General features: G+C 62.1%; 102 protein-coding genes, 3 pseudogenes and 1 riboswitch (1 of these 106 cut by a window edge). Of the genes and pseudogenes, 74 read left to right on the forward strand and 31 right to left on the reverse strand.

Translation table 11 applies throughout. The features are described 5' to 3' along the window. Positions 1-37: 37 nt before the first annotated feature. A protein-coding gene (locus E8E95_RS02455; RefSeq protein ID WP_280347810.1) for an IS3 family transposase occupies positions 38-1260 on the reverse strand; the annotation gives its coding sequence in 2 pieces (ribosomal slippage) (positions 38-915 and positions 915-1260; 1224 coding nt in all). A gap of 480 nt (positions 1261-1740) precedes the next feature. Between E8E95_RS02455 and E8E95_RS02460 the strand changes: the two genes are divergently transcribed. From E8E95_RS02460 to E8E95_RS02530, 15 genes are all read left to right on the forward strand, one after another. Continuing rightward, positions 1741-2643 carry a hypothetical protein gene (locus E8E95_RS02460; protein ID WP_280347840.1) on the forward strand — a complete coding sequence of 301 codons (903 nt, stop codon included), beginning with the start codon at positions 1741-1743 and terminating at the stop codon, positions 2641-2643. Further along, the gene (locus tag E8E95_RS02465) at positions 2640-3257 is read left to right on the forward strand and encodes a nucleotidyltransferase domain-containing protein (RefSeq protein ID WP_280347842.1); all 618 of its coding nucleotides are present in this window, start codon (positions 2640-2642) and stop codon (positions 3255-3257) included. Before E8E95_RS02460 ends, E8E95_RS02465 begins: the two co-directional genes overlap by 4 nt. After that, entirely contained in the window at positions 3205-3648 is a 444-nt protein-coding gene (locus E8E95_RS02470; protein WP_280347844.1) for a DNA-binding protein, read from the forward strand. The genes E8E95_RS02465 and E8E95_RS02470 overlap by 53 nt, the downstream gene beginning before the upstream one ends. A 35-nt stretch (positions 3649-3683) precedes the next feature. Continuing rightward, positions 3684-7109 carry a DEAD/DEAH box helicase family protein gene (locus E8E95_RS02475; protein WP_280347846.1) on the forward strand — a complete coding sequence of 1142 codons (3426 nt, stop codon included), beginning with the start codon at positions 3684-3686 and terminating at the stop codon, positions 7107-7109. A gap of 280 nt (positions 7110-7389) precedes the next feature. After that, a riboswitch (cobalamin riboswitch) is annotated at positions 7390-7604 on the forward strand. Between the two features lie 67 nt (positions 7605-7671). Then, the gene (gene btuB, locus E8E95_RS02480; protein ID WP_280348038.1) at positions 7672-9540 is read left to right on the forward strand and encodes a TonB-dependent vitamin B12 receptor; all 1869 of its coding nucleotides are present in this window, start codon (positions 7672-7674) and stop codon (positions 9538-9540) included. Positions 9541-9553: 13 nt separating this feature from the next. Continuing rightward, the gene (gene cobO / locus E8E95_RS02485) at positions 9554-10165 is read left to right on the forward strand and encodes a cob(I)yrinic acid a,c-diamide adenosyltransferase (RefSeq protein WP_280347848.1); all 612 of its coding nucleotides are present in this window, start codon (positions 9554-9556) and stop codon (positions 10163-10165) included. Between the two features lie 66 nt (positions 10166-10231). Next, entirely contained in the window at positions 10232-11530 is a 1299-nt protein-coding gene (locus tag E8E95_RS02490; RefSeq protein ID WP_280347850.1) for a cobyrinate a,c-diamide synthase, read from the forward strand. Next, positions 11527-12177: a 5,6-dimethylbenzimidazole synthase gene (bluB, locus tag E8E95_RS02495; protein ID WP_280347853.1), complete on the forward strand. Its 651-nt coding sequence runs from the start codon at positions 11527-11529 to the stop codon at positions 12175-12177. The genes E8E95_RS02490 and bluB overlap by 4 nt, the downstream gene beginning before the upstream one ends. After that, positions 12159-13082, forward strand: coding sequence for an adenosylcobinamide-phosphate synthase CbiB (gene cbiB, locus E8E95_RS02500; protein WP_280347855.1), 924 nt, complete (start codon positions 12159-12161; stop codon positions 13080-13082). Before bluB ends, cbiB begins: the two co-directional genes overlap by 19 nt. Then, positions 13075-14067 (forward strand): threonine-phosphate decarboxylase CobD, encoded by a 993-nt coding sequence (gene cobD, locus E8E95_RS02505; RefSeq protein WP_280347857.1) that lies wholly within the window; start codon positions 13075-13077, stop codon positions 14065-14067. Before cbiB ends, cobD begins: the two co-directional genes overlap by 8 nt. Beyond that, complete coding sequence (locus tag E8E95_RS02510) at positions 14064-15521, forward strand: cobyric acid synthase (protein WP_280347858.1); 1458 nt, start codon at positions 14064-14066, stop codon at positions 15519-15521. The genes cobD and E8E95_RS02510 overlap by 4 nt, the downstream gene beginning before the upstream one ends. Positions 15522-15608: 87 nt before the next feature. Further along, positions 15609-16130 carry a bifunctional adenosylcobinamide kinase/adenosylcobinamide-phosphate guanylyltransferase gene (cobU, locus tag E8E95_RS02515; RefSeq protein ID WP_280347861.1) on the forward strand — a complete coding sequence of 174 codons (522 nt, stop codon included), beginning with the start codon at positions 15609-15611 and terminating at the stop codon, positions 16128-16130. Beyond that, entirely contained in the window at positions 16127-17185 is a 1059-nt protein-coding gene (gene cobT / locus E8E95_RS02520) for a nicotinate-nucleotide--dimethylbenzimidazole phosphoribosyltransferase (RefSeq protein ID WP_280347863.1), read from the forward strand. The genes cobU and cobT overlap by 4 nt, the downstream gene beginning before the upstream one ends. After that, the gene (gene cobC / locus E8E95_RS02525; RefSeq protein ID WP_280347865.1) at positions 17182-17748 is read left to right on the forward strand and encodes an alpha-ribazole phosphatase family protein; all 567 of its coding nucleotides are present in this window, start codon (positions 17182-17184) and stop codon (positions 17746-17748) included. Before cobT ends, cobC begins: the two co-directional genes overlap by 4 nt. Then, positions 17745-18479: an adenosylcobinamide-GDP ribazoletransferase gene (locus E8E95_RS02530; RefSeq protein WP_280347867.1), complete on the forward strand. Its 735-nt coding sequence runs from the start codon at positions 17745-17747 to the stop codon at positions 18477-18479. The genes cobC and E8E95_RS02530 overlap by 4 nt, the downstream gene beginning before the upstream one ends. A gap of 118 nt (positions 18480-18597) precedes the next feature. Here the strand turns inward: E8E95_RS02530 and E8E95_RS02535 are convergent, their stop codons facing one another. Together E8E95_RS02535 and E8E95_RS02540 are read right to left on the reverse strand one after the other, a co-directional pair. Continuing rightward, positions 18598-18966 carry a DUF559 domain-containing protein gene (locus tag E8E95_RS02535; protein WP_280347869.1) on the reverse strand — a complete coding sequence of 123 codons (369 nt, stop codon included), beginning with the start codon at positions 18964-18966 and terminating at the stop codon, positions 18598-18600. Between the two features lie 85 nt (positions 18967-19051). Next, positions 19052-20872 carry an acyl-CoA dehydrogenase C-terminal domain-containing protein gene (locus tag E8E95_RS02540; RefSeq protein WP_280347871.1) on the reverse strand — a complete coding sequence of 607 codons (1821 nt, stop codon included), beginning with the start codon at positions 20870-20872 and terminating at the stop codon, positions 19052-19054. Between the two features lie 171 nt (positions 20873-21043). On the opposite strand from E8E95_RS02540, the gene E8E95_RS02545 reads away from it, so the two are divergent. The 4 genes from E8E95_RS02545 to E8E95_RS02560 all read left to right on the forward strand — a co-directional run bounded on the left by E8E95_RS02545 (position 21044) and on the right by E8E95_RS02560 (position 23439). Next, complete coding sequence (locus E8E95_RS02545) at positions 21044-21457, forward strand: MarR family winged helix-turn-helix transcriptional regulator (RefSeq protein WP_280347873.1); 414 nt, start codon at positions 21044-21046, stop codon at positions 21455-21457. 43 nt (positions 21458-21500) lie between these two features. After that, positions 21501-22706: an MFS transporter gene (locus tag E8E95_RS02550; RefSeq protein ID WP_280347874.1), complete on the forward strand. Its 1206-nt coding sequence runs from the start codon at positions 21501-21503 to the stop codon at positions 22704-22706. Further along, the gene (locus E8E95_RS02555) at positions 22703-22825 is read left to right on the forward strand and encodes a hypothetical protein (RefSeq protein WP_280347876.1); all 123 of its coding nucleotides are present in this window, start codon (positions 22703-22705) and stop codon (positions 22823-22825) included. Before E8E95_RS02550 ends, E8E95_RS02555 begins: the two co-directional genes overlap by 4 nt. Before the next feature lie 62 nt (positions 22826-22887). Continuing rightward, positions 22888-23439, forward strand: coding sequence for a redoxin domain-containing protein (locus E8E95_RS02560; protein WP_280347878.1), 552 nt, complete (start codon positions 22888-22890; stop codon positions 23437-23439). A 58-nt stretch (positions 23440-23497) separates the two neighbouring features. On the opposite strand, the gene E8E95_RS02565 is transcribed toward E8E95_RS02560, so the two are convergent. The 5 genes from E8E95_RS02565 to E8E95_RS02585 all read right to left on the reverse strand — a co-directional run bounded on the left by E8E95_RS02565 (position 23498) and on the right by E8E95_RS02585 (position 28489). Further along, a complete protein-coding gene (locus E8E95_RS02565; protein ID WP_280347880.1) occupies positions 23498-24766 on the reverse strand; it encodes an outer membrane protein transport protein in 1269 nt (422 codons plus the stop codon). 181 nt (positions 24767-24947) lie between these two features. Continuing rightward, positions 24948-25427: a hypothetical protein gene (locus E8E95_RS02570; RefSeq protein ID WP_280347882.1), complete on the reverse strand. Its 480-nt coding sequence runs from the start codon at positions 25425-25427 to the stop codon at positions 24948-24950. Positions 25428-25671: 244 nt separating this feature from the next. Next, positions 25672-26526 carry a sulfurtransferase gene (locus E8E95_RS02575; RefSeq protein ID WP_280347884.1) on the reverse strand — a complete coding sequence of 285 codons (855 nt, stop codon included), beginning with the start codon at positions 26524-26526 and terminating at the stop codon, positions 25672-25674. A gap of 106 nt (positions 26527-26632) precedes the next feature. After that, positions 26633-27808, reverse strand: a complete 1176-nt coding sequence (gene metC, locus E8E95_RS02580; RefSeq protein WP_280347886.1) for a cystathionine beta-lyase — start codon at positions 27806-27808, stop codon at positions 26633-26635. Positions 27809-28024: 216 nt separating this feature from the next. Continuing rightward, positions 28025-28489, reverse strand: a complete 465-nt coding sequence (locus E8E95_RS02585; protein ID WP_179058213.1) for an Lrp/AsnC family transcriptional regulator — start codon at positions 28487-28489, stop codon at positions 28025-28027. Between the two features lie 127 nt (positions 28490-28616). On the opposite strand from E8E95_RS02585, the gene E8E95_RS02590 reads away from it, so the two are divergent. Continuing rightward, positions 28617-29426: a lysophospholipid acyltransferase family protein gene (locus tag E8E95_RS02590; protein ID WP_280347890.1), complete on the forward strand. Its 810-nt coding sequence runs from the start codon at positions 28617-28619 to the stop codon at positions 29424-29426. A 138-nt stretch (positions 29427-29564) separates the two neighbouring features. On the opposite strand, the gene E8E95_RS02595 is transcribed toward E8E95_RS02590, so the two are convergent. Further along, positions 29565-30626, reverse strand: coding sequence for an SMP-30/gluconolactonase/LRE family protein (locus E8E95_RS02595; protein WP_280347892.1), 1062 nt, complete (start codon positions 30624-30626; stop codon positions 29565-29567). A gap of 412 nt (positions 30627-31038) precedes the next feature. On the opposite strand from E8E95_RS02595, the gene dapA reads away from it, so the two are divergent. The 6 genes from dapA to E8E95_RS02625 all read left to right on the forward strand — a co-directional run bounded on the left by dapA (position 31039) and on the right by E8E95_RS02625 (position 36296). After that, positions 31039-31893 carry a 4-hydroxy-tetrahydrodipicolinate synthase gene (gene dapA, locus E8E95_RS02600; RefSeq protein ID WP_280347894.1) on the forward strand — a complete coding sequence of 285 codons (855 nt, stop codon included), beginning with the start codon at positions 31039-31041 and terminating at the stop codon, positions 31891-31893. Between the two features lie 111 nt (positions 31894-32004). Beyond that, on the forward strand, positions 32005-33132 hold the full coding sequence (gene rnd, locus E8E95_RS02605) for a ribonuclease D (protein WP_280347896.1): 1128 nt from the start codon (positions 32005-32007) through the stop codon (positions 33130-33132). Positions 33133-33179: 47 nt separating this feature from the next. Then, positions 33180-33473 carry a YcgL domain-containing protein gene (locus E8E95_RS02610; protein WP_077524962.1) on the forward strand — a complete coding sequence of 98 codons (294 nt, stop codon included), beginning with the start codon at positions 33180-33182 and terminating at the stop codon, positions 33471-33473. Beyond that, entirely contained in the window at positions 33473-34402 is a 930-nt protein-coding gene (locus tag E8E95_RS02615) for a D-2-hydroxyacid dehydrogenase (protein ID WP_280347898.1), read from the forward strand. Before E8E95_RS02610 ends, E8E95_RS02615 begins: the two co-directional genes overlap by 1 nt. A 92-nt stretch (positions 34403-34494) precedes the next feature. After that, positions 34495-34944: a YcgN family cysteine cluster protein gene (locus E8E95_RS02620; protein WP_077524960.1), complete on the forward strand. Its 450-nt coding sequence runs from the start codon at positions 34495-34497 to the stop codon at positions 34942-34944. A gap of 128 nt (positions 34945-35072) precedes the next feature. Then, positions 35073-36296 (forward strand): hypothetical protein, encoded by a 1224-nt coding sequence (locus tag E8E95_RS02625; RefSeq protein WP_280347901.1) that lies wholly within the window; start codon positions 35073-35075, stop codon positions 36294-36296. A 501-nt stretch (positions 36297-36797) separates the two neighbouring features. Here E8E95_RS02625 and E8E95_RS02630 read toward each other — a convergent pair. Together E8E95_RS02630 and E8E95_RS02635 are read right to left on the reverse strand one after the other, a co-directional pair. After that, a complete protein-coding gene (locus E8E95_RS02630; RefSeq protein WP_280347903.1) occupies positions 36798-37493 on the reverse strand; it encodes a type 1 glutamine amidotransferase domain-containing protein in 696 nt (231 codons plus the stop codon). 41 nt (positions 37494-37534) lie between these two features. Continuing rightward, positions 37535-37906 (reverse strand): YajD family HNH nuclease, encoded by a 372-nt coding sequence (locus E8E95_RS02635; RefSeq protein WP_280347905.1) that lies wholly within the window; start codon positions 37904-37906, stop codon positions 37535-37537. A 127-nt stretch (positions 37907-38033) separates the two neighbouring features. On the opposite strand from E8E95_RS02635, the gene E8E95_RS02640 reads away from it, so the two are divergent. Next, the gene (locus E8E95_RS02640) at positions 38034-38360 is read left to right on the forward strand and encodes a hypothetical protein (RefSeq protein ID WP_280347908.1); all 327 of its coding nucleotides are present in this window, start codon (positions 38034-38036) and stop codon (positions 38358-38360) included. Here E8E95_RS02640 and E8E95_RS02645 read toward each other — a convergent pair whose 3' ends face one another. Beyond that, on the reverse strand, positions 38361-40403 hold the full coding sequence (locus tag E8E95_RS02645; protein WP_280347910.1) for a S9 family peptidase: 2043 nt from the start codon (positions 40401-40403) through the stop codon (positions 38361-38363). Positions 40404-40498: 95 nt separating this feature from the next. Here E8E95_RS02645 and E8E95_RS02650 point away from each other — a divergent pair, with 95 nt between their 5' ends. From E8E95_RS02650 to E8E95_RS02665, 4 genes are all read left to right on the forward strand, one after another. Continuing rightward, positions 40499-40978, forward strand: a complete 480-nt coding sequence (locus E8E95_RS02650; RefSeq protein ID WP_280347912.1) for an MFS transporter — start codon at positions 40499-40501, stop codon at positions 40976-40978. 130 nt (positions 40979-41108) lie between these two features. After that, positions 41109-41882 (forward strand): class II glutamine amidotransferase, encoded by a 774-nt coding sequence (locus E8E95_RS02655; protein ID WP_280347915.1) that lies wholly within the window; start codon positions 41109-41111, stop codon positions 41880-41882. Positions 41883-41898: 16 nt separating this feature from the next. Next, entirely contained in the window at positions 41899-42423 is a 525-nt protein-coding gene (locus E8E95_RS02660; protein ID WP_280347917.1) for a DUF2937 family protein, read from the forward strand. Positions 42424-42614: 191 nt separating this feature from the next. After that, positions 42615-43640 (forward strand): sterol desaturase family protein, encoded by a 1026-nt coding sequence (locus tag E8E95_RS02665; RefSeq protein WP_280347919.1) that lies wholly within the window; start codon positions 42615-42617, stop codon positions 43638-43640. 77 nt (positions 43641-43717) lie between these two features. Here the strand turns inward: E8E95_RS02665 and E8E95_RS02670 are convergent, their stop codons facing one another. Then, on the reverse strand, positions 43718-44203 hold the full coding sequence (locus tag E8E95_RS02670) for an SgcJ/EcaC family oxidoreductase (protein ID WP_280347921.1): 486 nt from the start codon (positions 44201-44203) through the stop codon (positions 43718-43720). Positions 44204-44437: 234 nt separating this feature from the next. On the opposite strand from E8E95_RS02670, the gene E8E95_RS02675 reads away from it, so the two are divergent. Next, positions 44438-45424 carry an NAD-dependent epimerase/dehydratase family protein gene (locus E8E95_RS02675; RefSeq protein WP_280347923.1) on the forward strand — a complete coding sequence of 329 codons (987 nt, stop codon included), beginning with the start codon at positions 44438-44440 and terminating at the stop codon, positions 45422-45424. On the opposite strand, the gene E8E95_RS02680 is transcribed toward E8E95_RS02675, so the two are convergent. From E8E95_RS02680 to E8E95_RS02705, 6 genes are all read right to left on the reverse strand, one after another. After that, positions 45421-45801, reverse strand: coding sequence for a MerR family transcriptional regulator (locus tag E8E95_RS02680; RefSeq protein WP_280347925.1), 381 nt, complete (start codon positions 45799-45801; stop codon positions 45421-45423). The two genes, E8E95_RS02675 and E8E95_RS02680, sit on opposite strands and share 4 nt — an antisense overlap. 76 nt (positions 45802-45877) lie before the next feature. Further along, positions 45878-46372: a PaaI family thioesterase gene (locus tag E8E95_RS02685; protein ID WP_280347927.1), complete on the reverse strand. Its 495-nt coding sequence runs from the start codon at positions 46370-46372 to the stop codon at positions 45878-45880. Positions 46373-46452: 80 nt separating this feature from the next. After that, entirely contained in the window at positions 46453-47631 is a 1179-nt protein-coding gene (locus tag E8E95_RS02690) for a VWA domain-containing protein (RefSeq protein WP_280347929.1), read from the reverse strand. A 31-nt stretch (positions 47632-47662) separates the two neighbouring features. After that, positions 47663-48058: a GFA family protein gene (locus tag E8E95_RS02695; RefSeq protein WP_280347931.1), complete on the reverse strand. Its 396-nt coding sequence runs from the start codon at positions 48056-48058 to the stop codon at positions 47663-47665. 76 nt (positions 48059-48134) lie between these two features. Next, positions 48135-48980, reverse strand: a complete 846-nt coding sequence (locus E8E95_RS02700) for a MoxR family ATPase (protein ID WP_179058231.1) — start codon at positions 48978-48980, stop codon at positions 48135-48137. Between the two features lie 164 nt (positions 48981-49144). Then, complete coding sequence (locus E8E95_RS02705) at positions 49145-50221, reverse strand: DUF748 domain-containing protein (protein WP_280347933.1); 1077 nt, start codon at positions 50219-50221, stop codon at positions 49145-49147. Positions 50222-50351: 130 nt separating this feature from the next. On the opposite strand from E8E95_RS02705, the gene cysK reads away from it, so the two are divergent. After that, complete coding sequence (cysK, locus tag E8E95_RS02710) at positions 50352-51326, forward strand: cysteine synthase A (RefSeq protein WP_280347935.1); 975 nt, start codon at positions 50352-50354, stop codon at positions 51324-51326. A 214-nt stretch (positions 51327-51540) separates the two neighbouring features. On the opposite strand, the gene E8E95_RS02715 is transcribed toward cysK, so the two are convergent. Further along, positions 51541-53199, reverse strand: a complete 1659-nt coding sequence (locus E8E95_RS02715; protein WP_280347938.1) for an MFS transporter — start codon at positions 53197-53199, stop codon at positions 51541-51543. Between the two features lie 210 nt (positions 53200-53409). On the opposite strand from E8E95_RS02715, the gene E8E95_RS02720 reads away from it, so the two are divergent. After that, positions 53410-54495 carry a polyamine ABC transporter substrate-binding protein gene (locus E8E95_RS02720; protein WP_280347940.1) on the forward strand — a complete coding sequence of 362 codons (1086 nt, stop codon included), beginning with the start codon at positions 53410-53412 and terminating at the stop codon, positions 54493-54495. 149 nt (positions 54496-54644) lie between these two features. On the opposite strand, the gene E8E95_RS02725 is transcribed toward E8E95_RS02720, so the two are convergent. From E8E95_RS02725 to E8E95_RS02735, 3 genes are all read right to left on the reverse strand, one after another. Then, a complete protein-coding gene (locus E8E95_RS02725) occupies positions 54645-55553 on the reverse strand; it encodes a DMT family transporter (RefSeq protein ID WP_280347942.1) in 909 nt (302 codons plus the stop codon). Positions 55554-55778: 225 nt separating this feature from the next. Then, complete coding sequence (locus E8E95_RS02730; RefSeq protein ID WP_280347944.1) at positions 55779-56510, reverse strand: TorF family putative porin; 732 nt, start codon at positions 56508-56510, stop codon at positions 55779-55781. Positions 56511-56612: 102 nt separating this feature from the next. After that, a complete protein-coding gene (locus tag E8E95_RS02735; protein WP_280347946.1) occupies positions 56613-58355 on the reverse strand; it encodes an amidohydrolase in 1743 nt (580 codons plus the stop codon). A gap of 105 nt (positions 58356-58460) precedes the next feature. Between E8E95_RS02735 and E8E95_RS02740 the strand changes: the two genes are divergently transcribed. The 4 genes and pseudogenes from E8E95_RS02740 to E8E95_RS02750 form a co-directional block, all read left to right on the forward strand. Beyond that, complete coding sequence (locus E8E95_RS02740; RefSeq protein WP_280347948.1) at positions 58461-59378, forward strand: LysR family transcriptional regulator; 918 nt, start codon at positions 58461-58463, stop codon at positions 59376-59378. A gap of 860 nt (positions 59379-60238) precedes the next feature. Next, positions 60239-60541 carry a BPSL0761 family protein gene (locus tag E8E95_RS30535; RefSeq protein WP_306296686.1) on the forward strand — a complete coding sequence of 101 codons (303 nt, stop codon included), beginning with the start codon at positions 60239-60241 and terminating at the stop codon, positions 60539-60541. A gap of 247 nt (positions 60542-60788) precedes the next feature. Then, positions 60789-60947 (forward strand): annotated as a pseudogene (locus tag E8E95_RS02745) (IS5/IS1182 family transposase); the annotation flags it as partial. A gap of 1 nt (position 60948) precedes the next feature. Then, a pseudogene (locus E8E95_RS02750) lies at positions 60949-61237 on the forward strand (methyl-accepting chemotaxis protein); the annotation flags it as partial. A 240-nt stretch (positions 61238-61477) separates the two neighbouring features. On the opposite strand, the gene E8E95_RS02755 reads toward E8E95_RS02750, so the two are convergent. Next, positions 61478-62095 carry a TetR family transcriptional regulator gene (locus tag E8E95_RS02755; RefSeq protein WP_179058240.1) on the reverse strand — a complete coding sequence of 206 codons (618 nt, stop codon included), beginning with the start codon at positions 62093-62095 and terminating at the stop codon, positions 61478-61480. A 115-nt stretch (positions 62096-62210) separates the two neighbouring features. Here E8E95_RS02755 and E8E95_RS02760 point away from each other — a divergent pair, with 115 nt between their 5' ends. The 5 genes from E8E95_RS02760 (at position 62211) to E8E95_RS02780 (ending at position 68934) form a co-directional block, all read left to right on the forward strand. Next, positions 62211-63428: an MFS transporter gene (locus tag E8E95_RS02760; protein WP_179058241.1), complete on the forward strand. Its 1218-nt coding sequence runs from the start codon at positions 62211-62213 to the stop codon at positions 63426-63428. Positions 63429-63537: 109 nt separating this feature from the next. Further along, positions 63538-64995 (forward strand): carbohydrate porin, encoded by a 1458-nt coding sequence (locus E8E95_RS02765; RefSeq protein ID WP_179058242.1) that lies wholly within the window; start codon positions 63538-63540, stop codon positions 64993-64995. A 12-nt stretch (positions 64996-65007) separates the two neighbouring features. After that, the gene (locus E8E95_RS02770; protein WP_179058243.1) at positions 65008-65901 is read left to right on the forward strand and encodes an NmrA family NAD(P)-binding protein; all 894 of its coding nucleotides are present in this window, start codon (positions 65008-65010) and stop codon (positions 65899-65901) included. 75 nt (positions 65902-65976) lie between these two features. After that, positions 65977-66696 carry a hypothetical protein gene (locus tag E8E95_RS02775; protein WP_179058244.1) on the forward strand — a complete coding sequence of 240 codons (720 nt, stop codon included), beginning with the start codon at positions 65977-65979 and terminating at the stop codon, positions 66694-66696. A 333-nt stretch (positions 66697-67029) separates the two neighbouring features. Further along, on the forward strand, positions 67030-68934 hold the full coding sequence (locus E8E95_RS02780) for a methyl-accepting chemotaxis protein (RefSeq protein ID WP_280347955.1): 1905 nt from the start codon (positions 67030-67032) through the stop codon (positions 68932-68934). Between the two features lie 7 nt (positions 68935-68941). On the opposite strand, the gene E8E95_RS02785 is transcribed toward E8E95_RS02780, so the two are convergent. After that, positions 68942-69457, reverse strand: coding sequence for an Lrp/AsnC family transcriptional regulator (locus E8E95_RS02785; protein WP_179058246.1), 516 nt, complete (start codon positions 69455-69457; stop codon positions 68942-68944). Between the two features lie 124 nt (positions 69458-69581). Here E8E95_RS02785 and mdeB point away from each other — a divergent pair, with 124 nt between their 5' ends. The 28 genes from mdeB (at position 69582) to E8E95_RS02925 (ending at position 102403) form a co-directional block, all read left to right on the forward strand. Next, entirely contained in the window at positions 69582-72272 is a 2691-nt protein-coding gene (gene mdeB / locus E8E95_RS02790; RefSeq protein WP_179058247.1) for an alpha-ketoglutarate dehydrogenase, read from the forward strand. 85 nt (positions 72273-72357) lie between these two features. After that, the gene (gene aceF / locus E8E95_RS02795; protein ID WP_179058248.1) at positions 72358-73680 is read left to right on the forward strand and encodes a dihydrolipoyllysine-residue acetyltransferase; all 1323 of its coding nucleotides are present in this window, start codon (positions 72358-72360) and stop codon (positions 73678-73680) included. 10 nt (positions 73681-73690) lie between these two features. Further along, a complete protein-coding gene (gene lpdA, locus E8E95_RS02800) occupies positions 73691-75481 on the forward strand; it encodes a dihydrolipoyl dehydrogenase (protein WP_179058249.1) in 1791 nt (596 codons plus the stop codon). A gap of 55 nt (positions 75482-75536) precedes the next feature. Then, positions 75537-76394, forward strand: a complete 858-nt coding sequence (locus E8E95_RS02805; RefSeq protein ID WP_179058250.1) for a MaoC family dehydratase N-terminal domain-containing protein — start codon at positions 75537-75539, stop codon at positions 76392-76394. 107 nt (positions 76395-76501) lie between these two features. Next, positions 76502-77662: an acyl-CoA dehydrogenase family protein gene (locus E8E95_RS02810; RefSeq protein ID WP_179058314.1), complete on the forward strand. Its 1161-nt coding sequence runs from the start codon at positions 76502-76504 to the stop codon at positions 77660-77662. A 10-nt stretch (positions 77663-77672) separates the two neighbouring features. After that, positions 77673-78866, forward strand: a complete 1194-nt coding sequence (locus E8E95_RS02815) for a CaiB/BaiF CoA-transferase family protein (protein ID WP_179058251.1) — start codon at positions 77673-77675, stop codon at positions 78864-78866. Continuing rightward, on the forward strand, positions 78866-79714 hold the full coding sequence (locus E8E95_RS02820) for a CoA ester lyase (RefSeq protein ID WP_179058252.1): 849 nt from the start codon (positions 78866-78868) through the stop codon (positions 79712-79714). Before E8E95_RS02815 ends, E8E95_RS02820 begins: the two co-directional genes overlap by 1 nt. Before the next feature lie 209 nt (positions 79715-79923). Continuing rightward, complete coding sequence (locus E8E95_RS02825) at positions 79924-81444, forward strand: 4-hydroxyphenylacetate 3-hydroxylase N-terminal domain-containing protein (protein WP_179058253.1); 1521 nt, start codon at positions 79924-79926, stop codon at positions 81442-81444. 62 nt (positions 81445-81506) lie between these two features. After that, positions 81507-82043, forward strand: a complete 537-nt coding sequence (locus E8E95_RS02830) for a carboxymuconolactone decarboxylase family protein (RefSeq protein ID WP_179058254.1) — start codon at positions 81507-81509, stop codon at positions 82041-82043. 20 nt (positions 82044-82063) lie between these two features. Further along, on the forward strand, positions 82064-83083 hold the full coding sequence (locus tag E8E95_RS02835; protein ID WP_280347964.1) for a VOC family protein: 1020 nt from the start codon (positions 82064-82066) through the stop codon (positions 83081-83083). A 73-nt stretch (positions 83084-83156) separates the two neighbouring features. Next, on the forward strand, positions 83157-84128 hold the full coding sequence (locus E8E95_RS02840) for a flavin reductase (protein WP_179058256.1): 972 nt from the start codon (positions 83157-83159) through the stop codon (positions 84126-84128). Next, entirely contained in the window at positions 84125-85057 is a 933-nt protein-coding gene (locus E8E95_RS02845) for a fumarylacetoacetate hydrolase family protein (protein ID WP_179058257.1), read from the forward strand. Before E8E95_RS02840 ends, E8E95_RS02845 begins: the two co-directional genes overlap by 4 nt. A gap of 43 nt (positions 85058-85100) precedes the next feature. After that, positions 85101-85715: a glutathione S-transferase C-terminal domain-containing protein gene (locus tag E8E95_RS02850; protein WP_179058258.1), complete on the forward strand. Its 615-nt coding sequence runs from the start codon at positions 85101-85103 to the stop codon at positions 85713-85715. A gap of 16 nt (positions 85716-85731) precedes the next feature. Then, a complete protein-coding gene (locus E8E95_RS02855) occupies positions 85732-86643 on the forward strand; it encodes a LysR family transcriptional regulator (RefSeq protein WP_179058259.1) in 912 nt (303 codons plus the stop codon). A gap of 536 nt (positions 86644-87179) precedes the next feature. Beyond that, entirely contained in the window at positions 87180-88892 is a 1713-nt protein-coding gene (locus E8E95_RS02860; RefSeq protein ID WP_179058260.1) for a DUF1302 domain-containing protein, read from the forward strand. Between the two features lie 11 nt (positions 88893-88903). Beyond that, positions 88904-90271, forward strand: a complete 1368-nt coding sequence (locus tag E8E95_RS02865; RefSeq protein ID WP_179058261.1) for a DUF1329 domain-containing protein — start codon at positions 88904-88906, stop codon at positions 90269-90271. A gap of 44 nt (positions 90272-90315) precedes the next feature. Beyond that, entirely contained in the window at positions 90316-91428 is a 1113-nt protein-coding gene (locus tag E8E95_RS02870) for a YCF48-related protein (RefSeq protein WP_179058262.1), read from the forward strand. A 51-nt stretch (positions 91429-91479) separates the two neighbouring features. Next, positions 91480-93954 carry an MMPL family transporter gene (locus E8E95_RS02875; RefSeq protein ID WP_256873284.1) on the forward strand — a complete coding sequence of 825 codons (2475 nt, stop codon included), beginning with the start codon at positions 91480-91482 and terminating at the stop codon, positions 93952-93954. Next, complete coding sequence (locus E8E95_RS02880) at positions 93951-95291, forward strand: MFS transporter (protein WP_280347973.1); 1341 nt, start codon at positions 93951-93953, stop codon at positions 95289-95291. Before E8E95_RS02875 ends, E8E95_RS02880 begins: the two co-directional genes overlap by 4 nt. A gap of 223 nt (positions 95292-95514) precedes the next feature. Beyond that, entirely contained in the window at positions 95515-95988 is a 474-nt protein-coding gene (locus E8E95_RS02885) for a VOC family protein (protein ID WP_179058264.1), read from the forward strand. A 68-nt stretch (positions 95989-96056) separates the two neighbouring features. After that, a complete protein-coding gene (locus E8E95_RS02890) occupies positions 96057-96584 on the forward strand; it encodes a nuclear transport factor 2 family protein (RefSeq protein WP_179058265.1) in 528 nt (175 codons plus the stop codon). Positions 96585-96705: 121 nt separating this feature from the next. Beyond that, the gene (locus E8E95_RS02895; RefSeq protein WP_179058266.1) at positions 96706-97062 is read left to right on the forward strand and encodes a DUF4286 family protein; all 357 of its coding nucleotides are present in this window, start codon (positions 96706-96708) and stop codon (positions 97060-97062) included. A gap of 15 nt (positions 97063-97077) precedes the next feature. Beyond that, positions 97078-97569, forward strand: coding sequence for a VOC family protein (locus E8E95_RS02900; RefSeq protein WP_179058267.1), 492 nt, complete (start codon positions 97078-97080; stop codon positions 97567-97569). Positions 97570-97646: 77 nt separating this feature from the next. After that, positions 97647-98522, forward strand: a complete 876-nt coding sequence (locus tag E8E95_RS02905) for an SMP-30/gluconolactonase/LRE family protein (protein ID WP_179058268.1) — start codon at positions 97647-97649, stop codon at positions 98520-98522. An 89-nt stretch (positions 98523-98611) separates the two neighbouring features. Beyond that, a complete protein-coding gene (locus E8E95_RS02910) occupies positions 98612-99403 on the forward strand; it encodes an SDR family oxidoreductase (protein WP_179058269.1) in 792 nt (263 codons plus the stop codon). A 57-nt stretch (positions 99404-99460) separates the two neighbouring features. Then, positions 99461-100204 carry an SDR family oxidoreductase gene (locus E8E95_RS02915; RefSeq protein ID WP_179058270.1) on the forward strand — a complete coding sequence of 248 codons (744 nt, stop codon included), beginning with the start codon at positions 99461-99463 and terminating at the stop codon, positions 100202-100204. A gap of 257 nt (positions 100205-100461) precedes the next feature. Continuing rightward, on the forward strand, positions 100462-101445 hold the full coding sequence (locus E8E95_RS02920) for a LysR family transcriptional regulator (RefSeq protein ID WP_179058271.1): 984 nt from the start codon (positions 100462-100464) through the stop codon (positions 101443-101445). Next, positions 101438-102403: a LysR family transcriptional regulator gene (locus E8E95_RS02925; RefSeq protein ID WP_179058272.1), complete on the forward strand. Its 966-nt coding sequence runs from the start codon at positions 101438-101440 to the stop codon at positions 102401-102403. Before E8E95_RS02920 ends, E8E95_RS02925 begins: the two co-directional genes overlap by 8 nt. A gap of 99 nt (positions 102404-102502) precedes the next feature. Here the strand turns inward: E8E95_RS02925 and E8E95_RS02930 are convergent, their stop codons facing one another. Together E8E95_RS02930 and E8E95_RS02935 are read right to left on the reverse strand one after the other, a co-directional pair. Further along, positions 102503-103057: a nuclear transport factor 2 family protein gene (locus E8E95_RS02930; RefSeq protein ID WP_179058273.1), complete on the reverse strand. Its 555-nt coding sequence runs from the start codon at positions 103055-103057 to the stop codon at positions 102503-102505. Positions 103058-103157: 100 nt separating this feature from the next. Further along, the gene (locus tag E8E95_RS02935) at positions 103158-105461 is read right to left on the reverse strand and encodes a CocE/NonD family hydrolase (protein ID WP_179058274.1); all 2304 of its coding nucleotides are present in this window, start codon (positions 105459-105461) and stop codon (positions 103158-103160) included. A 415-nt stretch (positions 105462-105876) separates the two neighbouring features. On the opposite strand from E8E95_RS02935, the gene E8E95_RS02940 reads away from it, so the two are divergent. Continuing rightward, a complete protein-coding gene (locus tag E8E95_RS02940; protein ID WP_280347980.1) occupies positions 105877-106434 on the forward strand; it encodes a TetR family transcriptional regulator in 558 nt (185 codons plus the stop codon). 77 nt (positions 106435-106511) lie between these two features. Here the strand turns inward: E8E95_RS02940 and E8E95_RS02945 are convergent, their stop codons facing one another. Both E8E95_RS02945 and E8E95_RS02950 read right to left on the reverse strand, forming a co-directional pair. Then, positions 106512-108773, reverse strand: coding sequence for a CocE/NonD family hydrolase (locus E8E95_RS02945; RefSeq protein WP_179058276.1), 2262 nt, complete (start codon positions 108771-108773; stop codon positions 106512-106514). 3 nt (positions 108774-108776) lie between these two features. After that, positions 108777-110516: a CocE/NonD family hydrolase gene (locus tag E8E95_RS02950; RefSeq protein ID WP_179058277.1), complete on the reverse strand. Its 1740-nt coding sequence runs from the start codon at positions 110514-110516 to the stop codon at positions 108777-108779. Between the two features lie 116 nt (positions 110517-110632). On the opposite strand from E8E95_RS02950, the gene E8E95_RS02955 reads away from it, so the two are divergent. Then, complete coding sequence (locus E8E95_RS02955) at positions 110633-111232, forward strand: TetR family transcriptional regulator (protein ID WP_179058278.1); 600 nt, start codon at positions 110633-110635, stop codon at positions 111230-111232. 178 nt (positions 111233-111410) lie between these two features. Continuing rightward, positions 111411-111581: pseudogene (locus tag E8E95_RS02960) on the forward strand (transposase); the annotation flags it as partial. A 151-nt stretch (positions 111582-111732) separates the two neighbouring features. On the opposite strand, the gene E8E95_RS02965 reads toward E8E95_RS02960, so the two are convergent. Together E8E95_RS02965 and E8E95_RS02970 are read right to left on the reverse strand one after the other, a co-directional pair. Continuing rightward, positions 111733-113124: a DEAD/DEAH box helicase family protein gene (locus E8E95_RS02965; RefSeq protein ID WP_179058280.1), complete on the reverse strand. Its 1392-nt coding sequence runs from the start codon at positions 113122-113124 to the stop codon at positions 111733-111735. Further along, positions 113121-113329, reverse strand: the end of a protein-coding gene (locus E8E95_RS02970; protein WP_179058281.1) for a hypothetical protein. 382 nt of this gene lie beyond the right edge of the window; 209 of the gene's 591 nt are visible here — the last part of the coding sequence; the start codon falls outside the window, past its right edge; it ends in the stop codon at positions 113121-113123. Before E8E95_RS02970 ends, E8E95_RS02965 begins: the two co-directional genes overlap by 4 nt.

A 113329-nucleotide genomic window follows, 5' to 3' on the forward strand; every position in this document is an offset into this window, starting at 1 on the left:
TGGACTTGCCCCTATCAAACCGGACACCGGTACCCCGTTAAGTTGATGCCTCAGCCAAGCGTCTGAACTCCCGAGGTGAGCGGTAGTTCAGTGCGCTGTGCGGATGTTCCTCGTTGTAATGCTCGAAGGCGATGGCCAGGTTGCGCAGGGCCGTCGCTCGATCGGGCTTGGGCATGTGGCGGATATAGTCGCGCTTCATGGTCTTCACGAAGCTCTCCGCCATCCCGTTGCTCTGTGGGCTGCACACCGGTGTTGTCAGAGGTAGCAGGCCGATCTGCCGGGCAAAGACCCGGGTCTGTTCGGCGGTATAGGCCGAGCCGTTATCGCTCAGCCATTGCACCGGCGACGCAGGCAGCTCGCTACCGAAGCGTTGCTCGACGGCTTCCAGCATCACGTCGCGGACATCGTCGCCACTGTAGCCGTGTGGGCTGGCCACCCAACTGATGGCTTCGCGGTCGCAGCAGTCCAGAGCGAAGGTCACGCGCAGTTTGTCACCATCCTCGCAGCGGAACTCGAAGCCATCCGAACACCAGCGGGTGTTGCTTGTATCCACGGCGACACGACCTTCGTGACGCCGCGCCACACCCGGCTGCTTGCGACGGCGTTCCAGCAACAGATCGTGATCACGCATGACGCGGTAAACCCGCTTCACGTTGACCGGTGGCAGGGCCTGTTGCTCATGCTGCCGACGCAACAGACCCCAGATCCGACGATAGCCATAGCTGGGCAGGGCGCCGACTGCCTGCTGGATCTGCTCGACCAAGGTCACATCGTTGAACGCTCGGCGCCGACGAGGCCGCAGCCCTGGAGCGGGTTGTTTGAGTCGAGCCGTCAATTGCGAGCGCGCCACACCGAGACTCTCACTGACCGCCTTCACTGGTCGTCCCCCGGCAACAAGGGTGAGTGCGCAATCCATTTTCGCGAGCGGGCGATCTCCACCGCTTCCTTGAGGATCTCGGCCTCCATGGTCTTCTTGCCCAGCATCCGTTGCAGTTCGCGGATCTGCTTGAGGGCATCGGCCAACTCGGAGGCGGGCACCACCGCTTCACCGGCACTGACCGCCGAGAGGCTGCCGTCCTGGTAGAGCTTGCGCCAGTGGAACAGTTGGTTGGGGTTGATGCCGTTGCGCCGGGCCACCACCGAGACGCTTTGCCCGGGCTCGAGACTCTCGCGCACCATGGCCAGTTTTTCCTCGACGCTCCAGCGGCGACGCCGCTCCTGGCCGAGCACTTCGATGGTTTTGTCTTTGCTGGTAGTCATAAACACAGTCGTTTGCCTATCCCTTATGGTAAGGGGGAAACGGTGTCCTGTGTTTCAAGGGGCTCGTTCAGTGATGTTCTTTTTGTGCGGTCGAACGGAAATCCAGAGTACGTTGGGCGAAGCGCGGTTTATAGGCGGATACCTGGGCTTACAGAAAGCGTGTATGCCTCTTACCTGATTCGGGGACGTTTGAGGCAGACGGAGATTCTGCCGGACTTTCTTCAGGGATTCTTACAGAGTTCGGCAGGGCGAAAGTCTCTCTTGGCTAAAGCAAAGACCTCTGCTGGTCAGTACAATTTAAACACGGAGGGGCTTGGTAGCATTCTCATTCCCGTCCCTTCTATTGAGCGGCAGGTTGAGTTCTGCGCGCGTTTGGACATTGTGAAAAGCGCAAGAGATATACATCGCCAGAATTTGGCCCAGATGGATGCGCTGTTCTCCTCCCTCCAACACCGCGCCTTCCGCGGTGAGCTCTGACCCATGCGCGGCTCCCTGCTCGCTCTCTGGCCCCGCCTGGGCCGCGAGCTGTGGGGGCCGCTGGCGCGGCGGGCGCCGGGGGATTTCTATTGCGAACTGTTCCGCGCCATCGTGCCGGCCGTGCGCACCCGCCCCAGCGGGGCGCAGCTGGCGGAGCTGATCGATAACCCGCCGGCCTGCCGCCGCGCCTTTCTCGCCCTGAAGGCCGAAGCGCTGCACGGCGAGGCCGCCCTGGCGGGGTTTCTGCAAAGCCTGCACGGCGTGCTGGACGACCTGGCCGGTGAAGCGCTGGCCAACGCCTACTTCAACCGCCTGGCCGCGCTGATTGATATCTACAACCTGCATTACGAACTGCGCCGCCCGTGCCGCCTGTACCCCACGCTGCCCGGCCTGTTCGCCGGCCTGCTGGCGCAGGTGCGCGAACACAGCGCCAGCCACCCCAGCCTGCCGACCCTGCTGCGTGACTTCGACGATGCCTTCCGCGACCTGCACGACCAACCCAGCCAGGGCCGCATCAAGACCTGCCTGCAAAAACAGATGAACCTGCTGGAAGCCCTCGGCCGCAGCAATCCCACTGTGAGGGAATACGCCCTGTCGAGCATCTGCGAGCAGATGCCGCTCTGGCCGCACCGCAAGGTGCGCGAAGCATTGAAGTCGCTGTACGGCTTCACCTGCGACTACCCCGGCATCCGCCATGGCGGCAAACCCGCCAGCGTGGAGGGCGAGCTGGGGATGCGCGACATGCTGGCACTTTGTATCCTGTTCGTCGGCTTTACCCCGTACTTGAGCCAGCGCATCGATGCGCCGGCGCTGTTTGGCTGCGCCGAGGTGAGCTTGCCGGCAGCGGCTTCGGCTACTAATGTAGCCAAAACGGCTACGAATGAAGCTGAATTGGCTACGACATGAATCTGCTGGATACCCTGTTTGGTCTGCAACGCCAGCGCGTGCTGAGCTGGCTGCTGCTGCACCCGGAGCAAGCGCTGCACGTGCGCGAACTGGCGCGCCTTACCGGCACTCATGCCGGCTCGCTGCACCGCGAGCTGGCCAAGTTGGCCGAGGCCGGGTTGTTGCTGCGCAGTAAACAGGGCAACCAGGTGCTGTACCAGGCCAATCGGCAATGCCCGGTGTTCGAGGAACTGGCCGGGCTGTTCCGCAAGACGTCCGGCGTGGTAGATGTGCTGCGCGAGGCGTTGGCGCCATTGGCGGAGCAGATCGATTTCGCCTTTGTTTTTGGTTCCGTCGCACGTGGTGAGGAAACGGCCCACAGCGATGTGGACGTGATGGTGATCGGTACGGCGGGCTTCACCGATCTGGTGCGGGCGCTGTACCCCAGCCAGGAAAGGCTCGGCCGGGAGGTGAACCCGGTGCTCTATGGCGCGGAGGAATTCCGCGCCAAGCTGGCCGGCGGCGATGGCTTCCTGCGCGAGGTCATGGCCCAGCCCAGGCTGTTCATTCAGGGAGTGGAAGATGACATTGGAAAACTTGCTGGCGCTGCAGCGGCTGCTGAGCGTCACGCCTGACAAGGCGTCGGTCGCCCGGCTGCTGCGTGCCGCCCATCGCAACCTGCAGGACGCTGGCCTGGAAGCGCTGAGCGCGGACAACCGCTTCGACGCCGCCTACAAGACCATCCTGCAGTGCGTAATGCTCGGTCTGCTGGCCAATGGTTACCGCACCTCCACCAGTCAGCCCGGTCACCATCAAACGGCGCTGCAGGCCCTGCCCAAGAGCATGGGTGTGGCGGCCGAGCGCGTGGTGGTACTCGATACCCTGCGGCGCAAGCGCAACCTCAACGATTACGAGGGCGAGCCGGTGACCGAGGCGACGCTGGCGACCTGCCTGGAAGAGGCCGCTGCCTTGTTGCAGCACGCCCAGACCTGGCTGCGCGAGCAGCACCCGGACCTCTTGGACTGAACGCGAGCCTGCCCAGGCCAGAACAGGACGTACTGATGAGCGCCAACTTCGATTTCCTCAAGGCCGAGTGGCCCAACCTGCATGCCGAGGCAACCAAGGCGGAGGCCAACGTCCTCGCTGACCCGCGCTCGGCCTGCTTCTACTCGCGGCGCACGCTTGAGCTGCTGGTGGCCTGGCTGTTCCAGGCCGATCGCACGCTGAAGCTGCCGTACAAGAGCGACCTGTCGGCCTTCCTCTTCGAGCCCAGCTTCAAGGCCCTGGTCGGGCCAATGCTGCACGCGAAGATGGAAATCATCCGCAAGCGCGGCAACGATGCGGTACACAGCCAGCGAGAAGTGCGCGAGCGCGATGCGCAGGCGGTGGTCAGCGAGCTGTTCCATGTCGCCTACTGGCTGGCACGCACCTACGCGCGCACGGCGGCGGGGCGGCCCAATGGCAGCCTGCGCTTCGATGCCGGCCTGCTACCGGCGCCCGTCGCCCAGGCCGCACTGCAAAGCCAGGCGCAGCTACGTCGGCTGGAAGACGAACTGGCGCGGCGCGACGAAGCCCTGGCCAAGGCCCAGCAGCAGAACGCCGCGCTGGATGAGGAACGGGCGCGCCTGCGAGCAGAGGTGGAAGCCGCCAAGGTCGTCAACAAGGTCATCCCCGACAGTCATGACTACAACGAGGCGCAGACCCGCGACCTGTTCATCGACCAGTTGCTGCATGAAGCCGGCTGGACGCTGGAGAACGTTCAGGACCGCGAGTTCGAAGTCAGCGGCATGCCCAACCAGCAGGGTGTCGGCTTCGTCGACTACGTGCTCTGGGGCGATGACGGCAAGCCGCTGGCGCTGGTCGAAGCCAAACGCACCAGTCGCGATGCGCAGGAAGGCCAGCAACAGGCCAGGCTGTATGCCGACTGCCTGGAGCAACGCTATGGCCAACGTCCGCTGATCTACTACAGCAATGGCTACGAGCATTGGCTGTGGGATGACGCCATGTATCCCCCGCGTCTGGTGCAGGGCTTCCACAAGAAGGACGAGCTGGCGTTGCTGGTGCAGCGGCGCGCCAGCCGCAAGCCGCTGGGCGAGGCGACCATCGACCCGGCCATCGTCGAGCGGCATTACCAGCAACGGGCGATTCGCCGCATTGGCGAAACCTTCGAGCGTGACCGCCAGCGCAAGGCTTTGGTGGTGATGGCCACCGGCGCGGGCAAGACGCGCACGGTCATCGCCCTGACCGACCTGCTGATGCGTTGCAATTGGGCTAAGCGGATTCTCTTCCTCGCCGACCGTGTGGCACTGGTGAACCAGGCGGCCGGCGCGTTCAAGAAGTTCCTGCCGGATGCCGCGCCGGTGAACCTGGTGACCGAGAAGAGCACGGAAGGGCGGGTCTATGTCTGCACCTATCCGACCATGATGGGGTTGATCAACGAGAAGCAGGAGGGGCCCAAACGCTTTGGCGTCGGCCACTTCGACCTGATAGTGATCGACGAGGCGCACCGCTCGGTCTACCAGAAGTACCGGGGGATCTTCTCCTACTTCGACGCGCTGCTGGTGGGCCTGACCGCCACGCCGAAGGACGAGATCGACCGCAATACCTACAGCCTGTTCAACCTGGAAAGCGGTGTGCCCACCGACGCCTACCCGCTGGACGATGCCATCGCCGAAGGCTATCTGGTGGAGCCGCGCGGGGTATCGGTGCCGCTGAAGTTCCAGCGCGGCGGCATCCGTTATGACGAGCTGAGCGAGGACGAGAAGGACCAGTGGGACGAGCTGGACTGGGGCGATGAAGAAGAACCACCGGAAGAGGTGAATGCCGAGGCGGTGAACCGTTGGCTGTTCAACGAAGATACGGTCGACAAGGTGCTGCAAGTGCTGATGGAGCGTGGCCACAAGGTGGCCGGCGGCGACCGCCTGGGCAAGACCATTATCTTCGCCAAGAACAACGATCATGCGGCCTTCATCGCCAAGCGTTTCGACGCCAACTATCCGGACAAGGCTGGCGCTTTCGCACGGGTCATCACCTACAAGACGGAGTACGCGCAGTCGCTGATCGATGACTTTTCCACGAAGGAAAAGTCACCGCATATCGCCATTTCCGTGGACATGCTCGATACCGGCATCGACGTGCCGGAAGTGGTCAACCTGGTGTTTTTCAAGCTGGTGCGCTCCAAAGCCAAGTTCTGGCAGATGGTCGGGCGCGGCACCCGGCTGTGCAAGAACCTCTACGGGCCGGGAGCGGAACCGGAGAACCACAAGCAGGATTTCTACATCTTCGATTTCTGCCAGAACCTGGAGTTCTTCAGCCAGAACCCCGAGCCCACGGAGGGCTCGTTGACCGAACCGCTGGGCCAGCGTTTGTTCAAGACGCGCCTGGAGCTGCTCTCTGCTCTGGATCGTCAGCGTGCCGGGGGCGATGTGCGCGAACCCCATGGCGGTTACTCGGCGGTGTTCAGCAATGAGCAACTGCGTGAGGACACTGCCGCGATGTTGCAGGAGCGGGTAGCGGGCATGTCGCTGGATAACTTCCTGGTGCGCCCGAAGCGCCGTTGGGTGGAGCGCTTCGCCCGGATGGATGCCTGGCAAGCCCTGGATGACGCCAGTCTGCGCGACTTGAGTGAGCACATTTCCGGACTTCCCAGCACACTGCCGGACGAGGATGAGGAGGCCAAGCGCTTCGACCTGTTGTTGTTGCGCCTTCAGTTCTGCGTGCTGAATGCCGAGCCGGGCTTTGCCCGTCTGAGTGAAAAGGTCCGAGAGATTGCCGGAGCGTTGCTGGAGCAGACCAGCATTCCGGCCATCGCCGAGCAGGTGTTATTGATCGAAGCGGTAGCCGGCGAGGAGTGGTGGCAGGACGTCACTGTCTCAATGCTGGAGCAGGCCCGGCGCAAGCTGCGCGCTCTGATCAAGCTGCTGGAGAAGCGCAAGGGGACGGTGGTGTACAGCAACTTCGAGGATGAGCTGGGGGATATCAGCGAGACGGTCATGCCGTCGATGACCACCCCGGCCAGCTTCGAGCGCTTCCGTGAGAAGGCCCGCGCGTTTCTGCGTGCCCATGAGGATCATTTGTCCTTGCGCAAGCTGCGGCGTAATCAGCCGCTGACGGCGATGGACCTGGAGGCCCTGGAGCAGATGCTGGTGGAGAGCGGTGGCGGTGCCGGCGAAATCCACCGCGCCAAGGAGCAGGCCCATGGTCTGGGGCTGTTCGTGCGCTCGCTGGTGGGGCTGGACCGGGAAGCTGCGGTCGAAGCCTTGTCTGGCTTCATCGGCGGCAGGACCCTGAGCGGCAACCAACTGGAGTTTGCCAATCTGGTGATCCAGCACCTGACGGAGTTTGGCGTGATGGAGGCCAGCCGGTTGTACGAGTCCCCCTTTACCGACCTGACTCCCGCCGGGCCGGATGGCCTGTTCAGTTCGGAACAGGTGGATGAGTTGGTGGCCGCGTTGGGGCGGGTCAGGTCGTCGGCGATGGTGGCATAGCGGGTGAATCACGCATTGCCGCTCCACCATCGATGTCATGGGGTAGCGGAGCAAGTGGACGTGAACAGTGACTTCCACCCTACACGCTGCGCGTCCCGCCCTTGCGGGTGATGTCAAGCGCGAATGAAGGGGACAACGTAGCGTGGATCACGCTTTACCGATCCACCACCAGCGCTCGCCGGCAACACCGCTGGTGGAAGTGAAAAGCGACTTCCACCCTAGGAGTTCGATTCGCTGGGAACGCCGCCATCCGATTTGACGCTACCCCGCGCACCCTCTAACCTTCGCCGCTGCCTCAGGTGCCCCTTGGCTTGTGCTAAAGGGGTGAAACAGGGAAGCCGGTACATTCCTTCGAAGAATCCGGCGCTGCCCCCGCAACGGTAGGCGAGTAGAACGCCGCAATCGGCCACTGTGCCCCAGGCATGGGAAGGCGCGGCACGGGAGCTTCGGCTCCACTCGCAAGCCCGGAGACCGGCCTGTCGCAAACAGGGCATCGGAGTCATCCGCATGCAGTTCCCTTTATAGATGTCGCGCGGGTGGCACGACGGAGATCCCTATCTTGATTCGCAAGCCTTTCATCAGGCCGGCGGCGCTTGCGCTGCTCGGCAGTTCCTCTATTTCTCCCTTGCTGGTCGCAGCGCCCCTGACGCTGGACGAGCAGGTGGTCACCGCGACCCGTAGCGAGCGGCCGGTGCGGGCCAGCCTGGCCGCCAGCACGGTCATTGACCGCGAAGAGATCGAACGCAGCCAGGCGCGCTCGGTGCCTGAGCTTCTGCAGAAAGTGCCGGGGGTGACCCTCAGCAACAACGGTGGACCGGGCAAGAACACCACCGTTTTCCTGCGCGGCAGCGAGTCCGACCACGTCCTGGTGTTGATCGATGGCATCAAGGTGGGTTCGGTGAGCGCCGGCATCACGGCCTTCCAGGACCTGCCGGTTGAGCTGATCGAACGCATCGAAGTGGTTCGCGGCCCGCGCTCCAGCCTCTATGGCTCGGAAGCCATCGGCGGCGTCATTCAGATATTCACCCGCAAGGGCGGAAAGGGTGGTGCCAAGCCCTGGTTCTCCGCTGGTTACGGCACCCATGACAGCTATGAAGGCAGCGCCGGCGTTTCAGGTGGTGACGACAAGGGCTGGTACAACCTCGGCGTCAGCAGCCAGGACACCGACGGCATCAATTCACGCCGGCAGGGCAGCGACTACTACGAGCCCGATGCGGACGGCTACCGCAATCTTTCCGGCAGCTTGCGCGCGGGCTATCGCTTCGAGAACGGCCTGGAACTCGATGGCACGTTGATGCGCGCAAAGGCCCACAACGACTACGACGATATCGACCAGTTCGGCTATTTCCACCCCCTCGGCGGGCACAACGCCAATGCCGACAACCGCCAGGAGTTGCTGGGCGGCCGCGCGCGTTTCAGCCCTGCGGAAATCTGGGACGTGACCCTGCAGGCGGGGCGTAGCGAAGACAAGACCACCAGCGAAACCGACGGCGTCTTCGACGCGCGTTTCAATTCCAAGCGCGACAGTGCTTCCTGGCTCAACGACCTGACCCTGGCCGAGGGGCACGTGCTGACCCTGGGCTACGACTGGCAGCGCGACCGGATCAGCAGTTCCACCGCCTTCGACAAGGACTCGCGCCTGAACAAGGGCTGGTTCGCCCAGTACCTGGGCGAGTACGGTCGCCAGGACTGGCAGCTCAGCCTGCGTCGTGACGACAACGAACAATTCGGTACCCACGACACCGGCAATGCCGCCTGGGGCTACGCGCTGACCGACGCGGTGCGCTTCAGCCTGAGCTACGGCACCGCCTTCAAGGCGCCCAGCTTCAACGAGCTTTACTACCCCGGCTACGGCAATCCCGACCTGGACGCGGAAACCTCGGAAAGCTTCGAGGCCGGCCTTGCCGGTCAGCATGATTGGGGTCGCTGGTCCATCAATGCCTATCGCACCCATGTGGACGACCTGATCGCCTACGACTCCAGCCTTGGCCTTTACGGCGGCCCCAACAACATCGGCAAGGCACGCATCGACGGCCTGGAGCTGGTAGTGGGTAGCCAGTGGCTGGGGTGGGACTGGAACGCCAACGCGACCTTCCTCGATCCTGAGAACCGTGAGTCGGGCGTCAATTCGGGCAACGATCTGCCGCGTCGCGCGCGGGAAATCTTCAACCTCGATCTGGACCGCCGCCTTGGTCGCTTCGGCATTGGTGCCACCCTGCATGCCGAAGGGCGCAGCTACAACGACTTGGCCAACCGCGAGCGTGTCGCCGGCTATGCCACGGTGGACCTGCGCGGCGAATACTGGCTGACCGAGGAGTGGCGTCTGCAGGCCAAGGTGACCAACCTGCTGGATGCCGACTATGAAACGGCTCTGGACTACAACCAGCCGGGGCAGGCAGTGTTTTTCACCGTCCGCTACCAAGCTCTGTGACGAGGAACAGCTGATGACCGAATCCGCAGATCGCGACGCCCGCCACAAGGCCCGCATGCAACGTAAGAAGGCCGTGGTCGACGAGAAGATCGCCCAGGCCCAGGACGAGTACGGCCTCCTGCTGGTGCATACCGGCAATGGCAAGGGCAAGAGCAGCTCGGCGTTCGGCATGGTCGCCCGCGCTCTCGGCCACGGCCTCAAGGTGGGCGTGGTGCAGTTCATCAAGGGCGGCATGTCCACCGGCGAAGAGAATTTCTTCCGCCGTTTCCCGGAGGAGGTCAGCTACCACGTGATGGGCGAGGGCTACACCTGGGACACCCAGGACCGCCAACGCGACATCGAGAAAGCGCGCGCTGCCTGGGCCATCGCCCGTGGCCTGCTGGATGATCCGCAGATTGGGCTGGTGGTACTCGACGAACTGAACATCGCCCTCAAGCACGGCTACCTGGAACTGGGCGACGTGCTGCGTGACATCGAATCCCGCCCCGAGCACCAGCACGTGGTCGCCACTGGCCGTGGCGCCCCCCAGGGCCTGATCGACGCCGCCGACACCGTCACCGAGATGGCCCTGGTCAAGCACGCCTTCAAGTCCGGTGTGAAAGCCCAGAAGGGTGTGGAGTTCTGATGCCTGGCACCATCGCTGCTTTGACCCCCTCTCCCTTCAGGGAGAGGGCCGGGGAGAGGGCCATCCATGCCTGACTTCGCCAGAAGCTGTCCCGCTCTGCTGATCGCTGCCCCCGCCTCCGGCCAGGGCAAGACCACCGTTACCGCGGCGCTCGCACGCTTGCACGCCCGCCAGGGCAAGCGTGTGCGGGTGTTCAAGTGCGGACCGGACTTTCTCGACCCGATGATCCTCGCCCGCGCGTCCGGCGCACCGGTCTACCAGTTGGACCTGTGGATGGTGGGCGAGGCGGAAAGTCGCCGCCTGCTCTGGGAAGCAGCGGGGGAGGCTGACCTGATCCTCATCGAGGGGGTGATGGGCCTGTTCGACGGCTCGCCTTCCGCCGCCGACCTGGCGCGCCACTTTGGCGTGCCCGTGCTCGGCGTGATCAATGGCGCCGCCATGGCGCAGACCTTTGGTGCCCTGGCGGTGGGCCTGGCCACTTACCAGCCGGACCTGCCCTTCGCCGGCGTGCTCGGCAACCGTGTCGGTAGCCAGCGTCACAGTGACCTGATCCGCGACAGCCTGCCGGACTGGATTCGCTGGTACGGCGCCCTGCCGCGCAGCGCCGATGCGGAGCTGCCGAGCCGCCACCTGGGGCTGGTGCAGGCCGATGAACTGGCCGATCTGGATGCACGCCTCGACGCCGCCGCCGATGCCCTGGCCGCCAGTGCAGAGGTGGCGCTGCCGCCAGCCGTGAGCTTCGCCGCGCCCGAGCAGCAGTCGCTGGGCAACGAATTGGCGGGTGTACGCATTGGCGTCGCGCGGGATACCTCGTTCGCCTTTATCTACCAGGCCAACCTCGACCTGCTGCAGCGGCTGGGGGCCGAACTGGTGTTCTTCTCGCCGCTGGCCGATGAATGTCTGCCCGAGGTGGACAGCCTCTACCTGCCGGGTGGCTATCCCGAGCTGCATCTGCGCCAGCTGGAGAGGAACCGTGCCATGGCCGAGGCGATCCGTGCGCACCATGAAGCCGGCAAGCCGATCCTCGCCGAGTGCGGCGGCATGCTCTACCTGCTCGATGCCCTGACCGACGCAAGCGGCGAGAGTGCCGAGCTGGTTGGCCTGCTGCCTGGCCGCGCCACCATGCAAAAACGCCTGGCGGCCCTGGCGCTGCAAGAAGCGCCGTTGCCGGAGGGCACCCTGCGTGGGCACACCTTCCATCACTCGCTGCTGGATTCGCCGCTGGAGCCCTTGGTCCGTGGCCTCTGCCCGAACGACAAACCGGTGGCCGAAGCCGTGTTCCGTTGCGCAAGGCTGACGGCCTCCTACATTCACTTCTACCTGCCGTCCAACCCTCGGGCGGCGGCGGAGCTGTTCCGACCATGAGCGAACACGCCTTCAGCCCGGAGGAACGCGCGGCGGTCTATCGCGCCATCGCCGAGCGCCGCGACATGCGCCACTTCAGCGGCGGCGAAGTGGCGCCCGAATTGCTGTCGCGTTTGCTGGAGGCGGCCCATCAGGCCCCCAGCGTCGGCCTGATGCAGCCCTGGCGATTTATCCGCATCAGCTCGGGCGAGCTGCGCGAGCGCGTACATGCCCTGGTGGAAGCGGAGCGTGTGCGCACCGCCGAAGCCCTGGGTGAGCGCTCCGATGAATTCATGCGACTCAAGGTGGAAGGCATCCGCGACTGCGCCGAGCTGCTGGTGGCGGCGCTGATGGAGGGTCGCGAAGCCCATGTGTTCGGCCGCCGCACCTTGCCGGAAATGGACCTCGCCTCGCTTTCCTGCGCCATCCAGAACCTCTGGCTGGCGGCCCGTGCCGAAGGCCTGGGAATGGGCTGGGTGTCGCTGTTCGATCCGCCCGCCCTGGCGGAACTGCTGGGCATGCCGGAGGGGAGCAAGCCTGTTGCGGTGCTCTGCCTGGGCCCGGTGAACGCGTTCTATCCGGCCCCTATGCTCGCACTGGAGGGCTGGGCCCAACCGCGCCCGTTGGCCGAACTGGTTTTCGAGAACCAATGGGGGCCGCAACCTTGAGCCTTGGATTCCTGACCCTCGGCGCTGTCGCGCTGGATGCCCTGTTCGGTGAACCGAAGGGCTGGCACCCGCTGGTGGCCTTCGGCAAGTTCGCCAATCGCCTCGAGCGCCGTTTCAATCCCGGCGGACGGGGTTGGCGCAGCCACGGCGTCACGGCCTGGGTGCTGGCGGTGATGCCGCTTACCTTCGGCGCCTGGCTGCTCGCGGAACTGCCCTATGTGGGGTGGCTGGTGGGTGTGATCGCGCTGTATGCCGCCATTGGCCTGCGCAGCCTCAACGAGCATGCCGAGCCGGTGGCCAGTGCACTGCAGGCCAGCGACCTGCCGGAAGCGCGCAAGCGTGTGGGTTACATGGTCAGCCGAGAAACCCGTGAGCTGGACGATTCCGCCGTGGCCCGCGCCGCCACCGAGTCGGTGCTGGAGAACGGCAGTGATGCGGTGTTCGCCGCGCTGTTCTGGTTCGCGGTCGCCGGTGCGCCGGGCGTGGTGCTCTATCGCCTGTCCAATACCCTGGACGCCATGTGGGGCTACCGCAACGAACGCTTCGAACGCTTTGGCTGGGCGGCGGCGCGCATCGACGACGTCCTCAATTACATCCCGGCGCGGCTGGTGGCCCTGACCTATGCGCTGCTCGGCAAGACCGCGCTGGCCCTGCGCTGCTGGCGCCAGCAGGCACCCCGCTGGGACAGCCCCAACGCCGGTCCGGTGATGGCTGCCGGCGCCGGTGCCCTGGGCGTGGCCCTGGGTGGACCGGCGGTGTATCAGGGCGTGCCGCATGAACGTCCGGTGCTGGGTGAAGGTCCGCAGGCCCGTGCCGAGGACATTCGCCGCGCCATGGACCTGGTGCGCCAGGGCGTGATGCTCTGGCTGGTGGTGCTGATCATTGGAGGCTGGCTCCTTGCTTGAACATGGCGGACGGCTGCGTGCAGCGGCGCGGCGCTACGGCATTGCCGAGGCCGACTGGCTCGACCTTTCTACCGGCATCGCACCTTACGGCTGGGAGCTGCCGGCCATTCCCGCTGCGGCCTGGGCGCGCCTGCCCGAACTGGATGACGGCCTGGAGGACGCAGCGCGGCGCTATTACGGCTGCCAGTCACTGCTGCCGGTGGCCGGTTCCCAGGCGGCGATCCAGGCCTTGCCGCGCCTCCGCGAGCGCAGCCGGGTAGGGGTGATTTCGCCCTGCTATGCCGAGCACGCCCATGCCTGGCGCCGCGAAGGTCATGAACTGGAAGAGCTGGATGCGCTGACCGCCGAGCGTGAGTTGGAGCGTTTCGATGTGCTGCTGGTGGTCAACCCGAACAATCCCACCGGCCAGCAACTGAGTCCACAGACCCTGCTGGACTGGCGCGCGCGCCTTGCCGAGCGCGGCGGCTGGCTGTTGGTGGACGAAGCCTTCATGGACTGCACGCCGCAACACAGCCTGGCGAGCCATTGCCCGTTGCCGGGGCTGGTGGTGCTGCGTTCCTTCGGCAAGTTCTTCGGCCTGGCGGGCATCCGCCTGGGTTTCGTCCTGGCCGAGGCTTCGCTGCTGGATCGACTCAACGAGTGGCTCGGCCCCTGGGCGGTGAGCGGCCCGGCACGGGGCCTGGCCAAGGCGCTGTTGCAGGATGAAGCGGGGCAACTGGCCCAACGGCAATCCCTGCTGCGCGATGGTCAGCGGCTGGAAGCACTGCTGCGTGATTGCGGCCTGCCACCCTCGGGCGGCACTGCCCTGTTCCAGCGCCTGGTCCGCGACGACGCCCAGGCCCTGCACGAATTCCTCGCCGCTCGCGGCATCCTTACCCGGTTATTCACCTCGCCACCCAGCCTGCGTTTCGGCCTTCCGCCGGACGAAGCCAGCTGGGCGCGCCTGGGCCGGGCCCTGATCGACTTTTCCAAGGAGCGCCCATGATCACCCTGATGGTGCAGGGCACCACGTCCGATGCCGGCAAGAGCACGCTGGTGACGGCCCTGTGCCGCTGGCTCAAGCGCCAGGGCGTCGCAGTCGTGCCCTTCAAGCCGCAGAACATGGCCCTGAACAGCGCAGTGACCGCCGACGGTGGCGAAATCGGCCGTGCACAGGCGGTGCAGGCCCAGGCGTGCGGATTGGCACCGCATACCGACATGAATCCGGTGCTGCTCAAGCCCAATACCGATATCGGCGCCCAAGTGATCATCCACGGTCGCGCCGTCACCAGCATGAATGCCGTCGCCTATCACGACTACAAGAAGGTCGCGATGGCGGCGGTGCTGGAGTCCCACCAACGCCTGCTTGGCCAGTATTCCGTGGTGATGGTCGAGGGAGCCGGCTCCCCGGCCGAGATCAATCTGCGCGCCAACGACATCGCCAACATGGGCTTCGCCGAAGCGGTGGACTGCCCGGTGATCCTGGTGGCCGACATCGATCGCGGTGGCGTGTTTGCCCATCTGGTGGGCACCCTGGCGCTGCTGTCGGAAAGCGAACAGGCTCGGGTGAAGGGCTTCGTCATCAACCGGTTCCGGGGCGATATCGCACTGCTCGAGCCGGGTCTCGATTGGCTCGAACAGCGCACCGGCAAGCCAGTGCTCGGCGTGTTGTCTTATCTCACCGACTTCCATCTGGAAGCCGAAGACGCCATCGACCAGCGCCAGTCCGCCAAGACGGGCGATGTGCTACGGGTGGCAGTGCCGGTGCTACCACGCATCAGCAACCACACAGACTTCGATCCGCTGCGCCTGCACCCCCAGGTACAGCTCACCTTCGTTGGTCCGGGTCAGCCCATTCCGCCTGTGGACCTGATCATCCTGCCCGGCTCGAAGAGCGTGCGTGCCGACCTCGCCCGGCTGCGCGAGCACGGTTGGGACCAGGCGCTGCAACGCCACCTGCGCTACGGCGGCAAGGTGCTGGGCATCTGCGGCGGCTTCCAGATGCTCGGTCGCACCATCTCCGACCCTCATGCCCTGGAAGGGCCGGCAGGGGAGAGCGCCGGTCTTGGGCTGCTGGACATCGACACGGTGCTGGAGCCGGAGAAGCAGCTGCGCAATGTCGCCGGGCACCTGCTGCTGGAAGACGCGGCGGTGAGCGGTTACGAAATTCACGCCGGCGTCACCACCGGGATGGGCCTTGAAGCGCCCATGGTCCTGCTGGACGGCGGTCGCACCGATGGTGCCCGCAGTGCCGATGGCCAGGTCATGGGCACCTACCTGCACGGTCTGTTCGAATCCTCCGCTGCCAGTGCCGCCATACTCCGCTGGGCCGGTCTATCCGCTGTCCAGGCGGTGGACTACAACGCACTGCGCGAGCGCGATATCGACCGTCTGGCCGACCAGGTGGAACAGCATCTGGATACGCGGAGGCTGCGATCACTGTGCGGACTCTCCTTGTAGGAGCCAGCTTGCTGGCGAACCTTCGCACCACCATTCGCCAGCAAGCTGGCTCCTACGGGTGTGTCTTACGACTCAGGAGGTTTACCGATGCCTGAACTCATCCTCGGCGGCGCCCGCTCCGGCAAGAGCCGGTTGGCGGAGAAGCTCGCCGCTGAAAGTGGCCTCAAGGTCATCTACATCGCCACCAGCCAGCCACTGGACGGCGAGATGAGCGCTCGTGTCGCTCATCATCGGGCCCGTCGTCCGGAGCATTGGGGGCTGGTGGAAGAGCCGCTGGAGCTTGCCCGCGTACTGCGCGAGAACGCTGCCGCCGATACCTGCCTGCTGGTGGACTGCCTGACCCTCTGGCTGACCAATCTGCTGATGCTGGACGACCCGGCGCGGTTGGACGAAGAACGCGAGGCTCTGCTCGGCTGCATCGCCGGGCTGCCCGGCCGCGTGCTGCTGGTGAGCAATGAAACCGGCCTGGGCGTCGTGCCCCTGGGCGAGCTGACCCGTCGCTATGTCGACGAGGCCGGCTGGCTCCACCAGGCCCTGGCCGAACGCAGCGAACGGGTGATCTTCACCGTCGCCGGCTTGCCCATGATCCTCAAGGGAGATTCCCTATGACTCCGCTGCACTGGTGGCAGGCCCCCTGCCAGCCGCTCGACCCCATCGCCCGTGCCAAGGCTCAGGCCCGCCAGGACCAGCTGACCAAGCCCCGCGGCGCCCTCGGCCAGTTGGAAGACCTGGCCATTACCCTTGCCGCCCAGCAGGGTCGCGAGCGGCCGTGCATCGCTCGTCCCTGGTTTGCGGTCTTCGCCGGTGACCACGGTGTGGTGGAGGAGGGCGTGTCCGCTTATCCACAGGCGGTGACCGGCGAGATGCTGCGGAACTTCGTCCGCGGCGGGGCGGCCATCAGCGTGTTGGCGAAGAGCCTCGGCGCAACCCTGGAAGTCGTAGATCTGGGTACTGCGCTCCCGCTGGAACCGCTGCCGGGTGTGCTGCACCTGCATGTCGGAGCCGGTACTGCGAACTTCGCCCGTGAACCGGCGATGACCTCCGCCCAGTGCCTGATCGCCCTGCAAGCCGGCCGTTCGAGTGTCGAGCGCGCCTTGGGCGCTAGCGCCGATCTCTACGTCGGCGGGGAAATGGGCATCGGCAACACCACCACTGCCAGCGCCCTGGCCTGTGCCCTGTTGGGGTTGCCGGCCACCGCGCTGGCTGGCCCCGGTACCGGCCTCGATGGAAACGGCGTAGCCCACAAGATTCAGGTCATCGAACATGCCCTGGCGTTGCATCGCGATGGCTGCGACAGCCCGCAGGAAACCCTGCGCTGCCTGGGTGGTTTCGAAGTGGCGGCGCTGACCGGGGCCTACCTGGCCTGCGCCCAATTGGGCCTGCCGGCGCTGGTGGATGGCTTCATCTGCAGCGTGGCGGCGCTTTGTGCCGTGCGCCTGAATCCCGCGTGCCGCGAGTGGCTGCTGTTCTCCCATCGCTCCGCCGAGCCGGGTCACGTTGCCGTGCTCGAAGCGCTGGAAGCGCAACCGCTGCTGGACCTGGGCCTGCGCCTGGGTGAGGGCAGCGGTGCCGCCATTGCACTGCCGCTGCTGCGCCTGGCGTGCGAGCTCCATGGCGGTATGGCGACCTTCGCTGAAGCGTCGGTTTCGGATCGGCCGGAATGAAGCTCGACCTCCTGCGGCATGGTGAAACCGAACGCGGCGGCGGCTTTCGCGGCAGCCTCGACGACGCCCTGACCGATACCGGTTGGGCGCAGATGCGCGCGGGCGTCGTTGCGGCAGGACCCTGGGACGTGCTGGTGAGTTCGCCCCTGCAGCGTTGCGCCGCATTCGCTCGCGAACTGGAGCAGCAGCTTGGCCTGCCTTTGCATTTCGACGCCGATCTGCGCGAACTGCACTTCGGCCAGTGGGAGGGGCGCAGCGCCGCCGAGTTGATGGAGGATCACGCCGAAGGCCTCGGCCTGTTCTGGAACGATCCCTACAGCTTCACCCCGCCGGACGGCGAGACGTTGCTGGACTTCGAAGCACGGGTGCTGGCCGCCGGTGAGCGCCTGCTGGAGCGCTTCGCCGGAAAGCGTGTGCTGCTGGTCACCCACGGTGGCGTGATCCGCATCCTGGTGGCCCGCGCCCGCCAACTTCCGCGCACCGGCTTGATGCAGGTGGAAGTGGCCCATGGCGAGCTGTTCCGCCTGACCTTCGACGAACACGGCCTGCGAGAGCGGGCATGACGCCGTTGCTGATCGCCCTGCAGTTCCTCACCCGCCTGCCGGTGCGCCTGCCGGGCATGCCCGAGCCAGAGCAGATCGGCCGTTCGCTGCTCTGGTATCCGCTGGTCGGCCTGTTGATCGGCTCGCTGCTGCTGGGTGGCGCCTGGCTGCTGGACGGGCGTCCGCCGCTGTTGTCAGCCGCCCTGTTACTGGCGCTCTGGGTCGGCTTGTCGGGCGGCCTGCATCTGGACGGACTGGCGGACACGGCCGATGCCTGGGTAGGTGGTTACGGCGACCGCGAACGCACCCTGACGATCATGAAGGACCCGCGCAGCGGTCCCATCGCCGTGGTGGTGCTGGTATTGGTGCTGCTGCTGAAGCTCGCCGCGCTGGTAACGCTATTGGACGCCGGACAACTGCTGCCCCTGCTGCTGGCGCCCTGGCTGGCGCGCGGGATGCTGCCGCTGCTATTCCTCACCACCCCCTACGTGCGTCCTGGCGGCCTTGGGCAGGCGATTGCCGAACATCTGCCACGAAGGGAGTTGCCGTTGTGGCTGGGTGGGCAGGCGGTGGTGATGCTGTTGCTGGGCTGGGCTGCGTGGATCGCGCTGGTGGTGGCGCTGGTGCTGTTCGGCTGGTTGCGTGGGCGGTTCATGCAGCGGCTGGGTGGGACGACTGGGGATACGGCGGGGGCGCTGGTCGTGTTGGTGGAGGTGGGGGTGTTGGTGAGTGTGGCGATTGTGCTGACCTGACGAGCCCTCTCCCCCGGCCCCTCTCCCTGAAGAGGAGAGGGGTGACTCGCGCCTGAAAAGACGGGGCAGGCCGGCAGCTCCGAGCGGCGCTATGGCACGGACTAGCTCCCCTCGCCCTTCAGGGAGAGGGGCTGGGGGAGAGGGGATTGCCGGGAAATGCGCCCTCCGCAGCCAATCGAATGGCTTCGAGCACCGCTTCAGTTTCGAGCAGCACTTCATGGTTCCAGAACCGCAGAACCTGGAATCCCCGCCTGATCAGCCAGGCATCTCGCGATTCATCGGATTCGCTTTCCAGATGCTGCCCGCCGTCCACCTCAATCACCAACATCCGCTCCTGGCAGATGAAGTCGACGATGTACGGACCAAGGGGTTTCTGTCGTCGGAACTTCAGGCCGAGCAACCGTTTCGCGCGTAAATGCCGCCAAAGCCGCTGCTCAGCGTCGGTCTGTCCCGTCCTTAAACTGCGAGCGAACGCGAGCTTTTCCATGGTCTTTCCTCCGTGAATGGAAAGACCTGATCTTCCCCGCAAAGGGCTTCGGAACCGTCCGAAAGCCCCCCGCGATTCCCCCGATCTACTCAAACACAAAATGCTCCCCCGCCAGCCCCATCACCGACGCCGTCGGCTTCAGCATTGCTGCCGCGTGCCCCTTGGCGCGGGGAAGCAGGCGGGCGAAGTAGAAATCGCTGGTGGCCAGTTTGGCGCGGTAGAACTCGGCGGATTCCGCACCGCCTTCGCGCAGCCGCACGCGGGCCGCGCGCTCCTGCAGGGCCCAGGAATAGGCGAGGGCGGCGTAGCCGGAGTACATCAGGAAGTCATGACTGGCGGTGCTGACCAGGTCGCGATCCTTGCGGGCGCGCAGGGCGATGCGCAGGGTCAGCCAGTTCCATTGTGCGGCGAGCTTCAGCAGCACCAGGGCGCGGCCACGCATGGCCGTTTCGGTCTTCAGCAATTCGATGGCGAAGCGGGCGAGCGTTCCGGTGAAGTCACGCACGGCTTTGCCCTGGGTCATCAGCAGGACCTTGCGTCCCAGCAGGTCGAGGGCCTGGATGCCGGTGGTGCCTTCGTAGAGGGTGGCGATGCGGGCGTCGCGGACGATCTGCTCCATGCCGTGCTCGCGGATGTAGCCATGGCCTCCGAATACCTGCATGCCGAGGTTGGCGCTTTCCAGGCCCAGTTCGGTCAGGCAGCCCTTGAGGATCGGAGTGAGGAAACCGAGCTTGTCGTCCCAATGGGCGTACTGCTGGTCGTCCTTGTGCAGGATGCCTTCGATCATGCGGTCGGCGTACTGGGTGGCGAGGTAGACCAGCGCGCGACCACCTTCGGCAACGGCTTTCTGGGTCAGCAACATGCGCCGCACGTCGCCGTGGACCATCAGCGGATCGGCGACGGCATCGGGCTCCTTAGTGCCGGACAGGGCGCGCATCGAGCGGCGTTCGCGGGCGTAGGCGAGGGCGCCCTGATAGGCCAGTTCGGCGGTGGCGACACCCTGGATGGCGGTGCCGATGCGGGCGCTGTTCATGAAGGTGAACATGCACTCGAGGCCTTTGTTCGCAGGGCCGATGAGAAAGCCGGTGGCACCGTCGAAGTTCATCACGCAGGTGCTGGAAGCCTTGATGCCCATCTTCTTTTCGAGCGCCCCGCAGCTCACCCCGTTGCGTTCGCCGAGGCCGCCATCCGTGCCGGGGAGGAACTTGGGCACGATGAACAGGGAGATACCGCGCGTGCCCTTGGGTGCGTCCGGCAGGCGGGCGAGGACGATGTGCACGATGTTCTCGGTGAGGTTGTGCTCGCCCGAGGAGATGAAGATCTTGGTGCCGGTCAGGGCGTAGCTGCCGTCGGGATTCGTCTCGGCGCGGGTCTTCACCTGGCCCAGGTCGGTGCCGCACTGGGGCTCGGTGAGGCACATGGTGCCGCCCCAGCGGCCTTCGGTGAGGGGGACCAGGTAGATTCTTTTCTGTTCCTCGGTGCCGTGCTGCATCAGGGTATTCATGGCGCCGAGGGAGAGGCCCGGATACATGGAAAAGGGCCAGTTGGCGGTGCCGAGCATTTCCTGCTTCAGCGCACCGAGGCTCATGGGCAGGCCCTGGCCGCCGTATTCCACCGGGTGCGACAGGCCTTGCCAGCCACCGGCGACATAGGCGTCGTAGGCTTCCTTGAAGCCCTTGGGCGTGCGCACCTCGCCGTTTTCCAGGTGGCAGCCTTCCTCGTCGCCGCTGTGGTAGAGCGGGGCGATCACTTCTTCGCAGAGCCGCGCGCATTCGCCGAGGATGGCGTCGACCATGTCCGGCGTCGCGTCGCCACCATTGGCCAGGGCGCGATAGTGGGCGGGAAAGTCGAAGACTTCGTTGAGCAGGAAGCGCGTGTCGCGCAGCGGGGCTTTGTAGCTGGGCATGGTGACCTCGGCGTGCGTTGATGGCCCGGTTTATACGGGGCGCGCAGCACAAGGGCCTTGGCAGCGGCAACGACAGCCTCTGGCAGTTGGGACAATCACGGGCCGCCGGAGGTCGTCGAACGGCAGGTTCGGATTGACGCTCAGGTAGGTGCGGGTATATACACGTAACCCATGTTGCCGACCCAATGCCTCTGTACCAAGCTGCGCCGCGCCACGCGAAGCGTGACCCGACTCTACGACGATGCCCTGGAAGGCGTCGGGGTGAACGTCGCCCAGTATTCGCTGTTGAAGAATTTGGCGCGGCTGGATCAGCCCAGCATCACCAGCCTGGCGGATGCCCTGGGGCTGGATCGCAGTACGTTGGGGCGCAATCTCAAGGTGCTCGAAGGCAAGGGCCTGGTGCAGCTGGAGGGTGGTGAGGACCAGCGCAATCGACTGGTTTCGCTGACCGCTGCCGGCCAGGCCAGCCTCGATGAGGCGCTGCGGGCCTGGGAGCAGGTGCAGGTGCAGCTGGGGCAACGCATGGGACTGGAGAAGCGGGCGGCGCTGATGGCGCTGCTGGACGATCTGGAACACATCGCCTGAATATTTCGCTGAAAAGCGGGTATGTACCCGTAAAGGACTTTTTATGACATCGGTATGGCGTACGAGTGGCTGGGTACTTCTGGGGGCGTCGCTGATCCTGGCGCTATCCCTGGGCATTCGACATGGCTTTGGCCTGTTCCTGGCGCCGATGAGCAGCGAGTTCGGCTGGGGGCGGGAGGTGTTCGCCTTCGCCATCGCCCTGCAGAACCTGATCTGGGGCCTGGCGCAACCCTTCACCGGTGCGCTGGCCGACCGCTTCGGCGCCGCCAAGACGGTGATCGTCGGCGGCGTGCTTTACGCCGTGGGCCTGGTGCTGATGGGGTTCTCCGATTCGGCCCTGTCGCTGTCGTTCAGTGCTGGCCTGCTCATTGGTATTGGCCTGTCAGGCACCTCGTTCTCGGTGATCCTCGGTGTAGTGGGGCGTGCCGTGCCGATGGAGAAGCGCAGCATGGCGATGGGTATCGCTGCAGCTGCCGGCTCCTTCGGCCAGTTCGCCATGCTGCCCGGCACCCTCGGTTTGATCGGCTGGCTCGGCTGGTCGTCCGCGCTGCTGGCGCTGGGCCTGCTGGTGGCGCTGATCGTGCCGCTGGTGGGGCTGCTCAAGGACAATCCGCCGCCGCCCCAAGCCCATGAGCAGAGCCTGGGCGAAGCCCTGCGCGAGGCGACGTCGCATAGCGGTTTCTGGCTATTGGCCCTGGGCTTCTTCGTGTGCGGCTTCCAGGTGGTATTCATCGGCGTGCACCTGCCGGCGTACCTGGTGGACCAGCACCTGCCGGCTTCGGTGGGCACCACGGTGCTGGCGCTGGTGGGGTTGTTCAACGTGTTCGGTACCTACATCGCCGGTTGGCTCGGCGGCCGTCATGCCAAACCCAAGCTGCTCACCGCACTCTACCTGCTGCGCGGGGTGGTGATCGTGGCCTTCCTCTATTCGCCGCTGAGCATCTGGAGCGCCTACGCCTTCGGTATGGCCATGGGGCTGTTGTGGCTGTCCACCGTTCCCCTGACCAACGGCACGGTCGCGACCCTGTTTGGCGTGCGCAACCTGTCGATGCTCGGTGGTATCGTCTTCCTGTTCCACCAGCTCGGCGCCTTCCTCGGCGGTTGGCTGGGGGGCTACCTCTATGACCACACTGGCAGTTACGAACTGGTATGGCAGATCTCCATCTTCCTCAGCCTGCTGGCCGCCGTCCTGAACTGGCCGGTTCGCGAGCAGCCGGTGGCGCGGCTCCAGCCCGCCGGAGCCGCATGAGCCTGCGCCTGGGCTGGGCGCTTGGCGCCCTGCTGTTCAGCCTGCTGCTGGCCTTGGGCTGGTGGGGCTGGCAACAGGGCGGGCTCGCGCTGATGCAACTGGGGATGAGCCTTTGCTGATTGATCGGCGAGGAGGCTCGCAGTAGCGTAAGCGGATCACTCGACCTGTGCCGGAGTCCGCCATGAAAGCCTCGCCCTTGCTCTTCCTGTCGCTTGCCTTGTTCGGCAGCCAGGTCATGGCTGCCGAGTGCCCATCACTGCTGCAGCACGAGCTGCCGCAACTTCGTTCGAAGAACACCATCGACCTGTGTCAGCGCTTCGCCGGCAAGCCGCTGGTGATCGTCAACACTGCCAGCCACTGCGGCTTCACTCCGCAGTTCAAGGGGCTGGAAGCCCTCTATAAACGCTACAAGGATCAGGGCCTGGAAGTGCTTGGCGTCCCCTCGGACGATTTCAAACAGGAAGCCGCCACCAACGAGGAAACGGCCAAGGTCTGCTACGTCAACTACGGCGTGACCTTCGCCATGACCCAGCCGCAGCACGTCACCGGAGACGAGGCGACGCCGCTCTACAAGGAACTGATCGCCCAGTCCGGACAGAAACCGCGCTGGAATTTCTACAAGTACGTGGTAGACCGGCAGGGTAAGGTGATCGCGCATTTCTCCAGCCTGACCAAGCCCGACGACCCGGACCTGCTGAAGGCGGTGGAGCAGGCGCTGGCTAGCCAGCCTTGATCGACAAACATGAAAAAGCCCGGACGAGTCCGGGCTTTTTCATGGCGCTGATTCCCGCTTAGAAGCGGTAGGTCAGCTGCGCACCCAGACCGTGGGCGCTGTTCTTGAAGGTGGCGCGATAGGCCCCCTTGGAAGCGCTGACCTGGTTGATGTCGGCGTCATCTTCCTTCAGGTAGGAGTAGGCCACGTCGACGGTCACGTCGTCGTTGGGGCTCCAGGCGGCGCCCAGGCTGAAGATCTTGCGGTCGTTGGTAGGAATGCGCGGCGAGCGGTGCTCGTTGCGGGCCGGAGACTGGTCGTAGGCCAGGCCGGCGCGCAGGGTCCACTGCTGGTTCAGCTTGTAGGCGGCACCGACGGCGTAGGACCAGGTGTCGCGCCAGTCCTGCTCTTCGACGATGGTGCCGAGGGCAGGGGCCAGCAGGCCGCGAACGCCCTCGTTGTCCACCTTGATTTCTTCCAGGCGGCTCCAGCGGGTCCAGGTGCTGCCGGCATAGAGGGTCCAGGCGTCGTTCAGGTCGTGGGTGACGGAGAAGTCGACCGATTCCGGGGTTTCCAGGTCCAGCGAGGCGTCGTACTTGCCGGCGGAACTGGCCAGTACCGGGCCGCTGCCGGAAACGGTGGTGTCGCCTTTCAGCTTGTAGTCCACCTTGGAGTGGTAGGTCAGGCCGAAGCGGGTGCGCGGGTCCAGTTCGAAGAGGATGCCGGCGTTGAAGCCCAGCGCGGTGTCGTCGCCCTTGACCTTCACGCGGCCATCGTTGCGACCCGGGGACAGCGGGTTGAGCACGGAAGAGGTCAGCTCACCGTCGATGCGGTTGATGGTGGGGCCGAAACCGACGGACAGCTGGTCGTTGATGCGATAGCTGACGGTGGGCTGCAGGGTGATCACGCGTACTTCGCTCTTGTCGCCGTAGTAACGGCCGGCGAAGCCGGTTTCGTAATCGGTGATCAGGCCGAAGGGCACGTACATGCCGAGGCCGAAGGTCCAGTTGTCATCGATCGGCTTGACGTAATAGCCCATGGGCACGCCGACGGTGGGAACCATGTCGCCATCGTTGCTGCCACCGAAAGTGCCGCGAGCGTCGTCGATATCGGTCTTCGCGAAGATGGCAGCGGCGCCAACGCTGACCTGCTCGCGCTTCAGGCGCGACATGCCGGCGGGGTTGCCGTACACGGTGGTGGCGTCGTCGGCCGAGGACGAACGGCCGGCGAAGGCGGTACCCATGCTGCTGACGCTTTGTTCGTTGAGGGCGAAGCCCGCAGCCAGGCTGTAGCTGGAAGCGGCGCTGACGGCCAGGGCGAGGGCGGTCTTGAAGACTCTGCTTATCACGGGTGAACTCCTGATCGGTGGTGCAAAGGCCGGCACGCTAACAGGAATCCTCCGACCTGGCCAGCTTGGGAAAGTGCGGCGATATGTCTTGTAAGATTGTCGAACAAAAGGCAAAACAATGGCATTTTCGTCGATCGTGCATATCCACTGGCACGCTTGTTCCTGACTGGTCGGTCAGTGATCAGGCGACTTGGCAGAGCCCGCTGACATGGCGCTGCCAGGCGTCGATGAACTCGCGGGGACTGCCGTCAGGCTGGAAGACCTGCCGCCAGATCATGGCCATGCCGATCAGGTCATCCGCAGGGGGGAGTACCAGAACGGTCGATTCCACCAGCATCCAGGCGATGGCGGTCGCGTAGCGCAGGTTGACGATCAGTTCCAGGTGGGGGGCGGTGAGAAAGGCATGCTGGCTGGCCAACCCGCGTACCTGGCTGGCGAGTTCGGGGTCATGGGCGAGATGCTGGTCCCAGAGCTGTTGATGGCGTTCATCGCTGATGCGATAGAGGCCGCGACCCTCGCCGCAGTCCAGCGCGGCGCCGAGGGCAGATTGGCAGGCGGCGGCGCCCAGCAGCAGGCTTTCGGCGGTGGAGGAGGGACGCTGCAGGTAGAGCAGCGTCGGTCGTATTACGTGCTGGCGGAGATCGCTGGCGGCAATTCCCATATGGCCCTCGCGAAAGGTGCCGGCGGGGCCGGGGCGTTTTGGCAGCTTCTCATCGTTCTAGGAAAGAGCCCCACCGGGAGCGGAGTTAGCCGCTCGATTTGAAGTCTAGTGCGATATTCCTGCTGTAAAGGACTGTTTTTAAACTGTTTCAGGCTTCTGGTTATTGTCTATATAGCTGCCTGTGATTAAAAAACAGCCAGCAGGCGAGGGCCGCCAGGTCCTCTGCCTGCTGGTTATCCGGGGGTTATTCGCCCGTGGCCAGGGGGCGCGAAGGCTGGGTGATCCACTCGCTCCAGGAGCCGGCGTAGAGCCGTGCCAGGGGGTAACCGGCGAGGCTCAGGGCGAACAGGTTGTGGCAGGCAGTGACGCCCGAGCCGCAGTAGGCCACCAGCTCATCCAGTGGACGGTCGCCGATCAGGGCGGCGAAGCGTTGCTTGAGGGTCTCGGCCGGGAGGAAGCGACCGTCGCTGCCGAGGTTGTCGGTGAAGGCGGCGCACTGGGCGCCGGGAATATGGCCGGCCACCGGGTCGATGGGCTCCACTTCACCCTTGAAGCGGGGGAGTGCGCGGGCATCCAGCAGGGTCAGGTTCGTATTGCCCAGGCGTTGCTGGAGGTCGTCGGCGTCCACCAGCAGGCTCGCGTCAGGCTGACCGGAGAAGCTACCTTGCTGCACCGTCGGTGTTACGGCCGTCAACGGCAGTTCGGCATCGCGCCAGGCCTTGAGGCCGCCATCCAGGAGGAATACGCCATCACGCTTGCCCAGCCAGGCCAGCAGCCACCAGGCGCGCGCGGCGAAGGCGCCGGGGCCGTCGTCGTAGAGCACGATGGTGCTGTCGGCGGTGATGCCCCAGTTGCGTAGCTTGGCGGCCAGTGTCGTCGGGTCCGGCAGCGGATGGCGGCCGGTTACGCCTCGGGTCACGGGGCCGGACAGGTCGCGCTCCAGGTCGGCGAAGCGGGCCTTGGGAATGTGGCTCTCGTTGTAGCTGCGCTGGCCGTAGGCCGGATCATCGAGGGAGAAGCGGCAGTCGAGGATGATCAGGCCCGGTTCATCCTGGCGGGCGCTGAGTTGGGCAGGGCTGATGAGCTGTGCGAGCGACATGGCGGGGTCCTTGTCGTGACCATTGTTGTGGCAAGCATCATAAGGACGCCCGCACTGGCTGTCGCGCGCAATTGACGGCGGCGCGGAGCCCGCGCCGCCCGTGGGCTCAACGGCAGATGGCGCGCAGGCGCTGGAAGCCCGCGTTGAGGTCGGCAATCAGGTCGTCCGGGTGCTCCAGGCCGATGTGCAGGCGTATCAGCGGGCCGTCGGCCTTCCAGGTGGTCGCGCTGCGATGGGCACTGGGGTTGGTCAGCAGGATCAGGCTTTCGAAGCCGCCCCAGCTGAAGCCCATGCCGAACAGATTCATGCCATCGAGCATGGCGCGCACGGCCTGCTCCGGCATGGCCTTGAGCATCACCCCGAACAGGCCGCAAGCGCCGCTGAAGTCGCGTTTCCACAGCTCATGGCCGGGCGCGCCGGGCAGGGCGGGGTAGAGGATGCGTTCCACTTCCGGCTGCTCGGCCAGCCACTGCGCGACTTTCTCCGCATTGCGCTGGTGGCGTTCCAGTCGCGTGGACAGGGTACGCAGGCCGCGCAGGGCGAGGTAAGCGTCGTCTGCACTGACCGACAGGCCGAGCTGCTTGTAGAAACCGCGCACCTGCGGGAACAGCGCCTCGGTGGTCATTATCACGCCCATCAGCACGTCCGAGTGGCCGACGATGTACTTGGTGGCGGCGTGGATGGAGATGTCTACGCCGTGCTTGAAGGAAGCGAAGTGCACCGGGGTGCCCCAGGTGTTATCGAGCATCACGAGGGCGCCATGGGCGTGGGCGACTTCGGCGATGGCCGGCACGTCCTGCACTTCGAAGGTCAGCGAGCCGGGCGACTCGAGGAACACCACGCGGGTGTTGGGGCGGATCAGCTCGGCGATACCGCCGCCGATCAGCGGGTCGTAGTAGGTGGTCTCGATGCCGAAGCGCTTCAGGGTTTCGTCGCAGAAGGCGCGAGTCGGGTCGTACACCGAATCGGTCATCAGCAGGTGGTCGCCGGGCTTGAGGGTTGCCAGCAAGGCAGTGGTGAGCGCGCTCAGGCCGCTGGGGGTGAGCATCGCGCCGAAGGCGCCTTCCAGCTGGGCCAGGGCATGTTCCAGGGAGCGCGTGGTGGGGTTGCCGTGGCGTCCGTAGGTGTTGAGGGTGCCATTTTGCGCATGCAGGGCTTCCACGGTGGGGAAGAGCAGCGTGGAGGCGCGATAGACCGGGGTATTGACGGTGCCGCCGACCCGGCCCCGTTCGCGACCTTCATGGGCCAGGAGTGTTTCGAGGTGCAGCTTGCGGTCGTCCACCTGGTGTTTCCTCTGATTCCGGATAGCGAAAAGTATGCGACGCCTGGCTGGGGATGGCGGCGTCTGGAGTGGAAAAAAGATTACGGGTGGGGGCGGGGAATTTCTTTGCTTTGATTGGCGAGCTTTAGTTGTTTTGTAGAAATAAAATCTACTTAAAAGACGCTTAGTGAAAAATATTTCCAAACGATCCGCTCGATTGGAAAATCATCCTTCGACTTACAGCGTCAGGTGCCCGAGTGGCAGTGCCGTGGTGTGCTTGATCACTTCCATGGCGAAGCCGGAGCTCACGTCGGACAGGTCGGCGACGCGGATCAGGCGTTTGTACACGGCGTCGTAGCCCTTGATGTCCGGCACCACGATCTTCAGCAGGTAGTCGACGTCGCCGGTCATGCGGTAGATCTCGACGATCTCGGGAATGTCGCGGGTGCCTTCGATGAACTGCCGGGTCCAGTCATCGCTGTGACGGCTGGTGCGGATGGTGACGAAGACCGTGACGCCGAGGTCGAGCCGCTCGGCATCACAGAGCGCCACCTGCTTGCGGATCACCCCGTCCTCGCGCAGCTTCTGCAGGCGTCGCCAGCAGGGCGTGGGGGAGAGATTCACCGCCTCGGCGAGTTCCGCGAGGGAGATGGAGGCGTCCTGCTGCAGGAGGTCGACGATCTGCAGGTCTTTCTTGTCCATGGGGGCGGGTCCGTGGCGAAGGCGTTTGGTCAGGAGGCTGGCGGGCCGAGTGTGTCGAAACGATGACAATCGGCATCATAAGGTCACCCGTGCATGAAGTCGCGCCGGGAAAAGATGGGAGAGCTCGATGCCAAGCCTGCAAATACTGAGTGAACGTGCCTCGCTGATCCGCCGCCTGGGTGTGATCCTGGGGACTTTGTCGGTGGTCCTCTACTACTGCTGCAAGGTTCTGGTACGCGCGCCGATGAAGCGCCTCGACCGTGCTTGCGTGGACCGCTATACCCGCGCCATGTCGCGCTTGCTGCTGCGCCTGGTACGCATGGACCTGTCGGTGCACGGTGCGATACCGGATTTCAACGACGGTCGCCGCTACCTGATCCTCTGCAGCCATTCCAGCCACTACGACATCCCGGCCAGCTTCGTCGCCTTGCCGGGGTCGATCCGCATGCTGGCCAAGAAGGAGCTGTTCCGCATTCCCTTCCTTGGCCCGGCCATGCGTGCGGCGGAATTCCCGTCCATTGACCGGCACAACCGTCGCCAGGCCCTCGCCGACCTGGAGACCGCCCGGCGCATGATGGAAAGCGGCATCGTCCTCTGGGCTGCGCCTGAGGGCACCCGGTCCGCAGATGGCCGCCTGTTGAAGTTCAAGAAAGGCTGCTTCCACCTGGCGCTGGACACCGATGCGATGATCATTCCCGTGTCCATTCGCGGCATCCATCGCGTGCTGCCGGCCCGCACCTTCCGCCTGAACCTCGGGCAGAAGGTGGAAGTGCATGTGGGTGAGCCGATCGACGCCAGCCAGTACAGCCCGGAGCGCCTGGGCGAGCTGATGGCGGATACCCGTGGACGGATGCAGGGGCTGCTGGGGCAGGAGGTTGGTGACACTACGAATTCTGTAGAGACGACTTCCGTCCTGCCGCCAGCGCGAGCCTTGTAAGCAGGCAGGTTGAAGTTGGATTTAATGTAGGAGCGAGCTTGCTCGCGAAGCTCTTGAGCTCGCCCGTTCGCGAGCAAGAACTCGGCGTCCCCCTCGCTCCTACATGTTCGATGTCCCCGAGAGAGCGACTTCCGTGCCTCAGCGGATTTTCAGCTTGCCGATCCGGTCGTTGTCCAGGCTGCCCAGGTAGAGGTAGTCCCCCACCGGCTTGACCGAGGTCACCATGCGCAGGTGAGTGCCGCTGGTGTCGTGCAGGCTGTGGACGATCTCGCCCTTCTCATTCAGCTGGATCGCAAAGCCGTAGGGCGCCGCCTTGGGCCAGAACATGCGCGGCAGCTTGGCGAGCAGCGCTTTCAGCCAGGGTTGTGTGTGAAGGAAGTCGGCATCGGCCTTGCGCGGGGTGGGCAGAGCGACCCAGAAGTTGCCCTGGTGATCGCCTTGCAGGTTGTCCGGCAGGCCCGGCAGGTTGTCGATGAACACATCGTGGGTGCCGGCCTTCTCGCCGCTCAGCCAGTAGCGGGTGATGCGGTAGCGGTAGGTCTCGTTGACCAGCACGAAGTCCTCGTTGGCGGACAGCGCCACGCCATTGGCGAAGTACAGGTCCTTGAGCAGCACCTCGGTCTTGCCGGAAACGGGGTCGAAGCGCATCAGCCGGCCATGGGGGCGGGCTTCGAGCAGGTCGAGCAGATAGTCCGGTTGCTGGAACTTGCTGGAGGCGTCGGTGAAGTAGATGCGGCCGTCCTGGGCGATATCCAGGTCGTCAGTGAAGCGGAACGGCACGCCCTCGGCCTCGGTGGCCAGGACGCTGATCTGGCCTTGCGGGTCGATGCGCAGCAGGCCCTTGTAGGCGTCGCCGACGATCAGGTTACCGGTGGCGTCGAAGTCCATGCCTAGCGGGCGGCCGCCGGTTTCGGCGAAAGTCTCGACCTCGCCCTTGTCGCTGATACGCACGATGCGGCCGTCATGCAGGCCGGCATAGAGGCGCCCCTGGGCGTCGATAGCGGTGTCTTCCGGACCATGGATCTGGCCCTGGGCGATGAGCTCGGCCTTCATCAGGGTGTCGTTGGGTTCCAGCACGCCGGTCATGCTCGGAGCCTTGGGCGCGTCCCAGGCCTGCGGGTCGATGGGCGAGGGCGTCAGGGCGAGATAGACCGTCAGGGCGACGATCAGCAGGGCGAACACGCCCAGCAGCTTCTTCATCTTCTTGTATCCATTGAGGTGGGGTAGTGGCCGGAGCCTTGTTCTTCTGCGCGGACTTTTTTAGCAGCCGCCTGCCTCAGGCGCCAGGGCTGAATGTTGCAGCATTCGACAGACCACAGTTGACAGTGCTGGGGCGGCCTGCGCAGTATCTGGCCCTCGCTGCATTCAACCGAGCTGCAAATGCCTGCCATCGCCTGCTTCGCCGTTTCTGCCCTGGTCCTCCCGGTCCAGGCGTCGGCCATTGGCGTTGCCGCAGGTAAATCGAAGAAACAGTCGCTCATTTGACCGGGGCGCGCTGTCCCGTCAGATGGGCTGACAGGACAGAAGGCGCGAAGTAGGTCGATCCTCCCTCGAATTCCCTCCCTGCATCCCTCCGACGGTGACTCTGACGGTCAGCCATTGGAGATCTGCAATGCCTGTGTTTTCCGGAATCTGGGTTGCCCTGGTAACCCCCTTCAACGACGGCGCCATCGACTTCCCGGCCTTGCGCCGCCTGGCCCGGCACCTTCTTGACGAAGGCGTCGCCGGCCTGGTGGCCTGCGGCACCACGGGAGAGGCCGCGGCGCTGTCCAAGGACGAGCAGTTGGCCGTGCTGGACGCGCTGCTGGACGAGGTGCCTGGCGACCGCCTGGTGATGGGGCTGGCGGGCAACAACCTGGTGGAGCTGCTGGCTTTCCAGTGCGAGGTGCAGCGCCGGCCCATCGCTGGCGTGCTGGTGCCTGCGCCTTACTACATTCGCCCCTCCCAGGACGGCCTGCTCGCCTGGTTCGGGGCCATCGCCGATGCCGCGACGGTGCCGGTGATCCTCTACGACATTCCCTATCGCACCGGCGTGCGTCTGGAACTGGCTACCTTGCGCCAGCTCGCCCGCCATCCTCGCGTGGTGGCCATCAAGGACTGCGGCGGCAACCCGGAAACCACCCAGGCGCTGATCGCCGATGGCGAACTGGATGTCCTGACGGGGGAGGACGGACAGGTCTTCACCACCCTGTGCATGGGCGGTCGTGGTGCGATCTGCGCGTCGGCGCATATCCACCCGCAACAGTTCGTGCGCATGGCCGAATGCATCAGCAATGGTGAACTTGAAGCCGCGCGCGTGATCTTCCAGAAACTGCAGCCGCTGATTCGCCTGGCCTTCGCCGAGCCCAATCCGGCCCCGGTGAAAAGCCTGCTGGCGCTTCAAGGGGTGATCAAGGACGAGTTGCGACTGCCCATGCAGCGCAGTTCCGAGGCCCTGCGCCAACGCCTTGCCACCGAGCTGGTTTAGGCGCTGGCCCGCCCCACGCAGATCGGTTGCGGCGGGGCGGGGGCGATGCAAGGCGCGAAGCGAGGCCCCGGCGCGATATATACTGCGCGCCACTGATTCAAGGAGAGCCCTGTGGCCATCGACATTATCTGGATCCGCGACGACGCTGCGCTGGCCAAACACTGCGCCGAGTGGCGGCGCCTGCCCTTCGTGGCCCTGGACACCGAGTTCATGCGGGTCGACACCTTCTACCCCAAGGCCGGCCTGGTGCAGGTCGGTGACAGCGAACGGGCGTACCTCATCGACCCGCTGCTGATCGGGGACTGGTCGCCCTTCGCCGAACTGCTGGAAGACCAGGCGGTGCTCAAGGTGCTGCACGCCTGCAGCGAGGACCTGGAGGTCTTCCTGCGCCTGACCGGCGCCATGCCGCAGCCCCTGCTGGATACCCAACTGGCCGCCGGCTACCTCGGCATCGGCTATTCCATGGGCTACTCGCGCCTGGTGCAGGCGGTGCTCGGCATCGACCTGCCCAAGGACGAAACCCGCTCCGACTGGCTGCAGCGCCCGCTCACCGACATGCAGGTGCGTTATGCCGCCGAGGACGTGCAGCACCTGGCTGAACTCTTTGCCGCCCTGGAGCCGCGCCTGACCGAGCCCAAGCGTGCCTGGGTGCTGGAGGATGGTGCCGAGCTGGTGGCCAACCTGCGCCGTGAAATCCTTCCTGAAGAGCTCTACCGCGAGGCCAAGCTGGCCTGGAAGCTCTCCCGTGCCCAGCTTGCCGTGCTGCGCGAGCTCTGCGCCTGGCGCGAGATCGAAGCACGCCTGCGCGACCAGCCGCGCAACCGCATTCTGCGCGAACACAGCCTCTGGCCCCTGGCGCGCTTCCAGCCGGACAACCTCGTGGCGCTGGCGCGCATCGATGACATGCACCCGCGCACCGTGCGCCAGGACGGCAATACCCTGCTCAAGCTGATCCGCGAGGCTGCCGAGACGCCACCTGCCCATTGGCCGGAGGCGTTGCCCGAACCCTTGCCGCCGGAGGCTTCAGTGACGCTGAAAATGCTGCGCGGCATCGGCCAGGCCGAAGCCGAGCGCCTGGGCATGGCGCCGGAGCTCATGCTGCGCAAGAAACACCTGGAAGCCCTGCTGAAAAGCGGCTTCCCCGACGGCCCCTACACCCTGCCCGAAGGTCTGCGCGGCTGGCGCCGTGAGCTGATGGGCCAGGCCCTGCTGGATGCCCTGGCCCCGGCCGGCCAATGAACCTTTCCGCCGTGCCGCCGCGCACGGCTTGCCCCACGAGCCCGACCATGAAACGTATCTGCTCCATCTACAAAAGCCCGCGCAAGAACGAGATGTACCTCTATGTCGACAAGCGCGAAGCCCTGAGTCGCGTGCCTGAAGGTCTGCTCGCCGCCTTTGGCGCCCCTCAGCATGCCTTCGACCTGGTGCTCACTCCCGAGCGCCAGCTGGCCCGCGAAGACATTGGCAAGGTGCTGGAAAATATCGAGAAGCAGGGCTATCACCTGCAGATGCCCCCGGCCCAGGATGAGTACATCGAGCATTTGCCGGAAGAACTGCTGCGGATGAACGACCCCATCTGATGAAAATCCTCATCGCCGAATCCGAGTTCGCCCTCTACGCCGACCTGCTGCGCACCGAGTCCGGGTTGCAGCTCCATGGCGGCAGCGAGGTGGAGCGCCTGCTGGACGCCGCGCACGAGTGCACGGTGTGGCTCGGCGAACCCGATGTGATGGCGCAATTGCTGCGCAAGGGCTGCAAGCCGGAGTGGATGCAATCCACCTGGGCAGGCATCACACCGTTGCTGGCCGCCGACCTGCCCAAGGACTATCGGCTCACCCGCGCCGTCGGCATCTTCGGCCAGGTCATGGCCGAGTACGTGCTCACCTACCTCCTGGCGCATCAGCGGCAGATCTTCTCGCGGGTTGCGGCCCAGACCGAGAAGCGCTGGGACAACCGCCTGCCACGTAGTCTGGACGGCAAGCGGGTGCTGATCGTCGGTGCGGGTGACATCGGCCAGAGCGTCGCCGGTTTCCTCGAGCCCTTTGGCGTGGAGTTGCATGGCATTGCCCGCGAACCTCGCCCGATGGAGCCTTTCGAGCGGGTCTCCGGCATGGAGGCGCTGGCCGAGCAGGTGGCCTGGGCCGATTGCGTGGTGAACCTGCTGCCCGACACGCCGGCTACCCGCGACATCTACGACGCCGGAATCTTCGCCTGCATGCAGCCGACCGCGCTGTTCATCAACGCCGGACGTGGCGTGGCGGTCGTCGACCATGACCTGGTGGCGGCGCTGCAGGCCGGCCAACTGGCCGGGGCAGTGATCGACGTTTGCCGTGAAGAACCCTTGCCGGCCTGGCACCCGTTCTGGAGCGCGCCCAACCTGCTGGTGACCGGCCACAGCTCGGCGCCGACGCTGCCCAGCGCCATGGCCCGCCTGTTCGTCGACAACCTCGCCCGTCATCGCTCGGGCGCGCCCTTGCGCGGGAACGTCAACTTCGAGCGCGGCTATTGAGTTCGCCGCGCCGTAACCAGCGGTCAGCTATGCTTGGCCGACACTCTGGACGCGACTAGAATACCCGCCCCCCGAACCAGCCCCCGCATGCCATGGCCGCCAAAGTCGAACCTTTCTGGAAGCGCAAGACCCTCGAACAGCTCGATCAGGAAGAGTGGGAATCCCTCTGCGATGGCTGTGGCCTGTGCTGCCTGCAGAAGCTCGAAGACGAGGACGACGGCAGCGTCTATTACACGCGCATTGCCTGCAAGCTGCTGGACCTCAATACCTGCCGCTGCACCGACTACGCTAATCGTCGCAAGTTCGTGGCCGACTGCATCCAGCTCACACCGGCCCAGGCCGACGAGTTCCGCTGGCTGCCGCCTACCTGTGGATATCGGCTGGTGGCCGAAGGCAAGGACCTGCCGCCCTGGCACCACCTGATCTGCAATGACCCCGAAGCGGTGCACAAGGCGGGTATCTCCCAATCCGGCCGCATGCTGAGCGAAAGCAGCGTGGCGGAGGATGATTGGGAGGACTACCTGATTTTCCGCGCCGGCTAGCAGGCGGTTGGAAACTGGCCGATGTGCTCGCTTTTTTTTCAATGCGCTGCAGGGCCGGTCATGGATCAAACCGCCACCTTTCGAGTCTCAGGGACTGACCGTCACACCTACCAAGGAAGCCATCCTCGATGTCCGCCCGTTCCCAGCTGCTGCTGTCCACCGTCCTGCTGACCCTGAGCACCCCGCTGTGGGCCGCCAAGAAGGTCGATCTCGACTATCAGGTGCGCTTCCTGCCCGAGAGCGACCAGGCCGAAGTCAGCCTGGTGCTGGAGAAAGGCGACGGTGTGCGCGGCCTGCGTTTCGACCTGGGGGACAAGGGCTATTACAGCGACTTCAAGGCAAGCGGTGACTGGACTCAGGAAGACTCGGGCCATGGCACCTGGATACCCGGTAAGGGCAAGGCGAGCCTGAGCTACAAGGTGCGCGTCAGCCATCCCCGTGGCGATGGCCGTTTCGATGCCCGCATGACCCCCGACTGGGCGCTGCTGCGCGGCGACGACCTGGTGCCGGCCGCACGCCTGGACCTGGCGGATGGCATCGACCTGGTGGCGCGTCTGCAATTCGAGCTGCCCAAGGGCTGGGAAGCCGTGGAAACCGGCTGGCCGCGCATCGGCAAGAACCGTTTCCGCATCGACAACCCCGAACGCATGCTCGACCGCCCCACCGGCTGGATCCTCGCCGGCAAGCTGGGCAGTCGCCGCGCGACGCTGGGCAATACCGACGTCACCGTGAGTGCTCCGGTGGGCGAGGACATGCGGCGGATGGACATCCTGACGATGCTGACCTTCGTCTGGCCCCACGCCCATGAAGTGTTCCCCCGCGAGCCGGGCAAGCTACTGATCGTCGGCGCCAATGACCCCATGTGGCGCGGCGGCCTGTCGGCGCCCAACTCGTTCTTCATGCACGCCGCGCGTCCCCTGGTGAGCGAGAACGGCACCAGTTCGCTGGTGCATGAGCTGGTGCATGTACTCAGCCGCATCAGCGACACCGACGGCAGCGACTGGATCAGCGAAGGCGTGGCTGAGTACTACGCCATCGAACTGATGCGCCGCGCCGGCGGCCTGGGCGATGACCGCTACGAAGCCATCCGCAAGCAACTGCGCCAGTGGAGCAAGAAAGTGGACAGTCTGCGCGGCGAGCACGCCAGCGGCCCGGTCACTGCACGCGCCGTGCTGCTGCTTCAGGACCTGGACAAAGAAATCCGCCTGCGCACCGACGGCCAGCGCTCCATGGACGACGTCGCCCGTGGCCTGATGCGCCTGGACAAGGCCAGCACCAAGGATTTCATCGAGATCAGCGAAAACATCATGGGCGGCGCGTCGGACGTGCTGGATACCAAGCTGTTGCGTTGATTGCCGCTTTGCCTTTTGGGGGCTGCACTGCCCGTAGGAGCTGGCTTGCCAGCGAATGGCGCCTTTTTCGCTAGCAAGCTAGCTCCTACAGTTGCTGCAGTTCCGTAGGTTGCGGTAGAGCGAAGCGAAACCCAACGCTTCGTGGTCGCGCCCTCGAAGGTGGGCTGAAGCCCACCCTACGAATTCCGGGACATCGCTTTTCCTGTTGGGGGCGAATTTATTCGCCAAGGGCTGCGTAGCGCAGGCCCGCATGAATTCGCTCCTGCAGCTCCGTAGGTTGCGGTAGAGCGAAGCGAAACCCAACGCTTCCTGGTCGCGCCCTCAAAGGTGGGCTGAAGCCCACCCTACGAATTCCGGGACATCGCTTTTCCTGTTGGGGCGAATTCATTCGCCAAGCAGGCCGAAGGTCTGCCCTCGACGCTCAAAAGGGGGCTGCTGCGCAACCCTTGGCGAATGAATTCGCCCCTACAAGGAGCTATTCGCCGTCGTCAGACAAGCTACCTACATCTCCCCCTTTCGTCCGCTCAGCAACTCCAGAATTGCCGCCGCAGTCGGCTCGGACGATGCCGGGTTCTGCCCGGTGATCAGGTTGCCGTCGGTGACCACATGGGGCTGCCAGTCGGCCACCTTGGAGTACTGGGCGCCTTTCTCCTTCAGCACGTCTTCCAGCAGGAAGGGCACCACCTCGGCCAGGCCTACTGCGGTTTCCTCGGAGTTGGCGAAGCCGGTTACCGCATTGCCCTGCACCAGCGGCGCGCCGTCCGGCGCCTTGGCATTGAGGAGCACGGCGGGGGCGTGGCACACGGCGCCCACCGGTTTGCCAGCGGCGTAGAAGCTTTCGACCAGCACGATGGAATGCAGGTCGTCCACCAGGTCCCACATCGGGCCATGGCCGCCGGGATAGAAGAGGGCGTCGTAGTCGGTCGGCACCAGCCCGGCGAGCATGTGGGTATTGGCCAGGGCGCGGCGTGCTTCGTCATCCTCGCGGAATCGATGGGTCGCTTCGGTCTGGGCTTCCGGGTCATCGCTCTTCGGGTCCAGTGGCGGCTGCCCACCCCTGGGAGAGGCGAGTATCACTTCGGCGCCCGCGTCGCGAAATGCGAAGTAGGGCGCGGCGAACTCCTCCAACCAGAAGCCGGTCTTCTTGCCGGTGTTACCCAACTGGTCGTGGGAGGTCAGTACCATCAGGATCTTCATCGTGATCTCCTTGTGGACTCGGTTTCGAACGGCCCGACGGGCTATTCCTCGCGCTTCAACAGGTCGCCAATGTCGGCGAATGCCTTATAGGTGGTACGCGGCCCCTGCCGCGCGCCGGGTTGTTCTTCGCTGTGCCACTGCTGGTCGGTATAGCGGGCGTGCTCGTTGTCATGGCAGTAGAGGCAGAGTAGCTCCCAGTTCGAACCATCCGGCGGGTTGTTGTCATGGTTGTGATCGCGGTGATGCACCGTAAGTTCGGACAGGCGCTTGCCACTGAATTCGCGGCCGCAGCGGCCGCATACCCAGGGAAACAGCTTCAGTGCCTGCTCCCGGTAGCTGTGTTCGCGTCGCTTGCGTTCCTCGGCAAGCAGCTTGTCCAGCTTGCTCGTTGAAGGAGGCGTAGTCATCGTCAACTCCCGTGCCTGCGTCTCTGAAAGTCTAGTTCCGGGCAGGATCGATCGCCGGCATCCCGTCGCATGGGGGATCACCCCGGCGTGCGGGGATTAGACTGATCAGTGTGATGAGCAGGAGGCTGGCACCATGATCCATTCCCGCGTTGCAGTGCTGCTGACACTGGCCCTGACCGCCAGCACGGCAGCGGCACAGAACCCACCGCTGCTGCGTGCGCCCTTGCAGCCACCGGCAGGCGCGCCCGGCACCGTCAGTCCGCAGCCTTATCCCCAGGTGGTGCCGCGCGCGATCACCAGCCCCTCGCCGCAGAGCGGCAGTCCGCAGATGATGCGGCGGCCGGACCAGGAACAGCGTCTGCGCGAGTCCCTGGAACAGCGCGACCAGTCGATTCCCGCGCTGGAGCAGCAGTTGGAACGCAACTCCAAGGGGCTCGGCACCGAGACCGGTAATCCCTGATTACTGCGGGAGCAGTCCCAGCACCTTGAGCAGGAAGGCATATTCCAGGGCCACATCGCGCAGCGCCTGGTAGCGGCCGCTCATGCCGCCATGGCCGGCGCCGAGGTCGGTCTTCAGCAGCAGCGGGTTGCCGTCGGTCTTCATCGCCCGCAGGCGGGCGACCCATTTGGCAGCTTCCCAGTACTGCACGCGGCTGTCGTTGTATCCCGCCACCACCAGCATCGGCGGATAGGCCTGGGCGCGGACGTTTTCATAGGGCGCGTAACCCTTGATGCGCGCGTAGACCTCGGGCTCGTGCGGGTCGCCCCATTCGTCGTACTCGGTCACTGTCAGAGGCAGGTCGGGGTTCTGCATGGTGTTGAGGACGTCGACAAAGGGGACTTCGGCGATGGCCGCGCCGAACAGGTCGGCGCGCAGGTTGAGCACGGCGCCGATCAGCAGGCCGCCGGCGCTGCCACCGCTGACGGCCAGTTGCGCTGGGCTGGTATAGCCCTCGGCGATCAGGTGCTCGGCGCAGGCGATGAAGTCGTGGAAGGTATTGGCCTTGTGCTCCAGCTTGCCGGCGCGGTACCAGGCCTCGCCCAGCTCGCCGCCGCCGCGCACATGGGCGATGGCGAAGACGAAGCCGCGTTCCAGCAGGCTGAGACGCGCGTGGGAGAACCAGGGGTCGAGGCTTTCGCCGTAGGCGCCGTAACCATAGAGGTAGAGCGGGGCGGGTTTGCCCAGGGTGTCGCGGCGGGCCACCAGGCTGATGGGGATGCGCGTGCCGTCCGCTGCCGTGGCCCAGAGACGCTGACTGAGATAGGCGTCAGGATCGAACGGGCCTTCCACCGGGGTTTCCTTGAGCACCACCTGTGTGCCAGTGGCCAGGTCCAGCTGGCGGACCTGGGCTGGGCGGTTCAGGGCCTCGTAGCGCAGGCGAATCACTGGGCTGTCGAATTCCAGGGTGTCCTGCACATACAGGCTGTAGGCGGCGTCCGGCAATTGCAGCGGGTAAGGGGCGGCGCCCTCAGGGTGCACCTGGATCAAGGGCAGCCCGCCTTCGCGCAGGCTGAGGGTGAAGCCGCTGGCATTCAGGCTGACGCCTTCCAGCATGCGCGCCTCGTCATGGGCGATCAGTTCCTGCCAGTGGGAACGGGCCGGCGCGGCTTCCGTCGCCTTGTACAGGGCGAAGTTGATGCCGGTCTGGTTGCTGCGGATCAGCCAGGTCCACTGGCCGTCGAGCTTGCCGTGGTCCGCGTAGTACTCGTGATCCTCTTCGCGGGGCGCGAGGCAGGTCCAGGCACCGTTCGGGGTATTGGCATCCAGCACCCAGGTTTCGCTGGTGGTCTTGCTGTTCAGCAGCAGGATCAGCTGGCGCTCGGAGCTGGCGCGATAGCAGTGAAGGAAGAAGCGGCCATCGGCCTCTTCGAAGACCAGCTCGGCGCCGGCTTCACCCAGGCGGTGGCGATGCAGGCGATGCGGCCGGTGGGTTTCATCCAGTTCGCCGAAGAACAGCGTGGCGCTGTCGTTGGCCCAGGTCATGCTGCCGTCGCATTGCTCGAAGGGCAGGGCGATGATTTCTCCCGTGCCCAGGTCCTTGACGAACAACTGGTAGGTCTCGTCGCCGCTGGTATCCAGGCTGTAGGCCAGGCGCGAATGGTCCGGGCTGACACTGAAGGCACCAATGGAGAGGAACCCGCCGTCCGCCAGCAGGTTCGGGTCCAGCAGCAACTCCTCGGCGTCGTCGTCCAGGGCCAGCGAACCGTCCGCCGGGCGCGGGCAGCGATAGTGGCGCGGGTATTCGTCGCCCGCCGTGGTGCGCTGATAGTAGAGCCAGGGGCCCCAGGGCACCGGCAAGGACAGGTCGGTCTCGCGGATACGGGCCTTGATCTCCTGGAACAGCGTCTCGCGCAGCGCCTTCTGTTCGGCCAGCCCGGTTTCGAGCCAGGCGTTCTCTGCTTCGAGGTGGGCGAGCACGTCAGGCGCGTCGCGCTCTTCCAGCCAGCGGTAGGGGTCGTCACCAGGTTCGATACGGGCGATGGGGGCTTGGGACATGGGCACTCTCGAGGGCAGGCGGTGCGGCGACGGCAGGAGCGCCGGAACCGCGAAAAGCGTTTATCATAAGCGCCCTTTTGCCAGCCTTGCCACGGACGCCAATGACTGAAAACGACTACCTGCTCGCCTGGGCCGCCTACGGAGTTGCCGCGCTCGGCTGTCTGCTGGTCTGGTGGCACCTTACCGGCTGGATGTGGCGCTGGCTGCGCGAGCCGCTGCGGGTGCTGGTAGCAGTGCTGCTGCTGACGCCGACCATCGTCGACCCGGCGAAGGACCTGTTCGCCCCGGCCGTTGCCATCACCGCACTGGACGTGGTCTTCAAGGTGGGCAACAACGCCTGGAAGGCGACCCTCGACCTGACCATGTACAGCATCATCGCCCTGGCGCTGTACCTGGCGTACGCCGGTATCCGCTGGCCCATCGAGAAGAAGCTCAAGGCCCGTCGCGCCGAGCGTGAAGGCGCCCAGCAGGCCGCCGACGAGCCGACCCTGCGTGAGGTGATGCGCGAAAGCCGACCTGAAGCAGACACTCGCTTCGACCAGAACGGCGACCGCCGCCTGCGCATCGAACCCCGCCTCTGACCTGCCGGGCCTTGCAGCCCGGCCATGGGGCGTTCAGCATGGGCCACCCCGGCCCGGAACGCCCTGATCGACTTCCCGGCCCGGAAAGTCTTCCCACCCCCCAGAGCGCCTGACGCCAGAGTCCTGAACCATGTGCGAATTGCTCGGCATGAGCGCCAACGTCCCTACCGATATCGTTTTCAGCTTCACCGGCCTGATGCAGCGTGGCGGCGGCACCGGTCCGCATCGCGACGGCTGGGGCATAGGATTCTATGAGGGGCGTGGCCTGCGCCTGTTCCAGGAGCCATCGGCGAGCGTTGAGTCCGAAGTGGCGCGCCTGGTGCAGCGCTATCCGATCAAGAGCGAAACCGTGATTGGCCACATCCGCCAGGCCAACGTCGGCAAGGTCTGCCTGTCCAACACCCATCCCTTCGTGCGTGAGCTCTGGGGGCGTAACTGGTGCTTTGCACATAACGGCCAACTGGCGGGCTTCGAGCCGCCGAAGGGCTTCTACTGCGCGGTGGGTGACACCGACAGCGAAGCCGCCTTCTGCGACCTGCTGAACCGCGTGCGCGGTGCCTTCCCTGAACCAGTGATGGCGGAAATCCTCCTGCCGGTGCTGATCCAGGCATGCTTCGAGTATCGCCAGAAAGGCGTGTTCAACTGCCTGCTCAGCGACGGCGACTGGCTGTTCAGTTTCTGTTCCTCCAAGCTCGCCCACATCACCCGCCGCGCACCTTTCGGCCCGGCACGCCTGAAGGACGCCGACCTCACCGTGGACTTCCAGGCCGAAACCACGCCCAACGACGTGGTCACGGTGATCGCCACCGAACCCCTGACCGACAACGAAACCTGGAACATCTACCAGCCGGGCGAGTGGATACTCTGGCGCCGTGGCGAGATCGTCACCCAGGGCCGGACCTGATACGGAGAAACAGGGAATGTTGCGAAGTTACCTGCGCCTGGTCCTCTTCACCCTCGGGCTGCTGATCGGTGTGCAGGTGCCGGGCTTCATCGAGGACTACGCCCAGCGCGTCGACGCCCATCGGCTGGAAGCGGAGCAGGGGCTGAAGGGCTTCCGCGAGACTGCCCAGCGCTTCTTCCAGGGCGACCTGGCGGCGCTGGTGGCTCACTACCGCGCCAGCGACGACCCGGTGATGCGCAGCGATGCCGACAGCGTCGCCCATCTGGTCGCTCGCAACGAGCTGATGCAACGGGAATGGCAGGCTTTGCAGGGGCCTTGGTACCAGCGCGCCTGGCACGTCCTGGCCACTGCCAACCCCGAGCTGCGCCAGGAAACCCTCGCAGCCTACAGCTACCAGCTCCTGCTCAAGCCGGAAGCCATTGCATGGGGCCTCGGCACTGGATTGCTGCTGGCCTGGGTGGTGGAAAGCATACTCCTGCTCATTGGCGCCGCCGCTGGGATCGGCCGCAGCCGCAAGGTGCAGCAGCGACACAGGCTCTGAGCCCCGCACGTGCTGGGGCTGTGGATCGATTTCAATCCCGAATGAATTCGTTCACTGCCAGCTTGCAGTCCCGCGCTGCATCGGCTGACGCATGCCGGTGGTCGCTCGGACACGATGCGAACAAGGCCGATTCGTAGATGATTCCTATCTTGATTTAATATGCCCGTCCCTTAGATCGAGGCCAGCCATTCATGGATGTTCTCTTGCACCTCCATGAGCGCCTGTCCGAATGGGTGATCGGGCCCGTCAGCGACCAGTTCGCCGGCATCTTCGACCTGAATGGCCGCTTCGGCGTGCTGTTTCTCGCTATTTCCTATTGCATCGCCTACGCGATGTTCCGCTTCAGGAAGCATCGTGGCCTTACCGACGCGAGTTCCTTCTGGCAGTTCATTGGAGGCCGCCGGGTGAACTTCCACCGCTCAGCGCTGCTCGACTACCGCTACTACTTCGTCCGCGCCATCCTCAAGGTCGCCCTGGTATTGCCCATAGTCGGTCTGGTCGACCCGCTCATACTCCGTTCCGGGGACTACATCGCCTTCTTTACCAACCTCTGGGGCGCTCGCCCGCAACTGGGCGAGAACCTCGGGCTTTCCCTGCTTTTTGGGCTGGGCGTATTCCTGGTGAAGGACTTCGTCCACTACTGGGCTCACCGGGCCTTCCATTCCCGTTGGCTTTGGGCCTTCCACAAGGTCCACCACTCGGCGCCCGTGCTGGTGCCGGCGACGGCGAGCCGGGTCCACTTCGTTGAGAAGATCGTCGAGAAGCTGGCCACCGGCGTGGTCCTCGGCCTCTACGTTGGCGCTTTCTGGTACGCCTGCGGTGACGAGATCAGCCGCTACACACTGTTCGGCGTCACCTACCTGGTGTTCATCTGCAATGCCCTGGCGGCGAATCTGCGTCACAGCCATGTCTGGCTGTCGTTCGGTCCTGTGGTCGAGCACGTGCTGAACAGCCCGGCTCAACACCAGATTCACCACAGCGACGCCCCCCGCCATTTCAACAAGAATTTCGGCACCAACCTGTCACTCTGGGACTGGATGTTCGGCACCCTCTACGTCACCCGCTCAAGGCCCGAGGACCTTCGCTTCGGCACCCTGGAAAAGGACCACGAGCGATACCTGACGATCTACAGCCTGATCGTCACTCCATTCGTGGATACCGCGCGCAAGCTCGCCAGGGTGAAACAGCCGCCGCGATTTCCGCTGCGCGATGGCTGAGCCGAACCGGCGCTTTGACGTTGGCCCTGTTTAGCCAACTTCGCCGGCTCGGCCAGGTGGGATGCTTCGCTAGCGCCTCAATCTTTCTCTGGCATTGCGGAAGAGTGGTGGCTGGTGATCAGCCACTGCTGTCCGTCCCACTTGTAGGTATAGGTGTAGCGAGCTTTTACCTGAGTGCCGGAAGCACCGAAGGTGAACGTATAGAGCCCGGCGTCGACCGCAGAATTACAGCCGATCTCGATCGTTCTGGAATCGATCCTTCCCTGCGGCTTGTTCTCCAGGAAGTGATGGAAGTAGTCCTCCTTTTCGGACGGAGTCAGTCGCGGTTTGTTCGATACGGTGGGAAGAAGAACGGAACGCTCGGCATAGTTGGCGACAACCTTGTGTGGGTCGCCGGTTTGCAGTGAGCGGTTCCAGCGGTCGAACAAGGCCGCGATTTCTTGTTCACTGGTTGCTTTGCAGGCCTCTGTATGTGCCGTACCGGACTCGAGTTTGGATGAGTCTGAAGTACAGCCTGCAAGGATGACGGCGAGCGCCGCTGACAGGACGGTTAGGTTTTTCATGGGGTGATCTTCTGGGGAGGTCGTAGAGCGGTGGAAAGTACTGCTGGTTGTGCGACGGGGTCCGAAGAGAAGCACGACACGGATAGCAAACCCGAGCTGCCCAACGAGTATAGGTGGCATTTTGAATCGGACTGTTGGCCTGCCCTTGGCTGTTTGACCCTGCTGTGACGCTTGACTCTGTCCCTAGGGGCAGACTCTAGGCTGGCGCTACCTTCTATGCAGGGAGCGCTTCAGATGAACAGGTTGTGTCTGGTCACAGGGGCCAATGGCCATCTCGGTAATACACTGGTGCGCTCGTTGGTGGCGCGAGGGGAGAGAGTGCGGGCGGGAGTGCGCGATCCGAGCGACCGCTCGGCTTTCACCGGGCTCGACTGCGAGTTGGTGTATACCGAGTTGCAGGATAAGCAGGCGCTTTTGCAAGCGTTGCATGGGGTGGATGTGCTGTATCAGGTTGCCGCGGTGTTCCGTCATTGGGCTCGCGACCCGCAGGCGGAGATCGTGGTTCCCAATGTCGAAGGGACCCGGAATGTACTGGAGGCGGCAGCCGAGGCGGGCGTGAAGCGGGTGGTCTACGTCAGCTCCGTTGCCGCGGTGGGCCACAACGGTCAGCCGCTGAGCGAAGAGCACTGGAATGATGAGCCGGACAACGCCTACTACCGCTCCAAGATCCTTTCTGAGCGGGTGGCCTGGGAGGTTTCGCGCCGCCTGGGCCTCGATCTGGTGGTCGTGCTGCCCTCGGCCATGGTGGGTCCGAACGCCCAGCGGCTGACCGATACGATGGGTTTTCTCGAGGCAGTGGCGAATCGTCAGCTACCGCTCGATCCTGGCTTCCATTTCAACTTTGTCGACGTGCGCGACGTGGCCGAGGGGTTGATCCAGGCCGCCGAACGAGGGCGAACGGGTGAGCGTTACATCCTCGCCAACGAACACTCGTCTTCGTTGCAGGCACTGGTCGAGGCCGCAAACGCGGTGATGCCGGGCTATCGCTTGCCGCCCCCCGCGCCGAACTGGCTTCTGTTGTCACTGGCCTGGCTTCAGGAGCACTGGGCGCAACTGACTGGTCGCCCGGCCAAGTTGCTGGTCAGCCAGGTGCGGCTGTTTCATGGGGTGCGCCAGGAATACAGCATCGCCAAGGCACGGGCCGAACTGGATTATCGGCCACGGCCTCCGGCACAGGCATTGCGCGAGGCCTTCGAGTTCCTGCGGCAGCGCTCGCGCTAACCGCTGCACTGTTGCTGCGGCTGCTCGGAGAACAGCCGGGAGACCTCCTGCTGCAGGTCCACCAGGCGAGCGTCAAGGGCATGCAGTTCTGCGATCTGCGCCTGCACTTGCAGGCGCTTCAGCTCGATACCCGCATTCGCCAACTCCAGCGGGAAGCGCCGCTTGAGCTGTTTCTCCGCAAGCACTTCGCCCATTTCCGCGAGCTTGAACCCTACCGATTGGGCCACCCGAATCAGCCGCACTATGTCCACATGGTGCGGCGTATAGACGCGATAGCGGCCTTGGCGCGGTGGCGCTTCAAACAGCCCCAGTTCCTCATACAAGCGGATCGCCTTGGGTGTGCAGCCGGTCAACTTGGCGAGCTTTCCGATATACATGGCAGGTTTCTCATCCGTGAGGGGGGCGATTGCAAGCGCTACGTATGGCTGATGGTCGGTTGGGTTCCCGTGCTGCTCAAGACTCGCGGCCGTGGGCCGAAGCGGCCAGCTGGCCGGTGTCTACCCGCACGAAGACGGAATCGCCGACGGCGGTCAGTAGATCCCCTGCATACACTTCGCAGATCACCCGGGTCTTGCGGCCCGCTTCACCCTCTAGCCGGGCGCGCAGCAGCAGCGGCACGCCCATGGGCGTCGGTTTGATGAACTTGATACCGAGGTTGCCGGTGACGCACTCGATACGCGGCAGGCTGCCCGGCTCGCGGCCTTCTGCACGGTAGTGGTAGGCCATGGCGGTCCAGTTGGAGTGGCAGTCCACCAGCATGGCGATCAGCCCGCCGTATACCAGGTCCGGCCAGCCGCAGTACTTGGCATCCGGGACGTGTTCGGCCACGACGTGTACGCCGTCCTCGTGCCAGCGGCTCTTGATGTGCAGCCCGTGATGGTTGCGACCGCCACAGCCATAACAGACGCCGTCCGGCGCGGCGATGTCCTGCAGGGAGATGTCTTGCATGATCGGCTCGTCTCGAAGAAATACGCGCCAAGCCTAGCGGCTTTGGCAACAAAGCAGAACGGGCCCCGCAGGGCCCGTTCTCATTTCGACAGAAACTTCATCCCATCCTCCAACCCCTGCAGGGTCAGCGGGAACATCTGCTCGTTGATCAGCTCGCGGACGATGTTGGTGGATGAGGTGTAGTTCCAGGTGTCCTTGGGGTAGGGGTTGATCCAGATGAGCTTCTTGTATTTCTCCATGAAGCGTTTCATCCAGACGTAGCCCGGCTCCTCGTTCCAATGTTCGACGCTGCCGCCGGCCTGGGTGATTTCGTAGGGCGCCATGGCGGCGTCGCCGACGAAGACCACTTTGTAGTCCGGGCCGTACTTGTGCAGCAGGTCGAGGGTGGCGGTGCGCTCGGAGGTGCGGCGCAGGTTGTTCTTCCACACCGACTCGTAGACGAAGTTGTGGAAGTAGAAGTACTCCAGGTGCTTGAACTCGGTCTTGCACGCGGAGAAGAGTTCTTCGCAGACCTTCACGTGGGCGTCCATGGAACCGCCGATATCCAGCAGGAGCAGCAGCTTCACGGTGTTGCGGCGTTCCGGGCGCATCTGGATGTTGAGCAGGCCGGCATCCTTCGCGGTGTGGTCGATGGTGCCTTCCAGATCCAGCTCTTCCGCCGCGCCTTCACGGGCGAACTTGCGCAGGCGGCGCAGGGCGACCTTGATGTTGCGGGTGCCGAGTTCCACCTGGTCGTCGAGGTTCTTGTACTCGCGCTGGTCCCAGACCTTGACGGCCCGGCCCTGGCGCTTGCCGGCATCGCCCACGCGGATGCCTTCGGGGTTGAAGCCGCCGGAGCCGAAGGGGCTGGTGCCGCCGGTGCCGATCCATTTGTTGCCGCCGGCGTGGCGTTCCTTCTGTTCTTCCAGGCGTTTCTTGAACTCTTCGATCAGCTTGTCGAGGCCGCCCAGGGTCTGGATCTGCGCCTTTTCCTCGTCGGTCAGCATGCGCTCGAACTCCTTGCGCAGCCATTCCTCGGGAATCAGCGCCTGGAGGTAATCGTCGAGCTTTTCCAGACCCTTGAAGTAGGCGCTGAAGGCGCGGTCGAACTTGTCGAAATGGCGCTCGTCCTTGACCAGCACCGTGCGGGCGAGGAAGTAGAACTCGTCCATGTCGGCGAACACCACGTTGTGCTTCAACGCGTTGATCAGGTCCAGCAGCTCACGGACCGAGACCGGCACCTTGGCTGCGCGCATTTCGTTGAACAGGTTGAGCAGCATGGCTGCACCCTCGTTGTTTATCGGTAAGGCCTCAGGAGCGGGACTCCTGGGGCAGGCCGTCGGCGATCACGTACCAGTCGGCCTTGGAATCGGTGTAGATGTGCGACTGCGGGATTTCACCCAGCGCGGAATCCAGCGTGCCCAGCGCGACGCCAACGCGGTCGGGGCCGGCATTCTGGCTGTACCACTGCAACGTCGAACCGCACTGCTGGCAGAAGGTCCGGGTCACGCCGGGGGAGGAGTGGAACTTGGCCACGACATCCTCACCCTGCACCCAGCGGAAATTGCTCCAGCGCACGGTGAAGTAGGTGCCGAACGCCGCACCGTGGGCCTTGCGGCATTGGCTGCAATGGCAATGAGTGGCGGATTCGATGGGCGCGTCGATCTCGTATTTCACCGCGCCGCACAGGCAACTGCCGTGGTGCATGGCTTCAACCTCCTGCGTTCGGCCGGGTTTCCCTCACCCCGGCCCTCTCCCGGTGGGAGAGGGGGGAATACCGGATTCAGCGGCTGGCGCGGCGGCTCATGAAGGCCAGGCGCTCCAGCAGTTGCACGTCCTGCTCGTTCTTCACCAGGGCACCGGCCAGCGGCGGGATGGCCTTGGTGGGGTCACGCTCGCGCAGCACGGCTTCGCCGATGTTGTCGGCCATCAGCAGCTTCAGCCAGTCCACCAGTTCGGAGGTGGAGGGCTTCTTCTTCAGGCCCGGTACCTTGCGCACGTCGAAGAACACGTCCAGCGCCTCGGCCACCAGCGAGTTGCTGATGTTCGGGTAATGCACGTCGACGATCTTCTGCAGGGTGTCGCGATCCGGGAAGGCGATGTAGTGGAAGAAGCAGCGGCGCAGGAAGGCGTCCGGCAGTTCCTTCTCGTTGTTCGAGGTGATGATGATGATCGGGCGCTGCTTGGCCTTGATCGTCTCGTTGGTCTCGTAAACGTAGAACTCCATCTTGTCGAGTTCTTGCAGCAGGTCGTTGGGGAACTCGATGTCGGCCTTGTCGATTTCGTCGATCAGCAGGATGACGCGCTCGTCGGACTCGAACGCCTCCCACAGCTTGCCTTTCTTGATGTAGTTGCGAACGTCGTGGACCTTGTCGGAATCCAGCTGGGAATCGCGCAGGCGGCTCACCGCGTCGTATTCGTACAGGCCCTGGTGTGCCTTGGTGGTGGACTTGATGTGCCAGGTGATCAGCTTGGCGCCGAAGGCGGCGGCCAGTTGTTCGGCCAGCATGGTCTTGCCGGTACCCGGTTCGCCCTTGACCAGCAGCGGGCGCTGCAGGGTGATGGCGGCGTTCACCGCGAGCTTGAGGTCGTCGGTGGCGACGTAGGACTGGGTGCCTTCGAACTTCATCAGTAAATCCTCGGACGTGAGACTCCGGTTGGAATACCGGACGGTTCAGTATTTGGGAAAGGGCTGACTATAACGCGCGCACGAGTCGACTGTGAACGCAGACGATTCATTCAGTCACTGAATGGGCGGTCACTCGTCTGTATTGGCGCAATCGTCATGGCGGGCTAGTCGTTGCGCTTGGGTGGGGCCAGCTCGAAGCGGGCGGTGAAGGCTTCGATGAAGGCGTTGCGCAGTATGCCCAGGAAGGCCTGGATGGCGCTGACGTCCTTGCGATGGATATTGCCGCGCAGTTCGACGCGTGTGGCGAACTGGTCGCGCTGCTGGTTCTTCAATACCGTTTCGCCGCCGCCCACCAGGGCTTCCCAGAGCGAGCGGAAAAAGCCCTTGTCGGTGTTTTCCACGTCCTGTTGCCAGTCGAACACATCGACGTTGTGCAGCAGCGGCTTCACATAACCGCTGAGCTGGCCGTTGTCGGCCCGTGCTTCGATAACGAGGTCGCCCGTGCCGGCCTTGAAGTCGAACTTGCCGTAGGCGCGGGCAAAGTCATTGAGCTTGGGCAAGTCGATCTTGCGGGCGCGCAGGCGCAACTCGAAATCATCGAAGTCCTTGAACGGATCGAAGGTCGCCTCGACTTCCAGCGGTGCGTTCCCCAGGACCTTCGCCTTGCCTTCCAGGCGCGCTACACGCTCGCCCTTGCTGTCGGTGACGTTGGTCAGGTTGTAGATGCTGGCATTCACCTCGGTGGTTTGGATGTCCACCTTGGGTCTGGAGTTGAAGTTGCGAAAGGAAATGCGGCCATTCACTACCCGCACTTCGTTGAGGGTGATGGGCAGCAGTTTGTCCAACTGGTCGCGCCAGTCGGTGCCGGCGCCGGTCTGGGATTCTTCCTTGTTTGCGCCGCCATCGACGAAGTTCAGCTCGGGCGCCTCGAAGACCACCTTGGCGACCACGGCGTGGTCATACCAGAGCGAGTGCCAGCTCACCGCCAGGTCGATGCCCGGCGCGTCCAGGAAGGGCACTGGAACCTTGCCACCCACCTTGACGATGGACAGGCCGTTGATGCGGTAGGCGCCGCGCCACCAGGCGAGGTCGACGTCGGCAATCTGGCCGTGGTACTCGCCCATGGAGGCGAGCCTGTCGTTGAGGTAGTTGCGGATCAGCACGGGCAGGGCGAGATGAATCACCAGCAGCAGGAGGACGGCCAGGGTCGCACCAAGGGTCAAGCTGAAGCGTCGTTTCATGGGGCTTGCGCCGCGGGGCCTGTTTTGCAGTGGACTGCGCCGGCGCGACATGAGTTCGGCTGGACTGACATGGCCGGTGGGCATACGCTCCCCAGCTTTCAATCGACCCCAATCACTAGGGACAGGATCAATGAGCCGTATCTACGCAGATAACTCGCAAGCCATCGGCAACACCCCGCTGGTTCGCATCAACCACCTGGGGCCGCGAGGCGTGACCATTCTCGCGAAGATCGAGGGACGCAACCCCGCGTACTCGGTGAAGTGCCGCATTGGCGCCAGCATGATCTGGGATGCGGAAGCGTCGGGTCGGCTGAAGCCCGGCATGACCCTGGTGGAGCCCACTTCCGGCAACACCGGTATCGGCCTGGCCTTCGTCGCCGCCGCGCGTGGCTACAAGCTGATCCTCACCATGCCGTCGTCCATGAGCTTGGAGCGCCGCAAAGTGCTGAAGGCCCTGGGCGCGGAACTTGTGCTGACCGAACCGGCCAAGGGCATGAAGGGCGCGATCGAAAAGGCCAGCGAACTGGCGAACGCCAACCCGGAGCAGTACCTGCTGCTGCAACAGTTCGAGAACCCGGCCAACCCGGCCATCCACGAGAAGACCACCGGCCCGGAAATCTGGAATGCCACCGAGGGTGCCGTGGACGTGCTGGTGGCAGGCGTGGGTACCGGCGGCACCATCACCGGCGTGTCGCGCTACATCAAGCAGACCTGCGGCAAGCCGATCCTGTCCGTGGCCGTGGAGCCGGTGAATTCTCCGGTCATCAGCCAGACCCTGGCTGGCGAGGAGGTGAAGCCGAGTCCGCACAAGATCCAGGGCATCGGTGCCGGATTCGTGCCGAAGAACCTCGACCTGACCATGGTCGACCGCGTCGAGCAGTGCACCGACGACGATGCCAAGGCCGTGGCCCTGCGCCTGATGCGCGAGGAAGGCATCCTGTGCGGTATTTCTTCCGGCGCGGCCATGGCGGTGGCCGCGCGCCTGGCGGAGCGTCCGGAAATGCAGGGCAAGACCATCGTGGTGATCCTGCCTGACTCGGGCGAGCGCTATCTCTCCAGCATGCTGTTCGACGGCCTGTTCACCGAACAGGAACTGCAACAGTAGGTTGGTCCGAGCCCCGCGAGGCCCAACGTTCAAGTGGTGGGCCTCGCACTGTTGGGCTTCGCTGCGCTCAGCCACAACCTACGTGAGCTCCCGTTCGACGGCTTGTTCACCGCTCCGGTAGGTTGGTCCGAGCTCCGCGAGGCCCAACGTTCAGGTGGTGGGTCTCGCACTGTTGGGCTTCGCTGCGCTCTGACGGAACGCCGCCCGCCACAACCTACGGCTGAATGGGTTCGTAGCTCCCCGATTCATAGCTCACCCCGTGACGCACGCGGGGTGGGCCGTCGCCTTCGTGCAGCATGGTCAGGTTGTCGATGATTGCCTTGTCGGCGATGGTCAGGCGATCGAGCATCCGCAGGTGCTGCAGCCAGTTCTCCACCACCATGGTTTCCTGCCAGAGCTCCGGCTCGCTGGCATCGCGATAGAGCGCCCAGCGTTCGGCCCCGTTGCGCAGGCGCAGGCGGCGAAGCGGGCGACTGGCGCGGACGAAGTCGCGGGTGCGCTCCTGGGGAATGCGGTACTCGATCGTCACCAGCACCGAGCCCCGGTCCGGGTCGAAGGCGAAGCTCGGCTGGCCGGGCTGCGGACTGTCGGCATGGGCGATGCTCGAGGCGTCCAGTTCCGGCAGGCGACGCGGGTAGAGCAGGAAGGCGCAGGCGATCATCAGGCAGCCGGCGCTGAACAGCGCGCCCTTTACGCCCATGCTTTCCGCCAGGTGGCCCCAGAGGTACGAGCCCAGCGCCAGGCCGCCATAGATCGCGGTCTGGTACAGCGCCAGGGCACGCGCCTTGACCCAATCCGGCACCAGAATCTGCACCGCCGAGTTGTAGCTGGCCACCGCCGCGATCCAGCAGATGCCGCCCACCAGCAGGGAAGGGAAGATCACCCAGAGGCTGTCCAGTGAACCCAGCGCCAGCATCACCACGCCGAATACCAGGCCGGCGAGGCTGATCAGCTTGCTGGTGCCAATCAGCAGGCGTCCTCGATTGACCAGCAGGCTGCCGCTGATGGCGCCCAGTCCCAGCGCGCCGAGCATGTAGCCATACACTGCGGCGTCGCCATCCGGATTGCGGTGCGCCAAAAGTGGCAACAGTGCCCAGACCGCACTGGCGGAAATGCCGAACGAGAACGAGCGCAGCATCACCAGGCGGGTGACGCTGGAGTACTGGGTGAAGCGCAAGGCCGCCACCACACCCTGCATCAGGCCTTCGGGCGGCAGGGCGCGGGCGGGGATGTCGCGGCGCCACTGCCAGATCGCACCGATCAGCGCCAGGTAGCACAGGCAGTTGAACAGGAACACCCAGGCCGGACCCACGGCGCTGAGCATCAGCCCGCCCAGGGCAGGACCGGCGGCGCGGGCGACGTTGTAGTTGACGCTGTTGAGCAGCACCGCGTTGCCCAGCATCTCGCCCGGCACCTGTTCGCTCACGGCCGCCTGCCAGGCGGGGATGGTGATGGCGCCGCCAATGCTGATCCAGAGGATGGAGACGATCAGCAGGATCGGGTCCAGGTAGCCGAGGAAAGCGATGGCGCTGAGGAAGATGGCACCGCTCATCTCGAAGCAGAGTCCGGCGAGCATGATCTTGCGCCGGTCATGGTTGTCCGCCAGCACGCCCGAGAGGATCGACATCAGCACCAGGGGCAAAGCCGAGGCGACCTGGATCATCGCCACCTGCAAGGGGTTGGCCTGGGCCTCGGTGACGACCCAGGCGGCGGCCACCGATTGCGCCCAGGTGCCCAGGTTGGCGAACAGGTTGGCAATCCAGATGATGCGGAATGCGGCGATTGTGAAAGGGCTGAACAGGCCCTTGCGTGAAGAGGCTTCAGGTTCGGTGTCGAGGGGGAGATCGTTCTTTGGCGAGACGGACTGGAGCATGGCGGCCATCCTTGCGGTGCGCGGCCCCGGGCAGGCGGGCCGGTCAAGGCAGAAGTGTAGACGCCGCCCGTGGCCCGGTTTTGCGCTGGATCAGGCTTCCTCGCGGGCACGCTGGGACTTGCCGCGCATTGTCACTGGCGGCGCTGATGGAGAAGCTGGAAGCCCCGCACGACGGGGTCTCGATCCACAAGCAGCCAGGACATAAAGACAATGACAGGTTCCTTCGCGCCCCTCCTTCTGACGCTGGCCATGTCCGCCGCCGCCCAGGCGGCCGATACGGTGAAGATCTACAACTGGAGCGAGTACATCGCCCCGGACACCGTCGCCAACTTCAGCAAGGAATCCGGCATCCAGGCCAGCTACGACGTCTACGACAGCAACGAGACCCTCGACGGCAAACTGATGACCGGCCAATCCGGCTACGACGTGGTGGTACCGTCCAACCACTTCATGGCCAAGCAGATCCAGGCCGGTGCGCTGAAGAAGCTGGACAAGAGCCAGCTGCCCAACTGGAAGAACCTCAACCCGGTGTTGCTCAAGGCGCTGGAAGTGAACGACCCGGGCAACCAGTACGGCTTCCCCTACCTCTGGGGCAGCACGGGCATCGGCTACAACGTCGACAAGGTCAAGGCCGTCCTGGGCGAAAACGCCCCGGTAGGTTCCTGGGACCTGTTCTTCAAGCCGGAGAACATGGAGAAGCTCGCCAAGTGCGGCGTCGCCGTGCTCGACAATGGTCCGGAGCTGCTGCCCATCACCCTCAACTACCTGGGCCTGCCGCACCACAGCCAGAAGCCCGAGGATTACAAGACGGCGCAAGCCGAGCTGATGAAGGTGCGTCCGTACATCACCTACTTCCATTCCTCGAAGTACGTCAGCGACCTGGCCAACGGCGATATCTGCGTGGCGGTCGGCTTCTCCGGCGACATCCTCCAGGCCGCCACCCGCGCCAAGGAAGCCAACAACGGTGTGAACATCCAGTACTCGACGCCGAAGGAAGGTTCGCCCATGTGGTTCGACATGGTCGCCATGCCCGCCGATGCGCCCGATGAGGCGGCTGGCTATGCGTTCCTCAACTACCTGTTGCGCCCGGACGTGATGGCCGGCATCAGCAACTCGGTGCATTACGCCAACGGCAACGCCGCGGCCGATTCGCTGGTGGAGGCTGAAATCAAGTCCGACCCGGCCATCTACCCGCCGGCCGACGTGATGAAGAACCTCTTCGCCCTGGAGTCCATGCCGCCGAAGATCGACCGCGTGCGCACCCGTGTGTGGAGTGCGGTCAAGACTGGGCGTTGATCACGTGCGCACCTGAAAGCGCCTTGTGGGGGCGAATTCATTCGCAAAGCAGGCCGTAGGTCTGCCCTTGGAGCTGCCAAGGGGGCTGCTGCGCAGCCCATAGCGAATGAATTCGCCCCCACAGGTTTATGGAAGATTTCTGTTGGACCTTAACCCGCCGATTTCACCGCAGCCGGCACCGCCGCCGGCTTGAGCACCAGCCACAGCGCCAGGGCGATCAGCACGCCGCCTTGCAGGTGCGCCATCGACACCGACTCATCGAGTAGCAGCACGCCCCAGAACACGCCGAACGGCGGGATCAGGAAGGTCACGGTCATGGTTTTCACCGGACCGACGTTGGCAATCAGGCGGAAGTAGAGGATGTACGCGAACGAGGTGCAGATGAATCCCAGGGCGGCCAGAGCCAGCCAGGTGCCCGGTTGCATGAGCGGCGCCAGTGGCATGCTCGGAGCATCCCAAGCAAACACCGGCACCAGGCAGAGGGTGGCGCCGATCTGGCAACCGAGGGCCACCATCCCGCTGTCCATGCCGCCGGCCTCGGTGATCCAGCGCTTGGTCATGAAGCCGGCGAAGCCGTAGCAGGTGGTCGCCACCAGGCAGGCCGCCGCACCCCAGAGCAGTTGGGCATCGAAGGCGACGGGACCAGTGCGTGTCAGCACCGCCACGCCGGCCAGGCCCATCAGTACGCCAAGGGCCTTGCTGCCGGTGAGTTTCTCGCTGAAGAACAACGCCCCGATCAGTACGCCCATCAGCGGCGTCGTCGCATTGAAGATGGCCGAGTAGCCGGCCGGCAGCACCTTGGCCGCGAGGGCATACATGGCCGCCGGAACTCCGGAGCTGACAATGCCGATCACCAGGGTCTTGCCCAGCTTGCCGCGAAAGTCCCAGTTGCTGCGCAGCACCGCGAGAATCACGGCCAGACCGATGGCTGACAGCAGCACCCGCAGGAAGGCCGTCGGCAGTGCGCCGATTTCCGGCACCAGCATGCGGATGAACAGAAAGCTGGCGCCCCAGATGGCGGCGAGGCTCAGCAGGCGGACGAGATCGGCGGGTTTCATGACGGGCTCCGGGCAGTGGAGCCGGCACGATGCGCCGCCCCAGGAGGCGGCGCAATCTACAACTTGCTTTCAAATTGGCGGAACAGTTTTCCGGTGCAGGGCAGGGGATTTTGTTTCTGTGGGGGCGAATTCATTCGCTGAGGGACGCGCAGCGGCCCCTACCAGACTACGGCAGGTCTTCGACCTGCATCGCGAATGAATTCGCCCCCACAACAGCAACAGCTATCAGAAACTCTTGCTCGCACTGGCCACCCAGGTCGCGGTGCAGACGTCGGTGAACCCGTAGTTGCTGGCGCATTCGGCCTCAGAGAGGTCTGTGTCGACGTAGGAGAGGCCCCAGGTGACACCGAGGAAGTCGCGGGTCAGTTTGGCTTCCCACTCGTGGTAGCTGTCGGTGCTGTCGCCATTGGTGGACCAGAACATCGGGTCCTTGAAGTCCATTCGCCCGTAGCGCAGCTCCAGACCGACCTCCAGGGGCAGGCGGGTCTCGTAGCCGACATAGCTGTAGAGGGCATCCTGGTCCTCGCCGAACACGGTCGACGCGTCATTGGAGTAGTAGGCGGCGAGCTTGAAGCCGTAGGCACCGAGGATGGCGTAGACCTCGCTCTGGTTGAACTGGCTTTCCTTCGGGTAGCTGTACTTGATGTAGCCGAGGTCCAGGTTCACCTCATCCGTGGCCTGCCAGTACCAGCCGGCGTAGTAGTCGACTTCCTGGCGGGTCTTCAGGCCGAAGCCGTAGTCCACGTTGGAGGTCCAGGCTCCGACGTAGAGGCCGCTGGAGTGAATCAGTGTGGCGCCGGCCTGGGCGGCCGGGTCGTTCTGGGTCTGGGAAATGCCACGGGTGCGGTAGTCGCTGAGGACGGCCAGGTCGAATTGCACGGAAAAGTCGTCATTCAGTTGCACGGCCTGGCAGGCGAGCGGGGCCAGGGTGAGGGCGAGGAGCGTGATGCGGCGCATGGTGTTTCCCGTTGTTGTGATTGTTATGGCAGATGCGGGCAAGGCTCCGCCCGGCCCCTGCCTTGGGGCGGGAGCAGAGCGGGGAGCGGGTGGTGCTTGTTGTCAGAGAGCGGCGTCGAAGACTTCGCGGCCGCCGAAGTAGGTCTTGAGGACGCGGGTTTCGGCCAGGTCCTTGTCGGCGACGCTGAGCACGTCACGGTCGAGGATGATGAAGTCGGCCTGCTTGCCGGGGGCAAGGGAGCCGATCCGCTGTTCCAGGCCGATGGTGCGGGCGGCGTTGAGGGTATAGGCCTGGAGCATTGTTTCGCGGTCGATGCGCTCGTCGGCGTTGAGTACGCCCTTGGGCCCTTCGCGGGTCACCGCCTGGTAGATGGCCTGCCAGGGGTTGGGCGACGAAACCGGCCAGTCGCTGGCGCCGGCAATGGTCGCACCCTGCTGTAGGAGCGAGTGGGCCGGGTACTGGTAGCGGAAGGCGAAGGCGCTGACGTAGGGCTTCACCATGTCCAGGGTGTAATCGTCGCCCGAGGCCCACAGCAGTTGCATCGAGGCAATCACGTTCAGCGGCTTGAAGCGCGCGAACTCCTTGGGGTTGACCAGTTGCAGGTGGGTAATCGAGTGGGTGACTCCGCTCTGGCGGTCCTTGCGCGCCTGCTCGATGCCGTTGAGGGATTCGCGCACCGCACGGTCACCAATGGCATGGATATGCACCAGCCAGCCACGGGCATCGGCGGCGCTGACCAGCTTGCCGAAGTGCGCCGGGTCGATCAGCAGCTCACCTTTCTTTTGCGAGTTGTTGTACGGGTCGATCAACGCGGCGCTCTGGGCCGGGTATTCCAGCACACCGTCGGCGAAGACCTTGATGCCGGGCAGGGTGAGGTTGGGAATGCCCTGGAACTGCTGGCGCACCTTGTCGAGGGTATCGAGGTCGGCGGGCTGGCTCTTCGGATACGCCACCAGCAGGGCGGCGACGTGGGCGCTCAGTTCGCCCTTGTCGGCCAGCGCCTTGTACACCGGCAATATGCCCACGGTTTTCTCCGTGGGCTTGAGCGCGAACAGCGGCTCGCCCGGCGCGGCGTTGGCGGCAGGGTCCATCCAGGCAGTAATGCCCTGGCTGTTGTTGTACTTCACTGCGGTTTCGCCCGCGCGCAGGAGTTCTTCGGGACTGGCGGCAGGCATGGCGGCGACGATGCGGTCCCAGCCGGCGTCCACGGCGAAGCCGTTGGGCTTGCCGTCCTTGCTGGTGCCCAGGGTGCCGCGCTCGGCTTCCGGCAGGGAGGCGACCAGCTTGGCATCGATGCCAGCGCGATCCAGCATGGCCTGGTTGGCCCAGCCGGTATGATGGTCGCTGCCGCTGAACACCACCGGCACCTTTGCCCATTCGCCGTTGTTGAAGATCCGGCGCAGTTCCTCCGCGCGGCTCCAATAGGCCGAGCTCATGCCTGCGATGTTCAGCACGTCGCCATGGCGGGCGCTGCCATCGTCACGCCAGGTGCGCAGGCGTTTCTCCAGTTCAGCCGATTCCACCACCTCGTCTTCCATGTTGGCGGAGGTCATCTCCAGTCCACCGAAAATGGCGTGGGAATGGGTATCCACCAACCCCGGGAGCAGACGCTTGCCTGCCAGGTCGATGACCTGGGTGGACGCGTCGGCCAGGGCCTTGATCTCGGCATCGCTGCCCACCTTCAGCACCTTGCCGTCCGCCACCGCCATGGCCTGCGCGGAAGGCCGGGAGGGATCGGCGGTGTAGAGCTTGCCATTGAGCAGCACCAGGTCGGCGGCTGCCATGGACTCCATCGAGGAAAAAGCCAGCGCCAGTGCCAGCACCGTGGGCTTGAAGCCTTTCATGGGTGAACCTCTTGTTTTTATTGATCTGGCAGCGAGACTAGCGGCTGGAGCGGGCTGGCAGAACGCTCGAAATGCTCAAAACCTTTTTTCCTGAATGGAAAAACCATGGACAAGTTCGGTGCCATCACCATGTTCGTCGCCACGGCGGAGTTCGGCAGTTTCAGCCGTGCCGCCGAGCAGCTCGGCAAGACCCCCTCAGCCCTGACCAAGGCCGTCAGCCACCTCGAAGAAGAACTCGGCGTGCGGCTGTTCGAGCGCAGCACCCGGCGCACGGTGCTGACAGAAGCCGGGCGGATCTACCTGGAAACCGCGCGCCAGGTGCTCCAGCGCCTGCATGAAGTAGGCGAGGAAGTGGGCCAGTTGCAGCACGGTCTTTACGGCAATCTGCGGCTGACCGCGCCGTTGGCGTTCGGCCGGGCCTTTCTCGATGACGTGTGTGTGGGTTTCCTCGCCGAGTACCCGCAGATTCGCCTGCGAGTGGACCTTTCCGACGCCTTCGTCGACCTGGTGGAAAGCGGCTACGATCTGGCACTGCGTGAAGGCCGTGGCGACCTGCCAGGGTTGATCGCCAAGGTCGTCGGCAGTAATCGCCTGGCCCTCTGCGCCAGCCCTGCGTATTTGGCACGCAACACCTTGCCGGTCACTCCGGAGACCCTCGACCAGCACGACTGGTTGCTCTACCGCCACGCAGCACTGAGCCGGACCTACTGGTGGGTGGAAAAGAACGGCCAGCGCCTCAGCCTCCAGCAGCCCGCCGCCCCGCGCCTTGAAAGCGACAACTACGACTTGCTGCTGGCCAACGCGCTGGCCGGTGCGGGCCTGTTCCATGTCCCGCTGTGGAGTGGTGCTCCGTACTTCGCCGACGGCCGCCTGGTGCGGTTGATGGCCGACTACGAAATCGACCCGGACGCCTTCGGCCCGCAGATCCTCGCGGTCTACCCCAGCCATCGCCGCGCCACCGGCAAGGTGCTGGCGTTCATCGATTACCTGGCCGGTTTTCTTGCGGAGCGCGGGCTGGCGTGAAGGATCGTTTCGTTGTGGGAAATGCCCTTGTGGGGCACAACGTTGTGGGGGCGAATTCATTCGCTAAGCAGTCCGCAGGACTGCCCTTGTGGCTACCAATGGGGCTGCTGCGCAGCCCTTAGCGAATGAATTCGCCCCCACAGTGGATTGCGCGGCGCTAGAAACGCTTGCTCACGCTCGCCACCCGGTCCTTATCGGCGAAGTCAATCCCTAGACACGCGTGTGTGATCGAAATCCTTGGGAAGATTCTGTAACCAAATCCCAGGAGATAAAGCTTATCCACGGCTTGTGATGCAGCATGCTTGATGCACGATAAACCGACCACCGCAGGGTAGGGATAACCTGATCAGCCTCAGCTAGCGACGTCCCGAGAGAGAGGTGTCAACATTAGCGTATGCGGCAAGGACGGGATCAACCGTTGGATATACCTGCGTTCAACAGTTACTTACTCATATCATTAGGCAGCCACTGCTTAGGATTGAAATCGGCGAGTACCTGCAGTCAGCGAGCGATGCCGATGAGGCAGACCAGCGTTTATGGACCTCCGCTTTTGCCCGTGCGTCCCCAAAGGAGGCTGCAAACTTTGCACTGCGGCTCACGAATGGGAGCCGCTTTGACTCCAGCCTGTTGGTGCATCTAGCTCAAATGCTTCCTGCTGACTCGCCGGAAGTTCAAATGACGCTTTCTCCGTATGAGAAGGATCGCTGGTCACCTTGGGTAGAAAGTGTGGTGAGCCTCAGTTAGGATGACCTCCGACCATAACCCCCACGCCTCGGGCGAGTTTCATCCCGTACTGCGCACCAGGGGGTTTCTTTTTGCCCAGAGCAAGCAAATCCTCGAGGGGAGATCGTTGCATGACTATGCCTCATGAACGAACCCGCGCTGTTATCCAGACACACGAGTTCCTGAAGCGGTTAGAGTGTGATTCGACGATCAGCGAAGAGGTACGCAGGACGGCCGTCCAATTGCTGCGGCACTACCCAACTCGAGGTGAGGTGCTTTTACAGGGCATGTTCGAAGAAGCACTGCCGGTGAGGTTCCGCATTTCCCCCTTCTTTAGTTCGACGCTGGCTTACCAGCCCTCTAGGTCTCTACCTGATCATCGAATGTGGCGCAGGTGGTGCCGTAATTTGGCAATTCTCCTGCTAGGTCGCCCTAGATAAATGCGCACGCTTCAACGCCGTCTGCAAGAAACAAGCACCAGTTTCCGCCGCGAACTGAACCTCGTACGCCACGAACTCTTCCTGTTGATGGCTTCTTCTGGCGAAGCAACCGAGAGTAGTGGAGTTTAGGACATGCCTATATGCCGACGAGCCGGTGCTCTCGGAAGCTGACCCTTCCATCCTAGGCTCACGAGTTAAGCTTCTTCACATTCTTCACATTCTTCACATCCTTCGCGCTAAGCACGTTGATGCGCGCTCGATGATGACGCGCGGCACCGGCCTGGTTGTCTACAACGTCCAGGCCGCCGTCGACACCAAACATCACCTGATTGTGACGCACGAGGTCATCAACGACTGCGTCGACCGCGACCAACTGAGTGCCATGGCCAAGCAGGCGCGGGACGCGATCCTTGGTCGACGTACAGAACCAACACGAGGAAGCTGAGCTACACAAATCGCAGGTGAGTCAGCACCAGGTGCTTCATGACAGCCTGAGAAGGTTGGGGGAGATCGTGAGTTCCATCCAGGGGATCGCCACGCAGACTAACCTGCTGGCATTGAATGCCGACATTGAGGCTGCACGAGCCGGAGAGAGTGGCCGGGGCTTTGCCGTTGGCTGATGAAGTCCGTCCCTTGGCCATTCGCACCACCGACGCCACTCGCCAAGCGAAGTCGATGATGGGGCTCTGCGGCTAAGAAGTGTGTTCGTCCTGCATACCGACCCGGAAATTACCAGCCTGAGGGCAAGGCCTTGGGGCTGATTCTTACTTGGCCGGTTTCTGCCGGTGCTCACGGGCAGCTACGGGCTGAAAGGAGCCACTAGTGAACGCAAGCTTCGCCGATATCGAGCGGGTCGGTGTTCCGCGGGATTAATCACTGGGGCCACCTGAATGAGGAGTCCGCACATAATTTAAGCCAGCGTGTCGGCGAGCTAACTTACGCTGCCGGGGGCGTTCGCGGCACCAGAATTTCCTGGATAGCCGGCCCGATGATCGACACCAACTCCTCGGTCTGCGCCGCAACCAGCAGCGGCACACCAATTATTCTGCGGCTGACGATAAGCCCCACCAACAACGACGAAGCCAGGCCCGCTCGCAACGTCGCATCAGGGCCAAGGAGCTTACCGGCACCGGCCAGCAGCCTGAACTGAATGAAATCACGCAGTTGCTCGCGTGCCTGTTCATTCACCATCGCCCCACGCAGCGTGGCCATCAGGGGTTCCGCCTGTTCACCGTTGCCTTCCCAGGCGCTGAGATAAGCTCGCACCACGCGCTCGCCAAGGTGTTCATCTCGCCCTTCGAAAACCGTATTGAATTGATCGAGAGCGGCTACCGGTATAGCCATTGACGCTGCGAATAGTTCGTCTTTCGAACGGAAGAACTGCATCACTTGTGCCACGTCGACTTTCGCATCAGCGGCCACCACACGAATTGTGGTGGCTGCGAACCCGTCACTGGCAAACCGAGCGCGCGCCGCGTCCAGTACGGTCTGGCGAGTGCTATTCGGGCCGGGGCGCCGACCACGGCGCGGCGGGGGAGTGGTTGATTCAGTCACACGTAGTCCTTATGCGTCAGTCGTCAGTATATCAACAGACATTGAGTTTGATGGCAAAGCACTATAGGCTCAAGCCGCCCGTTCGTGTGCCATTACAACAACAAGGTCACAAGACATGAAGCGCTGGTCGGTACTGTTTGGATGTTTTTTGGGGATGAGCATAGCGCCGCCGGCTATCTTGCTGATCCCGCTCGGGCTGTTCATGAAGTCCGTTTCAGGCGAGTTCGCTTGGTCACGTACTGAATTTTCCATCATCCTCTCTGCCGCTGCCGTGTGTAACGCGTTGGTGATGCCGCTGGCAGGCTATCTGGTTGATCGCTTTGGCGCTTCTCGGGTTGCGCTGTTGGGCACGCTGCTGGGATGTGGGAGTTACATGTGCTTGTCCCTCGCTCACTCGTTTGGCGCCTTCGTTGCCATCACCGCGATGAGTGTCGCATTGGGCAACCTCGCCAGCTACCCGGCCTTCCTGTTCCTGACTCAACGCTGGTTCGATAAACATCTCGGGCTGGCGTTTGCCATCACCTCCTCTGGCCTCGCAGTCGGCACTGGAGGCTTCTCCTACCTGATTTCGCAACATATCGAAATGCACGGCTGGCGTGAGGCGCTCGTGGTGGCCGGGGGCATTGCGCTGGTCATTGGACTGGTCAATCTCGCGGTTTTTGTTCGTGACAATAAAGGCCCGATTCCAGAGGCTGAACGTAGTGGGGGAAAAAACCAGCAGAGCCAGGACGGTTTGACCCTGCGCAGTGCCATGGCTACCGGCGATTTCTGGCTGTATTCATGTGCATTTGTCCTGGTTCTGTTCGGCGCCGTCGGTTGCAGCTTTCACTTGCCGGCGATGCTGTCGGATTGGGGGGCTACTGGTGCCCAGATTGCGGGCATCGTCGCCGCAGGCTCTGCGGGTTCGTTGTTTGGGCGTCTGTTAGGTGGGGTGTTGCTGGATCATCTGCACACGCGCACCGTCGCCGGGCTTTTCCTCGCCGGCCAGTTGGTTGGTTTCCTGCTCTTACTGGATCAGCTGACATGGGCGCTGCCCGCCAGCTTTCTGATTGGCGCGATGCAGGGGGCAGAGATCGATATTCTGGGTTACCTGATTGCCCGTCGCTTTGGTCGCCTGGCCTATGCGCGGATTTTCGGTAGCGCCTTTTCCGTCACCCTGCTTGGCGCCATCGTCGGCCCCATCGCGCTGGGGATGGTGTTCGATAAGGGCGGCTCTTACCACCTCGGTTTGATGTTGTTCCCCATTCTTCCGGTTCTCGCGTTTGGCTTGTTGTGTATGGCCGCCAAGTCACCGCAACAGCCCCAGCCTTCTGACTCGGTCAACGCCGCCTAGCGCGGCTCACTCAGTCCGCCTATTGAGCAAGTAACCGTGAAAGCATTACGGCCATGGCGTACGCCTGTGTTTGGTCGTTTTCACGGATAACAACAACGAAGGAAATACCATGCAGTCCCACTCAATCGGGTTGAACCGAGTCCGCATACGTGCTCCGGAGTATGTACGCGTCACGCTCGCGGCATTCCTGACTATTTGGGCGACCCACTCCTTCCATGCTCGCGCTGAAACCACGCCAGCCCGGCAGGCTTTAGCAGGGCAGATTGCCGCAGAGCTCAAGCAACCAGCTCCGCTGATAGCCAACAAAGCACTACCCGATAGCCAATTGCTTGGCCATATCATCGAGCGAAAAAAGCAGTTCGCAAAAATCGACGCATTGGCCGAGCGTGGCCAGCTCACCGAGTTGCCGCCGCCATCGGAAAGCATCATCGGTGATGCGGGCGGCCTGCGTTCCGATCTCGCCGAGCACGGAATCGGTTTCAACATCCTGAGCATGAGTACGTTCACCAATAATCTTAAGAGGCACGACAGGCATCAGCCACAGGCCTACCTCGGCGAACGTCCCACATACTCGTCCAATCTGGTAGCCGGCTTCACCTACGACCTGGGGCAGGTCGGTCTCGACAACGGTCAGTTCATCTTCGGCGTGGGCAGTTATTACTCCAGCTGGGACGAGGTGAATCCGTCGTCGCCCTTCAACTTCACCCGTATCGCGTACTACCAGAGCCTGTGGGACAAGACGGTCGAATTCAAAATCGGTGTGCTGCCCAACGATCTGGAATACATCGGACCATTCACCGGAGGCACTCTGGTCGGTGGCACCCAGGGTCTACAGGCCGTTATCCCGTATCAGGTCGGCCTGAGCCACGCGCCGGTTTCCAGCCCGGCCGCCAACGTCACACTGAACCTGGGCAATTTCTACAACAAGTTCGGGGTGCAGCGCAGTATCAGTCCCGATGGCATGGGCGCGGAGATAGACCGTCACCTGGGTGAACTGGACCTGCACGCTGACCATACCGGTGCGCTGTACATTGACGAGCTCGGCTACAAACGCGCCGCCACTCCGGGAACTCCTTATTCTTGGTTGCGCGCGGGCTACATCTACAACTCGTCCGACTACACGCAGTTTTTGAGTAACGAACGCAGCGACGACAATTACGCCGGGTATGTGTTGGGCGACTACCAGTTCTACCAGTTCAACAGCGCTATCGCCTCGCGCGGTCTGTATGCCGGTTTCACCTGGATGTCTGCCCCGGAGGATCGCAACCTGTTCGATCTGTATTACGGGCTGCGTCTGTTCGCCAAAGGTCCCTTGGACTCGCGTCCATTCGATATGTTGACGCTGGAGTACGGCTACACCAGCTACAGCGACGACGCCAATACCAAGCTCGACCGCTTTCACGTATCCAACGCTGACGACTCCAGGTCGACCACGCTCGCTTACAACATGCGCCTGGCTGCCGGTACTTACTTTCGCACTGGCCTGAGTTATGTGGAAAAGCCGGCCTTCAGTCCCGACGTGAAAGATGCAGTGAACCTGCAAGCCAGCCTGACGCTGTTCTTCTAATCGAGCTTACTTATGACCGATGCTCCAGCGCCCATTCTCGTGACCTCCGCCAACGGCAATCAGGGCAAGTGCCTCGTTCCCCGCTTGCTCGCCGCCGGCCACCGTGTACGCGCGTGTGTACAAAGCAGCGCCTCTGCCGAAGCCCTGCGCAAGCAGGGCGTGCAAGAGTTGCTGGTGGGCGATCTCGCTGAACCGGCGTTCATTCACAAGGCCATGCGCGGCGTTTCGAGCGTCTACCACATCGGCCCGACCTTGCATCCGGCTGAGCGGGCGATGGGCTTCAATATTATCGATGCGGCGCGAGAGGAGGGGGTGGGGCACTTTGTGTTCAGCTCAGTGCTGCATGCCATTACGACCGACCTCGTTCAGCATGAAATCAAGCGTGATATCGAAGAGCATCTGCTCTCCTCAGGCCTTGAGTTCACCATCCTGCAGCCCGCCAACTACATGCTGGCGGCTCGTTTAAAACCGGTCTTCGAGGAAGGCGTGTTTCGGTTGTCGTGGGCGTTGGAACGCTACCAATCGATGGTCGATCTGGATGATGTCGCCGAGGTGGCTTCCATGGTGCTCTCGCAGCCAGAGCGTCATCTTGCAGCCACTTATGAACTGGTGGGCCCCGGCCGCTTCACGGCACATGAGATCGGCCAGGTCCTTTCAGGGGTGATCAATACCGAAATTCGAGTTGAACGCATCGATATGGCTGCCTTTGTCCGGGCACGATTCGGTGAAGGTGATCCCGTTACATTCGCCCATCAGGCACAGGTGAGTCAGTCAATCGAAACGCGCTACAGCAACCACGACTTCCTTGGTAACTCGAACGTACTCAGCTGGCTGTTGGGCCGAGAGGCGACACATTTCGAAGACTTCGTGCGCAAGGAGTATGCGGCGTATCAAGCGCAGAAATAGGTCAGTCGCAAGGGCCCCGATGGCGTGGGCTCGGCACCTGCCACTAGATAAGTCAACCAAAAAGGAAATGCTGCCATGCCCATTCGCCTGCTTGTCTGTGTATTGCTGCTGGTGCCCACTTTGGCCCTGGCCAACCTCGACGCCGAACGCCTGCAAGCCATTCGCGGCAAGGCCTTCAGTGCCTGCAGCAACCTGTTGGTGCACTACAACCCCAATCAGGATGGCAGCGACTCCCGTTTTACCGAGCGCTATCGCCAGGACCTGTTGACGTTGCAGCAACTGGTGGCGCAGGAGGGGGACCCGCAGTTGATCCAGGCGGCCGCAGCCATGCGCCACAGCATCGACGAACTGGAGCGTCAGCCAGCCAGCAATGCCCAGCTCTATCCCGCCTGGATAAACCCGTTGCTCAAGGCCCAGGCCAGCCTCGACCAGCAGGCCGCCAAACGCTATTCCGCCGCAGTACTCGACGAGCCGCGTTTGGCGCTGCATGAGCTGAGCCTGAATGTCGCGCGCCTGCAGTTGCTCTATCAGGCGCGAACCTTCGGTGGGTTGGTCGTCTACGTGGTTGATGGCGATGACAACGCGTTCATACAACTGGACCGGCAAATCCTTCAGGGCTTCACGGCGCTCGAACATAGCTGGCCACAGCATGCTGCTGAGCTGAACAAGCTAAAGGGCAAATACGATTACGTACGCCCGCGGCTGCTCAAGAACGAGCAACGTTGGGTGCCGGGCAGTGCTGCTTATTACCTTGGCCAGGTTACCGATGGGCTGGCGAGCATTGGTGCCAAGTAAGTCACTACCCTGAGGCGACATTGCCTCGCCCCGATGCTATTAGCGTTTCAGCTAGCCCGCATCAGTATTGGCCATTGGCCGAACGTCGCGCCCACGGGATAGGCTGCTAACGTTATCGACGCATAGCGTCGGAAATCGTAAAAAAATAAGAAGATTCCCTATGCGTAGCTCGCCATGGTGCCTAACGCCGTTCCTCATCTACTGCAGATTCGTCGTCTCCGCGAAGGCGATCTGTAAAGCCACTGTTCATCCATATCCTTCTACGGCGTGCGCTCGCCTTTCGTTGGACGAAGGGTGGTATCTGTGATCGGTCGCGTACTGGGCAATCTATCGGTGGGCACCAAGCTGTCGCTTGGATTCGGTTTGGTGCTGTTATCGACGCTAGGCGTCGCAGCGACTGCGTTCTATGCCTTCACCGTGCTCGATACACGTGCTGAGAAGATGAACGATGTCGCCACCATCGAGTCGCTGATGCTGCAGGCGCAGGTATCGGTTAAGGCCTTTGGCTTGGACTTGGCGGAGGAGGAGGCCAACAAGGTGGCGGGCCTTACAGATGAACTTATTTCGTTATTGGAAAAGTCCCAAGCGCAAACCGGGCAGGGCGATTCCGTAGAAGCGGCAAGAGTTTTTCTCGCTCAGTTCCAGCGCTACGCCCAAGCCCAGCGTGATGCCCGCGAGGCGCGCCTGCGCATGCAGCAGTTGGCCCAGGTGCTTGGCGAACGCTTCACCGTGGTGATGCTCGATCAGCTCGATGTCGTCAACCTCCTGGCTGCCCGGGCGCAGCCGGCGGATTCGGTGCGCATGCTGCAGCTTGAGCAGGCTTCCACGCTGCGCGACAAGCTGGCAAACCTGCGCGACAGCGAACTCTATTTCACCTTGCAGGGCAGCGCGGAAGTACACAACGCCTGGGAGGCGCGGATTATCGAACTGCGCTCGTACATGGAAAACCTGGCGCTGCGGCTTGAGGGTCCGGAGCGGGAATCGCTGACCCAGGCGAGTGCGGCGCTGGCTGCCTACAGTGCCGCGTTCAATGGCTATGCCGCGAGTCGTGATCAAGCCAGTGATAGCCAGGCGGCGATGAATTCTGCCGCCGACAAGGTCAGTGCTCTGCTGGGTGAGGCCCGTGCCGCTCAGGTGCAGGCCTCGCAGTTGATGAGCCAGCGGATTTCGCGGCTGCTGGAAGTGATTGTGCTGTTGGCGGTCAGTCTCGGCATCGGCGCCAGCGTGTTGATTCGCCATTTGATCCTGCAGCCATTGCGTCAGGCTGTTGACCTTACCCGGCGCGTGGCATCGGGCGATCTCAGCGCACAGATCGATGCCGCTGGCCGACGTGATGAGCTGGGGCAATTGCTCGGCAGTGTCGGGGTCATGCTCGACAGCCTGCGTGGGCTGATCGGCCGGATTGGCCAGGGTGTCGGGCAACTGAACCAGGCTGCCACCAGCCTGGTGCAGGTGACTGAGCGTACGCGTCAGGGAGTCGACTCGCAGCGCGAGGAAACGGAACTGGCGGCCACTGCCATGCAACAGATGGCCGCCACCGCACAAGACGTTGCGCGCAATACCAGCCAGACCCGTGATGCCGTGGAGCATGCCGATACCCAGGCGCGCAAAGGCGAGGAACTGGTCCGGGAGGCGACGGCCAGGATCGGTCATTTGGCCCAGGAAATGAGCGGGTGTTCCGAGGCGATGAGCTCGCTGCTCAACGAGTGCACGGCGATAGGCAAGGTACTCGACGTGATCAATGCCCTGGCCGGGCAGACCAATCTGCTGGCCTTGAATGCGGCGATTGAAGCGGCGCGTGCTGGCGATAACGGTCGCGGCTTTGCCGTGGTGGCGGATGAGGTACGCAACCTGGCGCGGCGCACACAAGCTTCCACCGACGATATCGCCGCCATCATCCAGCAACTGCGCACCGTCGCCGAGCAGGCGGCCAGTCGCTTGCAGGATAGCCAGGCGCTGAGTGGCGAAAGCGTGGTGATTGCCGCACAGGCGTCACAAGCGCTGCAGGAAATTGCTGCGTCAGTGTCGACGGTGGAGCAGATGAGCCAGCAGATCGCCGCAGCGGCCGAACAACAGAGTGCTGTGGCCGATCAGGTTGGCGAGAGCATGGAACGGGTGCAGGCGATCGCGGAGCAGAGCACGGCAGCGAGCAGCTTGCTGGAGGCGTCGGTGCGCGGGCTAGAGCAAGTGGGCTGCACACTCAACGCAGCGGTTGGCGGTTTTCGCACGTCCACTTGAGGTGGGTTCATTTATGCCGAAGTTTGCCGGAGCCGATTTTAGTTGTATCCCCGCGAGGAAGCGGTAGTGCGGTTTTATATTTGACCTGCTTGAGCGCAAAACTCGAACGAATATTTGCAACCCCTGGAATTTTTGAAAGTTGATTGACGATAAAGCGTTCGAGCGCCTGTACATCCGGAACCACAACCCGGATCAGGTAATCAGCGTCTCCCGTCATGAGATAGCACTCCATTACTTCCGGATAGTTCTGCACTGCTTCTTCAAAGGTTTCCAGTGCACGCTCTACCTGACGCTCGAGCGTTATTTGAATAAACACACTAACGCTCAGGCCTAATTCATAAGGATCGAGCAAAGTTACATATCGGCTTATCAATCCAGACTCTTCCAGTGCTCGCACTCTGGTCAGGCAGGGAGAGGGCGAAAGATGCACGCGGGATGCAAGCTCGATGTTGGTTATACGGGCGTTTGCCTGCAGCTCTTCGAGGATGCGCAGGTCTGTTGAGTCAATAGGTGTTTGCGGCATTTTACACCTCAAATGATTGTGATGGCGGCAGTATATGCCGAAAAACAGCGTCAATGAAGCTTAGTGCAGCGGCACCTTCTGTCGATTTATCTCTAAGCTAAAAGCAACAAAAGTGGAGGCAGACATGAGTTCGCTAAACGAAAATTCCATAACGGGTTCAGTAACTTCTATAGATATTGACCGAGACGAAACACAGGAATGGCTGGAGTCGCTGGAAGCCGTTGTGCGCGATGGAGGTTCCGAGCGCGGTCAGTTCCTGCTTAAGCAATTAGAGCAACACGCAAGAGCACTTGGCATCACCTCGCACGTGCATCCGTACTCGGCCTACCGGAACACAATTCCGATTGAAAGGCAGGGTCCCTATCCAGGTGACCTTGCTGTCGAGGAACGGATTACTTCGATAATTCGTTGGAATGCATTGGCCATGGTGGTGCGCGCCAACCAAGCCTACGGAGACCTTGGCGGGCATATCGCCAGCTACGCGTCGGCCGCGGAAATCTTTGAGGTGGGTTTTAACCATTTCTTCCGTGCCCGTGATGAAAACCATGGGGGCGATCTGGTGTTTTACCAGCCGCACTCGGCACCTGGCGTCTACGCCCGTGCCTTCCTGGAGGGGCGGCTGTCGGAGGAGCAACTGGCCAACTACCGCCAGGAAGTCACAGGTAATGGGCTGAGCTCATACCCTCACCCTTGGTTGATGCCTGAGTTCTGGCAATTCCCGACCGGCTCGATGGGCATCGGACCTATCAGTGCGATCTACCAGGCGCGCTATATGCGTTATCTCGAGCACCGCAATCTGGCCGAAACCGCCGAACGCCACGTCTGGGGTGTATTCGGTGATGGGGAGATGGATGAGCCTGAATCCATTGCAGGCCTTACTCTTGCGGCACGGGAAAAGCTCGATAACCTCACCTTTATCGTCAACTGCAACCTGCAGCGTCTGGATGGCCCGGTGCGCGGCAACGGTCAGGTCATCCAGGAGCTCGAGGCCCTGTTTACCGGTGCCGGCTGGAATGTGGTGAAGGTCATCTGGGGATCGGACTGGGACCCGTTGTTTGCCCGCGACACCAGCAATGCGTTGCTGCAACGTTTTGCTCAGACTGTCGATGGCCAGTACCAGACGCTGGGCTCCAAGGACGGTGCCTACAACTTGCTGCACTTCTTCCAGCAAGAGCCCGAGATCCAGGAACTGGTCTCGCATATGTCCGATGCCGAGATCGATGCCCTCAAGCGCGGTGGTCACGACTTCCGCAAGCTGCATGCGGCGTTTGCGGCTGCCAAGGCGCACAAAGGGCGTCCGACCGTCATCCTGGCCAAAACCAAGAAAGGTTATGGCATGGGCGGTGCCGGCGAGTCGCGCATGACTTCGCACCAGGCCAAGAAGCTGGATATCGATGCCCTCAAGGCATTCCGTGATCGTTTTGCGCTGCCCCTCTCCGACGACGACGTGGCCCAACTGCGCTTCTATCGCCCGGCCGACGATAGCCAGGAAATGCGTTATCTGCGTGATCGCCGAGCAGGGCTGGGCGGCTATATGCCTGCGCGGCAGAAGGGCAACGAGCATGTCACCGTGCCAGCCCTGGCCGATTACGCACGGTTTGCGTTCGAGGCAGACGGCAAGGAAATGTCCACCACCATGGCCGTGGTGCGGATGCTCGGCGGCTTGCTCAAGGATAAAGAACTGGGCCCGCGCGTTGTCCCAATTGTCGCGGACGAAGCACGTACCTTTGGTATGGCCAACCTGTTCCGCCAGATCGGGATCTACTCGCCGCTGGGTCAGTTGTACGAGCCAGAAGATGCCGGCTCCATGCTCTATTACCGCGAGGCCCGGGATGGTCAGCTGCTGGAGGAGGGCATTACAGAAGCGGGTGCGCTGTCCTCCTGGGTGGCGGCTGCGACCTCCTACAGCGCCCACGGCAAACCAATGCTGCCGTTCTACATCTACTACTCGATGTTTGGTTTCCAGCGTGTTGGCGATCTGATCTGGGCAGCGGCCGATCAACGTGCACGGGGCTTCCTGCTGGGGGCCACCGCCGGGAGAACCACCCTGGGCGGCGAAGGGCTGCAGCACCAGGACGGCAGCAGCCATGTGATGGCTGCCACTGTTCCCAACTGCCGCGCCTACGATCCGGCGTTCGCTGGCGAGCTGGCGGTAATCCTGGACCATGGCATGCGGCAGATGATGGAGCGCGATGTCGACGAGTTCTACTACATCACCGTGATGAACGAGAACTACGCACAGCCCTCGCTGCCGTCGGGTGTTGAGGAGCAAATCATTCGCGGCATGTATCGCTATGCCGTAACCGATGCATCAGTGCCTCGCGGTTCGGTGCGGCTGTTGGGTTCCGGGACCATCCTGCGCGAAGTGATCGCGGCCGCCGAACTGCTGGCAACCGACTGGCAGGTATCGAGCGAGGTGTGGAGCGTCACCAGCTTCAGCGAACTTGCGCGCGAAGCTCGAGACGTCGAGCGCCACAACCGTCTCAATCCCGCTGCACCTGAGCAGGTCAGCCACCTGTGCGCCTCCCTGGCCGGCGATGCGCCGGTCATTGCCGCCTCCGACTATGTTCGTGCTTGGCCGCAGCTGATCGCCAGCTATATCGACGCTCGCTTTATTGCCCTGGGTACCGACGGCTTTGGTCGTAGTGATACCCGCACTGCGTTACGTCGGTTCTTCGAGGTGGATCGTCACCAGGTGGTCTTGGCTGCGCTGGATGGTCTGGTGCGCGACGGCAGCCTGCCGCGTCAGGTACTGGCTGAGGCCATCGAACGATACGGCCTGGATGGTGACCGCCCGGCGCCCTGGGCGCGGTAACAGGTTTTCTCTCCGCATGCGCTCGATGAGCGTTCCATCCGTTGCGTGAGCGCGCAACGGATCTCTTTCTTGGCGACGGTAAGTCATGAGTGAAATCAGAGAAATTCAGGTCCCTGACTTCGGGGACTTCAAAGACCTCCCGGTGATCGAAGTGTTGGTCAAAGCGGGCGATACGGTGGCATTCGATGAGCCGTTGCTGACCCTCGAATCGGACAAGGCGGCGATGGATGTGCCGAGCCCTTTCGCCGGCACCGTGGTGGCGGTAGGCATCAAGGTGGGGGACCGGGTTTCCAAGGGCAGCCCCATCCTTACGTTGCAACTGGCCAGCGATGGCGCGCATGCCCCTGTGGTGGCTGAGGCTGCGGAAAGTGCCAAGGATTCGCCTGCACCTGCACCTGCACCTGCACCTGCAGCGCATGTTGCCGCCGTTGTGCCAATTGCGTCTGCTTCTTCGCGGGTGGCGTCAGCGGTGAATGCCTCCAGCATCAAACCCCACGCATCTCCGTCGGTCCGCAGTTATGCCCGCAAGCTGGGTGTGGACGTCTCGAAAGTAGTGGCGACCGGCAAGGGTGGGCGAATGCTGCGTGAGGACGTCGAGCGCTTCGTCAAGGACGCGCTGGTTCGTCTGGACAGCGCTCCGTCACGTGGCGAGCACGCTAGTGGGCTGAATCTGCTGCCTTGGCCAGACGTGGATTTTTCCAAGTTCGGCAGTATCGAGAAAGTCGCGCTGTCGCGGATAAAGAAAATCTCCGGCGCCAACCTCTCGCGCAACTGGGTGATGATTCCTCATGTCACCAACAACGAAGAAGTGGACATTACTGAGCTTGAAGCCTTTCGGGTCCAGCTCAACAAGGAAGGTGGCAAGGATGCGATCAAGTACACCATGCTGGCATTCCTGATCAAGGCAGCGGTCGCCACACTGAAAGCCTTCCCGCAGTTCAACAGCTCGCTGGGCAGCGAAGATGGCGAGTCGGTGCTGATCTTGAAGCAGTACTACCACATCGGTTTTGCCGCCGACACGCCGAACGGGTTGGTGGTGCCGGTCATTCGCGACGCCGATCAGAAAGGCATTGGCCAGATCGCCAGCGAATGTGGTGAGTTGGCCAAAAAGGCACGAGACGGCAAGTTGGGCCCTGCCGACATGACGGGCGGGACCTTTACCGTTTCCAGCCTGGGCGGCATTGGCGGCACCGGTTTTACCCCCATTATCAATGCCCCCGAAGTGGCGATCCTCGGCGTTACCCGTGCGCAAATCAGACCGGTCTGGGATGGGCATGCCTTTGCCCCCCGCCTGATTCTGCCCATGGCACTGTCGTGGGATCACCGCGTCGTGGATGGCGCTGCTGCGGCGCGCTTCCTCCAGCATCTGGCGGCTCTGTTGGCTGATTTCCGTCGCATTACGCTTTGAGGGGTAGCCCATGAGTCAGGTTATTGAAGTAAAGATGCCGGGCCTCGGAGATACGGTCGCCATGTCGGTGATTGAGGTGCTGGTCCAGGTTGGCGATGCGGTAAAAATCGACGATCCCATCTGCGTGCTGGAATCCGATAAGGCCACCATGGATGTTCCGACTTCTGCCGCCGGTGTGGTCACGGAAGTGCTGATCAAGGTCGGCGACAAGGTGACAGAAGGCATTGTGCTGCTGAAGCTGCAGGCCCATGACGTGGCAACCCAGCCAGGGTCGGCTGCTGCCGCCACGCCATCCGCACCTGCGGCGCCTGCACCCGCCATGGCGCCTGTCCACGCCGCCGGAGCTGACCAGGAGTGCGACGTACTGGTGCTGGGCGGCGGTCCCGGTGGTTACTCCGCCGCCTTTCGCTCCGCGGACCTGGGGCGCAAAACCATCGTGGTCGAGCGTTACGCCTCGCTGGGTGGTGTGTGTTTGAACGTGGGCTGCATCCCCTCGAAAGCCTTGCTGCATATCGCTTCGGTGATGGAGGAGGTACCGCATCTGGCAGCACTGGGTATCGACTTCGGTGCTGGCAAAGTCGATCTCGACAAGTTGCGCGCGCACAAGGAATCGGTGGTCAGCAAGCTCACTGGCGGGCTCGCCGGCATGGCCAAGGGCCGGAAGGTTGAGGTGGTGCGTGGCTTCGGTCGCTTTCTCGACCCCCATCATATCGAGGTCGCCGTCACTTCAGGTTCCGGTCAAGAACAGACAGGAGAGACGAAGGTCATTCGTTTCAAGCAGTGCGTGATCGCGGCGGGCAGCCAGGCCATAAAACTGCCCTTTATGCCGAAGGACCCGCGAATCGTGGATTCTACCGGGGCACTGGAACTCCGGACGGTGCCCAAGCGCATGCTGGTGGTGGGCGGCGGCATTATCGGGCTGGAAATGGCCACGGTCTATTCAGCCCTTGGTGCGCGCGTCGATGTGGTGGAGATGCTGGACGGCCTGATGCAGGGGCCTGATCGCGATCTGGTGAAGGTCTGGGAAAAGCACAACAGCCACCGCTTCGACAACCTGATGCTGAGAACCCGGACGGTAAAAGCCGACGCGAGCGAGCAGGGCATCTGGGTGACCTTCGACGGGGAAAAGGCTCCCTCTGAGCCGCAATGCTACGACCTGGTATTGGTTGCCGTGGGCCGGAAGCCCAATGGAGACCAGATCGATGCGCACAGCGCCGGTGTCACCGTAGGTGAGAGAGGTTTCATAGAGGTGGACAAGCAGATGCGTACCAATGTGCCGCATATCTTCGCAATTGGTGACATCGTCGGGCAGCCCATGCTGGCCCACAAGGCGGTCCACGAGGGGCATGTCGCCGCAGAAGTGGCGGCTGGAGAGGCGGCGAACAATCCTGAGCTGGCGCTTAGCCGAATCGATGCGTTGCAGATTCCAGGGGTTGCCTACACCAACCCGGAGGTGGCCTGGGCCGGTCTTACCCAGCAGGAAGCAAGGGAAAAGGGCATCAAGGTCGAGGCGGCGGTTTTCCCATGGGCTGCGTCGGGGCGTGCGATCGCCAACGGCCGCGATGAAGGCTTTACCAAACTTCTGTTTGACGCCGACACCCAGCGGGTAGTGGGCGGCGGGATTGTCGGCACCGGTGCAGGCGATCTGATCAGTGAGGTTTGCCTGGCCATCGAAATGGGTGCCGATGCCGTGGATATCGGCAAAACCATCCACCCCCATCCGACCCTGGGTGAAACCGTGGGGATGGCGGCTGAAGTCGCCCATGGCAGTTGTACAGACCTGCCGGCGGCTCGTCGCTGAGTCGCTCAATGGCCAACCGATAGCCGAACAACAGCACGTGACGGAGGAGATAAGCATGAACGGCTGCAACGACACACTCGCGGATGATTTATCCCAATGGGTAGGCCGTGAGGACCAGCGTGTCGACCGCATCGACCCACGCATTGCCCAGGCGTTGGCCGCCACCCTCGATCTTGATCCTGACAGTATGAAAGCGGGTGCCGAGTTACCGCCCTTGTGGCACTGGGTGTACTTCACGCCCAACGCTCGATGCAGCGAGATCGGTGCGGACGGACATCCTCAACGCGGCGGCTTTCTGCCGCCGGTGGACCTGCCCAACCGCATGTGGGCGGGCGGACACCTGAACTTCAAGCAGCCGCTGCGGGTGGGCGAGGAGGTCAACCGCATTTCGCGCATCGTGCGCTGTCAGCGCAAGGTCGGCCGCCATGGCGAATTGGTGTTCGTCACCGTGGAACACAGCGTTTCGGGTGAACGCGGTGTGTGCCTGGTGGAGGAGCAGGACATCGTCTATCGACAGCCCGCACCGAAAGAGGCGCCGCTCGCCGGGGAAGTGGTCGACGGCTGCGCCGAATTCGGCCGACGAATTCGCCCGGATCCGGTCTTGCTGTTCCGTTACTCGGCGCTGACGTTCAACAGCCATCGCATTCACTACGACCAGCCCTACGCGACCCAGGAAGAAGGCTATCCCAGTCTCGTCGTGCATGGCCCGCTGGCCGCCACGCTGCTGCTTGAAACCTTCCGCGCCACCTATCCGGATAAACGTATCAGGCGCTTCGCATTCCGTGCCGTGGGCCCGCTCTTTTCTAGCGCGGATTTCGATGTGTGCGGCGAACTCACCGGCCCGGACTCCGCCGCGTTGTGGACCGAGTGCGACGGGCGCCTGGCGATGAAGGCCAACGTCACGTTCGACTGATCCGCGGCCTCCAAAGAACCAAATCTCAAGCAGGTGCTTCTGTGTAGAAGCACCAGGGCACCGCTTTGCCACGATGCTCCCCACAGGACAGGAAAACCAATATGACCATGCTGTATGCCCCTGATGAACACCAGGAAATCCGTGACGCCGTACGCGCCTTGTGCAGCGAGTTTCCGGACGAATACTTCCGCAAGATTGACGAGCAACGTGCCTACCCGGAAGCCTTTGTCGACGCCCTGATCGGCGCTGGCTGGCTCTCAGCGATGATCCCCGAGGAATACGGCGGCTCCGGCCTGGGGCTTACCGAGGCGTCGGTGATCATGGAGGAAATCAACCGCTCTGGCGGCAACTCCGGCGCGGTACATGGCCAGATGTACAACATGAGCACGTTGCTGCGTAACGGCAGCAAAGCGCAGAAGGAAAAGTACCTGCCCAAGATCGCTTCCGGCGAGTTGCGCATCCAATCGATGGCGGTCACTGAACCCACTACCGGCACCGACACCACCAAGATCAAGACCAACGCGGTGAAGAAGGACGGTCGCTACGTGGTGAGCGGCCAGAAAGTGTGGATCTCGCGGGTACAACACTCCGACCTGATGATCCTGCTGGCGCGAACCACGCCACTTGCCGAAGTGAAGAAAAAGTCCGAGGGCATGTCGATTTTCATCGTTGACCTCAAGGACTCGATCGGCAAGGGCCTTACCGTGCAGCCGATCCCCAATATGGTTAACCACGAGACCAACGAGCTATTCTTCGACAGCCTTGAGATTCCCGAGGAGAACCTGATCGGCGAGGAGGGCAAGGGCTTCAAATATATCCTCGACGGGCTTAACGCCGAGCGCACATTGATTGCCGCCGAATGCATCGGCGACGGTTACTGGTTCATGGAGCGCGCCGTCAAATATGCCAACGAGCGCGTGGTGTTCGACCGACCGATCGGACAGAACCAGGGAGTGCAATTCCCGATTGCCGATGCCTTTATCGAGATCGAGGCAGCCAACCTGATGCGCTTCAAGGCATGCCAGCTGTTCGATGCCCACCAGGGCTGTGGTGCCCAGGCCAACATGGCCAAGTACCTAGCGGCCAAGGCCTCCTGGGAAGCCGCCAACGTGTGCTTGCAGACCCACGGTGGTTTCGGCTTCGCCAACGAATACGACATCGAACGCAAGTTCCGCGAGACCCGCCTGTACCAGGTCGCGCCGATTTCCACCAACTTGATCTACGCCTATGTCGCCGAGCACCTGCTCGGGCTGCCGCGCTCTTTCTGAGGAACCCGCCATGGCTACTAGCAATCCGGTTCTTCCACTCGAAGGCGTGACAGTCGTATCGCTCGAGCACGCAATAGCAGCGCCGTTGGCCACGCGCCACCTGGCCGACCTGGGCGCCCGAGTGATCAAGGTCGAACGCCCTGGCAGCGGAGATTTTGCGCGTGCCTATGACGACCGCGTCGATGGCCTTGCTTCACATTTCGTCTGGGTAAACCGCTCGAAAGAAAGCCTCACTCTGGACCTCAAGCAACCCGAGGCCCTGGAGATCCTCATGCAGCTTCTGGCCGAGGCCGACGTGCTGGTGCAGAACCTGGCTCCCGGCGCTGCCGCCCGCATGGGGTTGTCATTCGAGGCACTTGCACCCACCCATCCGAAATTGATCGTGTGCGACATCTCCGGCTATGGAGAAGGCGGGCCGTACACCCACAAGAAGGCCTACGACTTGCTGATCCAGAGCGAAGCGGGTTTTCTGTCGGTCACTGGTACGCCGGAGGATCGGGTGAAGGCTGGTATCTCGATTGCTGATATCGCCGCGGGAATGTACGCCTACACCAATATCCTTGGCGCACTGATCGAGCGCGGCAAAACAGGGCGTGGCCGGCGCATCGAGATCGCCATGATCGATGCGATGGTCGAGTGGATGAACTTCCCTCTGTACTACGCCTACAAGGGCCAGGAGCCACCGCGGCGTACCGGTGCGTCGCACGCGACGATCTACCCCTACGGGCCGTTCCGTGCCGGTGATGGTCGTACGGTGATGCTCGGTCTGCAGAATGAACGTGAGTGGGCGGTGTTCTGTGAAAAGGTCCTGGGCGACGCCTCCATCGCCATGGAAGAGCGATTCGCCAGTAACGCATTGCGTACTGCCAACCGGGATGTCTTGAGCAAGCTGATCGAGGACAACTTCGCCAGCCTTACGGCCGAAGCTGTCATGGCTCGCCTCGATGCCGCCGACATCGCCAATGCCAACGTCAGCACCATGAGCGACATCTGGAGCCACCCACAGCTGGAAGCGCGCCAACGCTGGACCCACGTGGATACGCCGGCCGGACCGGTCCCCGCGCTACAGCCGCCCGGCATGGGCGGTGAGTATCCCGCCCGCATGGGACCGGTGCCGGCACTCGGTGAGCATACGAACGCGATCCTGCACGAGCTTGGCTACACAGACCACGTTGTCGGTCTGCGCGACAGGAGGGTGGTGTGATGGCTATTCGTCAATTGAATCTGGGCCGCGCCCGCACCTTCCTGTTCGTACCCGCCAACCGTCCCGAACGCATTGGCAAAGCCTTGGCCACCGGCACCGATGTCGTGGTCGTGGATCTTGAAGACGCCGTGGCACCAGGCGACAAGACGGCCGCGCGGCTGGCTTTGTTGGCCTGGTTGAATGCCAACCCCGATGAACGTGTCACGGTACGGATCAATGCCGCTGACACCCAGTGGCACGAGGATGATCTGGAGGTCTGCCGTCATAGCGGTATCGCTGGGGTGATGCTGCCCAAGGCCGACAGTGCGGCGCAGGTCGAGCATGCCCATGACGCCAGCGGCAAGCCTGTGTTGTGCATTGTGGAAACCGGTCGCGGCATCGAGGCGCTGCCGCAAGTTGCCAGTGCACGGGGCTGCGCCCGATTGTTATTCGGCAAGCTGGATCTGGCCGTTGAACTCGATCTGATACCCGACGAATCAGACCCCGAAGAGCTGGTGTTCCTGCCGTGGCGCGCGCTGCTGGTGCTTGCCAGCCAGCGCGCGGGATTGCCCGCCCCGGTCGATGGAGTGTTCACGGTGATTGGCGACGACGCAGGCCTGGCCCGATATGCCGCACGAGCGCGCCGGCATGGCTTCAGTGGCCAATTGTTGATCCATCCTGGCCAGGTGACCACCACCGCAGCGGCCTTCACGCCTTCGGCTCAGGACATTACCTGGGCGCAGTCTGTCCGAGGTTTGGCCGAGGCCGCCAGGGGCGGGGTGGTGGTGCTCGACGGTCGCATGATCGATGCGCCGGTGATGGCCCGCGCCGAACGCATTCTCGCGTTGGCAGTGGAGTTTGGACTCTGAGTCGGACCGGTCGTCGTGGAGAAGTGATCGAGCACGCAGTCGAAGCCTCTGGCTGCGTGCTCTTTTCGATTTTGGAACAGCTCCTCGTCCAATTCACAAATTCTTTAATCGGTCCCACCTCAATACTATCCAAGCCTGCAAGCCACTGAATTCCGCGTGCGGTGGTGATACCGCCGCAGGCCAAACGTTTCAATGCAGGAGCAGTGCCCATGGAATACAACACCAACAAAAAATCGTCTGCCATGAGTGGAGCCCGACAAGGCGTGCGCAACGGAGCGGATTACATCGCCTCGCTCCGTGATGGTCGCTCCGTCTGGATCGATGGCGAGCGCATCAAGGATGTGACGGTGGATCACCGTTTCCGTGGTGCGATTCAATCCATCGCCGATCTGTACGACATTCAGTGCGACCCGGCGTTGCAAGACAAGATGACGTTCCAGTCGCCAACCTCCGGCGCACGTGTTGGGCGCTCATTCATGCTGCCTCGCTCTGCCGAGGATCTGCGTCTGCGTCGGGAGATGATGAAGACCTGGATGGATGCAGTGGGCGGCATGATGGGCCGCACTCCCGACTTCCTCAACGTCATGGTCAGCGCCCACGCGTCGGCCTATGAGCTGTTTGCCGCGGGCGGAGAACAGTTCGGCCAGAACATCCTCAACTACCACGAACACATTCGCGAGAACGACCTGGCGCTCACCCACTCGCTGGTGTCTCCGGATATCGACAAACGCCTGCAGATGTTCGAACAGCCTGGCGACATGGTGATGCGCGTGGTGCGCGAATCCGATGCCGGTATCTACGTTTCCGGCGCCCGTTCAGTTGCCACCCTCGGCCCACTGGCCAATGAGGTGCTGATCATGCCAGCGGCCGCCAAGTTCCCGCTGGTGGAAGATGCCGAAGCCTACGCCGTAGGTTTTGCGTGCCCCATCGATACCCCCGGGATGAAGATGATCTGCCGTCCCTCGCTTCCCACCAAGGGCCGCTTTGCCAACGATCCGCTCTCGGCGCGGATGGACGAGATGGACGCCGTTCTGTGGTTTGACGAGGCCTTCATTCCTTGGGAGCGGGTGTTCATGTACCGCAGCATCAAGGCCGTGGAATCTGCAATGAAGTCGCCCTCCGGCCCCCATGGTTCGCATCAGTCGGCCACGCGCTCGTTGGCCAAGATGGAGTTCCTGCTGGGCATTGCCTACAACCTGACGGAAGTGAACCACAGCCGCTTCCCGAACGTGATGGTGCAACTGTCGGAGCTGGTGGCCTACGTTGAGACCCTGCGCGCCCTGATTCGCGTGTCCGAAATTGATTGCATCAAGGGACCAGGCGACACCGTGGTGCCGTATGAGCAGCCGCTCAATGTGGTGCGCGCACAGTACCCGGCGATGCACGCCCGGGCACTGGAGATCCTGCAGCTGCTCGGTGCTGGCAACGTGGTGGTGGCGCCAACGGTCGAGGATCTCTACAGCGAAAACGGTCCGGCCATCGAGCGTTACTGTGCCGGCGCCGACATTCCCGCCGAACGCAAGATGCAGCTGTTGCGCCTGGCCTGGGATGCCTCCTGCTCGTCCTTTGCCGGGCGGCAGAACCTGTACGAGAAGTTCTTCTCCGGCGACCCGTGGCGCAACGCTCAGATGCGCGGCGAACGCTATCCAGGTGCCCGCGAGGCACAGGACCGGGTGTGGGCGTTCCTGGATCGCAATGGCGAATGGGAACAGCGCATCAACGGCAACTAGTCGCAGGCTGCCGTAGTACCGCTACGGCAGCTGACCTCTAACAAGAATGTGCGGAGTTCTGTATGCCTCGTATCCACCTGCCAACCCCGGACGAAGAGCCAGAAGCATTTGCCCTGCTTCAGGCTAAGCGTGGCCATGCGCCGAATGCGCAAATCTTTCGCACCCTGGCCATCTGCCCGGAAATTCTCGACGTATTCATTCCCATGGCCGACGCCGTTCGCAACGGCTATGGCATCGATCCCAAGTTGCGGGAAATGGCCATCGTGATGGCGTGCCAGACCATGGGCACCAGTTACGAACACGACCCCCATTGGAATCGGGCCATCAAGGAAGGCGTCTCCAAGGAAAAAATGTTGGCGCTCTGGGATTTCGAAAAGAGCCCGCTGTTCTCCGACCTCGAGAAGGCCGTTCTGCGCCTGTCACGGGATGCGACCCGTGCGCCCGCGCAGGTCAGTACGGGTGTTTGGGAGGCCGTTTACCACGCCCTTGGCCCTAAGCAAAGCGTGGCGCTGCTCTTCAATATCGGTTGGTACAACATGACCGGCCGGTTGACTGGCCCGCTCGAACTGAGCAACGAAGCCGATTTCACTCGACTCTAGAAGACACCCGGAGACTCACCATGCCATTGCCAAAACCGGTCTATTACCCACCATTCAATGTCACCCGCTCCAGCCACGCCATCATCACCTCCCGTGACCTGGAAGCCAGCCGCGATTTCTATGAGCAGGTCATCGGCCTGGTCCTGACTGAACGCGACGCTGACACCTTGTATTTCCGTGGCTTGGAAGAGGTGTGCCACCACAGTCTGGTGATCAAGCGCCACGACGGCGCGCATGAAGCCGAAGCGATCGGCTTTCGGGTTTACACCGAAGAAGAGTTGGACAAGGCAGAGCACTTCTACAAATCCAAAGGCCTGCCGGCCCGCTGGATTGAAGTGCCGCATCAGGGCCGCACGCTGTTGGTCAACGACCCGGCCGGAACCCCGGTCCAGCTTTGCGCCACCATGACCACCACCCCCCGTCTGTATACGCAATTTCAAGACTTCAAGGGCGGCGCGGCCATGCGCTTCGACCATTACCAGATCCAGGTTCCCAATGTTCAGGAGCAGACGGATTTCTACGCGGAAATGGGTTTTCGCATTTCCGAGTACATGGCGCTTGATGAGAAGTTGATTGCGACGTTCATGTTCCGCAAACCCGGCACCCAGGACATCGTTTTCCTGGAAAACCCGGGCCCGCGCTTGCATCACTTTGCCTACACCGTTTCCGACTCCCACAGCATCCTGCGCGCCTGCGACATTGCGGGAAATATGGGCATGGGCGATGTCGTGGAGCGAGGTCCGGGACGTCATGGTCCAGCGGGGGTGTTGTTCGTTTATCTCCGCGACCCCGATGGCCATCGCGTGGAGCTGTTCTGTGATCACTACCTGTTGATCGATATCGAGGTTGAGCCTGTCGGCTGGGATGTGCGCAAGCCCGGCTTGTCCCTGCGCTGGGGGCTGCCGCCTCAGGAGTGCTGGTTCAACGAGACCACCCCGTTTGGTGGAGTTGCGACCAAGCAGCTGGACCACGAGCGCGGCCCGCTGTCGACGCTTGAGACCTACCTGGCCGAAAAAGCACGCGCCAGGGCCGCCAAGTAGTGGAGCAGGGGGCCACTTCGGTGGCCCCTGTGTAACTCGGCGCAATCGAATTGCAAGAGAAGAGGCATTCGCGATGACTACGCAGGCATCAACCCAAATAGACTCCGTCCAGGCAGGCCCACGCTTCGACGGCCGCGCCTTGCGCGACGCATTCGGCTCGTTTGCCACTGGCGTGACAATTGTCACCACGGCCGGCCCGGGCGGTGTGGACATCGGTTTGACCGCCAACAGCTTTTCCTCGGTGTCCCTGGATCCGCCGATGGTGTTGTGGAGCCTGGCGAGAACATCCCTGAACATGGATGCATTTCGCAACAGTGGGCATTTCGCCGTGCATATCCTGTCGGCAGACCAGGAGGCGCTTTCGTCGCGCTTTGCCAGCAAAGGCATCGACCGCTTCGAGGGCCTTGCGCTGGATCGCGGCCCGGACGGCATTCCGCTGTTGCCGGACTGCATGGCCCGTTTTTCCTGCAAGCTGGCTTACCAATACGAAGGCGGGGATCACGTCATCTTCGTCGGCGAGATCGTCGACTTCGGCCACTCCGCGCGTAAGCCGCTGGTATTCCACGGGGGACGCTACGGCATGTTGCTGCCCAAGCAGGCCGTTGCCGCGGTTGAGTCGGCGGATGAGTTCAGCAACCTGTCATCCGATGACCTGCTGTTCCAGGTTTCCAACGCCTATTTCCAGACCCGGCAGAGCGTGATCGATCGGCTTGAGTCCCACGGCTGGTCTGCAGAGGAATACGCCGTGCTGAGCATCATCGGTCGTGAGGATGGGCTGTGCGTACCCGAGATCGTGGCACGTAGCGAGAAAGTGCGCGGGCAGGGGATCTCCACGGCGATCGTGCTGAACCTCATCGAGCGCGGGCTGCTGCATGAAGTCGACTGCACTGATGGTCCGGTGGCTGTTCGGTTGACCGCTAAAGGCCGTCTGGCGGTGCTGGAACTAATCGCCATACGCAAGTCCAGCGAAGCGGATGTCCAAGGCAGTCTGGATCCGAGCGAAGTGCAGCTGCTCAAGCACCTACTGGCCCGGCTCGACTCATGAAGATTGCACGCTACAAATCTGCGGCCGGCCCTGAACGGCTCGGCGTCGTAACCGTCACCTCGGGTCTTGAGCGGCTGGTGGATGTCGCAAAGGCTGCCGCTGCCCGTGATGGCCTAGACACGCCCACTACGGTGATGGACCTGATCGAGGGTGGCGCACGGGCGATGGATGCCACCTACGACTTGCTTGACTGGGCCGCGCAACGCCAGGACCCCATCTGGATGGATGACCCGAGCACCGTGCAGTGGCTGACACCGGTGCCGGAGAAGTCCATGTTCTGTGCCGGCCGCAACTTTGGGCGGCACCTGATGGAGTCGAAACAGGGTGATACCGCCAACGCCAGCAAGCTGCATAGCGACTTTCCGACAGGATTTATAAAGCTTGGGCGAACGCTGGTTCCTCACAAGAGCCAGGTGAAGCGACCTGCGGACGTTCGCAGTCTCGACTACGAAGCCGAGATCGCATTGGTGCTGGGCCGGGCCATCGATGCGCATAGTGATATCGATCCGGCCAGCGCGATCTTCGGTTACACCATTTTCAACGACCTGTCCGCGCGTGAATGGCAGCTGCGTGAAATGCAGAACGGCATGCTGATGCTGGGGAAGAACTTCCCGGGTTTTGGTCCGATCGGCCCCTACATTCTTACTGCCGACGAGGTGCCGGATCCCACTGCGCTGGTGCTGTGGCTGAAGGTTAACGGCCAATTGCGTCAGCACTCCGACTGCCGCGACCTGATCTTTGGCTTTGGCGAAATGGTCGCATTCTGGTCGCGCTTCGGTCTGATGCCGGGAGACTTGATCAGCACAGGGACACCCGAAGGCGTGGCCTTGCACCATAAGCCCGATCCGCAGGAGTGGTACCTCAAGCCTGGCGACCGGGTAGAGGCGGGCGTGCATGGCATTGGTGTCCTGGAAACGCTCATCGTCTAGCCCCTCACCACTCCAATTCCCACCATTACCTATGGAGCGTCTTATGAAGCTGTATTTTTTGCCGGGTGCCTGCCAGATCGGCATCCATGCCTTGCTCGCCGAAATCGGCAAGCCGTTCGAGACCGAGAAGGCAGCTCGTCCCGGCACACCAGAGTTCGAGGCGTATACGAAGGTCAATCCGAAGGGGAAAGTCCCCGCGCTGATTCGCGATGACGGATCGCTGCTCACCGAGTTCCCGGTGATCGCGCTCTATCTGGCGCGCATCAATCCGGAGAGAGAACTGATCCCGACGGACATCGAAGGCGAGATACGTGTATTGGAAATGACCGAATACCTGGTATCTACCGTTCACATGCAAGGCTACACTCGCGCTCGTCGACCCGAGAAGTTCACGCCGAGCGAAGCTGACCACGCGGCTGTGAAGGCCCAGGGCCTGAAAATTTTCCAGGCCGGGCTCGACCGGGCGGAACGACAGATCAACGGCAAAGACTGGCTGTTCGAGAAATTGACCATCGCGGACTTTGCGCTCTTCTACCTTGAGCACTGGTGTGTGCTCAACGGCATCGGGTCGCTAGGTCCAGGCTGTCAGGCACACCATGATCGCCTGTGGTCGAAGGTGGACATCCGTCGCGCCGTCGAGTCTGAACTCATCACCTAATGCTGAGCGCTGCACCATGGACATGCTGTTGAAGTTGAAGGCTTTCGTCGTGACCGCCGACACCGGTAACTTCTCAGCTGCCGCGCGCACGTTGTACACCTCCCCGTCGGTGATCATGAAGCGGGTTGATGAGCTCGAATGGGATTTCAAAACCACGTTGTTCGACCGTTCGACCAGGCGACTGACGCTGACGGACACCGGACAAAGCTACCTGACTCATTCACGCCAGCTGCTGCGCTCATACAACGACATGGTCAGCGGCGCGATTTTGAGCCCTGGCAGTATCGAAGGCCCGATCCGGGTCAAGGCGCCTGCGGTGCTGATCCGCCAGGGCCTCGGTGAGCTGTTCACCCGCTACCTTGCAGAGAATCCACTGGTTCAACTGGAAATCGTCGCTTCTGACAGGGGCGGCAATCCAGCGGAAGAGGGCTTTGATATCTCGGTCGGGATGGATCAGATGGCCTATTCGGATGTGGTCGAGCAGGTCATCCGGCCCTTTCCCCGGCTGTTGTGCGCGGCCCCTGCTTATCTTTCACGCTGCGATGCGCCGCTGCATCCCCGCGACCTGATCCACCACCCCTGTCTGACGTTTTCCATCGCCGGTTCCATCTGGGCGTTCAACTCGCCAGAGGGGAGGGTGGAAGTGGATGTGCACCCCGTGCTTATCACCAATGATGAAGGCTATCTGTGCGCCGCCGCCCGCGATGGCCATGGGATTGTCCAGCTGGCACTGCCGGTGGTGGCCGATGCCCTGCAGGCCGGGGAGCTCGTGCCTGTGCTGGAGAGGTTTTCGCTGGTCGAGCGCTGGGTAAAAATCATGGTACCGGCTGCCCGACTGGAACTGACGCGGGTAAAGCTGCTGTTCGACAGGATGGCCAGGCATCTGGCTGCCAACGGTGCCGAAGAAGCAGACCCCGTAGGTCCTTGATGCGGAGTCACGCGACAGGTCTTCACCATCTGCATGTGTGAATTACGCCGGGTCTAGGCGCTGCAACAGCGCACTGAACATGCAGTTCCGGCGTCCATTCCAGTAACAATTTCTCCAATCGAACGGCCACCTTTGTCGGGCTGGTCCGGCGTGCGCGCGCGTTTGCCAGACCCGTCTAAAAGCCGCAGACCAGGTGGTTTCTCCATCGGCCGAGCAGTCAGTCGGCTCCCCGGCATTGCCATCAAAATTCCGGCTGCGGTGCAGCGGGATTAATCATTATCCCTACTGAAACACCGCTGCAATACTCCGGACAACACAGATGCGATCCAGCCGGAACAAGGGCTCGCCATGCATCTTTTCAAGCCTGGGCTCTGTGTTGCTTGCACTACGAATTGCTCGTGCTACGTATTCAGGACAGCACCACAAAATCATGGGAGACGTCTCTTGTAAGTGGCCGTGACTGGCCGGTGATCCTGTTTACCGGGCAGATCAGCAATCGGAGTTCATGCGTCAAACAATCTCTCCAGGAGACAACGATGCAAATAATAAAAATAAAATTTGCAATGCCGTACGACGTTTTGTACCGCCAGAGCCTGAATTCGGTGATTGCCGTCGCCGCTTTGATGGCTACGGGCTACTCATTGGCCGCGCCGATCGATGTGGGTAACCCCGATATCAAGCTGCGCTGGGACAATACGGTCAAGTACTCTGCCAGCATGCGTGTCAAGGACCAATCTGACACCCTAACCAAGAATGTCCCCCCAACTCCGGGTGGCGGAAAAGGCCCCGCTGCGCTGAACGGCGACGACGGCGATCGTAACTTCAAGCGCGGCAGGCTCATCTCCAACCGATTCGATCTGCTGTCCGAAATGGACTTGGTCTATCGCGAAGATTTCGGCATGCGCGTGAGTGGGGCAGCCTGGTACGACGACGTCTACAACCGCGAGAACGACAACGACTCTCCCGCCACTAATAACTCGCTGTCAGTGCGCAACAATAAGTTCACCGATGACACGCGTGAACTGCACGGAAGAAAGGCTGAGATCCTGGATGCCTTCGTCTTTGGTGGCACTGACATAGGCACAGCCCGCGTGAGTGGCCGCCTGGGCCAGCACACAGTGCTCTGGGGCGAGAGCCTGTTCTACGGCGCCAACGCCATTGCCGGAACCCAGTCGCCGGTGGATGCGATCAAAGCATCATCGGTACCCGGATCGACCACCAAGGAAATCATCATGCCGGTGGGGCAGTTCTCGGGCCAAATCCAGTTTTCTCCGGCGCTGACCCTAATTGGGTTCTACCAATACGAGTGGGATGCTACCCGCCTGCCCGCAGCCGGCAGCTACTTCTCGGTTGCGGACTTCCTGGGTGATGGCGGCGAGCGGATTCGAGTCGCGCCCGGCGTGCCAGGCAATGGTTTAGCGCGCGCAGGTGATATCAGTGCACGCGATAACGGCCAGTTCGGCCTGGGCTTGCGCACACAGTTGGGCGATTGGGAGTTTGGCGTCTATGGGATTCGTTACCACGCCAAGACGCCGGTGGTTTATTCCCGAGTGCCTGCTCCGACTGGCATCAGCGGTGCTGGGCTGGGGACGTACCAGTTGGTGTATCCGGAGGACATCAAGGCGTTCGGTATCAGTGCCACCACAACGGTGGGTTCGCTCAACTACGCCGGTGAAATCTCGGTGCGTCGTGATACGCCGCTGACCAGCCTACCGCAGAACGTGGGGCGTGCTGAGGCGGACAACAACAACCATGCGTTTTATGCCATCGGCAATTCGTTCCATGCCAACTTGTCGATGATCTGGAGCATGCCGCGCAACTTCCTGTCCGACGAGCCTACCCTCACCATGGAAGTGGCCTACAACCAGATGACCAGTTGCACCAGCAACTGCAACGCCATGGACCCAGGTCTGGATCGACGCGCGGAAGCGGTGCGTGCGGTATTCGCTGCACCGCAGCGCAACGTGATGGACGGCCTGGACCTTACGCCATCGTTCACCGTGGGCTACAACCACGGCAAGTCTCCAGTGGTGCAGCTCGGCCCCAACAATGGCGGGGACATGACCTTCACGCTGGCGGGCAACTATCTGACCGTGTGGGACTTCTCTCTGGCCTACACCCACTACTACGGCGGAGAAAACACCGCCACGTATGCCTCCACTGACCCCACCGTTAACGGCACCTTCACCTTCGCCCAGACATTGAAAGATCGGGATTTCGTCTCAGTGTCGCTGCGTCGCACCTTCTAACGGAGAACCACATGAGCATTTTCTCTCGCTTTACCCTCCTGGCATTGGCGTGCGCCACGCTCGCGGCACCGACGGTCCAGGCCGCCGTAACGGCTGACGAAGCGGCCAAACTCAAGACCGCACTGACTCCGGTGGGCGCAGAGCGTGCCGGTAACAAGGAGGGAACGATCCCTCCGTGGGAGGGCGGCTATCCGGTCGATGCTTCGTACACCTCGCCGGCGGTTCCTGACCTGTTTGCCAATGACAAGCCCCTGCTCACCATCACGCCGCAGAACGCAGCGCAGTATGCGGATAAGCTGACCGAAGGGACTATGGGGCTGCTGCAACGCTTCCCGAACTTCAAGGTTCAGGTGTTCCAAACCCGACGCACCGCAGCGGCTCCGCAATGGGTGTATGACAACACTTTCGCGAACGCCACCCGGGCGACGATGGATCCAAGTGGCGAACTTGGTCCTTTCCCGAAGGGCACCTTTGGTGGCACCCCGTTCCCAATCCCAAAGAACGGCGAAGAGGCGATCTGGAACCATCTGCTGAGATGGACCAGCCCTGGCTACCAAACGGCGCCTAGCCTGGCGCGAGTTACCCCTGAGGGCAAAGTGATTCCGGTCTCGCAGAACGTGGCGAAAAGCTCGTTCCCGTACTACGACCCGAGCAGCAACCTGGAAAAATGGGAAGCCGCAGGTTCCAACATCGTGGTGCGCCGCGTCGATACCTCGGGTCCACCCATCCGCGCCGGCGAGATTCTGCTACAGCGCGTAAACATCAATGACATCGAATCCAAGACCTGGGTGTACCTGACCGGCCAGCGCCGTGTTCGCCGCCTGCCGCTGACCTGCTGCGATGTGCCGAGCCCGGTGGCGGGCGGCATCCTGAACTTCGACGAAGTTGAGGTGTACTCCTCGTCCATCGGCCGTTACGACTGGAAGCTGGTGGGCAAGAAGGAAATGTACGTGCCCTACAACACCAACAGCTACCACCAGGCGCCGTCCCTCGACAAGTTGATGACCGCGCAGACCGTGAACCCTGATTTCGTGCGCTTCGAGCAACACCGAGTGTGGGTGGTGGAAGGCACGCTCAAGCAAGGCCAGCGTCATGTGATTCCTCGCCTGCGTGTGTACCTGGATGAAGACACCTGGATCGCTGTGGCAGGCGAGCGTTGGGATGCTCAGGGGCAGCTGTGGAAGGTGACCTATAACCTGCCGACCGTGTTCCCGGCGGCACCAGGGACCATCGTGGCCGGCTATATGTCCTACGACCTGATCGGTGGTGGCTACTTCGCGTCTGCCTACTTCCCCCGCGAACAACAGGTAAACCTCAAGGCCTCAATGCCAGAGCGGATCTTCACTCCTGAGTCGCTTGCTGGAGAGGGCGTGCGTTAAGGCTGTAACCCGCCAGAACTACAAACCCTGATGAGATGGGCAGTATGAACAACAATAACAATGAAGGCTTCGACGGCTCGCGCCGGACGCTGTTGCTGTTGGGAATGGGCGTGGGGCTGCAGGTGCTGCTGGCCCCCACCATGGCCTCCACCACAGTAGCGGTCGTCTCGGCAATCATGGCCGACCCGTTGCGCCAGCCAGCCACTATGACTCACCGAGCAGCACACGCAGTGCTGACCCGCGTGGTTCTGGCCGGTGACCGGCTGGTGGCAATGGGCGAGCGCGGCCTGGTCGTGTTGTCCGACGACGGTGGCCGACAGTGGCGCCAGGCGCGCGTGCCGGTCAGCGTAACTCTGACCTCGGCGAGCTTCGTCGATGCTCATCAGGGCTGGATCGCTGGCCACAGTGGTGTTGTGCTGCATACCACTGACGGCGGCGAAAGCTGGGCCCTACAGACCGATGGCAAGGCGCTCGCTCAGGCAACTCTGGCTCAGGCCCAGGGCTTGCCTGAAATCGACGCCGACCGTGAACGCCTGATCGCAGATGCTCAGCGTCTGGTGGATGACGGCGCAGACAAACCGTTGCTATCGATCTGCTTTGCCGACGCGCTGCGCGGAATGGTGGTGGGCGCGTTCGGCTTGGCAGCTACCACTGACGATGGCGGCAAGACATGGACTCCTTGCCGGGATCGTTTGGCCAACCCAATGCGTATGCATCTCTATGCGGTTGCCCGCCATGACAAGACCTGGGTGATCGCCGGAGAGCAGGGCGTGCTCATGCGTAGCAACGATGATGGCGCCAGCTTTGAATCGCTGGCTGCACCTACGGAGCGCACCTTGTTCGCCGTCACGCCCACGCGCAATGGTGGTTTTGTGTGCGCCGGGTTGCTGGGGGCTGCTTGCCGCATTGATCGGGGCAGCACAACCGCTGCCCCGATCGAGTTGCCGGCACCCTTAACTGTCTTGTCTGGCGTTGAACTGCGTGATGGCCGGGTGGCGCTGCTGGCACAGGGCGGGCGGCTGCTGGTAAGCCGCGACGGAGGTGTCCACTTCACCGAGCAGCCCCTTGCGCGGCGAGAGCCTCTGACCTCGCTCGCCGAAGCCCCTGATGGTGGTCTAGTTGCCACCAGCATGGGCGGGGTTGCCCGGCTTGGCTGACGCCACCCGTTCTCACGATCACGCGACGCGCCACACAACGAGTCCAACGATATGACCACTGTGACCCCAACCTCGACCGCAGCATGCCGGCTCGAAGACTTTGATCCGCGCTCGGGCTCCCGGCTCGAACGTGCCGTTTTCAACCACCGGATCCTGGTGCTGCTGCTGTCCGTGCTGGTCACGATCATGCTCGGCTTCAGCGCGTTGAGCCTGAATCTCAATGCCAGCTTCGAAAAGACCATTCCCACCAATCACCCGTACATCACCAACTACCTGGACAACAAGAAAGAACTTACCGGTCTGGGGAATTCGGTGCGCATCGCTGTAGAAGCACGCAAGGGCAACATCTACAACGCGAGCTATATCGACACGCTGCGCCAACTCAACGACGCCGTGTTCATGCTGCCTGGTGTGGACCGCGCGTTCATGAAGTCGCTGTGGACGCCCAACGTCCGCTGGACGGCGGTGACCGAGGAAGGCCTGGACGGCGGTCAGGTTATCCCTGATCACTATGATGGCTCGCCGGCCAAGCTCGAGGAGCTGCGTATGAACGTGCAGCGCTCGGGCGAAATCGGCCAGTTGGTAGCGGCCAATGGCGGCTCCACCGTGCTCCAGGTTCCGTTGCTGGAGCGTGATGCTTCCGGCAAACCGCTGGACTATGCAGCCCTGTCCGAGCAGTTGGAGCAGCTGCGCGCAAAATACAGCAGTGACGAGGTAGCCATTCACATCACCGGCTTTGCCAAGCTGTCCGGCGATCTTATGGATGGCATGCAGGAGGTGATCGGGTTCTTCTTCATCGCTCTGGTCATCTGTGCAGCGATGGTGTTCTTTTACAACCGCGACCTGGTCAGCACGGCGCTGGTGGTGATTACCTCGGTGACCGGCGTGTTGTGGCAGCTGGGTCTGCTGCCGCTGCTGGGGTATTCGCTGAACCCATATTCCATGCTGGTGCCCTTTCTCATCTTCGCCATCGGCATTAGCCATGGCGCCCAGAAAATGAACGGCATCCTGCAGGACATCGGGCGTGGGACGCACCGCTATGTGGCCGCCCGTTACACCTTCAGGCGCCTGTTTCTGGCCGGCCTCACCGCGCTGTTGGCTGACGCCGTGGGCTTCGCGGTGCTGCTGATGATCGATATCCCTGTTATCCGCGAACTGGCCATCGCCGCCAGCTTGGGCGTGCTGGTACTGGTGATTTCGAACCTGATCCTGCTGCCGGTGCTGTTGAGTTATGTAGGAGTGAGCCGTAAAGCAGCCGAGAGGGCAGTACGCCGAGAATCAGCTTCCGCGGCCGGGCAGAGCAGTGCCTTCTTTAGCTGGCTGGTCAGCTTCACCGAGGGGCGACGCGCCATGCTGGCTGTAGCCACGGCGGTGGCTCTGGCGGTAATTGGCATTGCCATTGGCACCCAGCTGAAGGTCGGAGACCTCGACGCCGGTGCACCGGAACTGCAGGCCGACTCACGTTACAACCGTGATGTGGCCTACCTGACGAAAAACTACGGTGCCAGCAATGACCTGTTTGCCATCATGGTCAAAACCTCCGATGGCAACTGCAGCCAGTACGACGTGCTGCGCCGCGTCGATCAACTCGAATGGGAGCTGATGGATCTGCCCGGTGTGGAGTCCACTCAGTCGATTGCGCGGCTGCAACGGCGTCTGATGGTTGGCATGAACGAAGGCAGTCCGCTGTGGTACGACTTGCTGAGCAATCAGAGCATGCTCAACACCATCACTGCCCGGGCACCGCGGGAACTGTACAACGAAGAATGCAACCTGCTGACGGTGTACGCCTACCTGCGTGATCACCGCGCCGAAACCCTGCAGCAGGTGGTCGACCTGGTCGAACGCTTCGCTCAGAAGAACAATGACAAGGACGCTACCTTCCTTCTGGCGGCCGGCTCGGCGGGGATCGACGCCACCACCAACATCGTGGTTCACAAGGCCTGGTACCAGATGTTGTTCATGGTCTACGGGGCGGTGGCGCTGCTGTGTTTCATCACCTTCCGTTCCTGGAGGGCGGTGCTGGTGGCCATGCTGCCGCTGATGCTCACTTCCGTTTTGGCCGAAGCGCTAATGGTTGTCTTGGGGATGGGCGTGAAGGTGGCGACCCTGCCAGTGATTGCGCTTGGCGTAGGCATCGGGGTGGACTACGCGCTGTATGTGCTGAGTGTGACCCTGACCCGCATGCGCGCCGGCACCACGTTGAAAGAGGCCTATGCCACTGCGTTGCAGTTCACCGGCCGGGTGGTGCTACTGACGGGGGTGACCTTGGCGGCAGCGGTCGCGACCTGGCATTTCTCCAGCATCAAGTTCCAGGCCGACATGGGCCTGCTGCTGGCCTTCATGTTCCTGTGGAACATGCTCGGGGCGTTGGTTCTGATCCCGGCCCTGGCGCGCTTTCTGCTGCCTCGCGCCCGTGAAGGCTCCAGCTGCGATACGGCCGACGTTGCGGCCCAAACTGTGGGTTCGACGTCCAGGGCACCGGGTCAAACCAACAAATTGGCGTACGAGAGATGCCTGCCATGAGCAATTTTATGAGTGCGCCGCTATCGGGCAGACCGCAAGTTGACGTTACGCAGGTTATCGACGGCGGCAAGTTCAATTCATTCAGCGTGCAGGTGGCGGTGATCTGCTTTCTCGCGATCGTGTTCGACGGCATCGACAGTGCGCTGTTCGGCACGTTGCTTCCCGCCATCATGACCGACATGAGAATGGGCCCCGCCGAGGCCGGGATTCTGGCAAGCGTTGGGCATATCGGGGCCGTGGGTGGTGCGATCATCTTTGGCGTGGCGGCCGATGCAATTGGTCGCAAGCGGATGATGCTGATCGGCATGACGGTGTTCATTATCTTCACTGCCGCGTGCGGCCTGGCTCAGGGGCTTGTTGACTTCGCCATCTACCGCTTTGTCGCGGGTTTTGGCCTGGCCGGCATCGTTCCGATTGCCGTGGCGCTGGTCTTTGAATACACGCCGGGCAAATGGAAAGCGATGGTTTCCAGTGTGTCCTATACCGGAATCTCGGTGGGCGTGTTGATCTCGGCATTGCTATCCATCGCGTTTCTATCCACCTTCGGATGGCGGGCGATATTGCTTGGAACCTTCGTCTGCATCGTCCTCGTTCCCATTGCGCTGGTGTGCTTGCCGGAGTCGATGTCGATCTTGGTGAAGAAGGGCAAAAGCGCGGAGGTTGGTAGGGTCTTGAAAAAGGCCGATCCGCAGTTTGTACCCAGCGCCAACGACGAATACCTACTGAAAGAGCCTCCGGCTGCCAAGGTGCCATTGAAGCGTCTTTTCCAAGGTGGCTACGCACGCAACACGCTGTTTCTGGGTATCGGGATGCTCTGCATCATGATGATTGCAGTCACCCTTACGACCTGGATCGCACAGTTGATGGTTCAGCGCGGGTATTCGCTCACAACAGGCGTGAGCTTCATCCTTGTGTTTACCTGCAGCAACTTCATCTCCACGCCATTGGCCGGATGGATGTCGGGGAAGATCGGTTACAAGAAAGTGTTCGCAATTTACATGCCTGTTCTATTTGTTTCGATATCGCTGATTGGCGTTATTCAAACTCCATTCATCGCATTGATTTGCATGTTTTTTGCGGGCTTTGCGGCGATGGGGGCAACTTGCATTCTCTTACCCTACGTCGGATCGCTATATCCTATGAGCTTTCGCTCATCCGCGATGGGCGTGATTTACGCTATTGGCCGGACTGGCCCCATTATGGGTCCCGCAATTGCCGGCTTTATGCTGGCTGGCGGAATCAGTGTGCCGATCATCCTGATTTGCATGGCTGCACCTAGTTTGGTGGCCCTCATTGCGTTTCTCCTCGTGAAAGAGAGCCCCTTGCAGAGTATGTAGTAGCAACTGCTTATACAGATTTAGTATTGGTTTGTGCGCCATTTTGTCGTTGCTTGCATAGCGCAGGCTCGAACCCGGCTGCTTCACAATCGATGTATTAGGTGTTTTTCAACAGAAAAGCGAGAGGTCGCTTTCGGAGTAGATGAGGAGGGTGGGCGCAGCTAACCTGGTTTCAAATGAATAACAATTGAATTTAAGACAAGCCTGAAATTAAGGAAAAACCATGGATCGTTATATCAATCGTCTGTTTCACGTATGCATCACCGTCGCCGATATCGAAGCGGCACTGGAGTTCTATTGCGGCGTGCTCGGGCTTGAGTCTATCGGCAAACTGCGGGGCGAAAGAGCGCCCGGTGAAATCCTCGGTTTTCCGGGCCAGATCATTGAAATCCATGCCGATCACCTGGTAGGCAAGGACAAGGAAAACGCGACCGTCATCGATCTTATCGAGTTCGTTTCGCCGAAGACTGTTGTCAATAAGAACCCAGCTGCACCGCTGAACCACGCAGGCATCAATCGTATGGCGTTTGGCGTAGACGATACCGATGCCATCTATGAGAAGCTGAAGGCGCGTGGTGACATCGTTTTCCTGTGCGAACCACAAGTCGTTATTGCTCCAACCGGCGGTAAATTCAAGATCTTGACCTTCAAGGACCCCTTCGACAACATCCTGGAAGTCATTGAATACTGCAAGTAATTGATCGTTGGTTAGAAATGCCACCTGGAAGCGGTTTTTCTTACACTGACAAACCGGAGAGTTTTGAAATGAGCGTCACACAAGATAAATCTGAGATTATCGAAGTGATCAACCTCTATGGCGTTGCTTTGGATAGCCATGCCTGGGACCTGCTGGACGACGTCTTCACCGAGGATGCCCATGCTGACTTCGGTCCGGCTGGCGCTGTCTGGAAGTCTGTTGGCGCACTGAAGTTCGCCTTTAAGGACTTTCACGAGACGCTGACCAACCACATGCATACCATGACCGGTTCTTGCGTTCACGTTGATGGCGATACCGCCTATGCATTGACCTATGGCGATTGGCTGCTGTCGCGCGACACGGCAGTGGGCGGTCCTGACTGGGTTGGCCGCGGCTGGTATGACGATGTTCTGGTCCGTACTGATAAGGGCTGGCGTATCAGCAACCGCGTTTGCCGACTGATTTCATGGACAGGAAACCCGAACGTTCCTGAGCCGGCTTACGAACAGCATCCGGTGATGACTACCCATACGCTGCGTAGTCATCGTGAACAAGGGAAAGTCAAATTCTTCGAGGCTATCGCCAAAAAGAAATAAGCAAAGAATAAGTCCACGCTCACTTTCGTTGTTTGCTGGAAGTGGGTGCGGGCTCCCTTTGTCCGAATTTCCCTTGTATTTGTTATTGAGAATTCCAGAAATTTATTGTGGAAGAAAAGCAATGAGCAACCAAACAGTGATTTGGACGGTTGGCATCAACTGCCAGGCAGAAGATGAAGAAAAATTCAACGCCTGGTATGACGAGATTCATGTTCCTATGTTGTTGAAGGGCGACTTTGTCAAGAAAGTCACCCGCTTCAAACTGGCAGAGGAAACCTATCATGTGGGCGCCACCACGCAGCCGTGCCCAACCTATCTGACGATCTATGAATTCGACAGTCAGGCTAAGTTCGAGGCGTGGATGAATAGCGAGGCGCGCACTGAAGCCGGCGTAGATAAAGAGCAGACATGGGGCGACAAGGTCTACGACGTCCAGTGGGCAACACGCTACAACCTGACCAACGCCTGGAATGTATAAAGGACGGTAACCGCGATGAGCGCATTAGTTAAGAAACTCCTGCATGTATGCATCACCGTGCCTGACGTCGATCAGGCCCTGAAATTTTACCGCGATGTGCTGGGTTTTGTTTCGACATTCGAAACTCGCACCGACGAAGCGGACGGCCCGCTTCTGGGTTTCGCCGAAGATGAAATCAGCATTTATGCGCACCATATTCTGACCGCAGGCGCAGATCCCAGACACGCCACTGAAATCAATCTGATCGAATACACCAAACCCTCCACCATCATTGGTGACGGTCCTTATGATTTGATGAATCAGGTTGGCATCACTCGTTTGGCGCTATTGGTCGAAGATGCCAAAGAGGCGTTTGAAAAGATTCGCACTTATGATGGCGTTGAAATCGTTTGTGCGCCGAAAGACATTATTATCCGCAAACCCGGCGGCAACCTCACGATGACCTGGTTCAGCTTTAAAGATCCGTACGGCGTATTCATTACAATTGCAGAGCCGCCTAAGGCATAAGTTCAGCGCAGTCCAATAATGCGGTTCTGCGTTGGTCGGATCGCCTACTGCGAGTTCAATAGAGTCCCGGAGTTAAGATGCAAATCGATGTTCTGGTCGATGTAAAGACGACCATCGGTGAGGGCCCTTTATGGGACGTGCAAGAACAGCGCTTATACTGGATCGACGTGGTCGACGGTCGCGTCTTTCGCTGCACCGCTGACGGCCGTGAGGTGCGGTCGTGGGATATGCCCGACACGATTGGCTCCATGGCACTGCGTCGCGATGGCGGTGCAATCGTGGCACTGGGTTCGGGGTTTCATTTCCTCGACTTCAACACCGGCGATACCCAGCTGATAGCCCACCCCGAGGCTGACAAACCCCACAATCGCTTGAACGACGGCAAGGTGGATGCGCGGGGACGCTTTATCGTAGGCAGCATGGACACCCGAGAGGGTTTTGCGGACGGCACGCTGTTTCGCGTCGACCCCGACTTGTCGGTGCACACCCTCGATGCTGGATTCGCGATTTCCAACGGACCTTGCTGGAGCCCTGACGGGTCGACGTTCTATTTCTCGGACACCTTCTCCGGGGAAATCTGGATGTACGACTACGACCTCGACACCGGCGCCATCGCCAACCGCCGTACCTTCACCAAAGAAGGCTTCACCGCCACGACCGCCACCGACGGTTCAACCGTCGATGCCGAAGGTTTCCTTTGGAATGCCCACGTCTACGCGGGAAAACTGTGCCGCTACGCGCCCGACGGCAGCCTGGACCGTGTCATCGAGATGCCGGTGAAGAAGGTCACCAGCGTCAACTTTGGCGGTCCCAACATGGACACCCTGTTTGTCACGTCCATGACCAAGCCACCGTTGCCTCGCTATCCGGGCGACAACGCGATGCGCGGGAGCCTGTTCGCCATTCATGGCCTGGGGGTGAAAGGGCTGCCCGAGCCACGCTTCGGGGGCTGACTGATTGCTTACCTTGCCGATGCTGCCGGGCGAAATCATCCGGCAGCACCATCAACGTTCCGCCACTGGCCACTAACAGGACCGCTGCAATGGCAGAGTTCAAAAACAAGGTTGTGCTGATATCAGGAACCGGCGGGCGGATGGGGCAGGCAGCTGCTCAGATGTTTGCCCGGGAAGGTGCGAAAGTCCTCGGATGCGATGTCGCAACCCGACGGGCTCAGGAGACGTGCAGACTGGTGACGGAGTCGGGTGGCGAGATGTTTTCGCTGGAGCCACTCGATCTGGCCAACCCTGTTGACGCGCAACGTTGGGCCGACGAAGCCATATCGCGGTGGGGGCGAATCGACGTTCTCTGTAACAACGCTGCGGGTGTAGCCATAGCACCGTTCGACGAAGCCTCGATTGAGCATTGGGACTTCACGATCCGCAACGAATTGACGATTGCCTATGTGGCCGCTCGCGCGGTTTGGCCGCACATGCTCAAGCAGAAAAAAGGCGTGATTGTCAGCGTGTCATCAATTGCCGGCCATCTCGAACTCTCAGGCTTTCCCGCCGTTGCCCATGGTGCGGCGAATGCGGGCGTTCAGGCGCTTACGCGTATGCTCGCTGCCCAAGGCGCACCGCATGGCATTCGCGCGGTCAGCATCAGTCCAGGGCTGATTGCCAATCCAGACGCACTGCCCTCCCCAACACTGGATGAGCACGGCTTACCGGTAGCGCGCCCGCTGTGGCGTCATGCGGCGCTAGGTCGACCCGCCCGTGCGCAAGAGATCGTCGAAACGCTGTTGTTTGTTGCATCGGATAGAGCGTCGTACATCACCGGCACGGACATCGCGGTAGACGGTGGAATGTCTAGCATCATCTGGAATTCAAGGTCCTGAGCCTTCATGGACAGCACATGCCTTTGAACAGTAACTCGAGCGCTACAGGTGGTAGTCGTGCACACACATAAAGATCGTGTCGCCATTGTTTCGGGTGCCGCAAAAGGTATTGGGCAGGAACTGGCGATTGGGCTCGCACAGCGCGGCGCCTTGCTCGCGCTGCTGGATATCGCGGATCTTTCTGAGACCAGCCGCCTCGTTGAGGAGGCGGGTGGTCAGGCAATTGCCGTGACGTGTGATGTCAGCCGGGAAGAGGACTGGGACGCTGCCGGCGAGCTCGTCAGAAAGGAATATGGACGCTGCGACATTCTGGTCAATAACGCCGGCATCTACCCCAACGTGCATATCGACAATATGGATTTCAACACCTGGAAGCGAACATTTGAAATCAATCTGGACAGCATGTTTTTCAGCGCGAAGGTATTCGTGCCAATGATGCGTGAGAACAAGTGGGGGCGCATTGTGAACATCTCTTCGACATCAATCGTCACCAACGCTACCGGCGTTAGCCATTACATGGCAACCAAGATGGGCATCATTGGATTTACGCGCGGGCTTGCGAACGATTTGGGCAACGACTTCATCACGGTAAATGCCGTTGCTCCCGCACTTACTGCTACACCGGGTACTGGTCATCTGCCTGATGCAGTACGCGATGGCATCGTCAATCTACAAGCGTTTAAACGTATGGCTGTACCCCGCGATATCGTCGGGCCGATTTTGTTTCTGACCGGAGAAGACGCGCAGTTTATGACGGGCCAGTTGCTCGCCGTCGACGGCGGCATGATGAAGGTCGGCTAGACAAAGGACTACCCGGGTCGCAGACCGCACCATTTCACTGTCGTGGTCCAAGGGCACATGCACCTCGCCAGCGCAACGCAGGCGAACGCTGAGCGGATTTTCCCAGCGCGGATACCGTCGGCGAGACTGCACGCTGCGGGTAGTCTGGCCGTCACCCCGAGGAGGTCTGGCAAGCCATTACCTATGTGGATAAAGTACGAGCTTCCCGCAGTTCGTTAATGCCATGTAGCAAAGAATAATAAGAGACGGTCCAGCGCATGATGCTCCCGAAGTTGATGCACATCCGCATGTTCGTTGCCGTGTACGAGGAAGGCTCCTTCACCGTAGCCGCTAGTCGCGAAGGGCTCGGCCAGTCCGGCGTGTCCGCGCACGTCAGGCAGCTGGAAACCCAGCTGGGCGTACGGCTTTTTTCCCGCGACCACGCGATTGTTCCAACGCCAGCCGGCCATGCCTATTACCAACAGTGTGTGCAACTGCTGCGCTTGCACGAGAGCGCCTGCAACGCAGTCGGTCGCCGTGCGGAACCATCCGAAGGCACGCTGCGTATCGGCATGATCCCCACCATGACTCGCTCGGTATTCAGCCGGGCGCTGCGGGTTTTCGAAACGGCCTATCCCAATGTTTCCGTGCAACTGACCGAAGGCACCGGCAGCGTGCTGGCGACCGCAGTCCGGCGCGGCATGCTGGATTTCGCCATCACGCAGCGCATGTCCTACGAAGCCGGCGGCGCCAGTGGCCTGGGCATTTCGTTATTCACCAGGACACCCGCGTTTCTGGTTTCCTCACCGAACTCAGACCTGCCTCATTGCGAACCGATTCGTCTGAGCAAGATCGAGGATCTGTACCTGGTGTTGCCCGTTGGCAGAAGACCGCTGCTGGAGCAGTACCTGATCGACCACAAGGTTAGGGTGGCTCAGCGGCTCAACTGGTTCGAGTCCATGCTCGGTGCCATGGATCTGGTGCGCTCTAGTCACTGGACTGCGATTATTTCCGGACTGTTTATCGCCGACGATTTGCGACGCCGGCGCTTCACCCTCAATCCGCTGGCCGATCCCATTCTCTGGGACGAGATGCTGTTGGTGGAGCCGGCGCGAAAACCCTTGGCCCCGATTGCCCAGAACTTTATCGATTTGTTGAGGCAGGCCACCGAGGAGATCAATGCCATCCCGATCCGCATTGCCTATGGCGATAAGGTGTCAAGCCTCGGCCAACCTTCAATGAGCGAATTTCGTCATGACTGATTCGCTGCCCGGTCTGCGGGAGATGCAACTGTTCGTGGCGGTGTATGAGACACGTTCTTTCACTGCCGCGGCGACACGTGAGTTCGCCACTCAGTCGGGTATCTCTCAGCACGTCAAGCAGCTCGAAGAGTTGCTGGGCGTGCAGTTGTTCGACCGTCAGAAAACGGTGGAGCCCACCGCAGCGGGCACGGTGTTTTACCAGCATTGTCTGCAGGTGCTGGCTGCCAACACCAAGGCACTGCAGGCGCTGGGCACCTTTGAGCGCGGACTTTCAGGCGAAGTGCGATTCGGGGTGACGCCCACCCTGGCGACCTATCAGCTCGCGCCGGCCTACCTACGCCTGATGGATCACAACCCCAACGCGTCCATCGCCGTGATCGACGCCCCCAGCAATATGCTGATCGACAGGGTGCGCGCCAATGAACTCGACTTCGCCATCATCCCGTCGATCTCGCAGCCGCCTGCGGATCTGAGCACGACGGTCTTTGCTGCCACACCGGCGTTTCTGGTTTCGTCCATCACCCATGTCAGTGGTTTCGAGCATGGGGAAGTTATCGGGCTCGATAAGTTGGCGGGGCTAAAACTCCTGGCGCCTGATAGCCGTGAGCATGCGCAGTGGATCGGTTCGCAGCTCGACGCGCCGTCGGGGCAGGGGCCGAACTATCAACTCGATGCCGTGCTGGCGACCCTCGATCTGATTCGGCAAAGCGAGTGGATGGCCATTCTTCCTGGCTTGCTGTTCGTTCACGACGTCAACGCGGATCCCGCCGAGCGAGACTTCAGGCTCAACCCGTTTTCCGGCGCCGGCCTGACCCTGGAACTCCTGCTGGTGCAGCCGTCCCGGGCAACGCCTTCACCGCTGATGCTGGAAACCATTCACGCGATCCAAGAGGTCACCCAGGAGCATATTCAGCTACTGAGTACCTTCCAGCTGGGCACTTCAACCGCGAACTCCTGATCGGACTTTTGCAAACTACAAAAGAATCGCGGCTAAAGACGCTCCTACGAGTTGCGCAGTCTCGTCGGAGCGGCTTTAGCCGCGAGCTGTTAGCGCGGATCAAGCGTCTTTAAGCGATTTTTCCGCAATCGGCGTACCCGAAAAGCCGGCAACTTTGCGCAGTACGCGATCCGTGCCGTCGCGCGGGCTACCGGACGCATCCGGATGATCATCGAACCAGTTTTCCTTGGGATAGCGGTACATCAAATCGACCATAAGGCGGCGCTCTGCAATCAGCCACACGCCGTCGCGGCGTTCAAAGCGGTCAAAGTAGCGCGCCCACAGTTTGACCGTGTCGCCGTTCCAGTGATGGCGCTCCGACGAGGCGTGGTCAGCCTGCAGATAGGTTTCGACATAGGCAATCTCCGGGCCGTCGAATTCGATCAGGCTGTTCCCGAGGAAATGCTGGGTGCGATTGAACCGGGGCATTTCGGCAGTCAGGAATTGAAAAAATCCCTCGGCGCCGCCGATATGCAGGCTCTCGGGAAAGTGGATGTAGGCATCTTGGTGGAAGGCGCCACGGACCAGAGACATATCGATCCGGTCGAGACCACGGCAATAGCGCAGCAGTACATCGTGAATTTCGGTACGTGCAGCAAGTTCTTCGAGAGTCATAGCGAGCTCCTGTATTCATTGTTTTTGGACATGCGGTTTTCGAATCCCGGGCTCGTGTTCAAACGAGCCCACCACGTGCTATCGAATCAGGATTCGGCGGTTATGCGTCTCTCGCCGGCACGATTGGCAGCTGGATAAACCCCGGACGATGCGGCCCGGTGTAGATCGTGTTCCGCGCACCGTCGTGGTAGGTAGCGTCATAGCCGTGGCGGGGGCCATGATCGACGCCGTCGAATGGCTGAATGTCCACGCGCAGGCGATAGCCCTTACGGATCAACGCGGTGTTGGGGATGATCTCGATCTCGACCGGCACCACCTCGTTACCTACAAGCGGGGCGTAGTCGGCTTTGCGGTGCGTGTGCTTGACCGTGTAGTTGGTTGAGCGCGATGCATCGATTCGGCGATGCGACACCTTCAGCCAACCCTTGGCGAGCGGGTAGTTGGGCACGTTCATACCCATGGTGGTCGGGCCGGCGTAGTCGACTTCCTGGCCGCTCTCATCGAGCACCCGCAGGCTCACGTAGATGTCCATGTCCATGCTGGTGGACGACACCCACAGCTTCGCTTTGCCATAACCGGCGAACACCATGTCTTCGTTCACCGGATCACTGATGAACGAGATGCCCGTCCTCCAGATTTCCAGCACCGCTGGCGGTTTTACGGGCAGAAAGCAGGGCGGCATGCCGGTGCGCAGTTCCAGGGGAATTTCAGCGCTGTAGTCGGCTTGGCTGTCGACAGTTGGCGGTGTCAGCGACAGACGCAGAAAGTCATCGCGATAGGCATCGCCTTGCCAGTCCGATGGCGTGGCGTCGAAGAACCATTGCGGGTAGGTGGTTCGTGCGATGGGCCATTCATTTTCTTCCTGGATATAGGAGGCGCCATTGCCGCTACGAATCTCCAGGCGTACTGGCGCGGTGTCCATGACGCCGTTGTCGATACCTTTCAACCAGTAGTCGAAAAACGCCCGATGATCGGCGATGGCGGTACGCGAATAGGGCTTGGTGAACCAGTCTTCCCAGAAGTCGATTTTCTTCGACTCAGTGTTGGTGGCGAGGAAGGCCTCGCTGCTGCCGAGCTGGTGGAAGTGCGCCATGTGGGTGGTGCAGGCAACGGCCCAGAGCGGCACCTTCACCTTGCTCATGTCCGGGCTCATCAGAATCGTGGAGCGGGGGCCGAACGCTACAGCGGGGTCCGAGTCCCGGAAGGTGGCTGCTTTGAGCAGGCCGATGAAGTCGACCGCATTGGGCTCGCCGCACACGGCTGCAAGCACTCCGGCCCGGTACCAGTGGGTGAAGAACTCTTCATTGAGGATGCCGCCGGTATAGGCCACCTCGTCGTACAGATCCACGTCGGTGCCGATGGCGATCATCGCTTTCAGATGCCGGGGCTCCAGGCTGGCGGCGGCGTGCTGGCTCATGGCGTAGTACGACATGCCCCACAACCCGACATTGCCGTTGGACCAGGGCTGCACGCCGGCCCAATCAATCGCATCGCGAAATGCCTCGGCCGTTTCAATGCCGAAGGGCGCAAGCGTGCCCGGATTCTGGCCTGAGCCGGGCCCGTCCACACGCACCAGTATGTAGTCGTGCGGCACCCAGTCCACGGTATTGGCCGTTTCATGGTTCTCAAACACCTGTCCATCCGGATTGCCGTGGAAGTAGCGCTCTTCCATCTCCTCATGGGCGTCGAATTCGGCGTCGTTAGCGATGGAGTGGTGGTAGAACGCGCGACCATAGGGGCCGCAGTTCATGATCACCGGGAACTTGCCTTCCTTGGCCGGGCGGAACACATCCGCATACACGTACAGGCCGTTTTGCAGCGGAATCTTTACGTCTTTGAATCGCAGAATCCCTAGGATATGGCGGCGTACTTCATTTCGTGCAGTCGCGGCAGTGCACAGCGTGCGCGGCGTACGCTCGGAAAAGACGCCAGCGGCCGAAAGTTCGGTGAGTAGCCTGGCGATAACGGGGTCTTGCTCGAACTCGAGCACGGGGTTCAGCGCCAGGCCGGCAAAGGAAATGTCGTGGCGGAAGTTGATGCGCTGCTTGCCGAGAATTTCGTGGGCTGCCGGGTCGATGGTGATGCCACCGTTCAGGTTGCCATCGCGGTCGAGCGAGCAGAGGAGGCGGGCAATGTTAGTCAGACCGGCATCGCACAACTTGTTGATGTTGCCGTCCACGCGACTGACGATTTCCGCCAGGTTGATGTGCGGCGCACCGAGCGCCGAGCCAATCGAGGTGTTGCCGAGCAGGAAGGCGACGCGTTCGCCCTCGCGGTACTGGAACTCGCCATTTTCGTTGGTCAGCCCGCTGAGGGTAGGCGTCTGGTATCTGAGGCCGGTAACCGGGCCGGAAAAAATCCCGGTGTGCAGCGTGCTACGTGATGTCTGCGGGGTACTGCTCATGACGAGGTCCTCTTGTTGTGCAGATCTTGGTGTTGCCTGGGGGGCGGTGAGGCGAGTGTAGGTCGTGCGAAAATTAAACTCAACACGTGTTGAGTAAATTGATTTAACCTGTATCCGGCCGCGCCGATCAAGCCGATAGCCACCCCGTACCACGCGCAGACATCGGGCGCTGGGTAGAGGCTGCTTGGCCGGATGGCGGTGAAATCCATGGGGGCGGGATGGCAGCAGAGCTCAGGGGTTGTTATGTTTCGCGCCAGCCGATTTACCGATGTCCCTAACTGACCCATTCCCTTTTTCGCGGCAGCGAAGAACCTGACATAGCGGCGCCATGACAACTCAAGAAGAACCAAAAGCAGTAGCAAGGCGAGGGCGCAAACCTGGACGTCCATCGGGCTCTGGCAGCAGTCGACAGACCGTGCTTGATGCAGCACGGGCGCGTTTTGCCAGTGATGGCTTTACCGCGACTACGATGCGCCGCGTAGCCGCAGATGCCGGCGTTGACGTATCCATGGTGATGCAGTTCTTCCGCTCGAAAGACGAACTCTTTGCCGCGGTCATGAATATTCCTGAGTCGGCGCTGGAGAAGTTGAGCGAAGTATTCGAGCGCGCGGACGAGCATCTCGGCGAGCGCGTAGTCCGCGCCTTTTTCCAGGCGTGGGACGGTGCGCCCGAGGAGTCGGAGCCGCTCATGGCGATGCTCCGGAATGCGATGGTGAATGAGCAGGCGCGTCACCATCTGCGGGACTACATCGAGTCCAGGTTAACGGCGGGGGGCAGTGAGTCGCTCGGGCCGGACGCTCGCATCCGAGCTGGGTTGGCACTGTCGATGCTGGTGGGTGTGGTTACCGGGCGGCAGATCATCGGCGTGCCGGTGCTTGCCGAGGCCAGTCAGGAGGCGCTGGTGGCGATGGTTGCGCCGACTATCCAGCACATGCTGTTGCCGGCCGGTACGGGAACGACTGCTGCTGACTAAACGCCGCTGTGGGGACGATTCAAGCGGGAGTCAGGGTGTCCACCTCCATACGCCAGGTGGCACCCTGAATTATCCACCTAAGGGACGATAGGCAGTTGCAGGTAACTCGGATGATCCGGGCCCGTGTAGATGCGGTTCACTGCGTCGACGTGATAGCTCTTGTCATAGGCGCGAACCGGTACGCCCGCCGGTGCATAGGGCTGAATATCCACCAGCAGACGGCAACCTTTGCGGATCATCGCGGTGCTGGGGTTGAGGCCGACCTCGATCGGTACGATCTCGCCAATCTGCAGCGGGGCACAATCCTCCTCCAGGTGGGTATGCACGGGCCAGTACTCGGTTGAGCGCTCGACATCGAGCTTGCGGCGAGACACTTTCAGCAAGCCATGGCCAACCGGGTGAATGTGAACCGGATCCACAGGAAGCACCACCGACTCAAAACGAATCTCCCGGTCGTGCTCGTCCAGCACGCGCAGCGACACAAAGACATCCATGTCGGCACTGCTCGATTCCACCCACAGACCGACCTTCATGTACCCGGCGAGCACCAGGTCTTCGCTCATCGGCTCGCTGACAAACGAGATGCCCGTAGACCAGCGCGGCGTGCCGTCATTGGAGCCTGCAGGCGCGAGCGTGGGAGTGCCCAGATCAAGGTGCGCGTCATACTCGGCGCTTCCTGGCGCGGTGGGCACGGTTTCGTTGATGCGCAGCACATTGGGGCGCCGTCCATCGTTTTGCCAGCCTGAAGGCCGGGCATCGAGGTACCAGCGGCGGTACTGGGTTCGCGCAATCGGCCAGTCGTTTTCGTGCAGGACGAAATGGGCGCCGTTGCCAGTGCGCACCTGCACCCGCACGGGGGCCTCGTCCGGCACGCCGTTGTCGATTCCCTTGAGCCAGTAGTCGAAGTAGCGCATGTGTTCTGCAATCGACTTGTTGCTGTACGAGTCCGGGAACCAGGCATCGGCAAAATCAAATTTCCGTGCTTTGGAGGCGGTGGAGCGGATGTAAGTTTCGCTGCTGCCCAACTGGTGAATGATGGCGCCCACCTGAGGGCCAACGATCCATACCGGTGCGGTGGCCCTGCTCATATCCGGGCGCATGAAAATGCTGCCATTGGGGCCATAGGCGGCGGTGTCGTTGAACGGCGTGGCCAGGGCGCGGGCCATCCAGTCCGTTTCGGGGCGCTCACCGCAGTGGTTATTGCCGGACCAGATCTTCCACCACCAGTTCCAGAACCCGGCACCGAAGATGCCGCCGCCATACAGGGCCTCATTGTAGATATCGGAGTCGGTGCCTTGGGCGATCATTGCCTTGAGATGCGGTGGCTGCAGGCTGGCCACACTGTGCTGGGCCATGGCCAGGTAGGACATGCCCCACAAGCCGACATTGCCGTTCGACCAGGGCTGAGTGCCCGCCCATTCGATGGCGTCGTAATAGTCTTCAGCTTCCTGCACGCTGAAAGGAGCTTGCAGGCCTGGGCTCTTGCAGACGCCGCGTGCGTCCACACGAATGCAGACGTAGCCCTCTGGCACCCATACCGAGGTGTCGACGGTTTCGTGGTTCTCGTACTGGGCGCCATCCGGGTTTCCGGAGAAATAGCGGTCCTCCATTTCCTCCTTGCGCAGAACGTCGGCCTCGTTGCAGATGCAGTCGTGATAGAAGCTCTTGCCATAGAAGCCCTTGCTCATCACCACTGGGTAACGGCCCGGGGCGGCGGGGCGGAACACATCGGCGCAGACGTAGGAGCCGTCGCGTAATGGAATGCGCACATCCGTCATCTTGATGATGCCGCGAATATTGCGCCGCAACTCGTTACGACTGGTGGCTGCGGCGCACAGCGTGCGTGGCGTTCTGGCGGTGAAGACACCCGGCGTGGCGTTCAGCGTGTCGAGGATCAGGAGCAGGGTGGGATCGTCGGCAAAGTCGACGACCCCGCCCTGGCCCATGGGCATCACAGGCGGGCTGAAGTTGATCGGCGTAGCGCCAATCAACTCGTGCACAATGGGGGAGATGGTGACACCCGACTCGATATCGCCTTGCTGATCGAGGGTATGGACGAACCGCGCCAGGTTGGTCACCGACGGGTCGAGGAGCTTGTCGAGTTTGCCGTCCACACGCTTGGCGAGCTGCGCCAGGTTCAAGCGTGGGGCGGCTTCGACGGCACCCAAAACAATACCGCCGACCAGAAAGGTAATGGACTCATTGGCGCGGTACTGGAACTCGCCAGAGGCGCTGGTAACACCGGACAGCGTGGGCGTCTGGTATTTCAGGCCTGCAATGGGGCCAGCAATAATACCGGTCAGAACAGGACTCGGAGTGGGAGCAGAAGCGTTACTCATGGATCAAACCGCCATAAACGGAAGTTGCAGATAGGAGGCATGCTGCCCGCCGGTATGAATCACGTGCTGCCCGCTGTTGGCTCCGGCGTATTCAGCAATGCCAGGCATCAGTGTTCCCGAGAGATTTCGCGAGCTGATGATGAAGCGCAATTGTTCGCCCGGGTGGAACGCCAAGCCGATGGGGAGCAGATCGATTTCGATGTCGACGATCTCGCCAGGCGCCAGCTTTTCCACACGGTCGAAGCTGTGAGCCGGGACGTCGTCGGTTGACAGCGCTTCATCGAGATGGCGAGTCGATACCCGCAGGCGGCCATCCGACCCTTTGTAACGAAGCACGGTGGCGCCGTGGTCGGTCAGGTCATGCACCCTGGCGCTCTGGTTATGGGCGGTGAACTGCTGCAGTGGTGAACCGTACTTATCGAGCTTCTGGATAAGCACAAACAGGTCCATGTCGTCGGCGCCGCGTGCCTCGACCCACAGATGCGCCTTGGGATAGCCCACCATTACGGTCTCTTTTTCGAAGCGCGTGATGAATGAAACCACATCGGGGTTAGCGCCCACGTCGTAAATCGCAGGGACCTCGTCGGTGGGGGCACTGGCGTTCAGGGTGCGTGCACCGCCGTCGAGGTACAGTTTGGTCGAGACCACTTCCTTCGGCGGGAAGGCGTCTGCGGGCAGATTGAGCTGGTCACCGCCCTGGAAGTCATGCAGCGCATAGCGCACGCGGGGGGTGGTTTCCCAGCCGTTATCTAGGTCTTTGAGGTAGCGGTCGAAGAAGCGGCGCAGGTCTTCCACGTTGGCTTCGTCGTAGTAGTCCGGCCACTCCTGGCTGTTGTGGATGCGAAGCCACTTGTCTGCCGAGGCGATGCGTCGCCAGCCGCGGAAGGTGCCCGCGGTATGCAGCGTGTTGGAGTAACTGGCCACCACAAAGGCTGGCACGGTGATGCGGTCGAAGTCGGGGATCTTGTTCGCCCACAGCTCGTTCATGAGCGGATAGCGCTGCGCCTCGGCCAGCACGTCCTCTTTCTGGCTCTTGCCAAAAAAGCTGCCGTTCTGAAGCAGGCCCGCGAAGCCCGTATCCGGCATGCCGCCGCGCATCACCAGATCGCGGTAGACATCACTGACACCTTCCCACGGGTTGATCGCCGCCAAGTGCTTGGGCTGCTCGGCGGCGGTGAACCATTGCGACACCGCAAGGTACGAGGTACCGCTCATGCCGACCTTGCCGGTGCACCAGCTCTGCTCGGCCAGCCATTCAATCAGGTCGTGGCAGTCACGGCCTTCCTGGCGGTCCCACAGCACACTGTCGCCTTCGGAGTCCACCACGCCACGCACGTCCGGGTTGCAGATGGCATAGCCGTGGGCACACCAGTAGGCCGGGTCCGGAGCCTCGAATTTGGCAAGGCCGGAAACGACCGAATTGCTCAGCCCCACCAAGCCGAAAACGCCCATCACACTCACGGACGTGCCCTGGCCCTTGCCATAGGGACTCCAGGCCACGATCACCGGCACTTTCTCGGTGCCAGCAGGCCGGAATACGTCGACGTAAATAGTCACACCGTCGCGCAGCGTCACCGCCACATCTTTTTCAAACACGATGTCGACCGGAATGGGCCGAAATGGCGGGGCGACCTGGAACCCTGCCTTCAGCGTTCGGGTGCCAGGCTCGAAGGCAGTGAACACACCGGTTCTGGCCGGCGGTAGCGGTTGGGACGGCACGAACAGTTTTTGGTAGTCAGTCATGCTAACTCCTTGTTGTTTTTTGATTGCGGGACCGATTTCCATAAGGTACGACCGTCGACGAATTAATTCAACATGTGTTGATATGTGTGGGGTGTCAAAATATGTAGAGAGTGACGATGGATAAAAAAACTACCTCCACAGCGCGTCGTGGACGGCGGCCCGGGCCAAGTAGCACGCGGCAGAAAGTGCTGGATGCCGCGCGTGTGCGCTTTGCCAGTGCGGGCTATACCCGCACCACAATCCGGCTTGTAGCGGCTGACGCGGGGGTCGATGTGGCGCAGGTGATGCAATTCTTCCGATCCAAGGACGAACTTTTTGCGGCAGTGATGGCGATTCCCGAGTCCGCGCTGCAACGGTTCGGTGCCCTGTATGAGGGCCCCGACGAGTACCTGGGTGAGCGGCTGGTTCGTGCCTATCTCACGGCGTGGGAGGGCATCGCCGAGGAGTCCGGCCCTCTGATGGCCACGCTCCGGGGCGCGTTCGTCAATGATCAGGCACGCAATCAGTTGCGCGGTTTTATCCAATCCAGATTGCTGGCCGGCACCAGCGAACGCCTCAGCTCCGACGCCATGCTGCGCGCGGGCCTTGCGTCATCCTTGCTCGTCGGATTAATCGTTGGTCGGCGGGTCTTCGGAGTACCCGTTCTGGTTGCCGCGGAATCGGAAGAGCTGGTCAAGGTTATGGCGCCTGCCATTCAAAAGCTTCTGGTGCCGTAGGCAAAAGCCGCGAATGCCGGAAAGGGGAATGACAACATAGCCAGCTTTTCTCCTGCCATCTTTTAATCCGTGCACGTTGGCGTGTTGCTGTGGCAGACCGCCGCGCTGAATGTACCTGGACCTCGGTGACCTAAACGCCCAGCGGGCAGCTTTCTACAGCCCCATCAGGCACCTTTTGATTGACCCGGAGTTGATGGTACGCATGCTGTCGTCGGCTACTACTGCTACGGCCTTCGCTCCGAGCGGCGGTTGTGCGAAGGTGCATCTGAACTTGGCCTACCGCCGGTTCTGCCGGGTGGAGCTGGAAGATGAAGTGCCGTACCACTCGACCTTCTCCAAGAATCGCCATTTCGGCCTCGGTCCGGTAGCTGACGACTTGTCATTGTGGTCAAGCAGGACGCCGCCGCTAGCACGCTGAAGCGCGTGACCGGCAACTACCTCATGGCTGGCGTGTCCGGTCTGCGGTAGTACGAGCTCACAGCAGTACTTTTCCTACAGACCTAGAAAAGTGCTAACAACTGATGGTGATAATGCTGCGAAAAACTGACCTGATAGGCTGATGTGATATCGGAACTGTCTAATGACAAGCTCCGTCCGACACCAGCACACACTGGAGTCTCAGCATCCTCGTTCTGCAAGCTACCCAGGTGGAGTCCGACAACCGCTTCACCAATGACCTCGCCAGAGACAGTAGCAGTCGTATGCACACGGCTCAAAAGGGCTAGATCCTCAGGTAAATCATCAGCCACTCGCTGGGAGAATCCTTCGAGTGTTGACTCCGCTAAAACAAACAACCAAGCCTGATCATCAAATGTGCCCGTACGTCGTAGCACACGCCCTAATACCTGCCGATAGTGCAACTCCGTGCGAATGCGGCTGAGGTAGCAACAAACTTGTAGTCGAGGAATGTCCGTTCCTTCACTGATCATCCCTACCGCAACGATCCAACGGGAGTTGCCGCTTCGGAATTCATTTATCAGGTACTGGGCGCGCGCATCTCTGTTGGTAACAATGCGGCAAGACTCTCCCTTGGCTTCAAGTGCCAGCGCAACCTGGTGGGCGTGATTGACGTCGGTAGCAACTACGAGTCCAGCCGCATCCGGCTTGATCGCCCGGAGTTCATCGAGTTTGGCGATCCCCAGAGCGAGCATTTGATTGATCATGTCCGGATGGCGAAGCAGCTCCTCGTACGAGACCGGCGACTCACTCAAAAGCTTGTCGATACTAGGAAAGAGTGTGACCGTGCTGTCATCTGCTAGCTCTTCAGTCAGCTTCACCGCATGGTTATCCAGCAGCACAATTCGAGGCGAGCGGCATACATTATCTGCAATGGCCTCCTCCAATCCGTATCGATAATCACAAATCAATCGGCCCTCAGGCGCTGAGTAACGGGCCAGCGCAATCCCCTTGTCGTCGGAACGCCATGGTGTGCCCGAGAGCGCCAACGTAAATGCTGCACGATCCTGTATTTTCTCGATGATCTGCTGCCCCCATGCATTGCTCAAAAGAGGATCATGGCCAGCGCAATGATGAATCTCATCGAAAACAGCTAACACTCGATAGTCGTCCAAGAGCGCCCAGAAAGCCTCTGCCTGATACTCCATCGCCTGGTAGGTGCAGGCGTCACCGATGGCGCCGATCAACCCATCAAATCGCTTACCTAACACCCCAGAGAAGGTGGAACGGAACCCATCGACAACTTGGCAGGAAGGCGCAAAACAGAGCACCAGATCGATCTCGCCTTGCTGGAGCAAGCAGTTGGCCAATTCTGCTGCCATCCGCGTTTTTCCAGCGCCTGGCGTTGCTTGGCAGAAGAAGTGCGGTGTCGTGGCGTAATGGTCCAGCGCCGTCTTAATGCATCGACGCTGCCAGTCTCTCAATGATGCTTTCATAACATTGGCGCAAATGTCTTCAGGGTATTCTCGACCGCGCGAAGATGACCTAGCAGGCGAGAGCTGCGATCCCGTGCCTCAAAATAGTCACCCTCGACCCGGTTCCTAAGGTGGGGCATTTCATCGAGGAGTTGCTTGTAGCGCTCCGTCTCTCCCATCGCAGTCAAAAACTCGAGCCGAATCTCCTTCAGCAACGATTCCAGAT

It is taken from the genome of Pseudomonas sp. BN414, assembly GCF_029871275.1.
GTDB classification, from domain to species: domain Bacteria; phylum Pseudomonadota; class Gammaproteobacteria; order Pseudomonadales; family Pseudomonadaceae; genus Metapseudomonas; species Metapseudomonas resinovorans_C.

What these genes read in the sequence shown, in the direction of transcription:
- E8E95_RS02460 (WP_280347840.1), top strand. Translation starts at nt 1,741, where the DNA reads ATGCGCGGCTCCCTGCTCGCTCTCTGGCCCCGCCTGGGCCGCGAGCTG.
- E8E95_RS02465 (WP_280347842.1), top strand. Translation starts at nt 2,640, where the DNA reads ATGAATCTGCTGGATACCCTGTTTGGTCTGCAACGCCAGCGCGTGCTG.
- E8E95_RS02470 (WP_280347844.1), top strand. Translation starts at nt 3,205, where the DNA reads ATGACATTGGAAAACTTGCTGGCGCTGCAGCGGCTGCTGAGCGTCACG.
- E8E95_RS02475 (WP_280347846.1), top strand. Translation starts at nt 3,684, where the DNA reads ATGAGCGCCAACTTCGATTTCCTCAAGGCCGAGTGGCCCAACCTGCAT.
- cobO (WP_280347848.1), top strand. Translation starts at nt 9,554, where the DNA reads ATGACCGAATCCGCAGATCGCGACGCCCGCCACAAGGCCCGCATGCAA.
- E8E95_RS02490 (WP_280347850.1), top strand. Translation starts at nt 10,232, where the DNA reads ATGCCTGACTTCGCCAGAAGCTGTCCCGCTCTGCTGATCGCTGCCCCC.
- bluB (WP_280347853.1), top strand. Translation starts at nt 11,527, where the DNA reads ATGAGCGAACACGCCTTCAGCCCGGAGGAACGCGCGGCGGTCTATCGC.
- cbiB (WP_280347855.1), top strand. Translation starts at nt 12,159, where the DNA reads ATGGGGGCCGCAACCTTGAGCCTTGGATTCCTGACCCTCGGCGCTGTC.
- E8E95_RS02510 (WP_280347858.1), top strand. Translation starts at nt 14,064, where the DNA reads ATGATCACCCTGATGGTGCAGGGCACCACGTCCGATGCCGGCAAGAGC.
- cobU (WP_280347861.1), top strand. Translation starts at nt 15,609, where the DNA reads ATGCCTGAACTCATCCTCGGCGGCGCCCGCTCCGGCAAGAGCCGGTTG.
- cobT (WP_280347863.1), top strand. Translation starts at nt 16,127, where the DNA reads ATGACTCCGCTGCACTGGTGGCAGGCCCCCTGCCAGCCGCTCGACCCC.
- cobC (WP_280347865.1), top strand. Translation starts at nt 17,182, where the DNA reads ATGAAGCTCGACCTCCTGCGGCATGGTGAAACCGAACGCGGCGGCGGC.
- E8E95_RS02530 (WP_280347867.1), top strand. Translation starts at nt 17,745, where the DNA reads ATGACGCCGTTGCTGATCGCCCTGCAGTTCCTCACCCGCCTGCCGGTG.
- E8E95_RS02535 (WP_280347869.1), bottom strand. Translation starts at nt 18,966, where the DNA reads ATGGAAAAGCTCGCGTTCGCTCGCAGTTTAAGGACGGGACAGACCGAC.
- E8E95_RS02540 (WP_280347871.1), bottom strand. Translation starts at nt 20,872, where the DNA reads ATGCCCAGCTACAAAGCCCCGCTGCGCGACACGCGCTTCCTGCTCAAC.
- E8E95_RS02545 (WP_280347873.1), top strand. Translation starts at nt 21,044, where the DNA reads ATGTTGCCGACCCAATGCCTCTGTACCAAGCTGCGCCGCGCCACGCGA.
- E8E95_RS02550 (WP_280347874.1), top strand. Translation starts at nt 21,501, where the DNA reads ATGACATCGGTATGGCGTACGAGTGGCTGGGTACTTCTGGGGGCGTCG.
- E8E95_RS02555 (WP_280347876.1), top strand. Translation starts at nt 22,703, where the DNA reads ATGAGCCTGCGCCTGGGCTGGGCGCTTGGCGCCCTGCTGTTCAGCCTG.
- E8E95_RS02560 (WP_280347878.1), top strand. Translation starts at nt 22,888, where the DNA reads ATGAAAGCCTCGCCCTTGCTCTTCCTGTCGCTTGCCTTGTTCGGCAGC.
- E8E95_RS02570 (WP_280347882.1), bottom strand. Translation starts at nt 25,427, where the DNA reads ATGGGAATTGCCGCCAGCGATCTCCGCCAGCACGTAATACGACCGACG.
- E8E95_RS02575 (WP_280347884.1), bottom strand. Translation starts at nt 26,526, where the DNA reads ATGTCGCTCGCACAGCTCATCAGCCCTGCCCAACTCAGCGCCCGCCAG.
- E8E95_RS02585 (WP_179058213.1), bottom strand. Translation starts at nt 28,489, where the DNA reads ATGGACAAGAAAGACCTGCAGATCGTCGACCTCCTGCAGCAGGACGCC.
- E8E95_RS02590 (WP_280347890.1), top strand. Translation starts at nt 28,617, where the DNA reads ATGCCAAGCCTGCAAATACTGAGTGAACGTGCCTCGCTGATCCGCCGC.
- E8E95_RS02595 (WP_280347892.1), bottom strand. Translation starts at nt 30,626, where the DNA reads ATGAAGAAGCTGCTGGGCGTGTTCGCCCTGCTGATCGTCGCCCTGACG.
- dapA (WP_280347894.1), top strand. Translation starts at nt 31,039, where the DNA reads ATGCCTGTGTTTTCCGGAATCTGGGTTGCCCTGGTAACCCCCTTCAAC.
- E8E95_RS02610 (WP_077524962.1), top strand. Translation starts at nt 33,180, where the DNA reads ATGAAACGTATCTGCTCCATCTACAAAAGCCCGCGCAAGAACGAGATG.
- E8E95_RS02615 (WP_280347898.1), top strand. Translation starts at nt 33,473, where the DNA reads ATGAAAATCCTCATCGCCGAATCCGAGTTCGCCCTCTACGCCGACCTG.
- E8E95_RS02620 (WP_077524960.1), top strand. Translation starts at nt 34,495, where the DNA reads ATGGCCGCCAAAGTCGAACCTTTCTGGAAGCGCAAGACCCTCGAACAG.
- E8E95_RS02625 (WP_280347901.1), top strand. Translation starts at nt 35,073, where the DNA reads ATGTCCGCCCGTTCCCAGCTGCTGCTGTCCACCGTCCTGCTGACCCTG.
- E8E95_RS02630 (WP_280347903.1), bottom strand. Translation starts at nt 37,493, where the DNA reads ATGAAGATCCTGATGGTACTGACCTCCCACGACCAGTTGGGTAACACC.
- E8E95_RS02640 (WP_280347908.1), top strand. Translation starts at nt 38,034, where the DNA reads ATGATCCATTCCCGCGTTGCAGTGCTGCTGACACTGGCCCTGACCGCC.
- E8E95_RS02650 (WP_280347912.1), top strand. Translation starts at nt 40,499, where the DNA reads ATGACTGAAAACGACTACCTGCTCGCCTGGGCCGCCTACGGAGTTGCC.
- E8E95_RS02655 (WP_280347915.1), top strand. Translation starts at nt 41,109, where the DNA reads ATGTGCGAATTGCTCGGCATGAGCGCCAACGTCCCTACCGATATCGTT.
- E8E95_RS02660 (WP_280347917.1), top strand. Translation starts at nt 41,899, where the DNA reads ATGTTGCGAAGTTACCTGCGCCTGGTCCTCTTCACCCTCGGGCTGCTG.
- E8E95_RS02665 (WP_280347919.1), top strand. Translation starts at nt 42,615, where the DNA reads ATGGATGTTCTCTTGCACCTCCATGAGCGCCTGTCCGAATGGGTGATC.
- E8E95_RS02670 (WP_280347921.1), bottom strand. Translation starts at nt 44,203, where the DNA reads ATGAAAAACCTAACCGTCCTGTCAGCGGCGCTCGCCGTCATCCTTGCA.
- E8E95_RS02675 (WP_280347923.1), top strand. Translation starts at nt 44,438, where the DNA reads ATGAACAGGTTGTGTCTGGTCACAGGGGCCAATGGCCATCTCGGTAAT.
- E8E95_RS02680 (WP_280347925.1), bottom strand. Translation starts at nt 45,801, where the DNA reads ATGTATATCGGAAAGCTCGCCAAGTTGACCGGCTGCACACCCAAGGCG.
- E8E95_RS02685 (WP_280347927.1), bottom strand. Translation starts at nt 46,372, where the DNA reads ATGCAAGACATCTCCCTGCAGGACATCGCCGCGCCGGACGGCGTCTGT.
- E8E95_RS02690 (WP_280347929.1), bottom strand. Translation starts at nt 47,631, where the DNA reads ATGCTGCTCAACCTGTTCAACGAAATGCGCGCAGCCAAGGTGCCGGTC.
- E8E95_RS02695 (WP_280347931.1), bottom strand. Translation starts at nt 48,058, where the DNA reads ATGCACCACGGCAGTTGCCTGTGCGGCGCGGTGAAATACGAGATCGAC.
- E8E95_RS02700 (WP_179058231.1), bottom strand. Translation starts at nt 48,980, where the DNA reads ATGAAGTTCGAAGGCACCCAGTCCTACGTCGCCACCGACGACCTCAAG.
- E8E95_RS02705 (WP_280347933.1), bottom strand. Translation starts at nt 50,221, where the DNA reads ATGAAACGACGCTTCAGCTTGACCCTTGGTGCGACCCTGGCCGTCCTC.
- cysK (WP_280347935.1), top strand. Translation starts at nt 50,352, where the DNA reads ATGAGCCGTATCTACGCAGATAACTCGCAAGCCATCGGCAACACCCCG.
- E8E95_RS02715 (WP_280347938.1), bottom strand. Translation starts at nt 53,199, where the DNA reads ATGCTCCAGTCCGTCTCGCCAAAGAACGATCTCCCCCTCGACACCGAA.
- E8E95_RS02720 (WP_280347940.1), top strand. Translation starts at nt 53,410, where the DNA reads ATGACAGGTTCCTTCGCGCCCCTCCTTCTGACGCTGGCCATGTCCGCC.
- E8E95_RS02725 (WP_280347942.1), bottom strand. Translation starts at nt 55,553, where the DNA reads ATGAAACCCGCCGATCTCGTCCGCCTGCTGAGCCTCGCCGCCATCTGG.
- E8E95_RS02730 (WP_280347944.1), bottom strand. Translation starts at nt 56,510, where the DNA reads ATGCGCCGCATCACGCTCCTCGCCCTCACCCTGGCCCCGCTCGCCTGC.
- E8E95_RS02735 (WP_280347946.1), bottom strand. Translation starts at nt 58,355, where the DNA reads ATGAAAGGCTTCAAGCCCACGGTGCTGGCACTGGCGCTGGCTTTTTCC.
- E8E95_RS02740 (WP_280347948.1), top strand. Translation starts at nt 58,461, where the DNA reads ATGGACAAGTTCGGTGCCATCACCATGTTCGTCGCCACGGCGGAGTTC.
- E8E95_RS30535 (WP_306296686.1), top strand. Translation starts at nt 60,239, where the DNA reads ATGCCTCATGAACGAACCCGCGCTGTTATCCAGACACACGAGTTCCTG.
- E8E95_RS02760 (WP_179058241.1), top strand. Translation starts at nt 62,211, where the DNA reads ATGAAGCGCTGGTCGGTACTGTTTGGATGTTTTTTGGGGATGAGCATA.
- E8E95_RS02765 (WP_179058242.1), top strand. Translation starts at nt 63,538, where the DNA reads ATGCAGTCCCACTCAATCGGGTTGAACCGAGTCCGCATACGTGCTCCG.
- E8E95_RS02770 (WP_179058243.1), top strand. Translation starts at nt 65,008, where the DNA reads ATGACCGATGCTCCAGCGCCCATTCTCGTGACCTCCGCCAACGGCAAT.
- E8E95_RS02775 (WP_179058244.1), top strand. Translation starts at nt 65,977, where the DNA reads ATGCCCATTCGCCTGCTTGTCTGTGTATTGCTGCTGGTGCCCACTTTG.
- E8E95_RS02785 (WP_179058246.1), bottom strand. Translation starts at nt 69,457, where the DNA reads ATGCCGCAAACACCTATTGACTCAACAGACCTGCGCATCCTCGAAGAG.
- mdeB (WP_179058247.1), top strand. Translation starts at nt 69,582, where the DNA reads ATGAGTTCGCTAAACGAAAATTCCATAACGGGTTCAGTAACTTCTATA.
- aceF (WP_179058248.1), top strand. Translation starts at nt 72,358, where the DNA reads ATGAGTGAAATCAGAGAAATTCAGGTCCCTGACTTCGGGGACTTCAAA.
- lpdA (WP_179058249.1), top strand. Translation starts at nt 73,691, where the DNA reads ATGAGTCAGGTTATTGAAGTAAAGATGCCGGGCCTCGGAGATACGGTC.
- E8E95_RS02805 (WP_179058250.1), top strand. Translation starts at nt 75,537, where the DNA reads ATGAACGGCTGCAACGACACACTCGCGGATGATTTATCCCAATGGGTA.
- E8E95_RS02810 (WP_179058314.1), top strand. Translation starts at nt 76,502, where the DNA reads ATGCTGTATGCCCCTGATGAACACCAGGAAATCCGTGACGCCGTACGC.
- E8E95_RS02815 (WP_179058251.1), top strand. Translation starts at nt 77,673, where the DNA reads ATGGCTACTAGCAATCCGGTTCTTCCACTCGAAGGCGTGACAGTCGTA.
- E8E95_RS02820 (WP_179058252.1), top strand. Translation starts at nt 78,866, where the DNA reads ATGGCTATTCGTCAATTGAATCTGGGCCGCGCCCGCACCTTCCTGTTC.
- E8E95_RS02825 (WP_179058253.1), top strand. Translation starts at nt 79,924, where the DNA reads ATGGAATACAACACCAACAAAAAATCGTCTGCCATGAGTGGAGCCCGA.
- E8E95_RS02830 (WP_179058254.1), top strand. Translation starts at nt 81,507, where the DNA reads ATGCCTCGTATCCACCTGCCAACCCCGGACGAAGAGCCAGAAGCATTT.
- E8E95_RS02835 (WP_280347964.1), top strand. Translation starts at nt 82,064, where the DNA reads ATGCCATTGCCAAAACCGGTCTATTACCCACCATTCAATGTCACCCGC.
- E8E95_RS02840 (WP_179058256.1), top strand. Translation starts at nt 83,157, where the DNA reads ATGACTACGCAGGCATCAACCCAAATAGACTCCGTCCAGGCAGGCCCA.
- E8E95_RS02845 (WP_179058257.1), top strand. Translation starts at nt 84,125, where the DNA reads ATGAAGATTGCACGCTACAAATCTGCGGCCGGCCCTGAACGGCTCGGC.
- E8E95_RS02850 (WP_179058258.1), top strand. Translation starts at nt 85,101, where the DNA reads ATGAAGCTGTATTTTTTGCCGGGTGCCTGCCAGATCGGCATCCATGCC.
- E8E95_RS02855 (WP_179058259.1), top strand. Translation starts at nt 85,732, where the DNA reads ATGGACATGCTGTTGAAGTTGAAGGCTTTCGTCGTGACCGCCGACACC.
- E8E95_RS02860 (WP_179058260.1), top strand. Translation starts at nt 87,180, where the DNA reads ATGCAAATAATAAAAATAAAATTTGCAATGCCGTACGACGTTTTGTAC.
- E8E95_RS02865 (WP_179058261.1), top strand. Translation starts at nt 88,904, where the DNA reads ATGAGCATTTTCTCTCGCTTTACCCTCCTGGCATTGGCGTGCGCCACG.
- E8E95_RS02870 (WP_179058262.1), top strand. Translation starts at nt 90,316, where the DNA reads ATGAACAACAATAACAATGAAGGCTTCGACGGCTCGCGCCGGACGCTG.
- E8E95_RS02875 (WP_256873284.1), top strand. Translation starts at nt 91,480, where the DNA reads ATGACCACTGTGACCCCAACCTCGACCGCAGCATGCCGGCTCGAAGAC.
- E8E95_RS02880 (WP_280347973.1), top strand. Translation starts at nt 93,951, where the DNA reads ATGAGCAATTTTATGAGTGCGCCGCTATCGGGCAGACCGCAAGTTGAC.
- E8E95_RS02885 (WP_179058264.1), top strand. Translation starts at nt 95,515, where the DNA reads ATGGATCGTTATATCAATCGTCTGTTTCACGTATGCATCACCGTCGCC.
- E8E95_RS02890 (WP_179058265.1), top strand. Translation starts at nt 96,057, where the DNA reads ATGAGCGTCACACAAGATAAATCTGAGATTATCGAAGTGATCAACCTC.
- E8E95_RS02895 (WP_179058266.1), top strand. Translation starts at nt 96,706, where the DNA reads ATGAGCAACCAAACAGTGATTTGGACGGTTGGCATCAACTGCCAGGCA.
- E8E95_RS02900 (WP_179058267.1), top strand. Translation starts at nt 97,078, where the DNA reads ATGAGCGCATTAGTTAAGAAACTCCTGCATGTATGCATCACCGTGCCT.
- E8E95_RS02905 (WP_179058268.1), top strand. Translation starts at nt 97,647, where the DNA reads ATGCAAATCGATGTTCTGGTCGATGTAAAGACGACCATCGGTGAGGGC.
- E8E95_RS02910 (WP_179058269.1), top strand. Translation starts at nt 98,612, where the DNA reads ATGGCAGAGTTCAAAAACAAGGTTGTGCTGATATCAGGAACCGGCGGG.
- E8E95_RS02920 (WP_179058271.1), top strand. Translation starts at nt 100,462, where the DNA reads ATGATGCTCCCGAAGTTGATGCACATCCGCATGTTCGTTGCCGTGTAC.
- E8E95_RS02925 (WP_179058272.1), top strand. Translation starts at nt 101,438, where the DNA reads ATGACTGATTCGCTGCCCGGTCTGCGGGAGATGCAACTGTTCGTGGCG.
- E8E95_RS02930 (WP_179058273.1), bottom strand. Translation starts at nt 103,057, where the DNA reads ATGACTCTCGAAGAACTTGCTGCACGTACCGAAATTCACGATGTACTG.
- E8E95_RS02935 (WP_179058274.1), bottom strand. Translation starts at nt 105,461, where the DNA reads ATGAGCAGTACCCCGCAGACATCACGTAGCACGCTGCACACCGGGATT.
- E8E95_RS02945 (WP_179058276.1), bottom strand. Translation starts at nt 108,773, where the DNA reads ATGAGTAACGCTTCTGCTCCCACTCCGAGTCCTGTTCTGACCGGTATT.
- E8E95_RS02950 (WP_179058277.1), bottom strand. Translation starts at nt 110,516, where the DNA reads ATGACTGACTACCAAAAACTGTTCGTGCCGTCCCAACCGCTACCGCCG.
- E8E95_RS02955 (WP_179058278.1), top strand. Translation starts at nt 110,633, where the DNA reads ATGGATAAAAAAACTACCTCCACAGCGCGTCGTGGACGGCGGCCCGGG.
- E8E95_RS02965 (WP_179058280.1), bottom strand. Translation starts at nt 113,124, where the DNA reads ATGAAAGCATCATTGAGAGACTGGCAGCGTCGATGCATTAAGACGGCG.